At 70.3% G+C, this 111138-nt stretch carries 113 protein-coding genes, 1 tRNA gene and 1 pseudogene (2 of these 115 running past the window's edge); 49 read left to right on the top strand and 66 right to left on the bottom strand.

Features of this window, described 5'->3' with window-relative positions; translation table 11 throughout:
* The 5 genes in view from ACZ7OH_RS18395 to ACZ7OH_RS18375 are tightly spaced (each overlapping or abutting the next) and all read right to left on the bottom strand, a layout consistent with a single transcriptional unit that may run on beyond the window.
* Positions 1-452, bottom strand: partial view of a nucleoside/nucleotide kinase family protein gene (locus ACZ7OH_RS18395; protein WP_086862402.1) — the 5' portion only. Its footprint begins 184 nt before the window's first position; 452 of the gene's 636 nt are visible here — the first part of the coding sequence; it begins with the start codon at positions 450-452; its stop codon lies beyond the left edge, outside the window.
* On the bottom strand, positions 449-1282 hold the full coding sequence (locus ACZ7OH_RS18390; RefSeq protein ID WP_470281835.1) for a PfkB family carbohydrate kinase: 834 nt from the start codon (positions 1280-1282) through the stop codon (positions 449-451). The genes ACZ7OH_RS18395 and ACZ7OH_RS18390 overlap by 4 nt, the downstream gene beginning before the upstream one ends.
* Positions 1279-2088 (bottom strand): ATP-binding cassette domain-containing protein, encoded by an 810-nt coding sequence (locus ACZ7OH_RS18385; RefSeq protein WP_470281834.1) that lies wholly within the window; start codon positions 2086-2088, stop codon positions 1279-1281. The genes ACZ7OH_RS18390 and ACZ7OH_RS18385 overlap by 4 nt, the downstream gene beginning before the upstream one ends.
* The gene (locus tag ACZ7OH_RS18380) at positions 2085-3080 is read right to left on the bottom strand and encodes an ABC transporter permease (protein ID WP_470281833.1); all 996 of its coding nucleotides are present in this window, start codon (positions 3078-3080) and stop codon (positions 2085-2087) included. The genes ACZ7OH_RS18385 and ACZ7OH_RS18380 overlap by 4 nt, the downstream gene beginning before the upstream one ends.
* Positions 3077-4093 (bottom strand): substrate-binding domain-containing protein, encoded by a 1017-nt coding sequence (locus ACZ7OH_RS18375; protein ID WP_470281832.1) that lies wholly within the window; start codon positions 4091-4093, stop codon positions 3077-3079. Before ACZ7OH_RS18375 ends, ACZ7OH_RS18380 begins: the two co-directional genes overlap by 4 nt.
* Positions 4094-4200: 107 nt before the next feature.
* Between ACZ7OH_RS18375 and ACZ7OH_RS18370 the strand changes: the two genes are divergently transcribed.
* The 3 genes and pseudogenes from ACZ7OH_RS18370 to ACZ7OH_RS18360 all read left to right on the top strand — a co-directional run.
* The gene (locus tag ACZ7OH_RS18370) at positions 4201-5238 is read left to right on the top strand and encodes a LacI family DNA-binding transcriptional regulator (protein WP_470281831.1); all 1038 of its coding nucleotides are present in this window, start codon (positions 4201-4203) and stop codon (positions 5236-5238) included.
* 69 nt (positions 5239-5307) lie between these two features.
* Positions 5308-6171, top strand: a complete 864-nt coding sequence (locus tag ACZ7OH_RS18365) for a LacI family DNA-binding transcriptional regulator (RefSeq protein WP_470281830.1) — start codon at positions 5308-5310, stop codon at positions 6169-6171.
* A 64-nt stretch (positions 6172-6235) separates the two neighbouring features.
* Positions 6236-6550: pseudogene (locus ACZ7OH_RS18360) on the top strand (GNAT family N-acetyltransferase); the annotation flags it as partial.
* Positions 6551-6722: 172 nt separating this feature from the next.
* Here ACZ7OH_RS18360 and ACZ7OH_RS18355 read toward each other — a convergent pair.
* Positions 6723-7745 (bottom strand): glycoside hydrolase family 76 protein, encoded by a 1023-nt coding sequence (locus ACZ7OH_RS18355; RefSeq protein ID WP_470281829.1) that lies wholly within the window; start codon positions 7743-7745, stop codon positions 6723-6725.
* Between the two features lie 51 nt (positions 7746-7796).
* On the opposite strand from ACZ7OH_RS18355, the gene ACZ7OH_RS18350 reads away from it, so the two are divergent.
* Together ACZ7OH_RS18350 and ACZ7OH_RS18345 are read left to right on the top strand one after the other, a co-directional pair.
* On the top strand, positions 7797-9932 hold the full coding sequence (locus tag ACZ7OH_RS18350; RefSeq protein ID WP_470281828.1) for a molybdopterin-dependent oxidoreductase: 2136 nt from the start codon (positions 7797-7799) through the stop codon (positions 9930-9932).
* A gap of 82 nt (positions 9933-10014) precedes the next feature.
* The gene (locus tag ACZ7OH_RS18345; protein ID WP_470281827.1) at positions 10015-10992 is read left to right on the top strand and encodes a cellulase family glycosylhydrolase; all 978 of its coding nucleotides are present in this window, start codon (positions 10015-10017) and stop codon (positions 10990-10992) included.
* On the opposite strand, the gene ACZ7OH_RS18340 is transcribed toward ACZ7OH_RS18345, so the two are convergent.
* The 11 genes from ACZ7OH_RS18340 to ACZ7OH_RS18290 all read right to left on the bottom strand — a co-directional run bounded on the left by ACZ7OH_RS18340 (position 10993) and on the right by ACZ7OH_RS18290 (position 19426).
* Positions 10993-11649, bottom strand: coding sequence for a TrmH family RNA methyltransferase (locus ACZ7OH_RS18340; RefSeq protein ID WP_470281826.1), 657 nt, complete (start codon positions 11647-11649; stop codon positions 10993-10995).
* Positions 11650-11663: 14 nt separating this feature from the next.
* The gene (locus ACZ7OH_RS18335) at positions 11664-12056 is read right to left on the bottom strand and encodes a DUF2784 domain-containing protein (RefSeq protein WP_470281825.1); all 393 of its coding nucleotides are present in this window, start codon (positions 12054-12056) and stop codon (positions 11664-11666) included.
* A gap of 292 nt (positions 12057-12348) precedes the next feature.
* Entirely contained in the window at positions 12349-12789 is a 441-nt protein-coding gene (locus tag ACZ7OH_RS18330; protein WP_470281824.1) for an Asp23/Gls24 family envelope stress response protein, read from the bottom strand.
* Positions 12790-12859: 70 nt separating this feature from the next.
* The gene (locus ACZ7OH_RS18325) at positions 12860-13171 is read right to left on the bottom strand and encodes a hypothetical protein (protein ID WP_470281823.1); all 312 of its coding nucleotides are present in this window, start codon (positions 13169-13171) and stop codon (positions 12860-12862) included.
* On the bottom strand, positions 13168-13524 hold the full coding sequence (locus ACZ7OH_RS18320; protein WP_470281822.1) for an Asp23/Gls24 family envelope stress response protein: 357 nt from the start codon (positions 13522-13524) through the stop codon (positions 13168-13170). The genes ACZ7OH_RS18325 and ACZ7OH_RS18320 overlap by 4 nt, the downstream gene beginning before the upstream one ends.
* Positions 13521-14093 (bottom strand): anti-sigma factor, encoded by a 573-nt coding sequence (locus tag ACZ7OH_RS18315; RefSeq protein WP_470281821.1) that lies wholly within the window; start codon positions 14091-14093, stop codon positions 13521-13523. The genes ACZ7OH_RS18320 and ACZ7OH_RS18315 overlap by 4 nt, the downstream gene beginning before the upstream one ends.
* Positions 14084-14638, bottom strand: coding sequence for an RNA polymerase sigma factor (locus ACZ7OH_RS18310; protein WP_470281820.1), 555 nt, complete (start codon positions 14636-14638; stop codon positions 14084-14086). Before ACZ7OH_RS18310 ends, ACZ7OH_RS18315 begins: the two co-directional genes overlap by 10 nt.
* Positions 14639-14718: 80 nt before the next feature.
* Positions 14719-15282: an orotate phosphoribosyltransferase gene (gene pyrE / locus ACZ7OH_RS18305; RefSeq protein WP_400896990.1), complete on the bottom strand. Its 564-nt coding sequence runs from the start codon at positions 15280-15282 to the stop codon at positions 14719-14721.
* Positions 15283-15309: 27 nt separating this feature from the next.
* Entirely contained in the window at positions 15310-17757 is a 2448-nt protein-coding gene (locus tag ACZ7OH_RS18300; RefSeq protein WP_470281819.1) for an ABC transporter permease, read from the bottom strand.
* Entirely contained in the window at positions 17757-18491 is a 735-nt protein-coding gene (locus ACZ7OH_RS18295) for an ABC transporter ATP-binding protein (RefSeq protein ID WP_400896994.1), read from the bottom strand. The genes ACZ7OH_RS18300 and ACZ7OH_RS18295 overlap by 1 nt, the downstream gene beginning before the upstream one ends.
* A gap of 167 nt (positions 18492-18658) precedes the next feature.
* Positions 18659-19426 carry an SDR family NAD(P)-dependent oxidoreductase gene (locus ACZ7OH_RS18290; protein ID WP_400896996.1) on the bottom strand — a complete coding sequence of 256 codons (768 nt, stop codon included), beginning with the start codon at positions 19424-19426 and terminating at the stop codon, positions 18659-18661.
* Positions 19427-19497: 71 nt separating this feature from the next.
* Between ACZ7OH_RS18290 and ACZ7OH_RS18285 the strand changes: the two genes are divergently transcribed.
* A complete protein-coding gene (locus tag ACZ7OH_RS18285) occupies positions 19498-20157 on the top strand; it encodes a hypothetical protein (RefSeq protein ID WP_470281818.1) in 660 nt (219 codons plus the stop codon).
* Here ACZ7OH_RS18285 and ACZ7OH_RS18280 read toward each other — a convergent pair.
* The 4 genes from ACZ7OH_RS18280 to ACZ7OH_RS18265 all read right to left on the bottom strand — a co-directional run bounded on the left by ACZ7OH_RS18280 (position 20154) and on the right by ACZ7OH_RS18265 (position 25553).
* Positions 20154-20903, bottom strand: a complete 750-nt coding sequence (locus ACZ7OH_RS18280; protein ID WP_470281817.1) for a hypothetical protein — start codon at positions 20901-20903, stop codon at positions 20154-20156. The genes ACZ7OH_RS18285 and ACZ7OH_RS18280 overlap by 4 nt on opposite strands.
* Positions 20904-21088: 185 nt before the next feature.
* A complete protein-coding gene (clpB, locus tag ACZ7OH_RS18275; RefSeq protein WP_470281816.1) occupies positions 21089-23683 on the bottom strand; it encodes an ATP-dependent chaperone ClpB in 2595 nt (864 codons plus the stop codon).
* Positions 23684-23779: 96 nt separating this feature from the next.
* Positions 23780-24967, bottom strand: coding sequence for an MFS transporter (locus ACZ7OH_RS18270; protein WP_470281815.1), 1188 nt, complete (start codon positions 24965-24967; stop codon positions 23780-23782).
* Positions 24968-25067: 100 nt separating this feature from the next.
* On the bottom strand, positions 25068-25553 hold the full coding sequence (locus ACZ7OH_RS18265) for a MarR family winged helix-turn-helix transcriptional regulator (RefSeq protein WP_400897006.1): 486 nt from the start codon (positions 25551-25553) through the stop codon (positions 25068-25070).
* 233 nt (positions 25554-25786) lie between these two features.
* Between ACZ7OH_RS18265 and ACZ7OH_RS18260 the strand changes: the two genes are divergently transcribed.
* From ACZ7OH_RS18260 to ACZ7OH_RS18235, 6 genes are all read left to right on the top strand, one after another.
* Entirely contained in the window at positions 25787-26962 is a 1176-nt protein-coding gene (locus tag ACZ7OH_RS18260; RefSeq protein ID WP_470281814.1) for a globin domain-containing protein, read from the top strand.
* 352 nt (positions 26963-27314) lie between these two features.
* Positions 27315-28418, top strand: a complete 1104-nt coding sequence (locus ACZ7OH_RS18255) for a globin domain-containing protein (RefSeq protein ID WP_470281874.1) — start codon at positions 27315-27317, stop codon at positions 28416-28418.
* A gap of 54 nt (positions 28419-28472) precedes the next feature.
* Positions 28473-29189: a dienelactone hydrolase family protein gene (locus tag ACZ7OH_RS18250; RefSeq protein WP_470281813.1), complete on the top strand. Its 717-nt coding sequence runs from the start codon at positions 28473-28475 to the stop codon at positions 29187-29189.
* 145 nt (positions 29190-29334) lie between these two features.
* Positions 29335-30093 carry a lytic polysaccharide monooxygenase gene (locus tag ACZ7OH_RS18245; protein ID WP_470281812.1) on the top strand — a complete coding sequence of 253 codons (759 nt, stop codon included), beginning with the start codon at positions 29335-29337 and terminating at the stop codon, positions 30091-30093.
* Positions 30090-30623, top strand: a complete 534-nt coding sequence (locus ACZ7OH_RS18240) for a DUF305 domain-containing protein (RefSeq protein WP_470281811.1) — start codon at positions 30090-30092, stop codon at positions 30621-30623. Before ACZ7OH_RS18245 ends, ACZ7OH_RS18240 begins: the two co-directional genes overlap by 4 nt.
* Positions 30624-30883: 260 nt before the next feature.
* Positions 30884-32437 carry an ATP-binding cassette domain-containing protein gene (locus ACZ7OH_RS18235; RefSeq protein ID WP_470281810.1) on the top strand — a complete coding sequence of 518 codons (1554 nt, stop codon included), beginning with the start codon at positions 30884-30886 and terminating at the stop codon, positions 32435-32437.
* 50 nt (positions 32438-32487) lie between these two features.
* On the opposite strand, the gene ACZ7OH_RS18230 is transcribed toward ACZ7OH_RS18235, so the two are convergent.
* The 7 genes from ACZ7OH_RS18230 to ACZ7OH_RS18200 all read right to left on the bottom strand — a co-directional run bounded on the left by ACZ7OH_RS18230 (position 32488) and on the right by ACZ7OH_RS18200 (position 39421).
* Positions 32488-32913 carry a heat shock protein transcriptional repressor HspR gene (locus ACZ7OH_RS18230; RefSeq protein WP_400897588.1) on the bottom strand — a complete coding sequence of 142 codons (426 nt, stop codon included), beginning with the start codon at positions 32911-32913 and terminating at the stop codon, positions 32488-32490.
* Between the two features lie 5 nt (positions 32914-32918).
* On the bottom strand, positions 32919-34097 hold the full coding sequence (gene dnaJ / locus ACZ7OH_RS18225) for a molecular chaperone DnaJ (protein WP_470281809.1): 1179 nt from the start codon (positions 34095-34097) through the stop codon (positions 32919-32921).
* Positions 34098-34127: 30 nt separating this feature from the next.
* Positions 34128-34835, bottom strand: a complete 708-nt coding sequence (gene grpE / locus ACZ7OH_RS18220; RefSeq protein ID WP_470281808.1) for a nucleotide exchange factor GrpE — start codon at positions 34833-34835, stop codon at positions 34128-34130.
* Complete coding sequence (dnaK, locus tag ACZ7OH_RS18215; protein ID WP_400897022.1) at positions 34832-36700, bottom strand: molecular chaperone DnaK; 1869 nt, start codon at positions 36698-36700, stop codon at positions 34832-34834. The genes grpE and dnaK overlap by 4 nt, the downstream gene beginning before the upstream one ends.
* A 146-nt stretch (positions 36701-36846) precedes the next feature.
* Positions 36847-38319: an alpha/beta hydrolase gene (locus ACZ7OH_RS18210; RefSeq protein WP_470281807.1), complete on the bottom strand. Its 1473-nt coding sequence runs from the start codon at positions 38317-38319 to the stop codon at positions 36847-36849.
* Between the two features lie 67 nt (positions 38320-38386).
* Positions 38387-38620: a hypothetical protein gene (locus ACZ7OH_RS18205; protein ID WP_470281806.1), complete on the bottom strand. Its 234-nt coding sequence runs from the start codon at positions 38618-38620 to the stop codon at positions 38387-38389.
* 30 nt (positions 38621-38650) lie between these two features.
* Positions 38651-39421 (bottom strand): DUF4097 family beta strand repeat-containing protein, encoded by a 771-nt coding sequence (locus ACZ7OH_RS18200; RefSeq protein ID WP_470281805.1) that lies wholly within the window; start codon positions 39419-39421, stop codon positions 38651-38653.
* 168 nt (positions 39422-39589) lie between these two features.
* On the opposite strand from ACZ7OH_RS18200, the gene ACZ7OH_RS18195 reads away from it, so the two are divergent.
* From ACZ7OH_RS18195 to ACZ7OH_RS18185, 3 genes are all read left to right on the top strand, one after another.
* Positions 39590-40123: a YbhB/YbcL family Raf kinase inhibitor-like protein gene (locus ACZ7OH_RS18195; RefSeq protein WP_400897030.1), complete on the top strand. Its 534-nt coding sequence runs from the start codon at positions 39590-39592 to the stop codon at positions 40121-40123.
* 85 nt (positions 40124-40208) lie between these two features.
* Positions 40209-41048, top strand: a complete 840-nt coding sequence (locus ACZ7OH_RS18190; protein ID WP_470281804.1) for a helix-turn-helix domain-containing protein — start codon at positions 40209-40211, stop codon at positions 41046-41048.
* 1 nt (position 41049) lies between these two features.
* Positions 41050-41220, top strand: a complete 171-nt coding sequence (locus ACZ7OH_RS18185) for a DUF397 domain-containing protein (protein WP_400897034.1) — start codon at positions 41050-41052, stop codon at positions 41218-41220.
* Here ACZ7OH_RS18185 and ACZ7OH_RS18180 read toward each other — a convergent pair.
* From ACZ7OH_RS18180 to ACZ7OH_RS18165, 4 genes are read right to left on the bottom strand one after another with little or no spacing between them, the layout of a single operon-like run.
* Positions 41198-41632, bottom strand: a complete 435-nt coding sequence (locus ACZ7OH_RS18180; protein WP_470281803.1) for a GNAT family N-acetyltransferase — start codon at positions 41630-41632, stop codon at positions 41198-41200. The two genes, ACZ7OH_RS18185 and ACZ7OH_RS18180, sit on opposite strands and share 23 nt — an antisense overlap.
* Positions 41633-41659: 27 nt before the next feature.
* A complete protein-coding gene (cynS, locus tag ACZ7OH_RS18175) occupies positions 41660-42106 on the bottom strand; it encodes a cyanase (RefSeq protein WP_372667385.1) in 447 nt (148 codons plus the stop codon).
* Between the two features lie 25 nt (positions 42107-42131).
* Positions 42132-42692: a TetR/AcrR family transcriptional regulator gene (locus ACZ7OH_RS18170; RefSeq protein ID WP_400897038.1), complete on the bottom strand. Its 561-nt coding sequence runs from the start codon at positions 42690-42692 to the stop codon at positions 42132-42134.
* On the bottom strand, positions 42689-43018 hold the full coding sequence (locus ACZ7OH_RS18165; protein WP_470281802.1) for a DMT family transporter: 330 nt from the start codon (positions 43016-43018) through the stop codon (positions 42689-42691). The genes ACZ7OH_RS18170 and ACZ7OH_RS18165 overlap by 4 nt, the downstream gene beginning before the upstream one ends.
* Before the next feature lie 165 nt (positions 43019-43183).
* On the opposite strand from ACZ7OH_RS18165, the gene ACZ7OH_RS18160 reads away from it, so the two are divergent.
* The 3 genes from ACZ7OH_RS18160 to ACZ7OH_RS18150 all read left to right on the top strand — a co-directional run bounded on the left by ACZ7OH_RS18160 (position 43184) and on the right by ACZ7OH_RS18150 (position 47119).
* Entirely contained in the window at positions 43184-45397 is a 2214-nt protein-coding gene (locus tag ACZ7OH_RS18160; protein WP_470281801.1) for a (Fe-S)-binding protein, read from the top strand.
* 331 nt (positions 45398-45728) lie between these two features.
* Positions 45729-46094: a DUF742 domain-containing protein gene (locus ACZ7OH_RS18155; RefSeq protein ID WP_470281800.1), complete on the top strand. Its 366-nt coding sequence runs from the start codon at positions 45729-45731 to the stop codon at positions 46092-46094.
* A 17-nt stretch (positions 46095-46111) separates the two neighbouring features.
* Entirely contained in the window at positions 46112-47119 is a 1008-nt protein-coding gene (locus ACZ7OH_RS18150; protein ID WP_470281799.1) for a cation diffusion facilitator family transporter, read from the top strand.
* A 4-nt stretch (positions 47120-47123) separates the two neighbouring features.
* On the opposite strand, the gene ACZ7OH_RS18145 is transcribed toward ACZ7OH_RS18150, so the two are convergent.
* From ACZ7OH_RS18145 to ACZ7OH_RS18135, 3 genes are all read right to left on the bottom strand, one after another.
* Complete coding sequence (locus ACZ7OH_RS18145; protein ID WP_470281798.1) at positions 47124-47825, bottom strand: CAP domain-containing protein; 702 nt, start codon at positions 47823-47825, stop codon at positions 47124-47126.
* 154 nt (positions 47826-47979) lie between these two features.
* Positions 47980-52383, bottom strand: a complete 4404-nt coding sequence (locus ACZ7OH_RS18140; RefSeq protein WP_470281797.1) for a DUF7507 domain-containing protein — start codon at positions 52381-52383, stop codon at positions 47980-47982.
* Between the two features lie 116 nt (positions 52384-52499).
* A complete protein-coding gene (locus tag ACZ7OH_RS18135; RefSeq protein ID WP_470281796.1) occupies positions 52500-52970 on the bottom strand; it encodes a MarR family winged helix-turn-helix transcriptional regulator in 471 nt (156 codons plus the stop codon).
* 73 nt (positions 52971-53043) lie between these two features.
* Here ACZ7OH_RS18135 and ACZ7OH_RS18130 point away from each other — a divergent pair, with 73 nt between their 5' ends.
* Positions 53044-54240 carry an FAD-dependent oxidoreductase gene (locus ACZ7OH_RS18130; protein ID WP_470281795.1) on the top strand — a complete coding sequence of 399 codons (1197 nt, stop codon included), beginning with the start codon at positions 53044-53046 and terminating at the stop codon, positions 54238-54240.
* Here the strand turns inward: ACZ7OH_RS18130 and dcd are convergent.
* Both dcd and ACZ7OH_RS18120 read right to left on the bottom strand, forming a co-directional pair.
* A complete protein-coding gene (gene dcd, locus ACZ7OH_RS18125; RefSeq protein WP_086671086.1) occupies positions 54237-54818 on the bottom strand; it encodes a dCTP deaminase in 582 nt (193 codons plus the stop codon). The two genes, ACZ7OH_RS18130 and dcd, sit on opposite strands and share 4 nt — an antisense overlap.
* A 23-nt stretch (positions 54819-54841) precedes the next feature.
* Complete coding sequence (locus ACZ7OH_RS18120) at positions 54842-56035, bottom strand: oxygenase MpaB family protein (RefSeq protein WP_470281794.1); 1194 nt, start codon at positions 56033-56035, stop codon at positions 54842-54844.
* Positions 56036-56145: 110 nt separating this feature from the next.
* Between ACZ7OH_RS18120 and ACZ7OH_RS18115 the strand changes: the two genes are divergently transcribed.
* Positions 56146-56216 (top strand) — tRNA-Gly (locus ACZ7OH_RS18115).
* Between the two features lie 47 nt (positions 56217-56263).
* Here the strand turns inward: ACZ7OH_RS18115 and ACZ7OH_RS18110 are convergent.
* The 4 genes from ACZ7OH_RS18110 to ACZ7OH_RS18095 all read right to left on the bottom strand — a co-directional run bounded on the left by ACZ7OH_RS18110 (position 56264) and on the right by ACZ7OH_RS18095 (position 59050).
* Positions 56264-56656 carry a nuclear transport factor 2 family protein gene (locus ACZ7OH_RS18110; RefSeq protein ID WP_470281793.1) on the bottom strand — a complete coding sequence of 131 codons (393 nt, stop codon included), beginning with the start codon at positions 56654-56656 and terminating at the stop codon, positions 56264-56266.
* Positions 56657-56767: 111 nt separating this feature from the next.
* A complete protein-coding gene (locus tag ACZ7OH_RS18105) occupies positions 56768-57955 on the bottom strand; it encodes an RNA polymerase sigma factor (protein ID WP_470281792.1) in 1188 nt (395 codons plus the stop codon).
* A complete protein-coding gene (locus tag ACZ7OH_RS18100) occupies positions 57952-58302 on the bottom strand; it encodes a YciI family protein (protein ID WP_470281791.1) in 351 nt (116 codons plus the stop codon). Before ACZ7OH_RS18100 ends, ACZ7OH_RS18105 begins: the two co-directional genes overlap by 4 nt.
* A 97-nt stretch (positions 58303-58399) precedes the next feature.
* The gene (locus tag ACZ7OH_RS18095) at positions 58400-59050 is read right to left on the bottom strand and encodes a hypothetical protein (protein ID WP_470281790.1); all 651 of its coding nucleotides are present in this window, start codon (positions 59048-59050) and stop codon (positions 58400-58402) included.
* Between the two features lie 87 nt (positions 59051-59137).
* On the opposite strand from ACZ7OH_RS18095, the gene ACZ7OH_RS18090 reads away from it, so the two are divergent.
* Together ACZ7OH_RS18090 and ACZ7OH_RS18085 are read left to right on the top strand one after the other, a co-directional pair.
* Positions 59138-59515, top strand: coding sequence for a nitroreductase family deazaflavin-dependent oxidoreductase (locus tag ACZ7OH_RS18090; RefSeq protein ID WP_470281789.1), 378 nt, complete (start codon positions 59138-59140; stop codon positions 59513-59515).
* Between the two features lie 8 nt (positions 59516-59523).
* Entirely contained in the window at positions 59524-60060 is a 537-nt protein-coding gene (locus ACZ7OH_RS18085) for a GNAT family N-acetyltransferase (protein WP_470281788.1), read from the top strand.
* Here the strand turns inward: ACZ7OH_RS18085 and ACZ7OH_RS18080 are convergent.
* From ACZ7OH_RS18080 to ACZ7OH_RS18060, 5 genes are all read right to left on the bottom strand, one after another.
* A complete protein-coding gene (locus tag ACZ7OH_RS18080; protein WP_400897070.1) occupies positions 60050-60376 on the bottom strand; it encodes an MmcQ/YjbR family DNA-binding protein in 327 nt (108 codons plus the stop codon). The two genes, ACZ7OH_RS18085 and ACZ7OH_RS18080, sit on opposite strands and share 11 nt — an antisense overlap.
* Before the next feature lie 37 nt (positions 60377-60413).
* Complete coding sequence (locus ACZ7OH_RS18075; protein WP_470281787.1) at positions 60414-62108, bottom strand: bifunctional metallophosphatase/5'-nucleotidase; 1695 nt, start codon at positions 62106-62108, stop codon at positions 60414-60416.
* 113 nt (positions 62109-62221) lie between these two features.
* Positions 62222-63001 carry an alpha/beta fold hydrolase gene (locus tag ACZ7OH_RS18070; protein ID WP_470281786.1) on the bottom strand — a complete coding sequence of 260 codons (780 nt, stop codon included), beginning with the start codon at positions 62999-63001 and terminating at the stop codon, positions 62222-62224.
* Positions 63002-63052: 51 nt separating this feature from the next.
* Positions 63053-64132 (bottom strand): Gfo/Idh/MocA family protein, encoded by a 1080-nt coding sequence (locus ACZ7OH_RS18065; RefSeq protein ID WP_470281785.1) that lies wholly within the window; start codon positions 64130-64132, stop codon positions 63053-63055.
* A gap of 53 nt (positions 64133-64185) precedes the next feature.
* Positions 64186-64662, bottom strand: a complete 477-nt coding sequence (locus ACZ7OH_RS18060) for a GNAT family N-acetyltransferase (RefSeq protein WP_470281784.1) — start codon at positions 64660-64662, stop codon at positions 64186-64188.
* Positions 64663-64951: 289 nt separating this feature from the next.
* On the opposite strand from ACZ7OH_RS18060, the gene ACZ7OH_RS18055 reads away from it, so the two are divergent.
* Positions 64952-65578, top strand: a complete 627-nt coding sequence (locus ACZ7OH_RS18055; RefSeq protein WP_470281783.1) for a VanZ family protein — start codon at positions 64952-64954, stop codon at positions 65576-65578.
* Positions 65579-66079: 501 nt separating this feature from the next.
* On the opposite strand, the gene ACZ7OH_RS18050 is transcribed toward ACZ7OH_RS18055, so the two are convergent.
* Positions 66080-66754, bottom strand: a complete 675-nt coding sequence (locus ACZ7OH_RS18050; protein ID WP_470281782.1) for a class I SAM-dependent methyltransferase — start codon at positions 66752-66754, stop codon at positions 66080-66082.
* 27 nt (positions 66755-66781) lie between these two features.
* Between ACZ7OH_RS18050 and mug the strand changes: the two genes are divergently transcribed.
* From mug to ACZ7OH_RS18025, 5 genes are all read left to right on the top strand, one after another.
* Positions 66782-67336 (top strand): G/U mismatch-specific DNA glycosylase, encoded by a 555-nt coding sequence (gene mug / locus ACZ7OH_RS18045; protein ID WP_470281781.1) that lies wholly within the window; start codon positions 66782-66784, stop codon positions 67334-67336.
* Between the two features lie 263 nt (positions 67337-67599).
* Entirely contained in the window at positions 67600-68385 is a 786-nt protein-coding gene (locus ACZ7OH_RS18040; RefSeq protein WP_400897086.1) for a response regulator transcription factor, read from the top strand.
* A 138-nt stretch (positions 68386-68523) separates the two neighbouring features.
* On the top strand, positions 68524-70359 hold the full coding sequence (locus tag ACZ7OH_RS18035) for an acyl-CoA dehydrogenase (protein WP_470281780.1): 1836 nt from the start codon (positions 68524-68526) through the stop codon (positions 70357-70359).
* Positions 70360-70493: 134 nt separating this feature from the next.
* Positions 70494-70769 (top strand): GlsB/YeaQ/YmgE family stress response membrane protein, encoded by a 276-nt coding sequence (locus ACZ7OH_RS18030; RefSeq protein WP_470281779.1) that lies wholly within the window; start codon positions 70494-70496, stop codon positions 70767-70769.
* Positions 70770-70923: 154 nt separating this feature from the next.
* Complete coding sequence (locus tag ACZ7OH_RS18025) at positions 70924-71217, top strand: GlsB/YeaQ/YmgE family stress response membrane protein (RefSeq protein WP_470281778.1); 294 nt, start codon at positions 70924-70926, stop codon at positions 71215-71217.
* Here ACZ7OH_RS18025 and ACZ7OH_RS18020 read toward each other — a convergent pair.
* The gene (locus ACZ7OH_RS18020; protein WP_470281777.1) at positions 71207-72586 is read right to left on the bottom strand and encodes an MFS transporter; all 1380 of its coding nucleotides are present in this window, start codon (positions 72584-72586) and stop codon (positions 71207-71209) included. The genes ACZ7OH_RS18025 and ACZ7OH_RS18020 overlap by 11 nt on opposite strands.
* Positions 72587-72696: 110 nt before the next feature.
* On the opposite strand from ACZ7OH_RS18020, the gene ACZ7OH_RS18015 reads away from it, so the two are divergent.
* Both ACZ7OH_RS18015 and ACZ7OH_RS18010 read left to right on the top strand, forming a co-directional pair.
* Positions 72697-73536 (top strand): helix-turn-helix transcriptional regulator, encoded by an 840-nt coding sequence (locus tag ACZ7OH_RS18015; RefSeq protein WP_470281776.1) that lies wholly within the window; start codon positions 72697-72699, stop codon positions 73534-73536.
* Positions 73533-74240, top strand: coding sequence for a leucine-rich repeat domain-containing protein (locus ACZ7OH_RS18010; RefSeq protein ID WP_470281775.1), 708 nt, complete (start codon positions 73533-73535; stop codon positions 74238-74240). The genes ACZ7OH_RS18015 and ACZ7OH_RS18010 overlap by 4 nt, the downstream gene beginning before the upstream one ends.
* Positions 74241-74244: 4 nt before the next feature.
* Here the strand turns inward: ACZ7OH_RS18010 and ACZ7OH_RS18005 are convergent, their stop codons facing one another.
* From ACZ7OH_RS18005 to ACZ7OH_RS17995, 3 genes are read right to left on the bottom strand one after another with little or no spacing between them, the layout of a single operon-like run.
* On the bottom strand, positions 74245-76287 hold the full coding sequence (locus ACZ7OH_RS18005; RefSeq protein ID WP_470281774.1) for a VanW family protein: 2043 nt from the start codon (positions 76285-76287) through the stop codon (positions 74245-74247).
* Between the two features lie 27 nt (positions 76288-76314).
* Positions 76315-76647: a GroES family chaperonin gene (locus tag ACZ7OH_RS18000; RefSeq protein ID WP_400897099.1), complete on the bottom strand. Its 333-nt coding sequence runs from the start codon at positions 76645-76647 to the stop codon at positions 76315-76317.
* A gap of 1 nt (position 76648) precedes the next feature.
* Positions 76649-78463, bottom strand: coding sequence for an NHL domain-containing thioredoxin family protein (locus ACZ7OH_RS17995; RefSeq protein WP_470281873.1), 1815 nt, complete (start codon positions 78461-78463; stop codon positions 76649-76651).
* A gap of 165 nt (positions 78464-78628) precedes the next feature.
* Here ACZ7OH_RS17995 and ACZ7OH_RS17990 point away from each other — a divergent pair, with 165 nt between their 5' ends.
* Positions 78629-79204 carry a hypothetical protein gene (locus ACZ7OH_RS17990; RefSeq protein ID WP_470281773.1) on the top strand — a complete coding sequence of 192 codons (576 nt, stop codon included), beginning with the start codon at positions 78629-78631 and terminating at the stop codon, positions 79202-79204.
* 47 nt (positions 79205-79251) lie between these two features.
* Here the strand turns inward: ACZ7OH_RS17990 and ACZ7OH_RS17985 are convergent, their stop codons facing one another.
* The 4 genes from ACZ7OH_RS17985 to ACZ7OH_RS17970 form a co-directional block, all read right to left on the bottom strand.
* Positions 79252-81567 (bottom strand): oxidoreductase, encoded by a 2316-nt coding sequence (locus tag ACZ7OH_RS17985; RefSeq protein ID WP_470281772.1) that lies wholly within the window; start codon positions 81565-81567, stop codon positions 79252-79254.
* A gap of 61 nt (positions 81568-81628) precedes the next feature.
* Positions 81629-82387, bottom strand: coding sequence for an amino acid ABC transporter ATP-binding protein (locus ACZ7OH_RS17980; protein WP_470281771.1), 759 nt, complete (start codon positions 82385-82387; stop codon positions 81629-81631).
* Complete coding sequence (locus tag ACZ7OH_RS17975; protein ID WP_470281770.1) at positions 82384-83187, bottom strand: amino acid ABC transporter permease; 804 nt, start codon at positions 83185-83187, stop codon at positions 82384-82386. The genes ACZ7OH_RS17980 and ACZ7OH_RS17975 overlap by 4 nt, the downstream gene beginning before the upstream one ends.
* A 93-nt stretch (positions 83188-83280) precedes the next feature.
* On the bottom strand, positions 83281-84105 hold the full coding sequence (locus ACZ7OH_RS17970) for a transporter substrate-binding domain-containing protein (RefSeq protein ID WP_470281769.1): 825 nt from the start codon (positions 84103-84105) through the stop codon (positions 83281-83283).
* A gap of 148 nt (positions 84106-84253) precedes the next feature.
* On the opposite strand from ACZ7OH_RS17970, the gene ACZ7OH_RS17965 reads away from it, so the two are divergent.
* From ACZ7OH_RS17965 to ACZ7OH_RS17955, 3 genes are read left to right on the top strand one after another with little or no spacing between them, the layout of a single operon-like run.
* Complete coding sequence (locus ACZ7OH_RS17965; RefSeq protein ID WP_470281872.1) at positions 84254-85909, top strand: circularly permuted type 2 ATP-grasp protein; 1656 nt, start codon at positions 84254-84256, stop codon at positions 85907-85909.
* Between the two features lie 10 nt (positions 85910-85919).
* On the top strand, positions 85920-86867 hold the full coding sequence (locus ACZ7OH_RS17960) for an alpha-E domain-containing protein (RefSeq protein ID WP_400897111.1): 948 nt from the start codon (positions 85920-85922) through the stop codon (positions 86865-86867).
* Positions 86864-87706, top strand: a complete 843-nt coding sequence (locus ACZ7OH_RS17955; protein WP_400897113.1) for a transglutaminase family protein — start codon at positions 86864-86866, stop codon at positions 87704-87706. The genes ACZ7OH_RS17960 and ACZ7OH_RS17955 overlap by 4 nt, the downstream gene beginning before the upstream one ends.
* On the opposite strand, the gene ACZ7OH_RS17950 is transcribed toward ACZ7OH_RS17955, so the two are convergent.
* Entirely contained in the window at positions 87703-88704 is a 1002-nt protein-coding gene (locus ACZ7OH_RS17950) for a saccharopine dehydrogenase family protein (protein ID WP_470281768.1), read from the bottom strand. The genes ACZ7OH_RS17955 and ACZ7OH_RS17950 overlap by 4 nt on opposite strands.
* A gap of 85 nt (positions 88705-88789) precedes the next feature.
* Between ACZ7OH_RS17950 and ACZ7OH_RS17945 the strand changes: the two genes are divergently transcribed.
* On the top strand, positions 88790-89350 hold the full coding sequence (locus ACZ7OH_RS17945; RefSeq protein WP_470281767.1) for a TetR/AcrR family transcriptional regulator: 561 nt from the start codon (positions 88790-88792) through the stop codon (positions 89348-89350).
* Here the strand turns inward: ACZ7OH_RS17945 and ACZ7OH_RS17940 are convergent.
* Positions 89347-90768 carry a M20/M25/M40 family metallo-hydrolase gene (locus tag ACZ7OH_RS17940; RefSeq protein WP_470281766.1) on the bottom strand — a complete coding sequence of 474 codons (1422 nt, stop codon included), beginning with the start codon at positions 90766-90768 and terminating at the stop codon, positions 89347-89349. The two genes, ACZ7OH_RS17945 and ACZ7OH_RS17940, sit on opposite strands and share 4 nt — an antisense overlap.
* A gap of 369 nt (positions 90769-91137) precedes the next feature.
* Between ACZ7OH_RS17940 and pdhA the strand changes: the two genes are divergently transcribed.
* The 5 genes from pdhA (at position 91138) to ACZ7OH_RS17915 (ending at position 97352) form a co-directional block, all read left to right on the top strand.
* The gene (pdhA, locus tag ACZ7OH_RS17935; protein ID WP_400897121.1) at positions 91138-92343 is read left to right on the top strand and encodes a pyruvate dehydrogenase (acetyl-transferring) E1 component subunit alpha; all 1206 of its coding nucleotides are present in this window, start codon (positions 91138-91140) and stop codon (positions 92341-92343) included.
* Complete coding sequence (locus ACZ7OH_RS17930) at positions 92343-93335, top strand: alpha-ketoacid dehydrogenase subunit beta (RefSeq protein WP_452061659.1); 993 nt, start codon at positions 92343-92345, stop codon at positions 93333-93335. The genes pdhA and ACZ7OH_RS17930 overlap by 1 nt, the downstream gene beginning before the upstream one ends.
* Positions 93336-93351: 16 nt before the next feature.
* On the top strand, positions 93352-94677 hold the full coding sequence (locus tag ACZ7OH_RS17925; protein WP_470281765.1) for a dihydrolipoamide acetyltransferase family protein: 1326 nt from the start codon (positions 93352-93354) through the stop codon (positions 94675-94677).
* Positions 94678-94800: 123 nt separating this feature from the next.
* Entirely contained in the window at positions 94801-95385 is a 585-nt protein-coding gene (locus ACZ7OH_RS17920; protein WP_470281871.1) for a TetR/AcrR family transcriptional regulator, read from the top strand.
* Between the two features lie 20 nt (positions 95386-95405).
* Positions 95406-97352 (top strand): ABC transporter ATP-binding protein, encoded by a 1947-nt coding sequence (locus ACZ7OH_RS17915; RefSeq protein ID WP_470281870.1) that lies wholly within the window; start codon positions 95406-95408, stop codon positions 97350-97352.
* Here the strand turns inward: ACZ7OH_RS17915 and ACZ7OH_RS17910 are convergent.
* Together ACZ7OH_RS17910 and ACZ7OH_RS17905 are read right to left on the bottom strand one after the other, a co-directional pair.
* Positions 97349-98377, bottom strand: a complete 1029-nt coding sequence (locus tag ACZ7OH_RS17910) for a pentapeptide repeat-containing protein (RefSeq protein WP_470281764.1) — start codon at positions 98375-98377, stop codon at positions 97349-97351. The genes ACZ7OH_RS17915 and ACZ7OH_RS17910 overlap by 4 nt on opposite strands.
* 51 nt (positions 98378-98428) lie before the next feature.
* On the bottom strand, positions 98429-98647 hold the full coding sequence (locus tag ACZ7OH_RS17905; RefSeq protein WP_470281763.1) for a hypothetical protein: 219 nt from the start codon (positions 98645-98647) through the stop codon (positions 98429-98431).
* Positions 98648-98715: 68 nt separating this feature from the next.
* On the opposite strand from ACZ7OH_RS17905, the gene ACZ7OH_RS17900 reads away from it, so the two are divergent.
* The gene (locus ACZ7OH_RS17900; protein WP_470281762.1) at positions 98716-99183 is read left to right on the top strand and encodes an FxsA family protein; all 468 of its coding nucleotides are present in this window, start codon (positions 98716-98718) and stop codon (positions 99181-99183) included.
* An 81-nt stretch (positions 99184-99264) separates the two neighbouring features.
* Positions 99265-99648: a very short patch repair endonuclease gene (locus ACZ7OH_RS17895; protein ID WP_470281869.1), complete on the top strand. Its 384-nt coding sequence runs from the start codon at positions 99265-99267 to the stop codon at positions 99646-99648.
* On the opposite strand, the gene ACZ7OH_RS17890 is transcribed toward ACZ7OH_RS17895, so the two are convergent.
* Together ACZ7OH_RS17890 and ACZ7OH_RS17885 are read right to left on the bottom strand one after the other, a co-directional pair.
* The gene (locus ACZ7OH_RS17890) at positions 99645-100214 is read right to left on the bottom strand and encodes an SCP2 sterol-binding domain-containing protein (protein ID WP_470281761.1); all 570 of its coding nucleotides are present in this window, start codon (positions 100212-100214) and stop codon (positions 99645-99647) included. The two genes, ACZ7OH_RS17895 and ACZ7OH_RS17890, sit on opposite strands and share 4 nt — an antisense overlap.
* 51 nt (positions 100215-100265) lie before the next feature.
* Positions 100266-100928, bottom strand: a complete 663-nt coding sequence (locus tag ACZ7OH_RS17885; RefSeq protein WP_470281760.1) for an SCP2 sterol-binding domain-containing protein — start codon at positions 100926-100928, stop codon at positions 100266-100268.
* Positions 100929-101054: 126 nt separating this feature from the next.
* On the opposite strand from ACZ7OH_RS17885, the gene ACZ7OH_RS17880 reads away from it, so the two are divergent.
* Entirely contained in the window at positions 101055-101708 is a 654-nt protein-coding gene (locus ACZ7OH_RS17880) for a TetR/AcrR family transcriptional regulator (protein WP_470281759.1), read from the top strand.
* On the opposite strand, the gene ACZ7OH_RS17875 is transcribed toward ACZ7OH_RS17880, so the two are convergent.
* Together ACZ7OH_RS17875 and ACZ7OH_RS17870 are read right to left on the bottom strand one after the other, a co-directional pair.
* Positions 101703-102536, bottom strand: coding sequence for a MaoC/PaaZ C-terminal domain-containing protein (locus tag ACZ7OH_RS17875; protein WP_470281758.1), 834 nt, complete (start codon positions 102534-102536; stop codon positions 101703-101705). The two genes, ACZ7OH_RS17880 and ACZ7OH_RS17875, sit on opposite strands and share 6 nt — an antisense overlap.
* Before the next feature lies 1 nt (position 102537).
* Positions 102538-103872 carry a 3-oxoacyl-ACP reductase gene (locus ACZ7OH_RS17870; protein ID WP_470281757.1) on the bottom strand — a complete coding sequence of 445 codons (1335 nt, stop codon included), beginning with the start codon at positions 103870-103872 and terminating at the stop codon, positions 102538-102540.
* Positions 103873-103964: 92 nt separating this feature from the next.
* On the opposite strand from ACZ7OH_RS17870, the gene ACZ7OH_RS17865 reads away from it, so the two are divergent.
* Positions 103965-105254 (top strand): acetyl-CoA C-acetyltransferase, encoded by a 1290-nt coding sequence (locus ACZ7OH_RS17865; RefSeq protein ID WP_470281756.1) that lies wholly within the window; start codon positions 103965-103967, stop codon positions 105252-105254.
* Positions 105255-105303: 49 nt separating this feature from the next.
* Here ACZ7OH_RS17865 and ACZ7OH_RS17860 read toward each other — a convergent pair whose 3' ends face one another.
* Positions 105304-105843, bottom strand: a complete 540-nt coding sequence (locus ACZ7OH_RS17860; protein WP_470281755.1) for a DoxX family membrane protein — start codon at positions 105841-105843, stop codon at positions 105304-105306.
* 178 nt (positions 105844-106021) lie between these two features.
* On the opposite strand from ACZ7OH_RS17860, the gene ACZ7OH_RS17855 reads away from it, so the two are divergent.
* The 4 genes from ACZ7OH_RS17855 (at position 106022) to ACZ7OH_RS17840 (ending at position 109667) form a co-directional block, all read left to right on the top strand.
* The gene (locus ACZ7OH_RS17855) at positions 106022-106756 is read left to right on the top strand and encodes a MerR family transcriptional regulator (RefSeq protein ID WP_470281754.1); all 735 of its coding nucleotides are present in this window, start codon (positions 106022-106024) and stop codon (positions 106754-106756) included.
* 154 nt (positions 106757-106910) lie between these two features.
* Positions 106911-108101 carry an AAA family ATPase gene (locus ACZ7OH_RS17850; protein ID WP_400897148.1) on the top strand — a complete coding sequence of 397 codons (1191 nt, stop codon included), beginning with the start codon at positions 106911-106913 and terminating at the stop codon, positions 108099-108101.
* Between the two features lie 235 nt (positions 108102-108336).
* Positions 108337-108486 (top strand): hypothetical protein, encoded by a 150-nt coding sequence (locus ACZ7OH_RS17845; RefSeq protein WP_167379635.1) that lies wholly within the window; start codon positions 108337-108339, stop codon positions 108484-108486.
* A 227-nt stretch (positions 108487-108713) separates the two neighbouring features.
* Positions 108714-109667: a bifunctional helix-turn-helix transcriptional regulator/GNAT family N-acetyltransferase gene (locus ACZ7OH_RS17840; RefSeq protein WP_470281753.1), complete on the top strand. Its 954-nt coding sequence runs from the start codon at positions 108714-108716 to the stop codon at positions 109665-109667.
* On the opposite strand, the gene ACZ7OH_RS17835 is transcribed toward ACZ7OH_RS17840, so the two are convergent.
* Entirely contained in the window at positions 109640-110212 is a 573-nt protein-coding gene (locus ACZ7OH_RS17835) for a peroxidase-related enzyme (RefSeq protein ID WP_470281752.1), read from the bottom strand. The two genes, ACZ7OH_RS17840 and ACZ7OH_RS17835, sit on opposite strands and share 28 nt — an antisense overlap.
* A 32-nt stretch (positions 110213-110244) precedes the next feature.
* Between ACZ7OH_RS17835 and ACZ7OH_RS17830 the strand changes: the two genes are divergently transcribed.
* The gene (locus ACZ7OH_RS17830) at positions 110245-110838 is read left to right on the top strand and encodes a hypothetical protein (RefSeq protein WP_470281751.1); all 594 of its coding nucleotides are present in this window, start codon (positions 110245-110247) and stop codon (positions 110836-110838) included.
* On the opposite strand, the gene mctP is transcribed toward ACZ7OH_RS17830, so the two are convergent.
* Positions 110835-111138, bottom strand: partial view of a monocarboxylate uptake permease MctP gene (gene mctP / locus ACZ7OH_RS17825; RefSeq protein ID WP_470281750.1) — the end only. The gene runs 1352 nt beyond the window's last position; 304 of the gene's 1656 nt are visible here — the last part of the coding sequence; its start codon lies off the right edge, out of view; it ends in the stop codon at positions 110835-110837. The genes ACZ7OH_RS17830 and mctP overlap by 4 nt on opposite strands.

The raw sequence follows: 111138 nt of genomic DNA, 5'->3' as shown, positions 1-111138 counted from the left end.
GCGAGGAACCACGCCTCGGTGAGCAGCGGCCGGATGCCGCTCCACGGGTCGTCCGGCAGCAGCAGGTAGTTGCCCTCGGTGATCACCAGCTGGACCTCCGGCGGCACCGCGACGGCCCCGGCGATCGGCTCCTCGATCTCGCGGCGGAACTCCGGCGCGTACACCGTCTCGCGGCCTTCGGCGAGCCGCTTGATCATGTGGAAGTAGCCGGCCGCGTCGAACGTGTCGGGCGCGCCCTTGCGCTCGGTGCGCTCCAGCCGGCGCAGCTCGACCTGCGCGAGGTGGAAGCCGTCCATGCCGACCACCGCGGCGCGCGAGCCGAGCGCGTTGGCCAGCGCCCACGCGAGCGTGGTCTTGCCCGACGCGGGCGCGCCGATGATGCCCAGCACGTTGCGCTGCCCGCGCACGGTCAGGCCCTCGGCCCGGGCCAGCAGGTCGTCGAACGCCGTCATGTCCTGTTCCTTCCTGCGATCGCGGTCGTCCACGACCGCGGTCCCACATGCCGCACCCGTTCGGCGGCCACCTCGTTGGCGAAGCGGATCCGGGCCGTCACCGTCGGTTCGCGGGCCACGGCGACGGCGAAGGCGCCGTGCCAGACGTCGCCCGCACCCAGTGTGTCCCGCGCTTCCACGTCGGCGACAGGCACCTCACCCGAGCCGCCGTCCGCAGTGGACCACCGCACCGGCCCGGGGCCCGCGGTGGTGATGACGGTGGGGACGCCGCGCGCGTGCAGCCCCGGTTCCGGCGCGGTGAAGTGCGCGGAGCAGGCGGCGACGTCGACCAGCGGCAGCAGTTCGTCGAGCACGGGCTTCCAGCTCCCGGCGTCGAGCACGACCGGCGCTTCGGTTCCCCGGGCGACGGCCAGCGCGAGTTCCGGGTAGTGCCCGTCGACCAGCACCACGTCGGCTTCCGGGAGCGTCGCCTTCACGGGGAACTGGCGTTCGGCGGCGTTGCGGGCGACGACCGTGCGCTCGCCGTCGCGCTCGCGGACCGCCACCGCGCTGAGCGGCGGCGGGTCGGTCAGCTCGGGGGCCAGGTCGATCAGCCGGACACCACAGGCCTCGAGGTCGGCGCGGGCGAGCGCGGCCAGCGGGTGTGCACCGAGGACGGTCAGCAGGGTCGCCTCGGCGCCGAGCGCGGCCGCCGTCACCGCGGCGTTCGTCGCGGGCCCCCCGGCCGCGACGTCCACCCGCAGCGACTGGACCTTCTCGCCCGGCGCCGGAAGCTCCTCGACCCTCTGCACGACGTCCACGGTGCACAAACCCGCCAGCAGCACTCTCACGTCAAGCCGGCCACGTGGGTCGCGGCGGCGGCCTCTTCCACTTCGCCGTTTTCGTTGAGCCGCAACGCACCCGTGAGCAGGCCGACGACCTGGTTCATCGAGTGCGTCTTCGGCGAGACGACCGCGACGCGCTTGCCGAGGCGGTGCACGTGGATGCGGTCGGCGATGTCGAAGACGTGCGGCATGTTGTGGCTGATCAGCACCACCGGCAGGCCGCGGTCGCGGATCCGGCCGATGAGGTCGAGCACCTTGCCGGACTCGGCGACGCCGAGCGCGGCGGTGGGCTCGTCCATGATCACGGCCTTGGTGCCGAACGCGGCCGCGCGGGCCACGGCGACACCTTGGCGCTGACCACCGGACAGCGTCTCGACGGGCTGGCTGATCGACTTGATGTTGATGCCCAGCTCGTCGAGGATCCGCTGCGCCTCCGACCGCATGGTCGCGGTGTCGAGCTTGCGGAACAGCCCGAGCGGTCCCTTGAGCCGCTTTTCCCGGCCCAGGAACATGTTCGACGCGATGTCGAGCGCGGGCGCGACGGCGAGGTCCTGGTACACCGTCTCGATCCCGTAGTGCCTGGCGTCCAACGGGGACTTGAAGTGGACGGTCTTGCCGTCCACTTTGATCTCGCCCTCATCGGGGATCACCGCGCCGGACAACGCTTTGATGAGCGACGACTTCCCGGCGCCGTTGTCCCCGACCACGGCGAGCACCTCGCCGGGGAGCAGGTCGAAGTCGGCGCCGTCGATGGCGGTCACCCGGCCGTAGCGCTTGACCAGCCCACGGGCTTGCAGGATGGGTTCGGTCATGACTGCTGCTGCCTCCTCGCGATCCGGTCGACCACGACGGCGGCGATGAGCAGGGCCCCGGTGGCGAGGTCCTGGTAGTTGCCGTCGACGTTCATCTGCGTGAGGCCCGACCGCAGCACGGCCACGACCAGCGCACCCATCAGCGTCCCGAGCACCGAACCGCGGCCGCCGAAGAGGCTCGTCCCGCCGAGGACGACGGCGGTGATCGAGTCGAGGTTGCCGAGCTGGAACTGGTTCGGGTCGGCGTTCGGCGTCCGGCCGAGCGCCTGCCAGGCCGCGATGCCGAACGTCAGCCCGGCCACGATGTAGACCGACAGCACCGTGCGGTTGACCTTGATCCCGGACAGCCGCGCGGACTCCGGCGCGTTACCGACGGCGTAGACGTGCTTGCCCCACGCCGTTTTCGTGAGCGCGTACCAGACGCCGAGGTACATCAGCAGCGCCAGCGTCATGCCGTAGGTGATCGGGATGCCACCGAAGAGGTAGCGCTTGGTGCCGAGCCACTGCAGCACGCCGTCGGTCACCGGCACGGCCTGGCCGCCGGCGATCAGCTTCGACACCGCGGTCAGCATGGTGAACGTGCCGAGCGTGATGATGAACGCCGGGAGCTTGATCCGCGTGGCGAGGCCGCCGATGAAGAGGCCGACGATGATCGTCAGGACGACGCCGGCGAGCAGCGCGACGAAGCCGTTCGTGCCGGCCGCGGCGAGCTTCGCCATGATCAGCGTCGCGACGACCATCGACGACGCGTTGGACAGGTCGATGCCCGCGATGAGGATGACGAGCGTCTGTCCCAACGCGAGCGTCCCGACGACCAGCGACTGCTGGACCACTGTGGACAGGTTGTCGAGGTCGAAGAACGTGTCCGTGGCCACCGAGAACACCACGATCGCGACGACCAGCGCGAGCGCCGGGCCGACCGCGGGCGCGCGGAGCAGGAAGTCGCCGAGCGACTCACGCTCCTTTGTGGACACTGCGGTTGCCGTCGTCACTTCGCGCCTCCCCAGCAGTTCTGCAGGCCCCAGGCGGAGTCGTGGCTCTCGATGCCGGGCAGGGGCTTGTCGGTGATCACGGCGGAACCGGTGTTCACGAAGCCGGAGGGCTTCTTGCCGGTCTTGGCGTACTCGACGGCCGCGAGCACACCCTGCTCGGCCATCTTCTTCGGGAACTGCATGACGGTGGCGGCGAACTGGCCGTCCTTGACGTTCTGGACGCCTTCGCAGCCGCCGTCGATCGAGCCCATCACGATCTGCCCGGTGAGCCCACGCGCCTTCAGCGCCGCGTACGCGCCGCGGCCCATCGGCTCGTTCATCGAGTAGACGGCGTTGATGTCGGTGCTGCGCTGGAGCAGGTTCTCCATGCCCTGCTGGGCGAGGCTCTGGTCGCCGTTGGCCGCGGTGTGGCCCTTGATCTCCGGCGAGCCGTCGGTCAGCCCGATGCCCTTGAGGAAGCCGCCGTGGCGCTGGGTGTCGACCGAGCTGCCGGCGGTCCCGTCGACCATCAGCAGCTTCGGCGGGACGCCCTTGAGCGAGGCCTTGACGTAGGCGCCCTGCTGCTGGCCGGCCGCGAAGTTGTCGGTGGCGAACGTGGCGTCGACGGCGTCGGCCGGTTCGGTGGCCGTGTCGAGGGCGATGACCAGGACGCCGGCGTCGCGGGCGTCCTTGATCGCCTTGAGCACGCCGGTCGACGAGCTGGGCGTGATGAGGATGGTGTTCGCGCCCTGCTGACGGAGGTTCTCGATAGCGCGGACCTGGCCGTCGTTGTCGCCGTCGAACTGGCCGGCGAGGGCGCTGAAGTCGGCGCCGTTGGCCTGCGCGGCCGCTCTCGCGGCGTTGCGCAGCTCGACGAAGTACGGGTTCGTATCGGTCTTGGTGACGAGGCCGACCTTGGCCTTGCCGCTCCCGCCGGTGTTGGTGTTGCCGCCCCAGTGGCGTTCGACCGTGCAGCCGGTCGAAGCGGCGAGGACGGCGGCCAGCACGACTGCGGTGAGACTTCGCTGTCTCATGGGTTCCCACCCTTTGTTCGTGTCGAAGCTTGCCGATGGTCGGGAAGGTAGACAGACTGCACCGTGGACGCAAGCGTTTGCGCAAACGCTTGCCGGAAAGGATTGGCATGCCCCAGCCGAGATCATCGCGGCCGACCCAGCGGGACATCGCCGAGCTCGCCGGCGTCTCGATCACGACCGTCTCGCACGTCGTCAACGGGACGCGGGCGGTCGCCGAGGACACCAAGGCGGCCGTCCTGCGGGCGATCGAGACGACCGGCTACACCGGCGACGCGATCGCGCGTTCCCTGGTGACCGGCGGGACGCGGTCGATCGGGATGGCGATCTCGCTCGTGGCCAACCCGTACTTCGCGACGCTGATGCAGGCGATCGAGCGGGAGGCGTCGGCGCACGGGTACACCGTCCTGCTGGCCGACACGCACGACACCGCGGACACGGAGCGTGACACCGTGCGGGCGCTGCGCTCCCGTCGCGTCGACGGCCTGCTGATCACGCCGGCGCCGGGCGACGGGCCGGTGATCGGCGAGCTGGTGTCGCTGGACGTGCCGACGGTGCTGATCGACCGGCTGACCACCCGGACCGACGTCGACCAGGTGGGCACGGAGAACATCCAGGCGACCTCGGCGCTGACGGCGCACCTCGGGACGCTCGGGCACCGGCGGATCGGGATGATCAGCGGCGCGCCCGGGCTGTCGACGAGCGAGGAGCGCGTCCTGGGCTACCGGCTGGGGCTCGGCCGGTCCGGGCTGACGTGGTCGTCCGAGCTCGTGGCCTGCGGGAACTCGTCGCACGAGGGTGGCTCGCTGGCGTTGAGCACGCTGCTGGCGCTGCCCGAGCCGCCGACGGCGCTGGTCGTCGGGAACGACAGCATGATGGTCGGGGTGCTGCACGAAGCCCGGCGGCGCGGCCTGCGCATCGGCCGCGACCTGCCGGTGGTGGTCTACGACGACGTCGAGTGGGCCGACCTGGTCGACCCGCCGCTCACGACGATGGCGCAGCCGATCGAGGAGATCGGCCGGCAGGCGGTGCGGCTGTTGCTGGCCCGGATCAACGACCCCGCGCGCAAGGCCGAGACGGTCCGGCTGGCACCCACTCTGCGTCATCGTGAGTCCTGCGGCTGCCCGTCGGTTCACTCACATCAGTGATTCTGGAGTTTTACCGGCACGGCGTGGAGGTTCAGCGGATACGTTTCGGCTGAGCGTCTGCGAGGGCTTATGACCGCACTTTCGCCGGAGCTCCGGTTGTGGGACCCCCCGGTCACCTACCGGATCGGCGTCGCGATGGGTGTGCACGCGAACCCCTACTCGGGTGAGCTGCTGCGCTCGATCAGAGCAGCCGCGGCCCAGGCCGGCTGCGACGTCACCCTGGCCGACACCGGCGACACGGACAGTGAAGCGGCCGTGGTCCGCGCGCTCCGGGCGGACCTCGTGGACGGCGTGCTGCTGGTGCCGTCGGCGGGCGCCGAAGCGGTGATCAACGGCCTGGTCCGGATGGGCGTCCCGACGGTCCTGGTCGACCGGGTGGCGGCGCGCAACGACGTCGACCAAGTGGGCACGGAGAACGTGCACGCGGTGGCGTCGCTGGTCCGCCACCTCACCGAGCGGCGGCACCGGAAGATCGGGTTCATCTCGGGCGAAGAGAGCTTGGAGACCAGCCGCGAGCGCGTCCGCGGCTACCGGCTGGGGCTGGAGCAGGTGGGGCTGCGGTTCAACCGCGAGCTGGTGGAGTGCGGGTTGTCGACATCGGGCGGAGCGGCCCGCGCGACGGCGAAGCTCCTGGACAGCTGGCCCTCCCCGACGGCGCTGGTGGTGGCGGACGAGTCGATGCTGGTGGGCGTCCAGTACGAGGCCCACCGCCGCGGCATCCGCATCGGCGCGGAGCTGGCGGTGGTCGGCTACGGCGACATGGAGTGGGCCCGCCGGGTGAGCCCGCCGGTGACGACGCTGGCCCAGCCGGTCGCGGACCTCGGCCGCCGGGCGGTGCAGCTGCTGTTGTCCCGGATGGCGGACCCGGACCGGCCGCCGGAGTCGGTGTCGCTGACCCCACGCTTCCTGCACGGAGCCTCCTGCGGCTGCTGACCGGACAGACGGTCACCTCCGGAGGCGTCCAGAACTGATTCGCCCGCGGCGGGAGGATGGCGGGGTGGTCAGACTCGCGCACACCGCCCAGCTGCCGGCCGCCGACCTGCTCGCCGTGCGGGCTCTGCTCGAAGGCGCGTTCACCGACTTCGATCCACCGGGCTGGGAAAACACCCTCGGCGGCCTGCACGCCCTCACCTTCGACGGCGACGAGCTGATCGGCCACGCCTCGCTCGTGCAGCGCCGGCTGCTGCACGGCGACCGCGTGCTGAACACGGGCTACGTCGAGGGCGTCGCGGTGCACCCGGACCACCGGCGGCGCGGGGTCGCGAGTGCGTTGATGGCGGCGATGGAGGAGCTGCTGCCCGGGTACGAGGTGGGCGCCCTGAGTGCGACCAGGGCCGGGGCGCCGCTGTACGCGGGCCGCGGCTGGCAGCTCTGGCGCGGGCCCACCTTCGCGTTGACGCCGTCCGGAGTCCAGCGCACCGAGGACGACGACGGCGGTGTCTACGTCTTCCCCGGCCGGGGAAGACGTAGACCTCGACGGGGAGCTAACCGCCGACTGGCGGGCCGGCGACGTCTGGTGACAGCGTCGCCGCGGCTTCGAGGAGCATCCAGCCGCCCACCTGGACCGACATGTCCCGCTCCGGGGCGTCTTCCGGCAGGGGCGACGCCGGTGCCGGGCGGTCCCAGTACGCGCTGAACACCGGGCCCGGCGCCGCGCCCGACCAGCACGCCTCCGCGGAGTCGAGCACCAGTGAACGGGCGATCACGGCTTCCGGGCCGGGCAACGCCCGCGCCGCCAACGCCAGGTAGCGCGCCAGGATTGCCGCGAACAGCCCGCCGTCGCCGCCGCTCTGGCCGCGGATCACGCCTCCTGGAGCGCAGTGCGAAGCCACCGCGCGGACCGTGCGGGCGGCGGCGTCCATTGAGGACAGTTCGAGGCACGCCCCGAGGTAGACCCCCTGGCAGTACGTGTAGATGTGCTTGACCAGCTCGCCGGTGTCCGTGCGAATCCCGTCCCACACCAGGCCGGTAGCCGGATCGACCAAAGTGGACGTCATCCAGTCCAACAGCGAACGGGCCCGGTCGAGGTTCCCCGACCGCGCGTGGAAGATCGCCGCCGGGCCGTTGGCCGGGGCGTTCTTGAACTCGTCGCCGACGCGCCACCAGATGCCGCCGCCCGCCGCGGCCGTCCAGCCCGACAGCAACTGTGTGTCGATCGCCGCCACCGCCGGGCCGGTGTCGATCCCTAGCGAAGAAACCCGTTGCAGCGCAAGGCCGAGCCACGCGATGTCGTCGTAGTACTCGTTCGTCCAGCGGCCGAAGTTGCGCAGCCGCACCGAACGCGCGAACGACCGGATCAACGCCAGCCGTTCGGGTGAAGCAGCCCGCAGCTGCGCGTCGACGAGCGTGTCCAGCAGGTGTGCCTGCCACCAGTAGTTCCAGTGCCAGTGCAGCCGCTGGCCGAGCGACGGGGGCCAGCCGCTGCGGCCGAGGACCGTGCCGGGCAGCCCCCACACCCGGCGCAGGTGCCGCGAAGTCACCGCGCGTTCGGCGGCCGAGACGTCCATGTCGCAATCGTGCCTTGCCCATCGACATACCGCTCGGTATGTTGGGCTGTCATGACGACGGCCCACGTGACCTGCCCGCTGTGCGAAGCCACCTGCGGACTCGAGGTGACGCTGGATGCGAACCAGCGGGTCACCCGGGTGCGGGGGGACGAGAACGACGTCTTCTCGAAGGGCTACATCTGCCCGAAGGGCGCGTCGCTGGGAGCGCTGCACCACGACCCCGACCGGCTGACCGCGCCGCTGCTCAAGCGCGACGGCGAGTTCGTCGAGGTCAGCTGGCAGGAGGCCTACGACGAGATCGACCGCCGCCTCCCGCCGATCCTCGAGGAGCACGGCCGGGACGCCGTCGCCGTGTACGCGGGCAACCCCGGCGTGCACAACATCGCGCTGACGCTCTACGGCCGTGTGCTCTACAAAGCGTTGGGCACCAAGAACTTCTACAGCGCGACGTCGGTCGACCAGATGCCGAAGCACTACTCCGCCGGCACGATGTTCGGCGACCCGCTCGCCATCCCCGTGCCCGACCTCGACCGCACGCGCCACCTGCTGATCCTCGGCGCCAACCCGCTCGTCTCCAACGGCAGCCTGATGACCGCGCCGGACATCCGCGGCCGGCTGCGCGGGATCCGCGACCGCGGCGGCAAGATCGTCGTCGTCGACCCGCGCCGCACGCGCACCGCCGCGTTCGCCGACGAGCACCACGCCATCCGGCCCGGCACCGACGCGCTGCTGCTGTTCGCGCTGGTCAACGTCCTGTTCGCGGAGAACCGCGTCGCACCCGGACGGCTGGGAGAGCACCTCAACGGCCTCGACGACGTCCGCGAACTGGCCCAGCCGTTCACCCCGGAAGCCGTCGCGCCGCGCACGGGCATCGACGCGGCCGAGATCCGCCGGATGGCGCTCGAGCTCGCCGCCGAGAACGCCGTCGTCTACGGCCGGATCGGCACCACGACGCAGACGTTCGGCACGGTCGCGAGCTGGCTCGTCGACGTCCTCAACGTGCTCACCGGCAACCTCGACGCGCCCGGCGGCGCGATGTTCCCGCTGGCCGCGTGCCAGCCGACCGGGAACCGGCGGCCGTTCGCCGTCGGGCGGTGGCACAGCCGCGTCCGCGGCTACCCCGAGGTCGTCGGCGAACTGCCGGTCGCGACGCTGGCCGACGAGATCGAAACCCCGGGCGACGGCCAGGTCCGCGCGCTGATCACGGTCAGCGGCAACCCGTGCCTGAGCACGCCGAACGCCGGCCGGCTGGCCGCGGCCCTCGAGGACCTCGACTTCATGATCTCGGTCGACGTCTACCTCAACGAGACGTCCCGCCGGGCCGACGTCATCCTGCCCGGCCCGTCACCGCTCGAGCGGCCGCACTTCGACCTGGCGTTCTACCAGCTCTCGGTGCGCAACGTCGCGAACTGGACGCCGGCGACGCTGCCGTCGGAGCTGCCCCAGGAGTGGGAGACGATGCTGCGGCTCACCGGCATCGTCACCGGTCAGGGGCCCGAAGCGGACGTCGCGGCGCTGGACGACTTCGTCGCCGCCGAAACCGCGCGCCGGAACAAGCTCGACGTCACCGGTGAGCGCACCGGGCCCGCGCGGCTGGTCGACCTGCTGCTGCGCGCCGGGCCGTACGACGTCACGCTCGCCGACCTCGAAGCCGCGCCGCACGGAGTGGACTTCGGGCCGCTGAAGCCGCGGATCCCCGAGGTGCTGTGCACGGCGTCCGGCCGGATCGAGCTGGCGCCGCCGGAGGTCGTCGCCGACGTCCCGCGGCTGCGTGACGAGCTGGCGAAGCCGGCCGACGACGGCTTGGTGCTGATCGGCCGGCGCCACCTGAGCTCGAACAACTCCTGGATGCACAACCTCGAGCCGCTGATCCGCGGCGGGAACCGCTGCACGGTCCTGGTCCACCCGGCCGACGCGACGCGCCTGGGCCTCACCGACGGCGCGCTGGCGTCGGTGACCTCGCGCGCGGGCAAGCTGGAGGTCCCGGTGGAGGTGACGGACGAGGTCAGGCCGGGTGTCGTCAGCATCCCGCACGGCTGGGGCCATGACGTCGAAGGGGCGCGGACCCGCGTGGCGAGCGCGAACCCGGGCGTCAACTCGAACCTGGTCGCGGACGAGACGCTGCTCGACGTGCCGTCGGGGACGTCGGTGCTGAACGGCATCCCGGTCGAGGTCGCCCCCGCCTGACGCTTGACACCGGCCCGGGTCCGAGAGGATTCTCAGCCAGGCATGTTGACGTCAACATCGATCATCGGACATCGGAGTTCGCATGACCCGCCTTCGTCGCTGCCTGCGTGTCCTCCTGCTCGCCGTCCTCGCGGCACCCCTGCTCACTGTTCCGCCGGCGTCCGCCGCGACGAACGCCTTCCGCGGCGTGAACTGGGCCGACGCCCGCGACAACTACGTCGACGGCTGGGTCATCCCGACCGGGCTCACCGCGGGTGACAGCTACGACGTCGTCCGCACCAAGGCGGACGGCATCATCACCGGCTTCCAGCAGCAGCTCGGCGCGAACACCGTGCGGCTGCCGATCAACCCGCAGAGCGTGAATTCGGACTGGTGGGCGCGGTACAAGGGCGCCGCCGACTCCGCGCTGGCGCACGGCATGAAGGTCATCTTCGGGTACTGGGAAGCGAACAAGGACGGGTTCGTCGACGACGTCACCGCGTGGAACACCATGTGGGACAAGGTCACCGGCGACTACGGCGGCAACGGGAACGTCTACTTCGAGCCGATGAACGAGCCGTTCGGCTACAGCCTGAGCTCCTGGGTGTCGCTCTGCTCGACCTGGCTGTCCCGGCACTCGGCCATCCCGCGCGGCCGGGTGCTGATCAGCGGCACCGGCTACAACGACAACGTCACCGGCGTCGGCGCGGCGAGCGCGTTGAGCGGGACGCTGCTGTCGCTGCACTTCTACGGCTTCTGGGCCTCGGACACGACCCGCTCGGCGTGGACGACCAACCTCAGCAACCGGCTCGGGTCGTACTCCTCCCGCACGATCATCGACGAGGCCGGCGCCCCGATGACGACCGGGCTGGACTACTCCGCGGGCCACCAGGACGGCAACAACTTCACGGCGTACTTCGCCGCCACCACCGATCTCGCGCGGTCCCGGCAGATGGGTGTCGTCTACTGGGCCGGCCTGCGCTCCGGCGACACCTACTCGATCACGCGGCAGAGCGGCAGCGGCCTGGCGACGAACAACGCGTCCGGTGTCGTGCAGCTGCGCTGGGGATGGGGGCTCTGACTACCAGGCCGTCGACAGGTCGGCGTGCTGCCGGACCCAGGCGTGCATGACGATCCCCGCCGCGACGCCCGCGTTGATCGACCGCGTCGTCCCGAACTGGGCGATCGACACCGTCAGCGCCGCCGCTTCCCGCGTACCCGCGGACAGCCCCGGCCCCTCCTGGCCGAACACCAGCACGCACTCGCGCGGGATGTCCGCCGTCTCGACCGGCTCGGAGCCCGGGGTGTTGTCCACCGCCACGACGGCGAGGCCGTGTTCCGAGGCGAACGACACCAGCCCGGAGACGTCGTCGTGGTGACGCAGGTGCTGGTAGCGGTCGGTCACCATCGCGCCGCGGCGGTTCCAGCGGCGGCGGCCGACGATGTGCACCTCCGCCGCCGCGAAGGCGTTGGCCGTGCGGACCACCGTGCCGATGTTGTGGTCGTGCTGGAAGTTCTCGATCGCGACGTGGAACGGGTGCCGCCGGCGGTCCACATCGGACACGATCGCCTCGCGGCGCCAGTAGCGGTACGCGTCCACGACGTTGCGGCGGTCGCCGTCGCGCAGCAGGTCCGGGTCGTACCGCTCGTCCGACGGCCACTCACCCGGCCACGGGCCGACGCCGACCTCTTCGCGGCTCACCCACTCGGTGGGTCCGGCGTCCGGGGAGGTGCTCACCCCCCGATTGTCGCCTAGCCCAGGCGGACGCGGTGCGTCCGGGCGTCCTCGCTGTGGTCGCGGTGGCGCCAGCGGTAGTAGACGCCGATGTAGGAGTACACGACCACCGCGATCGCGACGACGCCGATCGCCGGCAGCCACGCCCGCGGGAACACCGTGTCGTAGAGGTAGTAGGCGTTGAACCCGCCGGGCAAGTCACCGAGGCCCTGCTGGTGCCGGAAGTAGTTCTCCAGCGCGGTGAACGGGCACGGCACCGGCGCCACGTTGACCAGGACACCCCAGGTCACGCCGAGCAGGTGCACGAAGATCAGCTTGGGCCAGCGCCAGGCGACGAAACCGCCGAAACCGATGAGCAGCAGGGCCAGGATGTGTACCGCGACAGTCACGTCCGCCAGGAACTTCGCCACCGCACGCCCCCTTCACCGAACCCCCTACCAGCGACTTTACTCCGCTGATCGGATTCGGCCGCCCCCTAGAGTGCCCGGCTGTGTGATGTTTAACCCAGCGGAGCAACCCGTTCACCCTGGCGGTGACGGAGGCGTTACACCCGGTGGGAACTCCGGCGGGCGCTTCGCGGGGTACTGCGTCGGCTCCTCGCGCGGGTAGGGGTGCGGCTTCTTCCACGGCGGTTGGTGCCCGGGCCGGTCCGGCGGCTCGTCGGGCTTCGACGGCTCTTCCACACTTCGACGGTACGCCGGATCAGCTGACCCGGTCGGACGGCGCGGGTGCCTCGTCGCCGGGCAGGTGGACGTCGCTGACGTTGATGTTCACCTCGACGACCTGCAGCCCGGTCATCTGTTCGATCGAGGTGACGACGTTGCGACGCACCGACCGCGCGAGGTCGGCGATGGCGACGCCGTATTCGACGAGGATCTGCAGGTCGACAGCCGCCTGCTTCTCGCCGACCTCGACCGAGACGCCCTGGCCGGCGCTGGCCGACGCGCCCGGGATGCGGTCACGCAGGGCGCCGAACGCCCGCGCGGCGCCGCCCCCGAGGTCGTGCACGCCGCTGACCTCGCGCGCGGCGAGGCCGGCGATCTTCTGCACGACGGTGTCGGCGATCGTGGTGGTGCCCTGCTTGGTGACGAGGGCGGTGGCTTCTTTGGACGTCACAGCGGTCTTCTCGGCCGTCGCGGTCATCGTGATTCCTCCCTGAACGTGCTGAGCCCCAAGGCTTTTCGTAGGTAAGGACCCCGGGGACGGGAGAGGATCACTGTGACGTGGGTCTCCCGAAGGCCGCGCCGTCGAGGTCGGTCACGACCAGCCGGAGCCGCGCGCCTTCCCACTTCGTCCCGGCCAGCACCGGGCGCACCGCCGCCGCGGCCTGCTCCAGCAACGGCGGGAGCGGCAGCCGCGTGGCGATGAGCCGGATCTGGACGACTTCGGCCGAGAGGTCGACGGCTTGGCCGGCCCAGTCCACCGGCAGCCACGTCGTCTCGGGCGAGATCGGGGTCGCCGGGCGGAGACCGGCCACGGTTTCGAGGGCGCCGACGATCTTCTCGACGGCTTCGGCGCCGGTCACCGCGGCTCGATGTCCAGGATGGACACCGAAACCCCGTCGACGGCCAGCCCGGTCTGCTCGGTCACGAACCGGCCCACCGAACGCTGCACCGCCCGGCCGACCGCGGCCGCCTGGTCGGCCGCCGACGTGACCAGGTCGACCTCGACGCTCACCCGGCCGTCCGCGGTGCGGACCCGGACGCCGTCCGCCGGCGCCGGGTCGAGCCCCTTCCAGCGCTGACGGGCGGCGCGCGTCCACGCCGTCACCAGGCCGCGCAGGCCCGGTTCGAGCCGCACGACGCCGGGCGTCGTGATCGCCGCCTTCGCCGCCACGCTGGCGATCACCGGATCGGCGATGACGTACTCCACGCTCATTCCCCTGGCTCCCCGACCGTGTCTTCCTCGAAGATGTCGTCAACCAGCAGGTCGAGCTTCGCCAGCGTCAGCCCGACCCGGGCCGCCGCCGCGGCGCTCACCCGCTCCCGCACCAGCGCCAACGCCTCACCGCCGGTAGCGTTCCGCAGACTCACCGCGAGGGTGAGTTCGACTTCGACGCCCCCCGCGGCGAGCGTCCGGACCCGGCAGCGCCGCGCCCGGACGCCGTCGACCGTGTCCGCCGCGTACCGCAGCACGGCCGCGACGGCCTGCTCGCTGATCTCGACGAACCCGGGTTCCGGGGTCGGCAGCGCCACCATCGAGCCGCGCCGCACCTCGGCCCGCACAGCGGACATGATCCGGCTGAACAAGGCAGGTGGCACGTCGTCCTCGGCCACCACCAGTTCCGACGTCGCTTCCCGCAGCGCCAGCAGGCTTTCGCGCGCGGCGCGGCAATGCGGGCAGGTCAGCTCGTGCTCGTCGGCCAGCCCGGCGCCGACCGCGTCGAGCCGCTCCCACACCTGCTCGACGTCGCGTTCGCAGGGCAGTTCGTAGTCCGTCATCGCCATGGCTTCATCACCTCCGCCAGCTGGGCTCTGGCCCGCGCGATCCGGCCGCGGACCGCGGTCGCGTTCGCGCCGACGACTTCGCCGATCTCTTCGTAGGACCGGCCGTGCACTTCCCGGAGCAGCCAGCACGCCCGTTGCTCGGGCGTCAGCTGGTCCAGCGCCGCGTTCAACGCGGCGAGCTGGCCGCTCACCTGGGCGGCCCGCTCCGGCTGCAGGTCCGCCCGCGGCGACTCGGCGGTGTCGAGGTCGACGTCCGCCTGCGGCTTGCGCGCGCGGATCGCGTTGAGGCAGCGGTTCGTGGTGGCCCGGTAGAGCCAGCCGACGAACGCGGCGTCGTCCCCGAGCTGGCCGAGCTTGCGCCAGGCGTTGAGGAACACCTCCTGCACGACGTCCTCGGCGTCGCCGCGGTGCGAGAGCATCTTCACGGCGAGCCGGAACATCGGGCCCTGGTACCGCAGCACGAGCTGCTCGTAGGCCCGGACATCGCCGTCTTTGGCGCGCCCGACGAGGGTCACGTCGTCGAGCGGCGTAGCGGTTGTCGTCACGGCACCTCCTCGGGAGGAGGACACCGGCGGGCGGGAAACGTCACGGGGTGATTGTCGGTGACCTGAGTCACCGCGGCGACTCAGTCGAGGCCGAGGTCGTCCTTGCCGAGGACGTACCGGTACTCCAGGCCTTCCTTCTCGATGGCCTCCCGCGCCCCGGTGTCGCGGTCGACCACCGTCACCACGCCGATCACGTTCGCGCCCGCTTCACGCAGGGCCGCGACCGCTTCGAGGACGCTGCCGCCGGTCGTCGAGGTGTCCTCGACCGCCAGGACGCGCTGGCCGCGGACCTCCATGCCCTCGATGCGGCGCTGCATGCCGTGTTCCTTGACGGACTTCCGGACGACGAACGCGTCCAGCACCACGCCGTCGTTCGCCGCCGAGTGCAGCATCGCCAGCGCGACCGGGTCGGCGCCGAGCGTCAGGCCGCCGGCCGCCACGTAGTCCCAGTCCGCCGTCAGCTGGCGCAGCAGCTTGCCGATCAGCGGCGCGGCCGCGTGGTGCAGCGTCGCGCGCCGGAGATCGATGTAGTAGTCGGCTTCCTTGCCCGACGCCAAGGTCACTTTTCCGTGCACCACGGAAAGATCGGTGACCAGCCTGGCCAGTTCGAGTTTCGCCGCTTGATCCAACCCGGGGTTCGCCACGGCCGAGAGTCTTACACACGACCGTTCTCACTCCCCGATGGATGTGGCGTCGACCGCACGCCCGCGCGTCGCCGCCCAGGCCGGGACCAGGATCGCGACGAGTGAAAGCACCACGGCGATCGCGAGCACCACCAGGTAGACCGCGAGCGGACCGGACGGCAGCGGCGATCCGCTGACCACCAGGCAGAACGGCACGATCGAGCCCGCCGCGACGAGCGTCCCGAGCAGCACCGCGATGGTCGCGATCAGCCCGCCTTCGACGCCGGCCATCCGCAGCACCTGGCCGCGGGTGAACCCGCTCAGCCGCTGCAGCCCGAACTCGCGTCGCCGCCGCGAGGTCGCCATCACCAGCGTGTTCACCACCGAGATCACCGTGTACGCGATGATCATCCCGACGAGCAGGTAGTTGACCCACGCGCCGACCTCGTTGCCCTTCGCGTGCGCCGCGATCAGCGCGTCCCGGTCACCGATGGAGACCGGCAATCCCGCTGTTGCCTCGCGAAGCCGCGAAGTCAGCGTCGCCGTGTCGACGCCGTCGGCCGCGCGCACCAGCAGCTGCGGCGCGAGCCCGGTCGTCGTGTGCGGCGCGAGCAGCCCGGCGGGCAGCACGAGCTTCTCGAACCCGGCGCGCTGCCGCACGACGGCGGCCACCCGCACGTCCACCGGCGAGCCGTCGCCGAGCCGCAGCGACAGCGTGTCGCCGACGTGGTGGCCAAGCGCGTCCGGCACCTCGACGGCGTTCCCGCTCAGCTCGCTGACGCCCAGCGCGGGCCAGCCGTCCTTGTCCACGTGGGAGTCGAACGGCTTCTCGATGAACACGGTGCTCGTGACGTACTCCGAGGCGCTGGCGACCCCTGGGGTCGCACGCACGCGGCCCAGCACCGACGGGTCCAGGCCGCCCGGGCCGGCGACGACGGCGTCCGCGCGCAGGTCCTCGGTGTACGCCTGGTTCGAGACGGCTTCCTGGGTCGTCTGCAGGTAGATGTTGGCGGTCGCGATGCCGACCGCGAGCATGATCGGGGTGACCGCGCCCGCCGTCCGCACCGCGCCGACGCGGGTGTTGCGCAGCGCGATCCGGCCGGTGACGCCGCTGAGGGCCTGGACCGGCCAGCGCAGCAGCATCGCCGTCACCTTGGTGACGCCCGGGCTGATCGCCGCCAGGCCGAACGCCCACAGCATCACCGCCGGACCGGCCGTGCTGGCCGCGACCGGACCGGTCATCACGGCGACCGTGACGATGGCCAGCGCCGTTCCGCCCGCGAAGCACAGGATGGCGGTGATCACCCGGATCGGCGTCAGCCAGCGCCGTTCGACCGCCGCCTCGGCGAGCGCCTCGGTCGGGCGGACCTTCGAAGCCCGCCGTCCGGCCACGAAGGACGCCGCGAAGACGGCCAGCAGCGACGCGCCCGCGGCGACCGTCGCCGGGAGCCAGCCCTGCTCGAACCGCAGCACGTCCGGCACGACGTGGTTGGCCGCGAGCTGGTCGAACAGCCAGTTCCCCAGCACCGGCCCGAGCACGACCGCGACGGCGACCGCGAGCAGCCCGACGACGAGCGCCTCGCCGAGCACCATCCGCCGCAGCTGCCGCGGGGTCGTGCCGATCGCGCGCAGCAAGGCGAGTTCGCGCTGGCGCTGCTGGGTCGACAGCGTGAGCGTCCCCGCGACGACGAACACCATGACCAGCGCCGACAACCCGCCGGAGACGGCGGCGAGCACGATCAGGTTCTCGCCGCTCTTGCCCACCTCGGGGAACTCCAAGGCACCGCGGTCGGCGCCGGTCGTCACGACCCCGGCGTCACCGACGACCGCCGACACCGCGGCCGCGTCCCCGCCGAAGACGCCGATCGCGTCGAACTGCCCAGGGTGTCCCGAGAGCCTCTCCGCGTCCGAAGCCGCGAAGAACAGCGCCGAGTCCCGCATGGACCGAGGCGCTTTCGCGACGCCGGACACGCGGTACTGACCGATGGTGCCGTGCGCCGCGACGGGCAGAGTGGTCCCGGCGGCGATCCCCATGTCGGCGTCAACGACCACTTCACCCGGCTTCGGCGCTTCGCCCGTCAACGCGTACGGCGTCAAGGCGGCGGAATCCCACGCGTGCCCGAGCGCGCTCGCCGCGCCGAGCTGCACCGGGAAGCTGACCTCGCCGACCACGTTCGTGACGCCGGGGACCGCGCGCAGGCGGTCGGCCAGCGCCGCGTCGACCCGGACGCGTTCGGGCAGAGTCGCGTTCTTGTACTTGTGCTTGTCCTCGGGGCCGAGGGTCGCCGGGTCGTCTTCGGGCACCGCAAGCGTTTGCTGCCCGCCGACGACGATCGGCGCCGCGGCCAGCCGCTGCACCGGCGTCTCCGACCGGATGCCCGTTTCCATCAGGCCACCGCACGCCGAAACGATCAGCGCGCCGAAGAACACGGCGACGAACGTCGCCAGGAAGCCGCCCTTGCGCAGGCGCAGCGTCCGGAGCGCGAGCTTGAACATCAGGCCGCCACCCGGCCCCACGCGCCGAGGTGGGTCATCCGCTCGGCGACGGCTTCCGCGGTCGGCCGGTCCAGGCGCCCGGCGATCCGGCCGTCGGCCAGGAACACGACCTGGTCGGCGTAGGACGCGGCGACCGGGTCGTGCGTCACCATGATCACCGTCTGGCCGGACGAGGAGACGGAGTCGCGCAGCAGGCCGAGCACGTCGGCGGCCGTGCGGGTGTCGAGCGCGCCGGTCGGCTCGTCGGCGAACAGCACGGCGGGGTCGGTGACCAGGGCGCGGGCGATGGCGACGCGCTGCGCCTGCCCGCCGGAAAGCTGTCCGGGCAGGTGCTTGCGGCGCCCGTCCAGCCCGACGTGCGCGAGGATCCGCGCGACGAGCCGCTTGTCCGGGCGCTTGCCGGCCAGCTGCAGCGGCAGCACGACGTTCTGCTCGACCGTCAGTGCCGGGAGCAGGTTGAACGCCTGGAAGACGAACCCGACGCGGTCGCGCCGCAGCTTCGTCAGGTAGGTCTCGTTCTTGCCGTCGAGGTCCTGGCCGTCGAGCACGACCCGGCCCGACGTCGGCCGGTCGAGCCCGGCCGCGCAGTGCAGGAAGGTGCTCTTGCCCGACCCGGACGGTCCCATCACCGCCGTGAACCCGCCGCGCGGGAACGAGATCGAGACCCCGTCCAGCGCGACCACGCCGCCGTATTCCTTGCGCACGGCCTCGAGCCGAACCGCCTCTGTCGTCATGCGGAAAACGCTATTGAGGCAGCCCCCGGATCACCCTGGTGCGCGCGTGCGTCTTGGGGGTGGGGACAGCCCTACTCAGAGGCTTATCCTGGTTAGGCCGCCGCGCCCTCGCGCAGACCCTCGACCGACCCGGAAGTCATGCGGCGGCCGACGGCTGGATAAGCCTCTCAGGTGCGGCCCTTGCCGCCGAAGCCGCCGCTGATCCGGCGCAGCACCGCGCGCGGCAGCAGGCCGCCGATCGCGACGACGGCCTTGTACTGCAGGCTCGGCACCGAGATCACCTTGCCGCGGCGCAGGTCCGCGAGCGCCTCGCCGACCACCTGTTCGACACCCAGCCAGGCGATTTTCGGGCCCGGTTTCCCGATGCCGGCCCGCTGGTGGAACTCCGTCGCGGTGAAACCGGGGCAGAGCGCCATCATCCGGACGCCCTCGGGCAGCGACGCGGCGATGCCTTCGGTGAACGACGTGACCCAGTTCTTGCTCGCGGTGTACGTCGAACCGCGGCCGCTGAAGAACCCCGCGACGCTGCTGACCTGGATGATGTCGCCGTGGCCGCGCTGGATCATGCCGGGGAGCACGGCCCGGGTCAGCCGCAGCACGGCCGTCACGTTGACGTCGAGCTGGCGCTGCAGCGCGTCCGGCGGGATGGTCCAGAAGTCGCCGTTCAGCCCGAACCCGGCGTTGTTCACCAGCAGGTCGACCGGCCCGGCGGCGAGCCGCTCCTCGACGGCCGTCCGACCGTCCACTTCGGACAGATCGGCGGGCAGCACCTCGACGGCGACGCCGTGCTGTTCCCGCAGCTCAGCGGCGTAGGCCTCCAGCCGCGCGGTGTCGCGCGCGACGAGCACCAGGTCGTACTTCTCGGCGGCGAGCGTGCGCGCGAACTGCGCGCCGATGCCCGCGGTGGCACCCGTTATGAGAGCGGTGGTGGTCATGTGAGTGAACGATACCCACAGGTCAGAGCCTCCAGGTGCAGCCGTTTCGCGGTCGGGTTATCGTCCCGGCCATGGGTAAGCACAGCAGGCGCAAGAGCGGCTACCTGCCCAAGGTCGCCGCGCCCGTGGCCCTCCTGTTCGCGTCTCCCGCGACGGCGTTCGCCGCCCCGGCCGACCTCCCCCTGCCCGTGGACCACCGCCACACCACGACGCTCGACAACGACGGCGACACGCTGTCGGCGAGCCGCCGCGACTTCGTCGGCAAGCAGCTCGGCGACGCCCGGATCGCGTCCGACCTGACGGAGGCGGCCGCCACGAGGGGCGACCGCGCGGGGGTGCTCGAGCGGGCTCGCCACGGCGTCTGGCTGGGCCACGGCGTCGACGTCCTGAGCGAGAACGCCGACCAGCTCGACGCCGGGCTCTTCACCGGCGACCTGACGGGCGGGGCCGCCCTGCGGCGTTCGTCCGGGCAGGCCGTGGACCTCGGTCAGCTGGGCGCGGTCGGCACGACGTCCGAAGTGCACGCCATCGGCAGCTTCGCCGGCGACCTCGACGTGGGGCAGACGCACGAACTCGGCGGCCAGCTCGGACCGGCGTCCGGCCTGGTCAAGACGACGTCGGGCTCCTTCAGCGGCGACCTCGGCGTGGACCACGTGGTCCACGTCCAAGGCGGCGTGACGTCGTTGCGCGGCACGCTGACGGCCAGCGTGCTCGACCAGCCGGTGCTCTAGTCCTGCGGCTCGGCGGGCGGCGGGATCGGCGTCCCGGCGGCGGGGGTCGGCGGGTTGCCGCCGATGGACGGGATCGGCGCACTCGCCTGGTGGCGGCCGGCGTCGTAGTCCTCGTCGAACGGGTCGACGATGTCCGCGATCTCGCCGAGGTCGCGCAGCAGCCGCTCGAGCCGCGACGGGCCGGCGGTCGGGGCGACGCTGGCGAGCACCCACTCGGCCTCGAGCCACGCCACGCCGACGTCGCCGCCGAGCTGGTCCGCGGCGTCGACGAGCTCCTGGGTGATCACGGCCCGGGCGCCGTCCGCGTCGTCGGCGAAGGCGTAGCGCGAGCCGATCGGGCCGAGCATCTCGGGCATGTCGGCGCGCTGGAACGGCACGCTCGACAGCCACATCTCGATGGGGATCCGGTGCTTCTTGTTGCAGCGCACGGCGACGACGACCGCGGGGATCTGCCCCTCGGACTCGATGTCGAAGATGAACACCGGGCGGCGGCCGTCGGAGGTGAAGGTCGACCCCGCGACGACGTTCACGGCGGCGTCCGCGCCGAAGTAGCCGATGGCACCGTTGGACCACTGCTGCGGCAGCCGTTCGTCCTCCTCGACGAACTGCCAGCCGCGCAACTGAGCCCAGCGCATGCGCTCACGGTTGCGCGAGCCCTCCTTCGCCCGGTCGGCAGCGAGCAGCCCGAGGCCCGCCACCAGGGCGACGGCCGCGATGACGAACCAGATCCACGCCGGAATACCCACGACGTGCAGGGTATCGCCTGCTACGCCGAAGAGATGATCGCCGGTACCCGTGTCGCCGGGCCCGTTCGGACCATTTCCCCGTCCGCAAGTCGACAAGTCGCTACGAACCACCACTGTGGACGCCCGCGAAAAGCCGAGAAGGGCACCCTCAAGAGCTTGGGGGTGCCCTTCTCGATACTGCGGCGTCAGACGCGGTTGACCGTCAGCGAGTCGCCGGCTTCCAGCTCCGGGATGTCGACCTTCACCGTGTCGCCGTCGCGGATCTCGCCCGACAACAGCGCCTTAGCCAGCTTGTCGCCGATCGCCGACTGGACCAGCCGCCGGAGCGGGCGGGCGCCGTAGATCGGGTCGAAGCCGTTCAACGCCAGCCACTCGCGGGCGCCGTCGGTGACGTCCAGGTTCAGCCGCCGCTGTTCCAGCCGCTTGGCCAGCCGCGCGATCTGGATGTCCACAATGGACGTCAGCTGCTCGGTGCCGAGCGAGTGGAACACGACGATGTCGTCGAGCCGGTTGAGGAACTCCGGCTTGAACTGCCGCTGCACCACGTTGAGCACCGCGTCCCGCCGTTGGCGCTCGTCCAGCGAAGGGTCGGCGATGGCCTGCGAACCGAGGTTCGAGGTCAGGATCAGGATGGTGTTGCGGAAGTCCACCGTCCGGCCCTGGCCGTCGGTCAGCCGCCCGTCGTCGAGGACCTGCAGCAGCACGTCGAAGACGTCCGGGTGGGCCTTCTCCACCTCGTCGAGCAGCACCACCGAGTACGGGCGCCGCCGCACGGCCTCGGTCAGCTGGCCGCCCTGGTCGTAGCCGACGTACCCCGGCGGGGCACCGACCAGGCGCGCCACCGAGTGCTTCTCGGCGTACTCGCTCATGTCGATGCGCTGCATCGCGCGCTCGTCGTCGAACAGGAACTCCGCCAGCGCCTTGGCCAGCTCGGTCTTGCCGACGCCGGTCGGGCCGAGGAACAGGAACGAGCCGGTCGGGCGGTCGGGGTCGGCCACGCCGGCCCGGCTGCGGCGCACCGCGTCCGCGACGACCTGCACGGCCTCGGCCTGCCCGATGACCCGCCGGCCGAGCTCCTCCTCCATCCGGAGCAGCTTGCCGGTCTCGCCCTCGAGCAGCCGGCCCGCCGGGATGCCGGTCCACGCGCTCACGACGTCGGCGACGTCGTCCGCGCCGACCTCTTCCTTGAGCATCACGTTCTGCTGGCTGACCTCGCTCGCCGCGGTGGCCGCTTCGAACTCCTTCTCCAGCGCCGGGATCCGGCCGTAGCGCAGCTCGGCGGCCTTGCCCAGGTCGCCGTCGCGCTCGGCGCGTTCGGACTCGCCGCGCAGCTGCTCCAGCTGCTCCTTGAGCTCGCGGACCTTCTCGATCGAGCCCTTCTCGTTCTGCCAGCGCGCGGTCAATGCGGTCAGCGTCTCGCGCTTCTCGGCCAGCTCGGCACGCAACGCGTTGAGCCGGTCCTTCGAGGCGGCGTCGCTCTCCTTGGCGAGCGCCATCTCCTCGATCTCCAGGCGACGGACGGCGCGCTCGACCTCGTCGATCTCCACCGGCCGCGAGTCGATCTCCATGCGCAGCTTGGACGCGGCCTCGTCGACCAGGTCGATGGCCTTGTCCGGCAGGAAGCGCGCGGTGATGTAGCGGTCGGACAGCGTCGCGGCGGCGACCAGCGCGGCGTCCGTGATCCGGACACCGTGGTGCACCTCGTAACGCTCCTTCAGCCCGCGCAGGATCGCGATGGTGTCCTCCGGCGACGGCTCGCCGACGAGCACCTGCTGGAAGCGCCGCTCCAGGGCGGCGTCCTTCTCGATGTGCTGGCGGTACTCGTCGAGGGTGGTCGCGCCGACCATCCGCAGCTCGCCGCGGGCGAGCATCGGCTTGATCATGTTGCCCGCGTCCATCGCGCCCTCGCCGGTCGCGCCGGCGCCGACGATCGTGTGCAGCTCGTCGATGAAGGTGATGACCTCGCCCGCGGAGTCGGTGATCTCCTTGAGCACGGCCTTCAGCCGCTCCTCGAACTCGCCGCGGAACTTCGCGCCGGCCACCATCGACCCGAGGTCGAGGGCGACGACGCGCTTGCCGCGCAGCGACTCGGGCACGTCCCCGGCGACGATGCGCTGGGCCAGGCCCTCGACGATGGCCGTCTTGCCGACGCCCGGCTCGCCGATCAGGACCGGGTTGTTCTTCGTGCGCCGGGACAGCACCTGCACGACGCGGCGGATCTCGGTGTCGCGCCCGATGACCGGGTCGAGCTCGCCGCCCCGGGCGCGCTCGGTCAGGTCGACGCCGTACTTCTCCAGCGCCTTGAACGTGCTCTCGGGGTCCTCGCTGGTGATCCGGGCGGAGCCCCGGACCTTGACGAACGCCTCCTGCAGCGCGTCCGGCGTCGCGCCGTGGCGCTTGAGCAGGTCGGCCACCTGGCCGCCTTCGGTCGCGAGCCCGACGAGCAGGTGCTCGGTCGAGACGTACTCGTCGCCCAGTTCGGTGGCGAGCTTCTGCGCGCGCGTCAGCGACTTGACGGCGAACGTGTCGAACTGCGGGCTCGACACCGTCGCGCCGGTCGCGGACGGCAGCGCCGCGATCAGCGGCTCGAGCTCCTTGTGCACCACTCCCGGGTCGGCCCCGACCGCGGTCAGCAGCGGTGCGGTCAGCCCCTCACCCTGCGCCAGCAGGGCGCCCAGCAGGTGGGCGGCCGACACGTGCGGGTTGCCGGCCATGGTGGCCGCCTGCGCCGCGGACGAGATCGCCTGCTGGGTCTTCGTGGTCGGGTTGAAAGCGTCCATCCCTCACCTCATGCTCGGTACTTCAAAAGTCCTGGTGACAGGCCTGACCCAGACCTGACACTATCCTTAACGCACGAAAACTTGAGTCTGTTCCGCTCAACTCTGACCGGGTGCGACGGCACCCGCCGGCAACCGCGAACCGAGCATCCCCAGCCCGGCGACGGCGAGACCGGCGCACGCCCCGACCAGCACCCAGGGTAACCAGTCGGCGACCGAGAACAACGCCACCACGGCGGGCGCGAGGACCTGCGCCACGGTGAACGCGTACTGGTACGCAGCCAGGTAACGGCCGCGGGCGACCGGAGGTGCCGCGGCCTCGGCGAGCGCTCCCGAACGCGGGCCGAAGACCAGGTCGCCGGCGGCGAAGACGAGCGTCGACCCGAGCAGGTACACCACCCGCCAGCCGGCCGGCACGAGCAGCACGCCGAGGGTGACCAGGCACCACGCGGCGAACAGCGCCGAGCCCGCCCGCATCGCCGCGATCCGGGTCAGCCCGGCGGTGAGCCGCAGCGCGAGCGTGCCGCCGACGCTGGTCAGCACGGTCAGCAGGGCGAGGATCGCGCCGGGCAGCCAGGCCGGGCCGTGCAACCGGTCGATCACGAACACCGGCGTGCCGACCAGGAAGAAGTCGAGCGAAAGCCCGAAGAGCCCGCTGAAGAGGATCAGCGCGAGGTACGGCCGGTCGCGCAGCACCTTGACCGACCGTTCGCAGTGCGGCTTGTGCGGCTGCGCGAGCCGGACGAACAGGGCGAGGATCGACGCGGCCACGAAGAACGTCAAGGCGTCGAGGACGAGGGCGATCCGGTACCCGCCCTCCCCGAGCCAGGTCAGCAGCGCCCCCGCGACGAGCCCACCGAGGCCGAAGCAGCCGGCCCGCACCATCCCCACCTCGGCGAACGGCCGATCCTTCGGGACGTCGCCCGCGACGTCGGCGATGAGCACGAACAGGGAGCTGTAGAACAGCTGCTGGCCGGTGGCGAGCAGGACCGCGGCGGCCACGACCGGGCCGGCGGCGTCGGCGAGCAGGTACGCGCCCGCGCCGGCGGCCTGCAGCAGCTGGGCGACGATGACCACGGTCCGCGGCCCGACGCGGTCGACGAGCCGGCCGGCCAGCGGCGGCACGACCAGCCCGCCGATCGTGCCGAGCGTGACGGCCGTGCCCGCCACCGCGAGCGGCACGCCGACCACCTGCGTCACGTAGACCAGCCCCAACGGGAGGAACAGACCTGAGCCGAAGTTGTCGATCCCCAGCGCGCACAGCAGTGCGACCCGGCTACGCGTCACCTTCCGACGTTAACCCTGTGGCGCACCGCCAAGTCAGGCCCGAACGGAGACTTTCCGGCTTGCGGAATGCAACTGCCGGTGCGCCTGCGCGAGCACTACGTCACTTGTTCGTGTCGGCCAGGCAGGCGGCGCTGCCGAGGGCCCGGCGGAGGTCGGCGTTCATCTCGGCGAGCCGGCCGGTGAGGTCGGTGACGCGCTCGTCGTCCCAGCCGCCGAGGGCCTTCTCCATGAACTCGAGGTAGTTGCCCCGCCAGCGGGCGAGCTCGGCCCGGCCCTTCTCGGACACGCTCACCAGGGACGCGCGGCCGTCCTCGGGCGCGGGCCGGCGGTCCACCAGCCCGGCGGCGGACAGCTGCGTGATCTGCCTGCTGACCACCGACAGGTCGACGAACCGGCGCTTGGCCAGCTCGGACGGCCGGGCCTCACCGTTCTTCGCCAGGTCCGACAGCAGCATCGCGGCGGCGGGGTGCAACCCCGGCTGGTCCTGCCAGGCCTGCATGACCCAGGCGTGCTGGAGCTGCGACGCGGTCTTCAGCTCGCGCATGAGCTCGACCCGGACATCGTCGTCGCTGTCGTCGAAGCCCATCGGACCCTCCCTGCAATACTTGTGCAATACAAGCATATTGCGAGTCGCTTGCGCGAGCAAGGATCCGACCGGTGAGGTCGCCCACGCCGTCACCGGCCGCAATACACCCGGTCGGAGCAACAATGCGGGCAAAAGGGCGCCCGGCGGCTACCCTGCGGACGGACCGCGCGCGCGGCGCGGACGACTGATCAGATGCAAGCAGTGGCGATGGATCCAGGAGGCGGCAGCAACCCATGACCGCCGACTCGGTCAGCCCGTTCCCCAGGTCTTCGGCCCCGCGTGAAGCCCCCGCGGCCGTCACGGCGATGGTCCGGCTCATCCGCGACAGCTGGGCCAAGTCGGAGCCCTACATCGCCGAAATCTCCCAGTTCTTCTACGGGATGCTCTTCACCCTCGCGCCGACCACGCGCGACTTCTTCCCGATCAACATGGAGATCCAGCGCGGCCGGCTGGTGCGCGCGCTGGTGCACATCGTGCAGATGGTGGACCGGCCCGACGACCTCGCGCCGTTCCTGCGGCAGCTGGGCCGCGACCACCGCAAGTTCGGCGTGGTCCCGCGGCACTACGAAGCCGTCGGCACGGCGCTGCTCGCGTCGCTGAAGAACCACCTCGGCCGGGAGTGGACGCCCGAGGTCGAGCGCGCGTGGGCCGAGGCGTTCACCATCGCCGCGCGGGCCATGCAGGACGCCGCCGCGGCCGACACGAACCCGCCGTCGTGGTCGGGCACCGTCGTCGAGCACCGGCGGCTGACCTGGGACCTCGCCCTGGTGCGGCTGGTGCCCGACCAGCCCGTGCCCTACCACCCGGGCCAGTACGTGAGCGTCGAAGTCCCCCAGCGGCCGCGGCTGTGGCGCTACCTCTCGCCGGCGAACGCGCCGCGCGAGGACGGCGGCATCGAGTTCCACGTCCGCGCGATCGACGGCGGCTGGGTCTCCCGCGCCATCGTCAGCCACACCCAGCCCGGCGACGTCTGGCGGCTCGGCCCGCCACTCGGCCGGATGACGGTCGACCGCGAAACGTCACGGGGCGTGCTGATGATCGCGGGCGGCACGGGCGTCGCGCCGCTGCGGTCGATCCTCGACCACCTCGCACTGTGGGGCGAGAACCCGAAGACGCACCTCTTCTACGGCGGCCCGGCCCGCGAGGACCTCTACGACCTCGAGGAACTGCGCGCGCTCGCGTCGGTCAACCCCTGGCTGACCGTGACGCCGGTGGTGGAGCGCGGCGGCGACGTCCCGGGGTTCGAGCAGGGCACGCTGGCCGAGGCGGTCACGCGGTACGGCTCCTGGCCGGACCACGACGTCCTCGTGTCCGGCTCGCCCGCGATGATCCGCGCGACGGTGTCGCGCATGCTGGTCGCGGGCAGCGCGCTGGACCAGATCCAGTACGACCCCTTCACGATCGACTAGCAGCCAATTCCGGACGCACTCGTCCGGTGCACAAATCGAACGAAGCACGAGAATTGTTACGCACTTCGCGTAAACCGTCCGGGTGATCGTTTTTACGCAGCGCCAGACGGGGTTGACCGCGTGTGGCGGAATTGCTCCGTTCGAGCGGGACCGCGCGGAATCACGCGCATCTGCACGGGAATTCGCCTACAGTCGGGAACCCTCGGGGGCGGCACCGCACGGCGACGCCGCACACACGGCACGAAAAAAGCCTTTGTACGACTGGAGATTACCGTTCCCGATGAGCGCTGAATCACTGAGGGTCTCCCCGCTGCCCCAGACCGTTCCCGTTTCGGCCGTGGAAGGCCGCGAACTGGCCCGGCTTATTCGTGAAAGTTTTGCGGAGATCGAACCGAAAGCGGACGAACTCGCGCAGTACTTCTACGGTGCTTTGTTCGTCATCGCCCCGGATTGCCGCGACATGTTCCCGGTCACCATGACCAGCCAGCGCAGCAGGCTGCTGCGCGCGCTGGTGTACGTCGTGCAGATGGTCGACCGGCCCGACGACCTGGTCACGTTCCTCGGGCAGCTGGGCCGCGACCACCGCAAGTTCGCCGTCATCTCCCGCCACTACGACGCCGTCGGGACCGCGCTGCTCGCCGCGTTGAAACGGTTCCTCAAGCAGAAGTGGACGCACGAGATGGAGGCCGCGTGGACGACGGCGTACGGGCTCATCGCCAAGACCATGCGCGAGGCCGCGCAGGCCGAGACCGGGCCGGCGTCGTGGGCGGCGCGGGTGCTCGACCACCGCCGGCTGTCCCGCGACGTCGCGATGGTGCGCGTGCAGACCGAGGGGCTGTTGCCCTACCGGGCCGGCAGCTACGTGAGCGTGGAGGTGCCGCAGCGGCCGCGGATGTGGCGCTACCTCTCCCCGGCGGGCGCACCGCGCGGCGACGGCCAGATGACGTTCCACGTGCGCGCGGTGCCCGGCGGCTGGGTCAGCGGCACCATCGTCAACCACACCAAGCCGGGGGACGTGTGGCGGCTCGGGCCGGCGATGGGCACGCTGAACGTGCGCCCGACCGCGACGAGGAAACGGCTGTTGATGATCGCCGGCGGGACCGGCGTCACCCCGTTCGTCTCGATCCTCGACGACCTCGCGCACTGGAAGCGCAACCCGCCGGTGCACCTGTTCTTCGGCGGCCGAAGACCGGAGGACCTCTATGCGCTGGACGACCTCCGGCGGCTGACCGCGGTGTCGAAGTGGCTGACGGTGACCCCGGTGACCGAAGAGGGCGCGGTCCTGGGCGGCGACCGCGGCACGCTCGCCCACGCGGTGACCCAGCGCGGCGAGTGGCAGGACCACGACGTCCTCGTCTCCGGCTCGCCCCCGATGATCCGGTCGACGATCGCGAAGCTGCTGGCCGCCGGCGTCGAGCTCGAGCGCATCCGGTTCGACCCGTTCACGCTGGACTGAGCCGGCTCTCAGCCACGCGCGCGGGCGGCGTCGATTCTCGCTATCTTCGCCGATATGGAGATGACTATTCCGGTTTCGGACGGCACGATCGGCGGCTACCTGGCGGAGCCGTCCGGCGAGGGACCGCACCCGGGCGTGGTGCTCATCCACGACGCGTTCGGGCTGAGCCAGGACACGAAGAACATCACCGACCGCTTCGCCGCCGAGGGTTACCTCGCGCTCAGCCCGGACCTGTACTCGCGCGGCGGGATGCGCCGCTGCGTGCGTCGCGTGTTCTCGGACATGTTCGCGAACCAGGGCCGGACGTTCGACGACATCGAGGCGTCGCGCGCGCTCCTGGCCGCCCGCCCGGACTCGTCGGGCCGGATCGGCATCGCCGGGTTCTGCATGGGCGGCGGCTTCGCGCTCGTCGCGGCGTCGCGCGGCTTCGAGGCGTCGGCGCCGTACTACGGGCAGCTGCCGAAGAACCTGTCGGTCCTCGACGACGCGTGCCCGATCGTCGCGAGCTTCGGCAAGAAGGACTTCTCGCTGCGCGGCGCGGCGGCGAAGCTCGAGACGGCGCTCACCGAGCGTGAGATCCCGCACGACGTCAAGGAGTACGACGGCGCGAGCCACGGGTTCGCCAACAAGGTCGAGGTCGCGGCCCCGCTGAACCTGCTGCTCAAGGTCGTCGGGTTCACCTACCACCACGAAGCGTCCGAAGACGCGTGGCGCCGGGTGACGGCGTTCTTCGGCGAACACCTGCAGCAACCGGCGCGACCTTCGCACTGAGCCGAGCGGGCTAGCCTTTTCGCCGAACGGTCGTAGTTCGTTGACCGTTGTGCCCGAATCGACTTATGGTCTAGACCACATCTTCCCCGGATGTGCTCGTTCGTCCTCCCCTTGGAACAAAGCTGTTCCCCTTCGAGGAGCCGAAATGACCTGGAACAGAAAGCTTTTCGCGGCCGCCGCCGGTGTCCTGCTCGCCCCGGTGCTGGTCGTCGTCCTCCCCGCCACCACCGCGAGCGCGCACGGCTACATCTCCGACCCGCCCAGCCGGCAGGCCAACTGCGCGGCCGGGAAGGTCCCGGACTGCGGCCAGATCGTCTACGAACCCCAGAGCGTCGAAGGGCCGAAGGGCCTGCGCAGCTGCAACGCCGGGCTGGCGCAGTTCGCCGAACTGGCCGACGAGTCGAAGCCCTGGCCGGCCAAGTCGGTCGGCACGTCGGTGACGTTCAACTGGGTGTTCACCGCCCGCCACGCCACCAAGAGCTACGAGTACTACGTCGGTAACACGCTCGTGGCATCGTTCAACGGCAACGGCCAGCAGCCACCGGCGACGGTGCAGCACACGGTGAATCTGTCCGGCTATTCGGGCCGGGTCAAAGTGCTGGCGATCTGGAACATCTCCGACACGGCCAACGCGTTCTACAGCTGCGTCGACCTGCAGATCGGGGGCGGCGGCACGACAACCCCGCCACCGCCGACCACGACGACCCCGCCCCCGACGACGACCCGCCCGCCGACCACCACCCCGACGACCCCGCCGTCGAGCGGTACGTGGGCGGCCGGGACGGCGTACAAGGTCGGTGACGTCGTCACCTACAACGGCGTGAGCTACCGCTGCATCCAGCCGCACACGGCGATCGCGGGCTGGGAGCCGCCGAACACCCCGGCGCTCTGGCAGCGCCAGTGAGGGTGTGGCTCGCCGTCGTCGCGCTGCTGCTGACGAGCTGCAGCGCGACGGCGGCCCCACCCGCGTACAACGCGGCCGACGTGATGTTCCTGCAGATGCTGATCCCGCAGAACCAGCAGGGCATCGACATCGTCCGCCTGGCCGCGGACCACCCGTTGCCACCGGCGTTGAAGGAGCTGGCGGCGGCGATCGAGTCGACCCAGCGGACCGAGATCACCGACATGCGGAACTGGCTCCGCGCCTGGTCCCAGCCGGAGTCGATGGACATGAACCCCCAGGCCCACGCGGGCCACGGAGGCATGAAGATGACGTCGCCGGACGTGGTGGGAGCGCTCGGCACAGCCCCGGCCGCCGAGTTCCCGCGCAAGTTCCTCGACGTGCTGTCGGGCCAGCAGCAAGGAGCGGTCGAGCTGGCCCAGACGGAGAACTCGGCGACCGGCGGAGTCAACGCCCAGGCCCGCGACCTGGCCCGGCGCGTTATCGAGTCGCGGACGGCGGAGGTCAAGCAGCTGTTGAACTTCAAGGTGTGACGTCCCCGCGGCGCGGACCGCGAGCAGCCCCCCTGCCCGGCTGCTCGCGGTCGGTCGCGGTTGAAGCCCCGAAATTCGCTTGGCCGCCTTCCCGCGCCGCACTAGCTTCGCGATCATGACCTTCTCCTTCGCCGTCTTCGCGAGGTTGCGCAACCGCCGCTAGCGGCGGCGCACCGAAACTTTTCCCTGCCCGCCGTTCCGGCCATCGCCGGGCGGCCCTCTTGTGCTGCCCGGCTCCCTTCAGAGCTGCGGAGCATCCCTTGAACCCCCTTGCGACCGAACACGCCCACCTGCGCGCGGAAGGCGTCGGCGTCACCCTCGGTTCCCGCCGGGTCCTGCACGACGTGAGCGTCACGGTGTCGGCCCGGTCCCGGCTGGCCATCGTCGGTGAGAACGGGCGCGGCAAGACCACCTTGCTGCACGTCCTCGCCGGGCTCCGGGCGCCCGACCACGGCACCGTCCACCGGACGGGCACGGTCGGCGTCGCCCGGCAGGCGCTGCCGTTCCGGTCCGGCGAAACCGTCGGCACGCTGACCACCGAAGCCCTGCGCGAATCCCACGACGCGTTGCGAGCACTCGCCGCGGCGGCTTCGGACTTCGAGGAAGACCGCTACGCCGTCGCGCTCGATGCGGCCACGCGCCTCGACGCGTGGGACGCCGAACGCCGCGTCGACGTCGCCCTCGAAGCCCTCGCCGCGTGCACCGACCGAAGCCGCGAACTGAGCACGCTCTCGGTCGGGCAGCGCTACCGCGTGCGCCTGGCCTGCCTGCTCGGCGCGCGGCACGACTTCCTGCTGCTCGACGAGCCCGGCAACCACCTCGACGCCGACGGCCTCGCGTTCCTCACCGCCCGCCTGCGCGGGCACGACGGCGGCGTCGCGCTGGTCAGCCACGACCGCGCGCTGCTCGCCGACGTCGCCTCGGAGTTCCTCGACCTCGACCCCAGCCAGGACGGCCGCCCGCGCGTGTATGCGGGCGGGTACCAGGCCTGGCAGGACGGTCGCCGCCGCGACCGCGGGCGCTGGCTCCAGGAGTTCGAGGAGCAGCAGGACACCCACCGGCAGCTGACACTCGCGGTGACGCAGGCTCGCGACCGGCTCAGCACGAGCTGGCGGCCGGACAAGGGCACCGGACGGCACAAACGCCAGTCGCACGCGCCCGGCGTGGTCCAGGCGCTGAACCGCGAGCGGGCGGCGCTGCAGGCGCACCGTGTGACGGTGCCGGAGCCACCGTTGTCGTTGCGCTGGCCCGATTTCGGCACCGGGTCTCTCCGTTCACTGGTCGACGTGCACGAGGTCGCGGTGGCCGGCCGCCTCCGCGGGCCGGTCACGTTGACGATCGCCCGCGGCGACCGGCTGCTCGTCACGGGCGGAAACGGAACGGGCAAGTCGACGCTCTTGTCGGTCCTGACCGGCGAGCCGGCCCCGACGAGCGGGACGGTCCGGCGGGCTCCCGACGCGCGGACAGCGTTGGTGGGCCAGGAAGTCCCGTCGTGGCCGGAGGACCTCACGGCTCGCCGGCTGTTCGAGCGCGAGGGGGTTCCGTTCTCGGCCATGGGCTTGCTCGACGCGGAGGCGTTGCGGACCCCGGTGGGCCGGATGTCCCAGGGACAGCAGCGCCGGCTCGACCTGGCGTTGCGCCTGGCGGGACGCCCGGACTTGCTGGTGTTCGACGAGCCGACCAACCACCTGTCGGCCACGCTGGTCGACGAGCTGACGGAGGCGTTGCTGAAGACGCCGGCCGCGGTGGTGGTGGCGACGCACGACCGCCGGATGCTGGCGGATTTGGCTGCCTGGCCTCGATTGGAGCTCTAACGCAAGAGGGCCTCCCCGGTTGCCCGGGGAGGCCCTCTTCGCTTCAGCGGTCAGCGGCGCTTCGGCCGCCAGACCACCATCGCCGTCTGCTGGTTGAGCGGGACCAGGTCCCGCCGGTAGGACGCGTGCGCCGCCGCCGCGGCCTGTTCCGCCGCCGCGTACGCCGCCGCCAACTCTTCGGTGATCTCCGAAAGCCGGGCCCTCAGCGCGTCGACCTGGTTCTCCAGCTCGATGATGCGCTTGATGCCGGCCAGGTTCACACCGTCCTCTTGCGACAGACGTTGCACCTCGCGCAGCAACGCGATGTCCCGCATCGAGTAGCGCCGCCCGCCGCCGGCGGTGCGGCCCGGCGACACCAGGCCCTGCCGGTCGTAAGTGCGCAACGTCTGCGCGTGCATCCCGGCGAGCTGGGCCGCCACCGAGATGACGAACACCGGGGTCTCTTCGTCGCCCTCCTGCGGAATCCCGCCGAACACCGCACTCACCTGCCTTCGAGCAGCTCAGTGATCTCGGGCCGGGGGTCGTGCCCGGCCATCGCCTCGGCGTACGCCTGCAGAGCCTCGCGCGCCTTGTCGTCCAGTTTGGCGGGAATCGCCGCCTGGAGGGTGACGAGCAGGTCACCTTGCGAACCGTCGCGCTTGGCGATGCCCTTGCCGCGCACGCGCAACACCCGCCCGCTGGCCGTGCCCGGCGGCACCTTGAGCGAGACCTTGGCGTCCAACGTCGGCACCGTGACCGTCGTGCCGAGCGTCAGCTCGGTGAAGTCCACCGGCACGGTCAGCGTCAGGTCGAGCGACTTCGGCTTGCGGCCGAACAGCGCGTGCGGGGCCACGTGCACCCGGACGTACAGGTCGCCCGCCTGCGCGCCACCCCGGCCCGGCTCACCCTGGCCCGCCAGCCGGATCCGCTGGTCGTCTTCGACGCCCGGCGGGATCCGGACGGTCAGCGTGCGAGTCCGCGTGCTGACGCCCTCGCCACCGCACTCCGGGCACGGGTCGTCGATGATCGTCCCGCGGCCACGGCAGTCGCGGCACGGCTCGGAGAAGGCGAACGCCCCCTGGCTGCGGCTGACCAGCCCCGACCCGGAACAGGTCGGGCAGGTCCGCGGCGACGTCCCCGGCTTCGCGCCGTTGCCGCCGCACGTCGAACAGGTCGCCGGGCTCGACAGCCGCAGCGGCAGGGTCGCGCCCTTGACCGCCTCGACGAAGTCGATCCGCACGTCCGTCTCGACGTCGGCGCCGCGCTGCGGCCGGTTGGCCGTCGCACCCGCCGTCGTCCGGCCGCGGCCGAACAGCCCGCCGAGGATGTCGCCGAGCCCGCCGAAGCCGGCCTGCTGGTTGCCTCCGGCCTGGCCGAAGATGTCGCCCATGTCGAAGCCGCCGGCTCCGCCGCCACCGCCGGGGAAGTTGAACCCGCCCCCGCCGCCGAACAGGCGCCGCGCCTCGTCGTACTCCTTGCGCTTGCTCGCGTCGGAGAGCACGCCGTAGGCCTCGGAGACCGCCTTGAACTTCTGCTCCGCCTGCGCGTTGCCGGCGTTCGCGTCCGGGTGGTTCTCCTTGGCCAGCTTGCGGTAGGCCTTCTTGATCTCGTCCGCCGTGGCGTCGGAGGAGACGCCCAGTTCACGGTAGAAGTCCTTACCGATCCATTCCCGTGCGCTCATCGGGCGTCTCCTCCTCCCACTGGGTTTTTCTTACTGCTGCTGGTCATCGAGTCCGCCGTCGAGTGGCAGCTCGCCACCGACGGACGGGTCCACCGGGGCCGCGCCGGGCTCGTGGTCGGTCACGCCGACCAGCGCCGCCCGCAGAACGCGGTCCCCGAAGCGGTAGCCGCGGCGCATGACCACGGTGACCGTCGGGCCCGCCACGTCCGGCGAGGTGTTGTGCTGCACGGCCTCGTGCACGCTCGGGTCGAAGGTCTCGCCCTCGGTGCCGAACGACTCGAGCCCCGCGCGCTGCAGGCCGCTGATCAGCTTGTCGCCGACCGCCTTGAACGCGCCGGTGAGGTCACCGTGCTGCTCGGCCCGCTCGAGGTCGTCGAGCAGCGGCAGCAGGTCGTTCACGACGGTCGCCTTCGCGCCGAGGACGACCGCCTCGCGGTCGCGCTCGACCCGCTTGCGGTAGTTGGCGTACTCCGCCTGCAGGCGCTGGAGGTCGGCGGTGCGCTCGGCCAGCTCCTTCTCGACGTCGGAGACGACCGACACCGAGTCGTCCACAATGGACTCGCCGAGCGACGGGCCCGCGTGCTCCACGGGCGCGTCCTCCGGCTCCGGTGCCGCGTGGGCCGGACCGGGCGGGCGGACCTGCCCGGTCTGGGGGTCCACCCGCCGCCGATCCCGCACGACCACCGGCTCCTCGGGGCCTCGGCCCTGGTTCTCGGATTCGTCGTAGCTGTGGGTCACTTCTTCTCGTCCTCTTCGACGATCTCGGCGTCCACCACGTCGTCGGCCTTGGCCTGGCCGCCGGCCGCACCGGCGTCACCGGCCGCGCCCGAGGCACCGGCCGCACCGGCCGCCGCGTCGGCGTTCGCGTTGGCGTACAGGGCGGTGCCCAGTTCCTGCGAAGCGGTGTTCAGCTTCTCGATCGACTCGCGGATCTTCGCCGAGTCGGTGCCCTTGAGCGCCTCGTTCGACTCGTCGATCGCGGACTTGACCTTGCCCTTGAGGTCCTCGGGCAGCTTGTCGTCGTTGTCCTTGAGGAACTTCTCGGTCTGGTAGACCAGCGTCTCGGCCTGGTTGCGGGTCTCGGCCTCTTCGCGCCGGGTCTTGTCCTCCTCGGCGTGCGCCTCGGCGTCCTTGACCATGCGCTCGATGTCGTCCTTCGGCAGCGCGGAGCCACCGGTGATCGTCATCGACTGCTCCTTGTTCGTGCCCAGGTCCTTCGCGGTCACGTGCACGATGCCGTTGGCGTCGATGTCGAAGGTGACCTCGATCTGCGGCACGCCACGCGGGGCGGGCGGGAGACCGGTCAGCTCGAACATGCCGAGCTTCTTGTTGTGCGCGGCGATCTCGCGCTCACCCTGGAACACCTGGATCTGCACCGACGGCTGGTTGTCGTCCGCGGTGGAGAAGATCTCCGAACGCTTGGTCGGGATCGTGGTGTTGCGCTCGATGAGCTTGGTGAAGACGCCACCCTTGGTCTCGATGCCCAGCGACAGCGGGGTCACGTCCAGCAGCAGGACGTCCTTGACCTCGCCCTTCAGGACACCGGCCTGCAGCGCCGCGCCGACCGCGACGACCTCGTCCGGGTTCACGCCCTTGTTCGGCTCGCGGCCGCCGGTCAGCTCCTTGACCAGCTCGGCGACGGCCGGCATGCGGGTGGAACCACCGACGAGCACGACGTGGTCGATGTCGCCGACGGAGATGCCCGCGTCACGGATGACGTTGTTGAACGGCGCCTTGGTGCGGTCCAGCAGGTCCGAGGTGATCTTCTGGAACTCGGCGCGCGAGAGCTGCTCGTCGAGGAACAGCGGGTTCTTGTCCGCGTCCACGGTGATGTACGGCAGGTTGATGCCGGCCGAGTTCGAGCTGGACAGCTCGATCTTCGCCTTCTCCGCCGCCTCGCGGATGCGCTGCAGCGCCATCTTGTCCTTGGTCAGGTCGATGCCGTTCGCAGCCTTGAACTTGTCGACCAGCCACTTGACGATGCGCTCGTCCCAGTCGTCACCACCGAGGTGGTTGTCACCGGAGGTCGCGCGGACCTCGACGACGCCCTCGCCGATCTCCAGCAGCGAGACGTCGAACGTGCCACCACCGAGGTCGAAGACCAGGATGGTCTGCTCCTTCTCGCCCTTGTCCAGGCCGTACGCCAGCGCGGCGGCGGTCGGCTCGTTGACGATGCGGAGCACGTTCAGGCCGGCGATCTGCCCGGCCTCCTTGGTGGCCTGCCGCTGCGCGTCCTCGAAGTACGCCGGGACGGTGATCACCGCGTCGGTGATGGTCTCGCCCAGGTACGCCTCGGCGTCACGCTTGAGCTTCATCAGCACCCGGGCGCTGATCTCCTGCGACGTGTAGTTCTTGCCGTCGATCTCGGTCTTCCAGTCGGTGCCGATGTGCCGCTTCACGGACCGGATCGTCCGGTCGACGTTCGTCACGGCCTGGTTCTTCGCCGGCTGACCGGTCAGCACTTCGCCGTTCTTGGCGAAGGCGACGATCGAAGGGGTGGTCCGGGAGCCTTCCGAGTTGGCGATGACCGTCGGCTCGCCGCCCTCAAGGACGGCGACGACCGAGTTGGTCGTGCCGAGGTCGATGCCGACCGCTCGCGCCATGGTGCTTTCCTCCTGTGTAAGCCTGCTATGTTCGTGACCTGCACGTTCATCCCCACCTTGAGCGGGGCTCTGGCAAGTTCTATCCGGCTTTCGCACACCTCGTCAAGCTGGACTTGAGTCGACTGCGCTCAACCTTTGTACCCAGCCTAACGAGGCGATCCGGGTTCTTGTTCCCGGGATCCCCGGCAGAGTTGGCGGGAACCGGGTGTGAGCCCGCTCACCAGGTAGTTCACCTCGGCCTCGCGTGCGCACGCCGAGTTGAACAGGCCCGTGTGGCCGTCGTCGGTGCGCGTCAGCAGGGCCGCGCCGTCGATGCTCGCCGCCAGGCCCCGGGCCCAGGACAGCGGCGTCGCCGGGTCGTGGGCGCCGCCCACCACCAGGATCGGCGGGGCGCCGTGGACCGGGTGGGGCCGGGGTGGGTTCTTCGGCGGGACCGGCCAGCCCGTGCAGCCGCTGGTGAAGTCCCAGAACTCCGAGTACCGCCAGCTGTGCGGCGCCACCGCGCGGAGCAGCCCGGCCGTCACGCCCATGTCCGCCGGCCCGGTGAACGGCGACGGGAAGTCGTGGCAGCCGATCGCGCGGTACGCCCCGTAGATCGGCGAGAGGAACTGGTTCCGCTCGGTCAGCCCGCGGGCGTCCGGGAACTCGCCGCCGGCCGCGGCCAGGGCCTTGCCCAGCGCCGGCCACTCCGCCCGGATGTAGAGGTGGTTGTAGACGCCCGCCGAGACCTCGTCGGCCGTCGCCGGGCGGCCCAGGTCGCTCGCCCACACCGCGCCGCGCGACGCCCGGCTCACGACGTCGTCGTAGAAGCGGAGGACGTCCCGGCCGCGCAGGGCGCACTCGGCCGAGTTGCGGCACCAGTCCGCGAACCGGACCAGCGCGTCCTCGGTCGCCGCGGCCTCCTCGAGGATCGCCCGACGCAGCGGGCGGGCGTGGTCGACGGCGCCGTCGAGCACCATCGTCCGCACCCGGTCGGGGTGCTTCGACGCGTAGACCGCGCCCAGCTCGGTGCCGTACGACAGGCCCAGCCACGAGATCTTCGGCTCACCGAGCGCCGCGCGGATCGTCTCGATGTCCTCGGCCGCACTCTGCGTGTCCGCGTTCGCCAGCAGCGGCCCGGTCCGGGCCAGGCAGTCCTCGCCCGCCGCGCGGTTGTGCGCGACCAAGGCGTCGAAGCCCGGCCGGGAAGCGGGGAACCGGTCCAGCGCCGGGTCGAACAGCGTCCCGGGATCGCAGGTGATGCGCGGTGTGCTGAACCAGTCGCCGCGCGGGTCGAAGCCCACGACGTCGAACCGCTGCCGCAGCCGCGCGAGGTCCGGCGAGGCCAGCCCGCCGAACTGCACGAACCCGACGCCGGAACCACCCGGCCCGCCGGGGTTCACCAGCAATGAGCCGATCCGCTGGGCTTGGTCGACCGCCGGCAACCGCGCCAGCGCGAGCCGCACCGAGCCCAGCTCCGGCCGCGCACGGTCGATCGGAACGTCGACCGCCGCGCACTCGGCTGTCGGTTCTTGCTGCGTCGCGCACGGCCGCCAGGCCAGCGAAGACGGAGACGCTGAAGCGACAGCCGGTACGACCCCCATGACCACGACCGCCGCGATGACCCGGCGCACGTCCATGATGTGGTTCCTCCCCCTGCACGCCGTCCTTCGGCGTGCTTCCTTCCTAACAGCGACCCCCGACAGTTCAGGAGCGGCGGCCGGTCCAGGAAGTGAGGAAGAAATCGGAGTTTCCTTGCTGCACAACAACTTCTGTCGGAGTGCCGACCCAGGAAGTCACTCGATAGTGGGAATCCGCGGCGACCGGCACCCCCTGCGCCGGCGCCGCGGATTCCTCCCCCCGCGTGAACCCCACGACGCCGAGCATCGCGAAGGCCCCCAGCAACGCGGCCGCCAGCACGCGCCGTTCGATCTTGCCCATGGTGGAAGTTCCCCCGTAGTAAGGAAAAGGTCAGGCCGCGCGGACCGTGACGCTGCCGCTTTCGGTCGTGAGGTCGAGCGTGTTGGACGCGGAGCCGTCGGTCGGGACGTCGATGCTGCGGTGCCCGCTGTCGCTGTTCCCGACGACCCGGTACGGCCCGCCCGGCACCTCGACGTCGACGCTGCCGCTGTCGGCCTTGATCTTGACGTTGTTCGCCTGCGCCAACGTGAAGTCGACGCGCCCGCTCGACGCCGTCACGTCGACCGGCCCGCGCACCCCGGTGCCCTTGACGCTGCCCGAGTCGGCGTGCACCTGGACCTCGCCGACGTCCGACAGGTCGATCCCGCCGCTCTCCAGCCGCAGCTTCACCAGGCCCGGCACGTCTTCGACGCGCGCGTGCCCGGAGTCCGACTGGACGTCCACGCTCGCCACCCCGGCGACGTCCAGGCCACCCGAGTCCAGCCGGCCGGTCACCGGCACGCCCGCGGGCACGACCACCTCGAAGTCGACCGAGCAGTTGTTCCCGCAGTCGGTGAGCACGAGCTGGTCGCCGTCGACGCGGTAGAAGGTGTCGCCCGGCTTGCTGCGCCAGTGGTAGTTGATTTTTTCGTGCACCGTCGACGGTCCCGTCCCGGTGCGGATCTTCACCGAACCCGAGTCGCCTTCCAGCTTCACGCTGCGGATGGTCTCCGAGAGGGTGTTGCTGTTCTCGAAGTCCGATCCCCAGCCCCAGCCGAACGCGGTCGCCAGGCCGACGCCGATCAGGACGATGCCACCCAGAGCCAGAAGCGGGCGCGCCATGGTCGTTCCCCTCAGTTGTTTCCTCTGCGTGAGAAACGTTATGGCCGGGTGAGGGGCGCGCACATGGGGGTAACCCCCCGAAAGACCCTGAGATCCGTCCCTGACACGCGGGGGCGGGCCGACAGGCCTAATCTGGCGCCAGGCTCAGTTTCGTGATCAGGAGGATCCATGCCGCAAGCACCCGGCCCGTACGAATCCCTGCCCGACGTGCCGTCCTTCACCCTCCGCAGCAACGATGTCGCCGACGGCGAAACCCTCGCCATGCCTCACCTCTCCGGCATCTTCGGCGCCGGCGGCGAAGACCGTTCGCCCCAGCTGGCCTGGGAAGGCTTCCCGGCGGAGACGAAGAGCTTCGCGGTGACGTGCTACGACCCGGACGCCCCGACCGGCAGCGGCTTCTGGCACTGGGCCGTGTTCAACATCCCGGCATCGGTGACGGAGCTGGCCTCCGGCGCGGGCGACGGCTCGGGTCTGCCGGAAGGCGCGGTCACGTTGAAGGGCGACGGCGGCGTCAAGCAGTTCCTCGGCGCGGCGCCCCCGCCCGGGCACGGCCCGCACCGCTACTACTTCGCGGTGCACGCGCTGGACGTCGACAAGCTGGACGTCCCGGAGGACGCGACCCCGGCGTTCCTCGGCTTCAACATGTTCGGCCACACGCTCGCCCGCGCGGTGCTCACGGCGGTGTACGAGAACAAGGGCTGAGTTCTTTCGGGACGGGCCCGGCGCTGTCGCGGATCGGCAACGGCGCCGGGCCGTTTTTGTCGGTGGTCGATGACACACTGCGGTCATGTCACCACCGATAGCGACGCCCCGGTCGAGAGCGCTGGGGTTCGGGTTGCGGAAGACGCGCCAGGAGCGCGGGTTCGGGCTGCGCCAGCTGGCCCGGGCCACCGGCGTGCACCCGGCGGAACTGTCCAATTGGGAGCTTGGGTTGCGGGTGCCCAAGGTCGAGGAGGTCGCGCTCCTGCTCGGGCAGCTGCGGGTTTCGGTCGAGGAGCGGGAGCGGCTGTTCGAGCTGGCCGAGCACGCCCGGGAGCCGAACTGGCTGGAGAAGGAGATGCCGGACGCACCGGCGATCCTCACGACGCTGGCCGAGTACGAGCGCACGGCGGTTTCGATCTTCAGCTGGCAGCCGATGGTCGTGCACGGGCTGCTGCAGACGCCCGACTACGCGCGGGCGATTCTGGCCCGCGGCGGCACTCCGGCACAGCTGATCGACCAGCGCCTGCGGGTGCGGATGATCCGCCAGGCCGCGCTGCGCGAGCACCGCGCGCCGCAATGTTCCATCGTGCTCGGAGAAGTCGCGCTCCGCCAGGAGGTCGGCGGCCGGGAGACCCTGCTCGAACAGCTCCGGCACCTGCTCGACCTCCCGCGGCGGATCGAGGTGCTCGTGGTCCCGTCCGGCGGCGACTACCACCCCGGGCTCAACGGTTCCTTCAGCGTATTCGAGTACTTCGACCTGCCCGCCATCGTCTTTCTGGATCAGTACCGCGGCAGCGCGTACCTCTACGATGACGATCAGGTGGCGGCTTACAAGTCCGCTGCGAAGACCATGGCATCCCTCGCCTTGAGCGCGGCCGAATCGCGCGCGTTCGTCGAGGGGGTGATCGCTGACTTGGAGGCCTGACGTGACCTGGCGGAAGTCGAGCTACAGCGGGCCGGAAGCCGAGTGCGTGGAAGTTGCCCTCGCTCAGGTGGTGCGGATCCGTGACACCAAGGACCGCCCAGGCGGAACGCTCGAAATCTCCACCCGATCGTGGGACGCCTTCCTGAAGCTCAGCGCAGCGACTCCGCGTTGACGCCCTCGCGCTCCAGGTAGCGGCCCTTGGTGTGCTCGCCGAAGCCGAACTGCTGGTACAGCCCGTGCGCGTCGGCGGTGTGGAGCATCCAGCGGAAACCGGCACCGGGTCCGTTGTCGATCATCTCGCGCACGATCTCCTTGCCCAGCCCGCTGCCGCGCGCGGAGTCGACCACGAACACGTCGGCCAGGTACGCCGAAGACACCCCGTCGGAAAAGGCGCGGGCGAAACCGACCTGCTCGTCGCCGCGGTAGGCGCCGATGACCCGCCACGACCCGTCGATCGCGGCCTCGACCTGCGCACGCGTCCGCCAACGGCCCCAATAGGCCTCGGTCGACAAGAACTTCCACACCACGTCGAGGTCCAGCCGCGCGCGATCGTCGTCCAGCTCGTACTCACCGAAGGTCCGCATGCCCGGAAGCTAACCCAGACTGCTCGATCAGCCCCACTGATATTTGAGGAACTTCCCGTCCATGGTGACGACGACGCGCTCGCCTCCCGGGTCTTCGCGCCGCGAGACGTCGAGCTTGAAGTTGATCGCGCTCATGATCCCGTCGCCGAACTGCTCGTGGATGAGCTCCTTGATCGTCGGCCCGTAGACCTGCAGGACCTCGTAGAAGCGGTAGATCGTCGGATCGGTGGGGACCACGTCGTCGAGGGCGCCGCGCGTGGGCTGCAGCCGCAACGCGGCTTCGGCGTCGGTGTCCAGCTCCAGGACCTGCGCGGCCTTCGCGGCCAGTTCGGCCGGCACGGGGTGCTGGCCGAGCAGCGCGGACGTCGTCCACGCGAGCGGGGCGTCGAGGGTCTCGGCGAGCTGGGCCCAGCTGAGCCCGAGGCGGGTCTTGGCGGCGAGAACGGCTTCGGCGGCTTCCTGCTTCGTCGTCATGCGCCGACGCTAGAACCGGGGTGTTTCAACGAGGTTTCAGCAGGTAGTCCACCACCGGACGCAGCTCGTCCGCGGACGGCGGCTCGTCGTCGATCAGGCCCTGGATGAGCAGGCCGTCGATGCCCGCTAGGAACACCCGGAACGCCACTTCGTCGTCGTGGCGGACCATCGACGTCAGGACGTCCAGCCAGCGACGCGCGGCGGGCCGCAGCTCGGGCTTGCGCGCCGCCAGGAGGTACAGCTCGTACTCGGCCATCGTCCGCCCGCGCCGCGGCCCCAGCGCCTCCGCGAGCAGGCCCGCGACCTCCTCGGCTCCGCGCGAACCGCGTGACCGGGCCCGGTCGATCATCCAGTAGACCTCGGTCGCCATGTCGCGGGCGCACGAGATGAGCGTCGCGACCAGCAGGTCGTCCAGGGACGAGAAGTGGTACGTCGTGGACGTCGTCGGCACGCCGGCCTCGGTCGCGACCGTCCGGTGGGTGACGCCCGCGACGCCGTCGCGCTCGATCACCCGCAGCGTCGCCTCGATGATCTCCGCGCGCCGCTTGTCGCCGCGGGCCTTGCGGCCGTCGACCTGCAGTTTCACGTCGACGCACTCCCGATTTCGATCAGCACGACACCGCCGATGACCAGGGCCAGCCCGGCGATCATCGCCGCGTTGACCGGCTCCTTCAAGAACACCACCCCGATGATCGCCACCAGGGCGACGCCCGCCGCGGCCCAGATGGCGTACGCGACACCGATCGGCAAACCCATCTTCAGCACGTACGACAGCGCCACGAACGCGACGGCGTACCCCGCCACGACGACGATCGACGGCCCGACCTTGGAGAAGCCCTCGGAGAGCTTCAGTGAGACCGTCGCGGAGACCTCGGCGGCGATCGCCAACGCGAGGAGGAGGTACGCACCCATAGGGTGAAAACTACCTGAACGATCGTCCCGAAACAAAGAGCGACGTACACCACATCGGTGGGACTTACGGCCACTCAACGGGTTACTCATCAGTAAGGAAGGTTAGTCTCCCGGCACCACCACTGCTTCGATCACTGAAGCATCCGGACGAAAGGCACCCGAACGATGGGCGCTCTGCAACTGACGCTCGGCGGGATCTCCGTCGTGCTCGGCCTCGTCGCCTGGGGCATGTTCGCCGCGACGATCGCCCGTTTCGTGCGGGTGATCCGCCTCGGGCAGCCCGACTCGACGCGCAACGGCCCCTTCATGCCCCGCATGAAGACGCTGATCAAGGAGTTCGCCGCGCACACGCGGATGAACCGCAAGCGCAGCGTCGGGCCGGCGCACTGGCTCGTGATGTGGGGCTTCCTGCTCGGCTCGCTGGCCCTGTTCGAGGCCTACGGCGAGGTCTTCGTCCCGACGTGGGGCTGGCCGATCCTCGACGACTTCCCGCCGTTCCAGCTGCTCATGGAGCTGCTCGGGCTGGGCACGATCGTCGGCATCCTGGTGCTGATGGCGATCCGCCAGCGCAACCACCCGCGCCGCGCCGACCGCCAGAGCCGCTTCCAGGGCTCCAACTTCAAGTGGGCGTACTTCATCGAGGCCGTCGTCCTGATCGAGGGCATCGGCATCATCGGCGTCCGCGCCGCGAAGGCCGCGCTCGGCGCGCACGAGACGCCGACCTGGGCCGCCTTCGTCTCCAACCCGCTCGGCGAGCTGCTGCCGGCCAGCCCGAACCTGGTCACGGTGTTCGCGTTCGTCAAGCTGATGAGCGCGACGGTCTGGCTGATCGTCGTCGCCCGGACGATGACCATGGGCATCGCCTGGCACCGCTTCAGCGCGTTCTTCAACATCTACTTCAAGCGCGAGGCCGACGGCGGCGTCGCCCTGGGCGCGCTCAAGCCGATGATGAGCGGCGGCAAGGTCCTCGACCTCGAGGAAGCCGACCCGGACGAGGACACCTTCGGCGTCGGCAAGATCGAGGACTTCAGCTGGAAGGGCTGGCTGGACTTCTCGACGTGCACCGAGTGCGGCCGCTGCCAGGAGCAGTGCCCCGCGTGGAACACGGGCAAGCCGCTGTCGCCGAAGCTGGTCATCACGCAGCTGCGTGACCACGCCTACGCGAAGGCGCCGTACCTGATGGCCGGCGGCAAGCGCGACATGGCGGGCGACGAGGTGGGCCTGTCCGGCGACAACATGTACGCCGGGATCGACGTCCTGGCGATCGCCGAGTCCCAGAAGGCCCTGATCGGGGACGACGGCGGCGTCATCGACCCCGACGTCCTGTGGTCCTGCACCAGCTGCGGCGCGTGCGTCGAGCAGTGCCCGGTCGACATCGAGCACGTCGACCACATCGTGGACATGCGCCGCTACCAGGTGATGATCGAGTCGTCGTTCCCCAGCGAGCTGAACGGCATGTTCAAGAACCTCGAGAACAAGGGCAACCCGTGGGGCCAGAACGCCAAGGACCGGCTGGCCTGGACCGAGGACCTCGACTTCGAGGTCCCGGTCTTCGACGGCGACCTCGGCGACGCCGAGTACCTGTTCTGGGTCGGCTGCGCCGGCGCGTTCGAGGACCGCGCGAAGAAGACGACCCGCGCGGTCGCGGAGCTGCTGCACATGGCGGGCGTCAAGTACACGGTGCTCGGCTCGGAGGAGTCCTGCACCGGTGACCCGGCCCGCCGCGCGGGCAACGAGTTCCTGTTCCAGATGCTGGCACAGCAGAACGTCGAGGTCCTGAACTCGGTGTTCGAGGGTCGCGAGCGCAAGGCCCGCAAGGTCGTCGTGACCTGCGCGCACTGCTTCAACACCCTCGCCAACGAGTACCCGGAGCTGGGCGGCCAGTTCGACGTCGTGCACCACACGCAGCTGCTGAACCGCCTGGTGCGCGAGAAGCAGCTGGTGCCGGTGGCGCCGGTCGCCGAGGACGTCACCTACCACGACCCGTGCTACCTGGGCCGCCACAACAAGGTCTACGAGGCGCCGCGCGAGCTCGTCGGCGCGACCGGCGCGCAGCTGCGCGAGATGCCGCGGCACGGCGACAAGTCGATGTGCTGCGGCGCCGGCGGCGCGCGGATGTGGATGGAAGAGAAGATCGGCAAGCGGATCAACGTCGAGCGCGTCGACGAGGCGCTCGGCACCGCGCCGTCGAAGATCGCGACGGGCTGCCCGTTCTGCAAGGTGATGCTGAACGACGGTCTCACCGCACGTCAGGCCGATGGCACCGCGAGTGAAAAGGTCGAGATCGTCGACGTCGCGCAGATGCTGCTCGAGTCGGTCAAGCGCAAGCCGGAACCGAAGCCGATCGCCCTCGGAGCGCCGTCACTCGCGGAGGAGTGACAGAAGCTGCAAAAACGCACGGCCCCGGTCAGGAGTTCCTGGCCGGGGCCGTTCTCATTACGTGAAACACGGAAATCGATTACACGAATAACGTTCACAATATTCACCGCAATGGCCCATCAGGGCAGAAACAAACCTTGGCCAAAAGCCCCTCCACCCGGCGTAAGCTGGGCTTTCCTCGCCGCCACCGCTGCCAGCGAGGCCACTTCGACGATCACGGAATCAGGGGGCAGCGCGGATGGGCGAGGACCTGCGGACCACGGCAACCGGGTTCGGGGAAACCACCGGCCGGCACGCCCTCCGCGATATTCCGCCCGTCAGTGAGTACCGCATGGAGCCGGTCGGCCAGCTTCCCACGCAGCGGACGCTCGTGCGCCCGTACGTCCTGACGCGCGGCCGCACGCAGTCGCGGCGGCACCTGGCGATCGAAGCCCTGGTCTCGACCCGCGCCGGCGCGCACTGGAACGGCGCCCGGCTGACCGGGGAGTTCCGCTCGGTGCGTTCGCTGTGCCACCACCCTCGCTCGGTCGCCGAGGTCGCGGCCCGGCTCAGCGTCCCGCTCGGCGTCGCCCGGGTGCTGCTCGACGACATGGCCGAGCAGGGCCTGGTCACCATCCACGACACGCGCGTGAACACCGAAGGCCGCCCGGCGGTGGCGCTCATGGAACGCGTACTGCACGGCCTGCGCCGCCTCTGACGATTACGCTCACCAGGGTGACCGAGGAAAACGGGAACTCCGGTGGGGAGAGCACGCTGACCGTCCTGCTGGCCGGCGGCGTGAACCTGGCGATCGCCGTCATGAAGCTGGTCGCGGGCATCATCACCGGTTCCGGCGCGATGCTGTCCGAAGCGGCGCACTCGGTCGCCGACACGTTCACCGAGGCCCTGCTGCTGACGGCGTTGAAGCGGTCCGACCGGCCCGCCGACCGCGTGCACCCCTTCGGCTACGGCAAGGAGCGCTACTTCTGGTCGCTGCTGGCCGCCGTGTCGATCTTCGCGTCGGGCTCGATGTTCGCGCTCTACGAAGGCGTCTCGACGCTGTTCGGCCACGGCGAAGCGCAGAGCACGTCGATCCTCAGCTACCTCGTGCTGGCGGGGGCCTTCCTGCTGGAAGGCACGTCGTGGGTGCAGGCAGTGCGCCAGACGCGGCGCGAGTCCAAGGCCGAAAACCGGTCGTTCTGGGCGTACCTGCGGCTGATCGACGACCCGGCCCCGAAGACCGTCCTGTTCGAGGACTCCGCCGCCCTGATCGGCCTGCTGGTGGCCTTCGCGGGCATCGGGCTGCACCAGCTCACCGGCTCGGAGCTGTGGGACGGCGTCGCGTCGATCGTCATCGGCGTGCTGCTCGCCTGCGTCGCCTACCTGCTCGGGCGGACGAACCGCGGCCTGCTCATCGGCCGCCAGGCCAGGCCGGAGATCGTCCGCGGCGTCCGCGACCACCTGTCCGCCGCGCCGGAGATCGAGGCCGTCGTGGACCTGCAGACGATGCTGATGGGCACCGACCAGGTCCTCGTCTGCACCCGCGTCGACTTCGACGACTCCCTGAGCGCCGGTGACCTCGAGCGCACGTGCGTCCGGCTCGCGGGCGAGCTGATCTCGGCGTTCAACGACGTCACCGAGGTGTTCATCGAACCCGTGCCGCGCTCGGACCCGGACCTGCGCGCGACCGTGCTGGCCCGCTACGGCGAGATCGCGGAGCGGTGGAACAACCCGAGCCAGTAGCGGCTCAGTACCCGAAGTCCTGGACCCAGTAGTTGCCCGCCTTGGTGAACCCGACGCCGATCTTCGTCAGCGAGCAGTTCAGGATGTTCGCGCGGTGGCCCTCGGAGTTCATCCACGCGTCCATGACCTGCGCCGCGGACGTCTGCCCCTTCGCGATGTTCTCCGCGCCCGGCTGGGAGTAGCCGGCGATCTTGATGCGCTGGTCGAACGTCACGCCCTCGGGGTTGGTGTGGGAGAAGAAGTTCCGGGCCGACATGTCGTCGCTGTAGTCCTGGGCCGCCGTGGTGAGGTGCGACTCCTCGGTCAGCGGCTTGCAGCCGGCCTGCGCGCGCTGGTCGTTGACCAGGGAGATGACCTGCGCGGTGGTCGACTGCGCGACGCGGGCGGCGGCCTTGGTGGTCGGCGGCGGGGCGGCTTCGGACGTGGTCGGCGGCGGCGGCGGCGCTTCGGACGTGGTCGGCGCCGGTGCCTCGCTGGACGTCGTCGTCGTCGTCGGCGCGGGCGCTTCGGTCGTGGCCTGCTTCGGCGCCGGGGCCTTGCCACCCGCGAGATCGGTGCCGCTGCCACCGCCGGAGCCGGCCGGCGCGTCGGGCAGCACCAGCGCCGCGGCGCCGAGTTCGGCCGTGTTTCCTTCCGCGGTGGCCATCCAGGTGCCTGTCGCGGCGGAGAAAACGCCGAGCAGCACACTGAGTGACACCATCACCACGCGACCACGTTCACCAATGGGGGACACGGCGCGAGAACGTATCACGGAACGATTACAGCGAGAACCCTACGAACGCACTGGTCACATTCCCCGGCCCGGCATTCGACGACCGACACGAATTTCGCGGCAATCGGACGCTCAGGCGTTACTCCGTTCAGCCGCTTCGCACGACGAAGGTCGCGTCGCCGGACGCCGTCACCGGGCGGCCGGTCGGGTCCTGGCCGGTGACGGTCGCCTTGCTCGTGAAGCCCTGTTTCCCCGCGATCGTCGTACAGGTGTAGGTGATTTCGGCGTCTGCCGCCAGGTTCGCCGCGGTATGCGCACACGACGTCGTGTGGTCGTCCACGACGGACACGGCGGTGAGCGGGACGTCGCCGGTGTTCTTGACCAGGATCGAGAACGTGACCGTCGCGCCTTCGCGGACTTCGTACGGCGTCGCGTCCTTCATCAAGGCGATCTCGGGGTGGACGACGTCGACTTTCGCCTCCGCCGTCGATTGCACCGAGCGATTGGTCGGGTCCATTCCGGTCACTTCGGCGGTTTCCGCGAAGTCGTCGTCCGGCGCTTTTCGGGTGCAGGTGTAGATCTGCTTTTCCCCGGCCGCCAAAGTGGCGAACTTCTTCGCGCACGGCTCCTTGCCGGCCACGGACACGCTGGTCAGCGGGACGTCGCCGGTGTTCGCGACGGTGATCGTGAACGTGACGTCGTCGCCTGCGCGGACCGTCCCGGGCTTCGCTTCTTCGGTGATCTTCACGGCCGGGTGGATGACGTCGAGTGCGTCGCTGTCCTCGGCTTCGACGGGCGGGCCGATAGGAGCGACGGCAGTGGCTTTCGCGGTGCTCACGGCGTCTTCCTGCGGTGCGGTCGTGGCGCAGTCGTACTTCTGGACTTGCTTGGCTTCGAGGCGGTCGAAGGTCTTCGCACACGAGTCGGCCTTGACGTCGGTCAGGGGGACGTCGCCGGTGTTCGCGACGGTGATCGTGCGGGGCACGGTGTCGCCGGGGCGGAAGGGGCCGCCGTGGATCTCCTGCGTCACGTTCAGCGCGGGGTGGATGACGGTGTAGGCCGCATCGTCCGTGGCGCTGACCTGGCGGTTCGTCGGATCGGTGCCGTTTGCGGTGGCGGAGCTCACGAAATTGTCGGTGCCGGCGTTTACCGTGCAGGAGTGGTGCTGGAGAGCGCCGGGAGGGAGGGTGCCGATGGTCTGAGCGCACGCCGGAGTGCGACTGTCCGCAATGGACACTGCGGTCAGGGGCACGTCGCCGGTGTTCGTGACGACGAGGGTGAAAGTGACGGTGTCGCCTTGCCGGACCCGCGCGGGCGTCGCATCGTTCGTGATGGTGATCGCCGGGTGGATGACATGGACCGGTTCCCCGGCGGTGGCGGTCACGGGACGGTTCGTGGCGTCGGTACCGGTGACTTCCGCGACGGCGGTGAAGTCGGCTTCGCCGGCGGCTTGAGTGCAGCTGTAGTTCTGCGTGGCTCGCGGTTCGAGTGAACCCAGGGATTTGGCGCATGCCGGTGCGCCCGGGGCAGCCACGGAGACGTCGTGCAGCACGCTGTCGCCGGTGTTGGTGACGGTGATCGCCGAGGTGACGGGGTCGCCGGGGCGCACGATCTTCGGATCGGCGGACCGGGTGACCGCGATGGCCGGGTGGATCACGTCGACCGCGGCGGTGCCTTCCGCCGTGAGCGGCGGTCCGACCGGTGCGGTGGCGGTGACCTGGATCTTGGCGATGAAGTCGTCGGCCTGGGCGGTCAGCGTGCAGCCGAAGGACTTGGTGGCGCCGGCTTCGAGGGCGCCGTCGAGGACTTGGGCGCACCCCGTGGCTCGGGCCTGCGGTCCGGTGGCTCGTGGGGCGACCGGGGTCGGCGTTGCCGAGTCCGTGACGCGCAAGCCGGTCAGCGGCACGTCGCCGGTGTTGTGCACCGTGATGCGCAGCGGCACCGCGTCGCCTTCGCGGAACGGCCCGCCCGTCACCTGCGCGGTGATCGCCACGGCCGGGTGCTGCACCACGAACGCGGCTTCCGCGGTCGCCATCACCGGACGGGCGGTCGGGTCGACTCCTGTCACCGTCGGCTTGTTCGTGAGGCCGGTGGCGCCCGCGCGTGTCGTGCACGTATACGTCTGCTTGCCCTGCGGCGGCAGCGTTCCGAGCGGCTTCGCGCAGCCCGCGACCTGGTCGTCCGCGACCGCCACGCCGGTCAGCGGCACGTCGCCGGTGTTCGACGCGGTGATCGTCCACGTCACCAGGTCGCCTTCGCGAACGGCCGCGGGCGAAGCCTGCGCGGCGAGCGCCACCGCGGGGTGGATCACGTCGACGACGGCGTCGCCGGTGACCTTCACCGTGCGGCCGAGCTGGTCCTTCCCCGACGCGGCCGCCGTGTTGGTGAAGTCGTCCGGCGGGGCCGGCGCCGTGCAGGTGTACGTCTGCCTGCCCTGCGGCGGCAGCGCGCCGATCGCCTTGGCGCACGCCGGGGTCCGGTCGTCGGTGACGGCGACGTCGGTCAGCGGCGCGTCGCCGGCGTTGGCGACCGTGATCGTGAACGTGACCGGGTCGCCGGCGCGCACGACGGCCGGTGAGGCGTCCTTCGTGAGCGTCAGGGCCGGCGTGATCACCGTGACGGTCGCCGACGCGGTGGCGGCCACCGGCTGCCCCGACGAGTCGGTGCCGGTGGCGATGACCTGCGACGTCTTCGTCGTGGACGGGTTCGCCGTGCACGTGTACGTCTGCGTCGCGCCCGGGGCCAGGCGGTCGAACGTGCGCGAGCACGACGTCGTCGTGTCGTCGGTGACCCGCACCGGCGCGAGCGGGCTGTCGCCGGTGTTCTTGACCGCGACGGAGAACGTGACGGCGTCGCCCGCGTGGATCACCGGCGGGTCCGCGGTCTTGGTGACCTGGATGGCGGGGGAGATCGTCGGCGCGGGTGCGTCGGCGGTGGCCGTGACCTGCTGGCCGAGCTCGTCGGTGGCGGTCGCGGTCGCGGTGTTGACGCCGTCGGCGATCGGGGCCTTGACCGCGCACGTCGTCGTGCGGCTCTCGCCGGGGGCGAGCGCCCCGGCGAGGGCGCACGCCGGCGCCTTCGGGTCGGTGACCCGCAGGCCGGAAAGCCCGGTGTCGCCGGTGTTCGTGACCTTGATCGTGAAGGTCGCGGTGTCGCCGGCGCGGTAGGCGGGCTTGTCGGCTGTCTTCGTCATGCCCAAAGCCGGGTGCACGACGTCGACGGCCGCGGACGCGGTGCCGTCGATCGCGTCGCCGAGCGTGCTCGTGCCGGTCGCCTTCACGGTGTTGGTGAAGTCGTCGGCCGGGGCCGGGCCGGTGCAGTCGTAGGTGACGGTCTGGTGCGGGGCGAGCGTGCCGAGTGCCTTGGCGCAGGCGGGAACGGCCTCGTCGGCGGCTTGCACCCCGGTCGCCGGGACGCTGCCCGGGTTGGTCACGGCGACGGCGAACGCCAGCGGCTCGTCGGCGTGCGCCTTCGGCCGCGCGGGCCGCAGGCCGACCTGGAGTTCGGGCACCGGCACGGAGAACGCCAGGTTCTGCGCGAGGTAGGTGTCGCCGCTGGTGACGAAACCGAGCTTCGTGCTCGTCGCGCCGGCGGGAACGGTGTCGACGTTGAACGACTTGGCGTCCACGCTGAAGTTGTTCTTCACGCCCGGCGCGGCGGCGTTGTCCGCGTTGGAGATGAAGAAGTTCGACGTCCCGCCGGTCGCGGGCTCGGCGGCCGGGGTGCCGTCGATCAGGAACTGGTCGCCGGAGCCACCCCAGTCGCCGTCGTAGGCGGTGACGCCGATGTGCGCGTCGGCAGCCGCCGCGCGGAAGCCGGTGATCGTCGTTTCGGTGGGGGCGCCGACGTCCTGGTGGACGTGCCCGTCGTCGATGACGACCTTTCGCTTGTTCGGCGCGAAGTCCGGGTTGCGTTCCGGGTAGGCGTAGACCAGGGCGATCGACCAGCCGCCGACGCAGTCGAAACCCTTGGGGGCCCAGACGTTGCCGACGGTCACGTCGAGCGGGGCGCCGGTCGGCGCGCCCGCGAACCGGCTGGTCACGTCGGCGTGCGCGGAGTAGTACGGGCCGTCTTCGGCGAACGCGGCCGGGGCGACGTCGACGGGTTTCGCGCTGCCCACCGAAAGCCGGACGTTCTGCGTGGCGGGGTTCCCGGGCGGCGGGATCGCGGGGACGCCCTCGCGGAACCCGCACGTCTTGCCGGTCGTGTTGCCCGCCCAGTTCAGCCGGGCGAAGACGATCCGGGCGCCGGGCGGGATGCGGACGGACGCGCTCGCCGAGTCGAACGTGCCGGGGTCGGCGTCGACGTCCGCCCACTGCATGAAGAAGTCGTCGTTGACCAGGGTGTCCTTGCGGTCCGCGGTGTTGGCGCAGGCCGCGGGCGTGTCGACCGGGCCGGCGGTCGGCGCGTGGTCGGCGGCGAGCGGGCAGCGGAGGACGCCGTTGCCCGCGTACAGGAAGTCGCCGTAGACGACGTCGTCGTAGCCCACCGCGAACGGTGGACCGGCCGCCGCGCCGGCCGACGGCATCAGCGCCGAGACCGAAATGATCATTGCCAGAACGAGAACCAAGCGAAGCGGCCTATCGGGCAACCGCATTCCTCGCTACCTCCGGGGGCCGGGACGACCTTTCGGAGCCTGGCACGGAAGAGGGGTTTACGCGCCGGTTCTCACCCGTCCGTGGCGCCGGTCAGCTTCGCCGTCGACTCGTGGGTGAGCTCCGTGGCCGCCTCGACGAAGCCGATCACCGTGCGGAGCTCGTCGTCGGTGTAGCGGTCGCACAGCTCGTACATGCGCTTGACCAGGTGGTCCCACAGGTGCACGCCGCTGGCGATGGCCTGCTCGTCAAGCGCGATGAGGACGCGGCGGCGGTCGTCCGGGTGCGGGCGGCGGCCGACGATGCCCTTGCGCTCCAGCCGGTCGATCATCGCGGTCACCGACGCGGGCGCCAGCCCGGACAGCCGCACGAGGTCCTTCGGCGTCTGCGGCCCGAACCGCGCGAGGTAGTCGAGGACCTTCGTGTCGACCGCGGAGAGCCCGCGCGTCTCGGCGATCGCGGTGTGGAACATGACCGTCTCGGTCGACAGCTCCCGCGACCTGAACAGGACTTCTTCGACCAGCTGCGCACGTTCGCTTGACACAGCCACCAGCTTAGCCCACTCTTTAGTTCGACAGAACGAATTAGTTTCTAAGATATTCGAGGGGACGAACGACATGACCAAGGCGCTGATCATCGGGGGCGGCATCGCGGGCACGATCACGGCCATCGCCCTGCACGAAGCCGGGCACGAACCGGTGCTGTTCGAGGCGTACGACCGGGGCGCCGAGGGCGTCGGCGCGTTCCTCACTCTGGCGGTGAACGGCCTGGACGCCCTGCTGCCGCTGGGCCTCAAGGACGTCGTCAAGGGCGCGGGCTTCGACTCGCCGCGTATGTCGATCGGGCTCGGCAACGGCACCCGGCTGGCCGAGTTCTCCCTGGGCGGCACGCTGCCGGACGGCACGGTGAGCCAGACCGTCCTGCGCTCCGACCTCTACGTCGCCCTGCGCGACGAGGCCGCCCGGCGCGGGATCCACGCCGAGTACGGCAAACGCCTGATCGGCGCGAGCCAGACGTCCGGCCAGGTCAGAGCCGAGTTCGCGGACGGCTCCCACGAAACCGGCGACCTGCTGATCGGCGCCGACGGGCTCCGGTCGCGCGTCCGCACGATCATCGACCCGGACGCGCCGGCGCCGCGGTACGTGCCGCTGCTCAACACCGGCGGGTTCGCCGAAGGCCTTTCCCTGCCCGACGAGCCCGGCGTGCTGAACATGGTGTTCGGCAAGCGGGTGTTCTTCTGCCACGTCGTCAGCCCGGACGGCCGCGTCTGGTGGTTCGCGAACCCGGCGCGCAAGTCCGAGCCGACCGCGTCCGAGCTGGCGACGCTGGCCGGTGAGAAGCTGCGCGCCGAACTGCTGCACCTGGTGGCGCCCGACCGGACGCCGGCGACGGAGATCATCCGCGCGACCCGCGAGGTCTACCCGGCGTGGCCGACGTTCGACTTCCCGTCGGTCCCGGTCTGGCACCGCGGCCGCATGGTGATCATCGGCGACGCGGCGCACGCGACGTCACCGGCGGCGGGCCAGGGTGCGTCGATGGCCATCGAAGACGCTGTCACGCTGGGCAAGTGCCTGCGTGACGTGCCGGACGTCGAGCAGGCGCTCGCCACCTACGAGCGGTTGCGGCGCGAGCGCGTCGAGGCCGTGGTCGCGGCCGGCAAGCGCAACGGCGACCAGAAGGTGATCGGCCCGGTCGGGCGCGTCGTCCGCGACTTCTTCATCAAGCGGGCGTTCGCGAAGCCGTTCGACGAGGACCCGAACGCCTTCATGTGGAACCACCACATCGACTGGGACGAGAAGATCGCGGCCGCTTAGCGCCAGGTGTCGACGCGGTGGAAGTTCTTGTACGCCCGGCTCGGGGTCGGACCGCGCTGCCCCTGGTAGCGGGACCCGGCCTCGCTCGAGCCGTACGGGAACTCGGCCGAGCTGGAGAGCCGGAAGATGCAGAGCTGGCCGATCTTCATGCCCGGCCAGAGCGTGATCGGCAGGTTGGCGACGTTCGACAGCTCGAGCGTGATGTGCCCGGAAAAGCCCGGGTCGATGAAGCCGGCGGTCGAGTGCGTCAGCAGCCCGAGGCGGCCGAGCGACGACTTGCCCTCGAGGCGGCCGGCGAGGTCGTCGGCCAGGGTGACGAGTTCGAACGTCGAGCCGAGGACGAACTCGCCCGGGTGCAGCACGAAGGGCTCGTCGCCCTCCTTCTCGACGAGCGAGGTCAGCTCGTCCTGCTGCAGCTGCGGGTCGATGTGGGTGTACTTGCTGTTGTCGAAGACGCGGAAGAAGCGGTCGAGCCGGACGTCGATGCTCGACGGCTGGACCATGCCGGCATCGAAGGGGTCGATGCCGAGCCGGCCGGCGTCGAGCTCTTTGCGGAGGTCACGGTCACTGAGCAGCACGCCCGGCAGCCTATCCGGTGGAGTCAGGCGACCCGCATGTGCTGCGCGTAGGACGTGTCGGGCGCGAAGATCTTCTCGAGCCGCTTCACGTACCCGCGGCGCCCGGCCTCGCCGATCCGCTCCTGCAGCGCGGTGGCGCCGGGGATGAACCGCCGCACGGTCTCGGCGGCGAAGTTCACCCCGGCGACGGCGACGATCGCGGCCTGCGCGACGGGATCGTTCGGCAGCCCGAGGAAGTCGGCGTTGGTCTTCCCGAGCACGAGCCGGCTGATCGACGAATGCACGGCGACGGAGACGTGCGACAGCACCTTCCCGACGGCGCCGCGTCCCTCACCGACGGCGGCGTTGGCCTCGATGAGCGCCTTCGCGAGCCGCTTCGAGTCGGCGTCCGGGATGAACTCGGTGGCGGCGAGCAGCCAGAGCAGGCGCCAGGCGTCCTCTTCGGAGGTGGGGAGCAGCTCGTCGTCGACGCCCATGAGCCAGCCGATGTACCGCCAGAGGTGCAGGATGTCGCCGCGTTCGCGCGCGGAGTAGCGCAGGCCGAGCAGCTGCGTGCCGAAGACGTAGACGAGGGAGAAGAGCAGGAGGGTGCCGGCGGTCTGCACCTGGTTGACGGGCCGGTCCCAGGCTTCGTAGTCCCAGTCGTCCCGCCGGTTCATCGCGGCGCGCACGTGGGCGTGCACGAGCCGGATCCGGAGGGCGGAGGCGTAACCCTTTTCGCCGTGCTTGAGGGCGCCGGGGGTGGTGACGTCGATCCACCAGGCGGCGGTCTCGACGAGCCGCCGCGTGGCCTGGTATTCGATCTCCCCGGTTCCGACCAGGGATTTCGTGGCGCGCGAGGCGAGGTAACCGCCCATCAGCGACATGTCCCCGAGCGGGAAGAGCCCGAGCAGCCCGGCCCGGGTGATGGCTTTGGCACCGCGGTCGAGCCGGTCGTCATCGACCCAGTAGGGCTTGGCGTCGACCTCGTCGAAGAAGTCCTTGAGCGGCCCTTCCGCGGCGGCGCGGTTGCGCAGCGCCTCTTCGAAGAGCCGCCGCCCTTCCCCTTTGGGCTGCCGCGCCATCCACGCGACGACGTCGTCGGCCCGCTGGTCCTGAACCTGCGCGAACTCCCGGATGCGCGCGACCTGCCGCTCGTCCCCCCGGATGTCCCCGTCGATGAACAGCCGCTGAGCCAGCCGGAACCCACCTTGCCGAAAGAGCTCGGGCTCATCCATGGCGCTCACCTCCGAGGTCGACAACAAGTGTTGTCACTTGAGGCGGAGGAGTCAAGGAGGGAGGGGTCTGGACATGGGGATCACGGCGCCGTGTATGCTGGCGACGCACTGCGGATGTAGTTCAATGGTAGAACATCAGCTTCCCAAGCTGAATACGCGGGTTCGATTCCCGTCATCCGCTCTCAGCGAAAAGCCCCGGATGCGAATCCGGGGCTTTTCGCATTTCTTTCAGGCCCAGAAATTGTCGTCCGCGGCCTCGTCGCTCGAAACGTCCGTCAGTTCCGTGGCCTTGCCGTCGCGCATGCGGAAGACCAGGGCGTGGCGGGTGTCCAGCTGTTTGCCGTCGCGGGTGCCCGTCGAGTGGTAGACCGTGATCACTTCCTCGTCGTTCGCGTAGACCTCTTCCAGTTCCACTCGCAGCGTTCCGCCGCTTCTCTCGGCGAGCCGCCCGTACATCGCGAGGATCGCGTCGCGGCCTTTGTGGTCGCCGGAGAACGTGTTGTGGCCGGGCATGTGCTGCACGGCGTCCGGGGCGAGGAGCTCCGACAGCGCGGCGACATCGCCCGCGGAAAACGCCTCGTAGCCCCGGCGGATGAGTGTGGCGTTCTGGTGTTCGGCCATGGTTGGCCTCCTCGGGTAGGACGTCCGTTCATCGAACGCGCCCGTCCGGACCACGGTCAAGACCCCGGTTTTTCACCGGCCGGTAAGGAAAACACCCACCGGCCAGTGAGTCTACTGTGGACTCAACCGCCGGCGCAGGTGAGCCGCGTGGGCGGCGGGCAGACCGGTTTCCTCCGCGCGCTCCAAAGCGTCGGCCGCCGCCGGGGAACCCAGACGGTGCAACAACTCCGCACGCGACGCGTGCCACCACGGGTAGTCGTCCAGACCGGGCAACGCGTCCACCAAAGCCAGCCCCGCCGCCGGTCCGTCCCTTTCCGCCACCGCCGCCGCGCGGTTCAGGCGCACCACCGCCGTGTCCTGGATCGACAACAGCACGTCGTACCAGGAGATCACCGCGTCCCAGTTCGTTTCCGAATACGACGGCGCCAGGTCGTGGCACGCCGCGATCGCCGCCTGGACCACGTACGGATTCGGCGTCGACGGTGTCCGGCGCAACCCCGTCCCCACCAGCTCGACGCCCTCCTTGATCAGCGCGAAGTCCCACGCCGAACGGTCCTGGTCCGCCAGCAGAACCGGCACCCCGCCGGAAAACCTGGCCGCGCGGCGGGCGTCCTGCAGCAGCACCAGCGCCAGCAACCCCAGCGCCGTCGGCTCGTCCGGCATCAGCGACGCCAGCAACCGGGCCAAGCGGACTCCCTCGACCAGGAGCGACTCACGGCCCGTGTAGCCCTCGTTGAAGATCAAGTACACCGTCGACGCGACGCCGGCCAGCCGCGACGGCAGCTCTTCGGCGGGAGGTACCCGGTACGGGATCCGCGCCTGGGCGATCTTCTGCTTCGCCCGCGTCAAGCGCTTCGCCATCGTCGCCTCGGGGAGGAGCAGGGCGCGCGCCACCTCCGCGGTCGACAAGCCGCCCAACGTGCGAAGCGCCAAAGCCACCTGCGCGTCCAGCGACAACGCCGGGTGGCAGCACGTGAAGACCAGCCGGAGCAGGTCGTCGCGGACGGAGACCGGGTCCGGGTGCGGGTCGACGGCCGGCATCGCGTCCGCCTCCTTCCCGAGCCGCTTCGCTTCGCGGCGGACGACGTCGACCGCGCGGCGGCGGGCCGCCACCAGGAGCCAGCCGCGCGGGTTGTCCGGGACGCCGTCGCGCGGCCACGTCTCGAGTGCGCGCACGACGGCGTCCTGGACCGCGTCCTCGGCCCGGTCGACGCTGCCGGTGACGCGGACCAGCGTGGCCAGTACCCGGGTGCCCTCGTCCCGGACCAGCCGCGCGACCGCGTCCCCGGCGTGGGTCACTGGCCGAAGTCGACGACCGGCCGGACCTCGATCGCGCCGTCCCACGCGCTCGGGATCCGCGCCGCGACCTTGACGGCTTCGTCCAGGTCGGCGCACTCGAGCAGGTAGAAGCCGGTCAGGACTTCCTTCGTCTCCGCGTACGGGCCGTCGCTGGTCACGATGTCGCCGCCCTTGCCGCCGGTGACGCGGACCGTCGTCGCGGTCGCGGTCGGGTACAGCGCCGCGCCGCCGCGGATCACGGCCTGGGCGCCGTCGTGGAACTCGCCGTAGTCCTTCATCATGTCCGCGGCTTCGGGCTTGGTCGGGTCGATGTCGGCGGAGTAGATGATCGCGGCGTACTGGGGCATGGCTGCTCCTCACAGGTCCTGACCGGCGCCGATCGCCGGCTCTCACTGTAAGGACGAACGGCGCGGACGTCTCCGGGACAACCGCGCCGGAAAAACTTCAGCCTTCGACGAGCTCCCAGTCGGAGTCCGGGGTCGCGCGGTCGTACACCTGGCCGGGCGCGGCCTTCAGCACCGTGCGGATGTCCGGGTACAGGCCCGCGACGTGCTCCAGCTCCAGGCCCTCGACCTCGAAGTCCTCCGCCTCGGGGACCTCGAAGCCGACGAACAGCCACGTGCCGTCCTGCTCGCGGACCACCTGGCGGACCGCGCGGACCGGCTGCTGCGGGCCCGTCGGGATCTCCGTCAGGCCGCTGCTGATCTGGGCCTCGTCGTCCGGCGAGCCCTCGAACTCCCAGGCCTCGCGACGCTGGGTCAGCAGACGGATGTCCTCGTCCTCGTCGTCGGAACCGGTCACCGACGACAGCAGCCACGTGCGGCGCTCGGGGTCCCAGTCCGCGGCCATGCCCGTCGGCATACCGGCGAGAGCGGTCAGCTGCGGCAGCAGTTCGACGGCTTCGCGCAGCGACATCTTCCGGAAGCTCTCGCGGTTGACCAGCACGTCGTCGGACAGCTCGGTGCCGTCGCTGATGAACCAGTCGTCCTCGTCGTCCAGCACGACGAAGCCCAGCGCGTCCGGGTCGTTCACCAGGGCCAGCGCGATGATGACCGGCCCTTCCGGGTCCTGGCGCAGCGGCCATTCGGTCGACATGCGCCATATCCCACCATCGGGCGATCCGGCGGCCGGAGCCGGGGTCACCGCTCGATTAATTCATCATGCGTTGATATTGTGGCAGTCATGGTGCTGCCCAAGGGACTCGCCCGCTTCAACCGCGTGGTGACCAACCGGATCAACAAGTACTTCGTGAACTGGGCGCCGGGTTTCGGCCTGCTCGTCCACAAAGGACGGAAATCCGGCAAGGAGTACCGGACGCCGCTGAACGTCTTCCGCAGCGATGACGGATTCGTCGTCGCGCTCACCTACGGTCCCGACACCGACTGGGTGAAGAACGTGCTGGCCGCGGAGAGTTGCACCATCATCACCCAGCGGAAAAATTACCGCGTGCACTCGCCCGAGCTCGTGCATGATGAGTCGCGCCGAGCGATGCCGACGCCCATACGCCAGTTCCTCGGCCTGCTGAACGTCCACGACTTCCTGCTGCTGAAGCGGGACTAGGGGGAGAAATGCTGCTCGAGGGGGAGCTCGTCCGGCTGCGCGCGCTCGAACCGGAGGACGCCGAGCGGATCCACGGGTTCGTGACCGACCCCGAGGTCGGCCGCTGGATGGAGAACGGTCACCCGCTTTCCCTCGCCCAGGTGCGCAAGCGCTGCGAAGAGCGCGCGGTCAACACGTACGAAAAAGTCGTCCTCGGCATCGAGGCCAAGGCCGAGCGGAAGCTCATCGGCATCGTCGACCTGCGTGACGCCGAGCCCGAGGTCGGCGAGGCCTACCTCGACATCTACATCGGCGACGCCGAATACCGCCAGGGCGGCGGCTACGGCACCGAAGCGCTGCGCCTGATGTGCCGCTACGGCTTCGACAACATGCGCCTGCACCAGATCACGCTCTGGGTCGTCGCCGAGAACGAGGTCGCCCGGCACGTCTACCGGAAGGTCGGGTTCGTCGAGGAGGGCCGGCATCGCGAGTCCTTCGTCGGCCAGAACGGCGAACGCCACGACATGATCCTCATGAGCATGCTCAAGGGCGAGCTCACCTGGTGAGCCGGGGCGGCGCCTTCATCCGCCACGCCTCTTCGAGCAGCTCGCGCAGCTGATCGACGTCGACCTTCTCCAGGTCGACGATGATCGAGCCGTGCCCGTCGTAGTGCGGGGTCGTGAAGAAGGCCGCGTCGCCGGACTCCAGCAACGCGGCCTTCTCGTCGAGCCCGCACATCACGACCAGGCCGCCCTCGGCCTCGGTGCGCAGCCGCGCGAACCCCTTGCCCGCCACCTTCAGCGCGGGCGTGCGGTACCAGGTCGACGCCTCGGCCTCGGGGAGTCCCGAGGCCAGGCGTACGACGTCTTCCCAAGTCGGCATGAGTCCATTGTCGGGCCACCGTCTTGGAAAAACCGGATCACGGCAGCTGGGTCACCCGGTCCGCCGCGGGCGGGGCCAGGTTCGGGTGGGCGCCCAGGAACGCGACCAGCGCGTCCAGGTCCACCGGGCCGCCGGCCAGGTTGGTGCCCTTGGTGAACTCGGTGAAGCCGTCCCCGCCGGCGGCGAGGAAGTTGTTCACCGACACGCGGTACGTCGCCGCCGGGTCGACCGGCGTGCCGTTGACCGTGATGTTCGAGACCCGCGAGCCCTGCGCCGCGGACGCCGACCAGCTGTAGTGCAGCGAGCTCGAGATCTGCAGGAACTTCGGGTTCACGCCCGGCGCCCACTGCTGCTCCAGCACGTTCTTGAGGTTCGCGCCGGTCAGCGTGATCGTCTGCATGATGTTCGAGAACGGCTGGACGGTGAACGCCTCGCCGTAGGTCACCACGCCGTCACCTTCGCCGGCCGACGACGACGCGTAGTTCAGGTCGGCGCGGATGCCACCCGGGTTGGTCATCGCGATGACCGCGCTGTTCGACTGCGTGCCCGCGAGCTGCGCGTCGGCGATGACGTCGCCGAGCGCCGACTCGCCGGCCGCGTTGCCCGCCGCCTTCAGGTCCTGGGTGATGGTGCCGATCTGCTTGTTCGCGATCGGGCCGGACTTCGCCACGGCGTCGGCGACGAGCGCCGCCACGGCCGGGTCCGGCGTGACCGTCCGCGTGACGATCTCGTTGAACGCCTTGGTCTGCGACCGCACGACGTCGCGCGTCTTCAGGCTGATCTTGAAGTCGACGACCGACAGCAGCCGGCCGAAGGACGCGCCCTGGATGACCGGGCGCGGCTGGCCGGCCGGGTCGTTGATCACGCAGTTGTACTGCTGGTGGCTGTGGCCGGTGAAGATCGCGTCGACCTTCGGGGTCACCGCCTTCGCGATGGCGCTGGCCGGGCCCGGCAGGACCTTGCAGTCGTTCGGGCCCTCGAGCTCGGTGCTGTCACCCTGGTGCAGCAGCACGATCTGGGCCTTGACCCCGAAGAAGTCGAGCAGGTCCGCGGTGCGGTTGATCGCTTCGACCTCGTCGCCGAACTTGAGGCCCTTGATCGCCTCCGGCGTGACGACCGACGGCAGGTCCTTCAGCGTGGCGCCGATGACGCCGATCGGCACGCCGCCCTCGAACTTGACGGTGAACGGCAACAACGCGGGCAGGCCGTTGGTGAAGTACACATTGGACCCGAGGAACGGGAACTTCGCACCGCCGAAGGTCTTCTCGAACTGGCACCCGTCGGTCGGGTGGCAGCCGCCGAACTGCATGCGCTGCAGCTCCTTGTAGCCCTCGTCGAACTCGTGGTTCCCGACCACGGAGCCGTTGACGCCCAGCATGTTCAGGAAGTCGATGGTCGGCTCGTCGTGGAACAGCGCCGAGGTCAGCGGCGACGCGCCGATGTTGTCGCCGGCGGACACGACGAACGAGTTGCGCACCTGCGAGCGAAGCTGCTTCACGTGCGTCGCCAGGTAAGCGGCGCCGCCGGCGTCCACAGTAGTCCCGTCGGACTGCCGGACGCGGCCGCCGGAGCCGGCCGGCGGCTCGAGGTTGCCGTGCAGGTCGTTGAACCCGATGATCCGGACGTCGGTGGTGGGGTCCGGGCGCTGGCCCGCGGACGCGGGCGCGGTGGTGACCGCGGTCGTCGCCAGCGCGGCCGCGGCGAGCACCGCGAGCCGGGTTGAAAGCCTCATGCGTGTTTCCTCCGATTCGCGCCCAACGTCCCCAACGGGCGCACGGCGGAGGATTCTGCCTCGTGAAGCAGTCACCTACCAGGGTCAAAAGACGGACGTAAAGCGAATGTCATCTAACGGCTTCCGTCGAGCAACACCCGCGCGACGAGTCCGGGGTCGTCGTTCATCGGCACGTGCCCGCAGCCGGGCAGCAGCCGGAACGTCCCGTTCGGAGCGACCTTCCGCAGGTCGGCGACGCGGGGACGGGCGAGGATCCGGTCGTGCTCGGCCCAGGCGATCGTCACCGGGACGCCGGTGACCGGCCCGGTGAAGCGGAAGTCCCCGCGCGACTGCGCGGCGGTGGGCTCGAAGCCCGGCGCGGTCGCGAGCGCGTGGGCGTCCTCGACGACGTCGTCCGGGGTCAGCAGCGCCGGCTTCCCGACGATCATCCCGGTCAGCGCCTTGCGCCCGGCCGGGGTCGCGGCGATGCGGCGCACGACGTGCGGTGGCGTGCGCTGGGCGAGCGTGCGGTGGGCCTTGAGCGTGGCGATCGCGTACATCTTCTGCGTGCGGTTCCACAGCCCGGCCGGCGACAACGCCGTGACGCTGCGGACGAGCCCGGCCTGCCCGAGCGCGAGCGACAGCAGGCCGCCGAGGGAGTTGCCGGCGACGTGCGGCCGGTCGAGGCCCAGCTCGGTGAACAGCTCCTTGAACATCACCAGCGCCGGCTCGACGCCGTACCCGCCGGACGGCTCGGGCGACTCCCCGAAGCCCGGCAGGTCCACGGCGATGACGTCGCGATGCGGCGTGAGCAGCGGAAACACCGGCGCCCAGGCCTGACGCCGATGCCCGATGCCGTGGATCAGCACCAGCGGCTCGCCCCGGCCCGCGCGGTCGTAGACAACGTCGTCCATCACCCGAGAGTAAGTCCGGGACGAACGGAAAGCTACAACCGCCGGTAACAGTTACTCTGCGTCCGGGTGAATCCGCGTCCCGGTGTCGGCCGACCGCTGGACGGCGTCAAGCACTCGGTGCACGCCCAGCGCGTGCGCGAAGTCCGGCAGGTCGCCCTTCAGGTGCCGCGCGTAGGCGTGCGCGACGTTGTACGACGGCTCCGCGCTGCGCCCGGCCAGCTGCGGGAGCTCGTAGCGGGCGGGCACGGTGAGCTTCTCCAGCGTGCCGGTCCGGCTGCCGCGCAGCGTCAGCTTCGCGATCCAGAACAGCGGGTCCGCGGCGGTGACGAGCAGGGTGCCCTCGGTGCCGTTGATCTCCCAGTGGAAGTCCGTGGCGGGCGACGACCCGCCGCGCAGGTGCAGCGACGCGACGGCGCCGCCCTTCAGCACGCCGTTGACGGCGATCTGGTCCGGCGCGGTCATCGGGACCGAGTCGCCGGTGACCTCGTCGCGCACCCGCGGCCGGACGGTCGCCATCGTCGCCGACAGCTCGGCGAACCGGCCGAGCACCATGTCGAAGGCGTCGACGGTGTGCGCGAACGGGATCGTCAGCATGGTCGCCCCGCCTTCGGGGTGCAGCTGGTAGTCGCGCCCGGCCCGGACCGACGGCCCCCAGTTGCCGCCTGAGCCGATGAGCGACGTCGAGAGCACGCGGCCGACGTAACCGTCCTTGATGAGGTCGCGCAGGTAGCGCAACGCGGGCGCGGACCGGCCCTGCAGGCCAACCGCGGTCTGCCTTCCGCGAGCGGCTTCGACCAGCGCGTCGGTCTCGGCGAGGCTCGCGCCGAGCGGCCACTCGCTGAGCACCTGCTTGCCCGCGGCCAGCGCGGGCTCGATCAGCGCGCGGTGCTCGGACACCTTCACCGCGACGACGACCAGGTCGACCTCCGGGTGCCGCGCCAGCTCCCCGGCGTCGCCGAAGGTCAGCGGCACGCCGTACTTCTCCCCGGCCACCCGCGCCGTCTCGGCGCTGCTCCCGCTGAGCGCGCGGAGTTCGTAGCCGTCCACCGCGGCCAGCGCGGGCACGTGCGCGGTGGCGGCCCAGCCGCCGTTCGCGCTGAGCCCGACGATGCCGACCCGGACCGGTGCCATGAGCGTTCCCTTTCGTTGCCCTGCACAAGACTTCGACGTGCCGAGCGTCGTGGTCATTCCCGGGTGAGCGCAAGCCGCATCCGGTTACGTCTGCCTTTTCCGGTTATGACCTCGGACTCGCCGGTGTGGACGAACCCGAGTCGTTCGTAGACGCGCCGCGCGCGGTCGTTCCCCTCGAAGACGTGCAGGCCGATCGCGTCCGCACCGGCTTCTTCGGCCGCTTCGCGAACGGCGTCCATGAGCCGGACGGCGACTCCGCGGCCGCGCGCCTGTGGCGCAACCCACATCGAGAAGACGAGCCATTCCGGCTCGACGGGCCGGCCGCAGACGAGCGCGACGGCGTCTTCGTCCTCGTCGAAGGCGGCGAACCAGGCGCTGTCGCGCAGCCAGTCACGCCACTCGCCGTCCGGCTTCGCGCGTTCGACGGCGACGAGCGAGCCGAAGTTCTCGGGGGTGTCCGCGAGCGCGCGAAGCCGGATTTCGCGCAGCACCGGGACATCGTCGGGCGTCAGCCGTCGCACGTGGACCATGCGCGCAGGTTCGCACGCGCGCCGGGTCCGGTAACAGCCATTAACTCGGACGCGATGAGCCGGGCACTACGACGTGTGGGGGACGTATGGGCATCGAGGTCGTACTCGTGGTGCTGGCCGTCGTCGTGCTGCTGATCGGCGGCACGGTGTTCAGCGCGTGGCGGTCCGAGCGCTCCGAGGACAGCGAAGACGACTGACCGATCGGCCCGGCGTCGGTCGGCCGACTGGCCGATGCGGTCGGGCTCTTCGACCGAAGTACTCGCAGGGCAAGATCCATAGCGTCGGTGGCATGACGAACGCACAGGTCACCGCCCTGCAGTACGGGTTCATCGGCTTCCTGGCGCTGTGGACCGTGGTGCTGGTGCCGCAGCTGATCACGCAGCTCGCGCGCTACGGCGGCCTGCGCGTCCGGGGCCTGCTGACGACCGCCGCGGTGCTGTTGTACGGGTGCATGACCCTGGCGGTCGTCTTCCTGCCGCTGCCCGGGCCGGGCACGCGCCGGCTGAGCCAGACCGTGCAGCTGCACCCGTTCCAGTGGATCACCGACATCCACACGGAGGTGCTCAAGCACGGGTCGCAGTGGTTCACGACGCAGACGTTCCAGCAGGCGTGCCTCAACGTGCTGCTGTTCGTCCCGCTGGGGGTGTTCGCGCGGGTGCTGTGGCGCCGCGGCCTGATCGGGACGCTCCTGATCGGCTTCACGGCGTCGCTGCTGATCGAGCTCACGCAGCTGACGGCCAACTTCGGGACGGCACCGTACGCCTACCGCATCTTCGACGTGGACGACCTCATGAACAACACGACCGGCGCGGGGCTCGGCTGGGTGTTCGGGGCGCTGCTGCTGGCGGTCCTGCGTTCACCGGTCGGCGTGCAGCCGGCCCGGAGCGAGCGGGTCCACTTCGCCGAGACGCGCTAGCCGAGCTTTCCGCTGCAGAGCGGCCCGCTTGGCAGCGCGACGATCTTCGAGGACGACAACGAGAGCGGCGACGGCGATGACCAGCGCGACCAGCCCGAGGATGAGCGGAAGCTGCACGAAATCCTCCTCGGTACGGCGCTGTGCGGGAGATCACACAGGGTACGCAGGTCAGTGGTGAATCCGCTACCCCCCGCGACGAAGGCGGGCGGTGAACCAGGTCCGGCCAGGTTTCGCGGGCCGGATTCGCCGAGGTCAGAGAGTGTCCGACGGTCGGGACGGCACAAGGTGAACTCTCGATTTCCGCAGCGCGGACCGGGCGATCGAACGCGGCCCGCCGAGCTGCTGCCCCTCCAGCCCCTCACCCTCACCGGACAGCCCCCGCCCGTCCCTGGGGGGCGTCCCCGCTCCAGCGTATCGGCGGCCCCCGACAAAACCCTCGAAAAAGCGAGCGGGCGGCCGAGTTGTCCACAACCGCGGCAGCCTGTGGACAAGATCGCGAAGTCAGCCGGCTCGGTTGGCACGCTCCTCGCAATACGGCCCGTCCGAAACCCGAGCGGTAAACCAGGTCCGGTCCGCGGTCAGCCACCGCTCGAAGACCAGATCAGCCGAGGTCAGGACGCTCTCGAGCGCAAGACGGCGGCAGGTGAACTCTTGGCTCCACCGCCGTCCCCGCGCCGAATACCGGACGGTCGCCGACAGCAGATCGCCGTCCCGGACCACGTCGGCCAGCGAGATCGCGACCTCCCCGAGCCGCCCGCCCTGCCCAGACGCGACCGCGTCGAACCACTCCGGCGGGTGCCACTCGACGATCAGCCGCCCCGAGGGCGCGAGGTGCCGCCGCGCGGCGGCGAGCATCGCGCGGCGGTCGGCGTCCACCGCTGTGTTGATCAGATGGCTCCCCAGCAGCACCGCGTCGAACGTCCGCCCGAGGTCCAGGTCCCCGATCCGCGCGCACACCGTCGGAGCCCGGACGTGCGCGAGCATCGCCGGCGAATCGTCCACAGCAACCACGGCGTGCCCCAGCGACAGCAACGGATGCGTCACCCGCCCCGCCCCGCACCCCAGCTCCAGGATCGACGCCCCCGGTGGCAAAGCCGCGTGCACGAGCTCCGGCTCACCGGCGGCCGGCAACAGCAGGTAGACCTCGACGGGACACCCGTCCGCGGTGACTTCCACCAGACGAGCATGCCGGAAACTGGGCACGTGAGACCCACCAAGGACCAGCTGGCCGCCGCGCGGGACACGACCATCCCGGACGTCATCGCGCCCGGTCTCGACGTCCTCTTCTGCGGCATCAACCCCGGCCTCTACTCCGGCGCGCTGAAACAGCACTTCGCCCGCCCCGGCAACCGCTTCTGGCCCGCCCTCCACAACGGCGGCTTCACGCCCCGCCTGTACAAACCCGCGGAACAAGACCAGCTGCTCGACCTCAAGCTCGGCATCACGAACGTCGTCGCGAGAACGACCGCCCGCGCCGACGAGCTCACCGCCGACGAGTTCCGCGAAGGTGGCAAGCTCCTCCACGCCAAGGTCGAGAAGTACCGGCCGCGGTGGCTCGCCGTCGTCGGGATCACCGCCTACCGGACCGCGTTCGGCTTCCCGAAGGCGCGCGTCGGGCGGCAAGAACACCGGATCGGGGACACCCACGTGTGGGTGCTGCCGAACCCGAGCGGGCTCAACGCGCACTGGACGCCGGCCGGGCTCGCTGCCGAGTTCGCGGAGCTGCGCGCCGCATCCGATGACTGTCGAAATCGTTGAATACGGCGCGAGCCACCCTCAGTAGCGCCAACCGCCCCTTCGGGTCCTCCCCGACCCGGCCGAACCGTCGCTTCAAGATCGTCTTCTACTCAAAGTTTGCTGTGACCGGCGGATTGGGCCATGAGGGGTAATTGACGTCATGAGCTGCGCAATCGCGACTCGTACCAAGCAGGAGGAGTCACTTTTGGCCGGTCCCGGCAGGGGGGACCGGACGACGCCGGGAGGCGTCCCCAGGAGCGACGGCGCAGAGACGGAGGCCCACGATGCACGGCATCGAGCCCACCCGCAGGCCCATCGGGCCGGCCGGACCCGGCGGGCGCAGTCTCGGCGTGGCGGTCGTCGATCCGGTCCCGATCTTCCGCGACGGCCTCGCCGCGCTCGTCCACCGCAGCCAGGGGCTGCACTGGGCGGGCCAGGCGGCCAGCCACCACGCCGCGCTGCAGCTGTGCGAGCAGGTCAAGCCGGACGTCGTCGTGCTCGATTCGGCGCTCGACCCGAACTGCCACCTGACGAAGCTGCTCAACGCCGGCGACCCGGCGCTGATCCTGGTCACGCTCATCCGGGACACGAACCGCACGCAGCAGTACCTCGCGGCCGCGATCGCCGCCGGTACGCACGCGATCGTGCCGCGGTCGATCGATTCGCGACGGCTCGCCGAAGCGATCCGCCGCGCCCACACCGAGCGCCGGTACATCGATCCGGCGCTGGCCGCGCTCACCGCCCGGCCGAAGCGGGCGACCGTCCCCAAGGGCGACCTCGCCCACGACAGCCCACCGGCGCCGCGCGGCGGGATGCCGCTGTCCCGGCGCGAGTACCAGGTGCTCCAGCTGGTCGCCGAGGGTCTCGAGAACTCCGCGATCGCGAAGCTGCTGTTCCTGTCCGTCGAAACGGTCCGGACCCACGTCAAGAGCATCCTGCGCAAGCTGTCCGCGCGGGACCGCACGCACGCCGTCACCATCGCCTTCCGCGGCGGGATCCTCGTCGCCCGGGCGGAGGACGGCCACGTGCCGGTGACTGCCGACACAACGGCGCTCCCGGGCCAGCGCTGACCCCTCGAACACCCGGATTTCCGCACTCGGAAGTGCGGATCTGCTTGCTCTGGTTACCCGCAGGTAATATCCTGAAGTTACCGGCGAGTAAGGCGAATATGTGCCCGGCCGGGGAGCCGAACACATTGGAGTGACGACATGGGCCACTACAAGAGCAACGTCCGAGACCTGGAGTTCAACCTCTTCGAGGTCCTGGGCGTGCAGGAGCGCCTGGGCAAGGGTGTGCTCGCCGAGTCCGACGAGGAGACCGCCCGCGGGGTGCTGTCCGAGCTGAACAAGCTCGCGACCGGCCCGCTCGCCGAGTCCTTCGCCGACGCCGACCGCAACCCGCCCGTGTACGACCCGAAGACCTTCAGCGTCAAGATCCCCGAGTCGTTCAAGAAGAGCTACCAGCAGCTCCTCGACGGCGAGTGGTGGCGCTTGGGCCTGACCAACGACCTCGGCGGCTTCGGCCTGCCCCCCACGGTCCAGTGGGCCGCGTCCGAGCTGATCCTCGGCGCCAACGCCCCGCTGTTCATGTACCTGGCGGGCCCGAACTTCGCGATGATCGTGAACAAGAACGGCACCGAAGAGCAGAAGCACTGGGCCCAGATCATGATCGACCGGGCCTGGGGCGCCACGATGGTGCTGACCGAGCCGGACGCCGGCTCCGACGTCGGCGCGGGCCGCACCAAGGCCACCAAGCAGGAGGACGGCTCCTGGCACATCGACGGCGTGAAGCGGTTCATCACCTCGGCCGAGCACGACATGAGCGAAAACATCATGCACCTCGTGCTGGCGCGCCCCGAGGGTCCCGGCATCGAGACCAAGCCGGGCACCAAGGGCCTGTCGCTGTTCCTCGTGCCGAAGTTCCACTTCGACTCGAAGACCGGTGAGCTGGGCGAGCGCAACGGCGCCTTCGTCACGAACGTCGAGCACAAGATGGGCATCAAGGCCTCGACGACGTGCGAGCTGACCTTCGGCCAGCACGGCACCCCGGCCAAGGGCTGGCTGCTCGGCGAGGTGCACGACGGCATCGCGCAGATGTTCCAGGTCATCGAGTACGCCCGGATGATGGTCGGCACCAAGGCCATCGCGACGCTGTCGACCGGTTACCTCAACGCGCTCGAGTACGCCAAGGAGCGCGTCCAGGGCGCCGACCTGCCGAACATGCTGAACAAGGCCGCCCCGCGCGTCACCATCACGCACCACCCGGACGTCCGCCGCTCGCTGATGCTCCAGAAGGCGTACGCCGAGGGCCTCCGCGCGGTCTACCTGTACACCGCGTCCTTCCAGGACCAGCTGTGGACCGGCGAGGGTGACCAGAAGGTCGCGCACGGCGTGAACGACCTGCTGCTGCCGATCGTCAAGGGCGTCGGCTCCGAGCGCGCCACCGAGCAGCTCGTGCAGTCGCTGCAGACCCTGGGCGGTTCCGGCTTCCTGCAGGACTACCCGATCGAGCAGTACATCCGCGACGCCAAGATCGACTCGCTGTACGAGGGCACCACGGCGATCCAGTCGCTGGACTTCTTCTTCCGCAAGATCGTCCGCGACAAGGGCCAGTCGCTGGCCTTCGTCGCCGGCGAGATCACGAAGTTCATCGAGTCCGAGGCGGGCAACGGCCGGCTCAAGAACGAGCGCGGGCTGCTCAAGCAGGCCCTCGAGGACACCCAGGGCATGCTGGGCTCGCTGATCGGCTACCTGACCGCGTCGCAGGAGGACCCGCAGAACATCAACAAGGTCGGCCAGCACACGGTCCGGCTGCTGATGTCGGTCGGCGACCTGCTCATCGGCTGGCAGCTGCTCAAGCACGCCGAGGTCGCCATCGGCAAGCTCGACGCGGGCGCGTCCGCCAAGGACGTCCCGTTCTACGAGGGCAAGATCGCCGTGGCGTCGTTCTTCGCGAAGCAGGTGCTGCCGGAGCTGACCTCCCGCCGCGCCATCGTGGAGGCCGCCGACAACGCGCTGATGGAGCTGGACGAAGCCGCATTCTGATAGTCACGAAACGGGCTCTCCTCGCGTGAGGAGGGCCCGTTTCGTGTTTCAGGACCGGACAGTGCGGGCATTCCGCTCACCGAGTCCGACGGACCCGAGTGGCCGGGTTCGCGGATCCTTGAGAGGAGAAAGTGATGACTGTCGCCGGCATCGTCAGCGCACTCATCGTCGGGCTGATCATCGGTGTTCTGGGCCGGCTGGTCGCACCCGGCAAGCAGAGCATCCCGATCTGGCTGACCATCGTGATCGGTATCATCGCCGCCTTCATCGGCACGGCCATCGCCCGCGGTCTCGGCTACGCCGACACCCCCGGCATCGACTGGCTGGAAATCCTGACCCAGGTTGTCCTCGCCGCGATCGGTGTCAGCATCGCCGCCGGCGCGTACGGACGCCGAGGCGTGACCAGGTAAGCAGTACTTCCCAAGACCCGGCCCGGTCCGGTCCGCTGTCGGGGGCGGACCGGGCCGGGTCTTTTCGTACCATCACCTCATCGGGGGTCAGCGCGCGCGAGGCGGCGGGATCGATGCCACCGTGGCGCTTATTGCGCTATCCGAGGAGGCAACCGTGCTCGGCGGACTTTGGGGCATCATCTCGACGATCATCGTGGGCCTGATCCTGGGCGTGCTCGGCCGTTTGCTCGCCCCGGGCGACCAGAAGATCCCGATCTGGCTGACGATCGTCGTCGGCATCGTGGCCGCGTTCATCGGCAACTGGCTCGCCGGGGTGTTCGGCGTCCGCGACACGTCCGGCATCGACTGGATCCGGCACATCTTCCAGGTCGTCGCGGCCATCGTCGGCGTCATCGCGGCTTCGGCGATCTACGCCAGGGTCAAGGGCGGCCACCGCACTACCGCCTGAGCGAGAGGCCTGCGCCGACGAGCAGCAGCACGGCGGCGCAGGTCATCGCGGTGCTGAGGGCGGTCGCGGACGACGTCACGGCCAGAGTGAGGAACAGGCTGCCGAACGTGGCCACGCCGACCACCTGGCCCAGCTGCAGCGTGGTGGTCAGCAGGCCGCTGACGTCCGCCGCGCGCTCGAGCGGGACGTGCGTCAGCGCGTTCACCATCAGCGAGCCGAACGCGGGTCCCATCGACAGCCCGAACAGCAAGAGGGCCACGAAGAACAGCGTCCCGCCGTCCCGGCCCAGCCCGAGCAGCGCGTAGGCGACCGCGGATCCCGCGTAGCCGCACGGGGTCAGCCAGGCGTGCACCCGCCGCGGCAGCCGGTTCCAGAAGAACCCGCACAGGCCGAAGACGACGCCACCCGGCGCCATCGCCAGCCCGGCGGCCATCGCCGTCTTGCCGAGGCCCGACTGCAGGTGCAGCGACACGCAGAAGAGGAACCCGCCGTAGGACGCGACTCCCGCCGCGAGCGTCGCCAAGCCCGGGGCCACCCCGCGGATCTTGAGGACGGCGAGGTCGACGAGCGGGTCGGCCACCCGGCGTTCGACGACCACGAACAGCACGGCCAGCAGCGCGCCCACCGCGATCGAAACGAACGTCCAGGCCGGCCAGCCCGTCTCGTGCCCGAGCACCAGCGGCAGCACGACGAGCACCACCGACGGCACCGCGATCGCGAGCCCGGCGAGGTCGAGCCGACGGCCCGCCTTCGCGATGCCGCCGGGCACCAGCCTGGCGGCGAGGACGGCCACGAGCACACCGAGCGGGACGTTGACCAGGAAGATCGGCCGCCAGCCCGTCCCGAACAGGTCCGCGCCGACGAGGACGCCGCCGAGCACCTGGCCGGCCACGAACGCGACCGAGATGACCGCGGTGTACGCGCTGAGCGCCTTGGCCCGCGCGGCGCCCGTGAACCGCGCCTGGATGAGGCTGATGACCTGCGGCATCATCAACGCGGCGCCGGCGCCTTGGGCGATCCGAGCGGCGATGAGGATCTTTTCGTCCGGCGCCAGGCCGCAGAGCGCGGAGCAGACGGTGAAGGCGATCGTGCCGGTGACGAACAGCCGGCGCCGGCCGTAGAGCTCGCCGAGGCGGGCGCCGGTGATGAGCAGCATCGCGTAGCCCACGGTGTAGCCGGAAACGACGAGCTGCAGCGCGGCGCCGGACGCGTGCAGGTCGGTGCGGATGTCGGTCATGGCGACGTTCACGACGGTGACGTCGAGCAGCGCCATGAACTGGCCGAGCAGCAGGACGGCCAGCATGAACCACGGCCGCCGGTCCGGCCGGGCTTCCCGGTCCGTGGCCGGGGCAGGGGTGGTCAGAGTCATGGCACTGACCTTGGAGTTCTTCGGTTGTTTTCGGAGAGAGCCTGCGGATGCTGGTGCTGGGAGTACCTGCTTCGCCGAGAATTGTCGTACCCCTCGGGCACGATGTCGGCATGACCCGGACACCGGTCCACACCAGCCGCCGAGAGGAACTCGGCCAGTTCCTCAAGGCGTGCCGGGCGCGGATCGGCCCAGCGGAGGTCGGGCTCGCGCCCGGCCCACGCCGTCGGCTCAGCGGGTTGCGCCGCGAGGAGGTGGCGCTGCTCGCCGGCGTCGGCGTCACTTGGTACACGTGGCTGGAGCAGGGGCGGCCGATCAACGCGAGCTCGCAGGTGCTCGACGCCGTGGCGCGCACGCTGCGGATGGAAGCCCCGGAGCGGGAACACCTTTACCGGCTGGCGGAGCTGACGCCGTCACGGCTGCCGTCGACGGTGGAAACGGTGCCGGACACCGTGCGCGAGGTGCTGCGCGCGCTCGACCCGCTGCCCGCCACGGTGGTCAACGGCCGGTTCGACATCCTGGAGTCGAACGCGGCCCAGGAGGAGCTGTTCTGGGAGTGGCACAGCTTGCCGTGCCTGCACAAGAACCTGCTGTGGTGCTGCGTGACCGAGCCGAACGCGCGGCGGTTCTTCGTGAACTACGACGAGGAGGTTCCCTACATGGTCGCGCGGATGCGCGCCGAGTACGGCAGGCACGTCGGCGACCCGTCGTGGGAAGAGGACATCCGCCGGTTGTCGGCGCTGAGCCCGGAGTTCGCGGAGCTGTGGGCCCGGCACGAGGTCGCCGAACCCCAGGCCCGGCTGCGGCGGATCAACCACCCGCAAGCCGGCCGGATGGACCTCCGGCTGACCGAGCTGGCGGTGTCCGAGGCGCCGGGCCTGCGGATCCAAGTGTCCACTCCGGACGACGCGCGCAGCTGGGCGTCGCTGCCCCGGACCAGGCGGCCGTCATGACGTCAGTGGAGCTGAGCGGCCAGGGGCTGACTTCGGTGCCTTCGCTGCCCCCTGGGGTGACGCGGCTGGATCTGTACAAGAACTCGCTTACGGCGGTGCCTTCTTCGCTGTGGACGCACACCGGCCTGGAGGTGCTCAACCTGGCGGCGAACCGGCTTTCGTCGCTCCCACCTGGCATTTCGGCGCTGACGTCGTTGCACACGCTCGACTTGGGGCACAACGAGTTCGACTCGCTGCCGGACGAGCTGGGCGACCTGGCCGGGCTCACCGAGTACCTGTACGTCAGCGACAACCGGCTGACGTCGTTCCCGGCGGCTTGGTGCCGGTTGAGCCGGTTGCGGTACCTGGGCTGCACGGACAACCGGCTCGGCTCGCTTCCCGCGGATCTGTCGGGTTTCGCTGCACTGCGCGAACTCCGGCTGTACCGCAACGAGCTGGCGGCGCTGCCGGAGTCGATCGGTGCGCTCGGCGCGTTGCGGGAGCTGCACCTGCGGGGCAACCGGTTGACGGCGCTGCCTTCGTCGATCGGGTCCCTCGGCGAGCTGCGTCAGCTCGACCTGCGGGAGAACCTGCTTGCGACGCTTCCGTCGTCGATCGCTCAGCTGTCCAAATTGGACAAGCTGGATCTGCGGTGGAACAAGCACTTCCGGGAGCCGTCGTGGCTGCGTGACTTCGAGGAGGCGGGGTGCATGGTCCTTCGCTGACAACTCAACAGAGGATGGTCGGACGCGGACCGTAGGTCGCCGTGTGCGACGTCCGGCGGACCTCGGCGCCGCTCGCGACGTCGTAGAGCACGCGCGTGTCGGTGACGCTGAAGCCGGACGTGCCGATCGACGGCTGGCACGGGGTGGTGCCGCCGAACTGGACCGGCGGGGGATCCCCGGGGGTTTGCGCGCCGGTTTGGCTCTCGACGCGGTAGTGGCGGGTGCCCCAGATCCGGACGGTCACGGAGTCGCCGGAAACCGTGGCCTGGATGGCGAACCCGGTCGGCGAGTCGTTGGTCAGCTTGAGCTCGACGGCGCTGCCGTCGGCGTTGACGGCCTTGGCGTCGCGGCCGGCGGGGTAGCGGTCGAGGTAGTGGTCGTGCTCGAGGTGACCGCCGTCGGTCAGGCCCGCGAGGTAGCCCGCGTTGTACAAAGTGGACGCGAGCTGCGAGACGCCACCACCGACGACTTCGGCGCCGGTGCCGTCTTCGTCGACGGGGGCGGACACGTAGCCGGCGTCGGCGGTGCGCGCGCCGGAGCGGGCGCTGAGGCTGAAGGTCTCGCCGGGCTTGACGATCGTGCCGGACACGCGGTCGGCGAGCGTCCGGTTGTTCGTCGCGGCGGGGCCGGCCAGGCCACCGGTGGTGAACTGGCCGATGACCTCCTTGATGCCGAGCGCGCTGGCGGCGTCGGTGGTCACGCTGGGGCTCGACGCGCTGTAGACGACGGGGAGGTCGCGGCCGTCGGTCTTCTTGAGCACGTCGATGAGCGGCAGGAAGGTCTTGTCCCAGTTGACCTTCCGGGCGTCCTCGGACGGCTCGACGGCGGGCTGGTCGCCGGTGAAGACGATCTGGGCGTCCTTGCCGTCGGTCTCGGTGCTCGCGAGGGCGTCCTTGAGCGCGGCCTGCAGCTTGCCCTGGTCGATCCGGACCTCGACGGCCCCACCCTCGACGGCGGCGAACTGGAACGACGACGCGATGGTGGCGGGCGTGAGCGGCACGTCCTTGCCCTGCCCGTGCACAACGACGGGCTTGGCGACGGCGGGCACGACGATCTGCTGGAAGGCCGCCTGCACCCCGGCGGCGGTGGCCTTCACGGGCGTGATCGCCATGCCGAGCTTGACGCCACCGGGGTCGAGCCAGTGGTCGGTAACGGTGCGCACGGCGCCGCCGAGGTCGGCCAGCTGCTGTCCCTGCCGCGGCAGGATCGGGTAGGGGGTGACGCCGCCACCGCTGCCGCCGACGGCCATGAACCCGACCGAGCCTTCGGTGGCGGGGTGGTTCAGCTTGCCGTCGGCCAGTTCGCGCACGGCCTGGGCGATCTGGTTCGGATCGGTTTGCGTGGCGACCCCGACCTCGCGGCTGCTGAAGAAGGACATGATCCGCGTGATCGGACTGAGCGGCTGGTGTCCGGCGAGCCCGAGGGTGTTCGGCCAGTCGAGCCCGAGCCCGGACTTCGAGGGCACGAGCTCGGCCTGGACATCCCCGGCGTGGACGACGACGGGCTTGGTCAGCCGCGGTTCGAGTTCCTTGCGCAGCTTGGCTTCGGCTTCGGCATGGGTGAGCCCCCCGACCTCGATCCCGGCAACGGTCACCCCGCGCGGCACATCCCCGGCGCTGGCGATCAGGTCGATGGCGTAGAGGATGACGAACAGCCCGAGCGCGATCCCGATGGACATCATGGTCCGGGCCAGGCCCTTGCGAAGCTTCCGAGCGGGAGTCTCGGGCGCGGGCGGCGGGGCGGGGGTTTCGAGGAGCTCGCCGAGGAGATCATCGGAAAAGAGATCTGTGGTGACGGCGGCTTCATCAACGGCGGGGACTGCGGCGGGCGGCGCCAAAGCGGGTTCGAGCGCAGCGGTCGACGATTCCGCGGGCTCGGCGGCCGCCGCATGTGCCTCGGCAGCGGGCTCCTCTGCGGGCGTTCCCGCTGCGGTTAGACCCGTGGTCCCGGCTTCGGGCGCGGCGGGCAGCTCCCCTGCGAGCGCGGCCGCCTCGACCCGCTCCTCCGCCTCCGGCTCGGCGCGCTCGCGCTGGTTGTCGTCTGCCACGCCCCCTGCCCCTCTGCGGGAGCCGGCCTACAGGTAGAGCCCCGTGCCGTGCTCGGTCCGCTCCATCGCCACCGCGTGGATGTCGCGTTCGCGCATCACCAGGTGCCCTTCGCCCTGGATCTCGACCTCGAGCTGGTCGTCCGGGTTGAAGAGCACGCGGTCGCCGGTCTTGACGTTCCGCACACTGTTGCCGACGCCCAGTACATCACCCCACGCGAGCCGCCGCGCGACCTGCGCCGTCGCGGGGATCACGATGCCGCCGCTGCTGCGGCGCTCGCCTTCTTCCGGCGACAGCCGCACGAGGACGCGGTCGTGCAGCATCTGGATCTCGAGTTTCGGCCCGTCAGACACGGTTGGCATGCTACTCGGCGGGCGCGCCCGCCATGACCAGGCTCAGCTCACTCGCCCCGTCCGCCGCCAGGCGCACCGGCACGCCCCAGTCCTGCCGGGTGATCCGGCACGCCGGGTGCTCGCCACCGTCGTCGCAGCTCGCGGCCTGCGCGACGACCTGCAGCACGCCCTCGGTCACCCCGTCGGCGAGCCGGATCGTGCGCTTGAGATCCGTGCCGGTGCCGCCGCCCTCAGCCAGCAGCGAAGGCGGCGACGCGCTGATCTCCAGCCGGGTCGACGGGCCGAAGCGGTCGTCGAGCTTCTCGCCCGGCGGCGCCGCGAAGACGACCGAAAAGTCGATTTCGCCCGGCGCGAGCACGGTCGGTGGCCGGCGGACGGCGTGCGCGTCACCCGCGACGACCGTCGGCGCCGAGGACGAGTCCAGCGGGCCGATGCGGTTGGCCGCCGACTCGACGACCAGCAGCTCGCCCTCGTGCAGCAGCAGCCCCTGCGGTTCCGAAAGCCCGGTGGCGATCGTGGTCACTTGGCGCGTGAAGACGTCGAAGCGGCGTACGGCGCCGTTGTAGGTGTCCGCGATCGCGACCTTGTCGCCGGGCAGCACCGCCAGGCCGAGCGGGTGCTGCAGCAGCGCCTGGTCGGCCGGGCCGTCGGTGTGGCCGAACGAAAAGAGGTCGACGCCGATCGCCGTGTGCACGCTGAACGACTCGCCGTCGGGCTCGATCCAGCGCAGCGCCGACGTCTCGGCGTCGGCGAGCCACAGCTTGTCGCCGTCCGGCGCGAGACCCGACGTCTGGGCGAAGAACGCTTCGCTGACGTCGCCGTCTCGCAGGCCTTCGACGGTCGTCCCCGCGAAACGGCGGATGGTGCCGGAGATCGGGTCGAACACGCTCAGCGTGTGGTTGCCCGCCATCGCGACGACGACCCCGCCCGCCGCGCCGTACCAGGCGACGTCCCACGGGCTCGTCAGGTCGACCTCGACGCCCTTGCCCGAGTCCGGCCCGCTGCGCCACTGCGCGCCGGTGCCGGCGACCGTCGTCACCTCGCCGGTGATCAGGTCCAGGCCGCGCAGCCGGTGACCGGCCGTGTCGGCGACGACGGCGTGGTAGCCGGCGCGCTCGGCGACCTCGTACGGCAGCAGCGCGATGCCCGACGGCTCGGCGAAGGTCGCGACGTCGAACGGCCCGTCCTGGCCGCCGCGTTCCCCGCTGCCGAAGCGCCGGATGACGGTCTCGCCGTCCGACGCGAACTCGACGATCGCGTGGTGCCCGGTGTCCGCGACGAGGACGCGTCCCTCGGCCGTCGCGACGGCCTTGCTCGGGAACCGCAGCTCGCTGGCCTGCTCTTCGACCGGGACGTACGGGCTGCCGCCGCGGCGAAGCGTCCCCTTCGCTTCGTGCTTCGTGACGAGCTCCGCGATGACGCGGCGAAGCGCCTCTTCGTGCCCTTCGCCCGCGGCGACGTGCACGACGTACCCCTCGGGGTCGACGACCGCGAGCGTCGGCCACGCGCGGACCGCGTACTGCGACCACAGCTCCATCTTCGGGTCGTTGACCACGGGGTGGTGCACGTCGTAGCGCCGGACGGCGGCTTCGATCGACGCGCGCTCGCCCTCGTGCAGGAACTTCGGCGAGTGGACGCCGATTGTCACGAGCACGTCCGCGAACTCGGCCTCGAGGGGACGCAGCTCGTCGAGGACGTGCAGGCAGTTGACGCAGCCGCTGGTCCAGAAGTCCAGCAGGACGATGCGGCCGCGCAGCCCGGCGAGGGTCAGCGGGCGGCCGCCGGTGTTCAGCCAGAGGTCGCCGCGCAGCTCGGGGGCGCGCACGCGGGCCTGCGGTCGGGGTGAAGTCACGGCAAGAGTGAACTACACGCGTTCACGCTCTGTTCCGAAGTCCAGCCGATGAGAGAACAAACTCACCCCATGGGGGTGCCCCGTGAAGACGGCGGAAAAGAACGCGCGGCGGGGTGAGCCGCCGCTTAGGCTCGGCACATGACCCCCGTCCAGCCGGCCGGCGCCCTCACCTTCGAGGAGGCACGGCACCTGCAGGAGAACCTCCGGGAACCCGTGCGTCCCGGGCTGACCGGACCCGAGCTCGACGACGTCGAGCGCCGCTTCGGTTTTCGCTTCGCCGCGGACCACCGCACGTTCCTGTCCGCCGGCGTCCCGATCGGCGACCGCTGGCCGGACTGGCGCTGCGGCAACCCCGAGCAGCTGCGCAAACGGTTGGCCTGGCCGGTCGACGGCGTCCTCTACGACGTCGAGCACAACGGCTTCTGGCTCCCGGACTGGGGCACCCGCCCGGTCGGCCCGGAGGACGCGGTCCGCGAAGCCCGCCGGCGCCTGGCGGACGTGCCGCAGCTGGTGCCGGTCTGCGGGCACCGGTACCTGCCGGGAATCCCCGGCTCGACCGGCTACCCGGTGCTGTCGGTGTACCAGACGGACATCATCGTTTACGGCTGTGACCTGCGGGATTACCTGCACCGCGAGTTCGCGACGGGCGGCATCAGCACGGCCCCACCGGACGGCCCGAGGTACATAGAGTTCTGGTCCCGCTTCATCGACTAACGAACTCTGGCGTTTTCTAGCACCAACGCTAGAAAGCCGAAGAGAGATCAATTCTCCCGGCGCAGCATCCGGCTCACACCGGCCGCCACGGTCGTCGCCAGAATCCAGCCCGACGCCGTGAACCCCGCCGCCACCCAGTTGTCCGTTCCGTGCATGTACCAGCGGCTCTTGTTGCCGAAGTCCACGATCGGCACCAGCAGGTCCGCCGTGTAGATCACCGGGTTCCACTGCAGCCCCGTGTCCTGCTGGTTCACCACACACCGCGGGCCGTTCGCGATGATCTCGTGCGCCGGATTCGTAGGATGCTGACTCACGCAGTCGTCCGTGCCCAGGCCGAACCACAGGCTGCCCAGCACCAGCAGCGTAAACAGCCACCCCAGCGCGCGGACCGGGCGGTAGCCGTAGCCCACCATCGACCGCTGCAGCCAGCTCCACAGCCTGACTCCCGGGCCGAAGAACTTGAAGCCGCGCGCCAACGCTTCGTACCTGAACTGCTGTTTGCGCAACGCCACCGTCGACGCGTGCTCTTCGTTGCCCGCCGCGCGGAGCATGTGGGCCAGCTGGTCGTACGGGCCTGGGCGGTAGCCGCGCATTGCCCTGCGGAGGAGCTCGATGCGGCGGTCGAGGGCCTTGTCGTCGTCGAGCGGGATTCCTCTGCCCAAGGCGTCGTAGCGGAAGTCCTCCAGCTCGATCCCGCCCGATGCCGCCCAGAACTCGTCGTTGTCCGTCAACGTCCCGCAGTGCGCGCGGCGCAGGACCACCCGGCCCGCCGGGGGCACGTTCGGCGTCAACGTGAACTCGTCCGCCGCGACGTCGCCCGCGTCGAGGGCCACGCTGAACGGTGGCAGCGACCTCAGCTCCGAACCCCGCAGGTCCACGCGCCGGGCGACCTGCGCGCCGTCGAGGTTGACGCCGCCCTCCGCGACGAACGGGCGGCTGTTGTTGTCCCGCAGTGTCAGGTCGCGGCCGATCCGGCCCGTGCGGATGTCCAGCGAAAAACTGCTGGTCGCACGCAGTCCCGGCTCGGTCAACCGCGTTCCCGCGAGGTTGATCGAGCCGCCGACCTCGACGCCCTGCAGGCGCAGCGTGCCGTGGATCGTCGCGTCCGTGAGCTGGAAGTTGCCCGCGATCCGGGACCGGCGCGCCGAGAACACGTCCCGGCCCGGGTGGCGGAACATCGAGTTCCAGGCCAGGAAGTTGCCGCCGACCGTGACGTCGGCCAGGCGCAGCTGACCGGCCGGGACACGCAGGCTCGTCGCCTCGATGTCGCCGCCGATCTCCGTGCCGTCCAGGTGCAGCGCGCGGTCGTAGTACGGCTGGGACTTGCCGCGCACCACGCTGACCTCGGCGCCGGCCAGCCGCAGCGAGCCGCCGATCCGGGCGTTGACCATGCGCAGCGTGCCGAGCGCCTGCAGGCCGTCGGACAGCTCGACGTTGCCGTCGACGCGCATCCGGTCGGCCACCAGCGCCGGCCGCGGGTCGAGGTACGGGTCGTTGGACTTCCACGCGTCGACGGCGATCGGGCCCTGCTGGGACACCGTCAGCTTGGCCTCGCGCAGCGAGATGTCGCTGTCCACCGTGGCGCTCGGCAGGTACATGATCCCGGTGGCGGAGAAGCGCTTCCGCTGGCTGGCCGGCCCGTAGTTGTCCACCTCGCACAAGAGACTTCCGCCGATGTGCAGGCCGTTGCCGTTGAGCGCGAAGCCGTCCGGGTTGTTCAGCGTGGCACCCGAAAAGTTGACGTTACCGCCGGTCCGCAGGCCGGGGAGGCGGACTTCGCCGTTCGCGACCATCCGGTAGGCCAGCAGCGCGCCGGTCAGCACGAGCCGGTCGGCCTGGATCGCCTTGCCGTGCGGGTGCGAGATCACCGTGCGGGTCAGCACCATCGACCCCTCGATGACGGCGTCGGTGAGGTTGACCGCGGCGTTCGGCATCCCGCGTTCGCGGTCGTCGCCGCGCTGGACGGTCGTCTCCTCGATCTCGCGGTCGGCGCCGTCGACCTGCACGACGCTGCGGATCAGCCGGACGTCGTTGCGGCTGCGCATGTTGCGGGCCTTGAGCCCGGGCAGCCAGCACTTGCGGAACACCAGGCCCAGCAGGTTCGCCTCACGCACGTCCGGCGGCTGCTCGAACCGGCAGCGCTCGAACCGGAACAGGTACTTCAGGTCCGCGGCGCGCAGGTCGAGCGTGCCGGTGATGTAGGCGTCCTCGACGTAGACGATCGGCGCGTTCGTGGCCGTCCGGCGCCAGCGCAGCAGGCCGCCGTTGCCGGGTTTCAGCAGGTCGGACGCCTTGACTTCGTACCGGCGGTCGGGGATGCCCGCGAAGGGGTCGAGGGGTGGCAGCGCGTTTTCGGTCGTCACGGACTGCCCCCTCCCTCACCCACTTTCAAAGTAGCGAACGCGAACGGAATTCGCAGGCGTTTCAGTCTTCGAGGCTGTGCGTCGGATCGAGAACCCGCTTCAGGAACGACTTCGTGCGCTCGTGCTGCGGGTCGCCGATCACCTGGCTCGGCGGGCCCTGCTCGACCACGACGCCGCCGTCCATGAACAGCACGCTGTCGGCCACTTCGCGGGCGAACTGCATCTCGTGCGTCACGACCAGCATCGTCATGCCCTCTTCGGCCAGCTTCCGCATGACGGCGAGCACGTCGCCGACCAGCTCGGGGTCCAGCGCGGACGTCGGCTCGTCGAACAGCATGACGTCCGGGTTCATCGACAGCGCCCGCGCGATCGCGACGCGCTGCTGCTGCCCGCCGGAGAGCTGGCCGGGCAGCGAGGTCTCCTTCTCGCTCAGCCCGACCTTCTCGAGGTTCTCGCGCGCGACGCGCTCGGCCTCTTCCTTGCCGCGCTTGAGGACCTTGCGCTGCGCGACAGTCAGGTTGTCCAGGACCGTCAGGTGCGCGAAGAGGTTGAAGCCCTGGAAGACCATGCCGATCTTGCGCCGGGCGGCGTCGATGTCGACGTCCTCGTGGGTGATCTCGTTGCCGTTCACCACGATCTTGCCCTGCTGCGGCTCCTCGAGGAGGTTCACGCAGCGCAACAAGGTGGACTTGCCGGAACCGGACGGCCCGATGATGCAGACGACCTGGCCGCGCTCGACCTGCAGCTCGATGCCCTTGAGCACCTCGAGCGGGCCGAACGCCTTGTGCAGGCCGGTAATTTCGACGATCACGTCGCTCACTTGGTACCCCCGGCCACTCCGGCCCCGTATTTCTTCTCCAGCCGCTGCTGCAGGATCGACAGCGGGATGGTGATGACCAGATAGCAGAGGCCCGCGACGACGATCGGGGTCAGGCCCTTCGCCTCCAGCAGCGCCTGCCGGCTGAACTGCGCGAGCTCCTGCTGCGCCGGCGTCGTGCCGAGCAGGAACGCCAGCGACGAGTCCTTCGTCAGCATGATCAGCTCGTTCGCCAGCGGCGGCAGCACGATCCGGAACGCCTGCGGGATGACGATGGTGATCATCGACCGCGTCGGCGACATGCCGAGCGAGCGGGCGGCCTCGACCTGCCCGCGCGGGACGGCCTGGATGCCGGCCCGGATCGTCTCGGCCATGTAGGCCGAGGACACGATGCCGAGCGCGATCATGATGGAGATGTTGCGCGGCAGGTGGGTGTCCGGGAAGGCGATCGGGACACCGACGCCGACCGCCAGGAAGATGAGCAGCGCGGGCAGGCCGCGGAAGAACTCGATGTAGGCGCGCGCGAACCACCGGTACGGCCCCACCGAGGACAGCCGCATCAGGGCGAGCACGAGGCCGAGGCCCAGGCCCAGCGCGAAGCCGAGCGCGGTGAAGATGATGGTGTTCTTCAGCGCCACGGTGATGACTTCGGGGAACTGCTTCGCCGCGACGTCGAGGTCGAAGAACGCCCGGCCGATCTGGCCCCAGTTGGCCAGGAAGGCGAGCACGACGACGATCACGAGCAACAGGACGTACTGCGCACCCCGGAACGCCGATCGTCGCTGGCGTCGGCTCAGTGCCATTTCACTCCTCGAGCAGGCCCGGAAAGGGCATTCAAGACACCACTGGAAACGCCGCTGTGGCCGGTGCCGAAGCACCGGCCACAGGCGGGGGTCTTACTGGGTCGGGCTACCCGGCAACCAAGTCGGCGCCTTGCCGAACCACTTCTGGTAGATCTGCGCGTAGGTGCCGTCCGACACCGAGGCCTTCAACGTGTCGTTGATCGTCGTGACCAGGGCGGAGTTGCCCTGCTTGACGCCGATGCCGTAGAACTCGTTCGTCTTGAACTCGGTCGCGACGGCGGTGTCCGGGTTCGTCTTCACGAAGTCGTACAGCACGCCGTTGTCGTTGACGCCCGCGTCGACCGTGCCGTTCTTGACCGCCTGCTCCTCGAGGGCGAGGTCGTCGAACGTGACGATCTCGGCGCCCTTCGCGTGTTCCTTGGCGTAGTCGGCGCCGGTCGTGGCCGACTGGACGCCGATCTTCTTGCCGGCGACGTTGCTGAAGTCCTTGATCGGCGAGCCCGACTTGACCAGCAGTGCCTGCGTGGCCTCGAAGTAGGGCTGCGAGAAGTCGAACTTCTGCTTGCGCTTGTCGGTGATCGTCATGCCCGCCGCGGCCAGGTCACACTGGCCGGAGTTCATGGCCTCGCCCGATTCGATGTTCTCGAACGCGATGTCCACGATGTTCTGCGTGACCGAAAGCTTCTTCGCGACCAAGTCGACGAGGTCGACGTCGAAGCCGACGATCTTGTCGCCCTGCTTGACCTGGAAGGGCTGGTAGGGAAGGTGCGTGCAGGTCGTGAGCTTGCCCGCGGCGATGAGCTGGACACCACCGGCGGCGGTGCCGCCGCTGTCGCCCCCGCACGCGGCCAGGGCACCGGCCGCCAGGGCGAGAGCCGGGATCAGGGCGAGCGCCTTGAGTTGGGGTACTCGGGCCACGTCGTCACTCCTTGTAGTTCTCAGGTTCTGAGAGCACGCATATTGCCACTCATCCATACCAAAGCACAGCACTGTCGAGTTACGGCGACGTTTCGCCCCGCGCCCACCTGAACGAGAGTGTCGCGCACGAAGGGGCACGTGGGTGAGGATGTCGTTCATGAACGCGACCCCGCCCCGGCTGCCCCCGTCCGGTCGACGCGCGAGGAGGGCGACGACCCGCCGGATCACCCGGCCGGGGGCGCGGTTCGAGGGGTACCTCTCCCCGGAACGCCCGCACGCCGGCGCCTACGACGAGATGTTCGCCCCCGACGGCACGGTCCGCGGCCCGTACCGCGCGCTGTACGAGTCGATCGCCGCGCTCGACGCGCACGACCTGAACTCGCGGTCGCAGGCGCTGGACCGGGCGATGGTCGACCAGGGCATCACGTTCTCGCTGTCCGGGCAGGAGCGGCCGTTCCCGCTGGACCTGGTGCCGCGGGTGATCCAGGCGGCGGAGTGGACCAAGCTCGAGCGCGGGGTAGCCCAGCGCGTCCGCGCGCTCGAGGCGTTCCTCGCCGACATCTACGGCGACCGGCAGATCCTGCGCGACGGCGTGCTGCCGCGGCGGCTGATCACCTCGTGCGAGCACTTCCAGCGGGAGGCGTTCGGCATCAACCCGCCGAACGGCGTGCGCCTCCACGTGTCCGGAGTGGACCTGGTGCGCGACGAAGAGGGCACGTTCCGGGTGCTGGAGGACAACCTCCGCAACCCGTCCGGGGTGTCGTACGTGATGGAGAACCGGCGGACGATGGCGCGGGTCTTCCCGGACCTGTTCGCCCAGCACCGGGTCCGCCCGGTCGGTGACTACGCGTCACACCTGCTGCGGGCGCTGCGGGCGGCGGCCGCGGCGAACGTGGCCGACCCGATGGTCGTCGTGCTGACCCCGGGCGTCTACAACTCGGCCTACTTCGAGCACTCGCTGCTCGCGCGGCTGATGGGCGTCGAGCTGGTCGAAGGCCGGGACATGTTCTGCCGCGACAACGTCGTCTACCTGCGGACGACCGAGGGCGAGCGCCAGGTCGACGTCATCTACCGGCGCATCGACGACGAGTTCCTCGACCCGGTGCACTACCGGCCGGACTCGGTGCTCGGCATCGCCGGCGTCCTCAACGCGGCGCGCGCGGGCAACGTCGTGGTCGCGAACGCCATCGGCAACGGCGTCGGCGACGACAAGCTCGTCTACACCTACGTGCCCGAGATGGTGCGGTACTACCTGAACGAGAAGCCGCTGCTGCCCAACGTGGACACGTTCCGGTGCTGGCTGCCGGACGAGTTCGACCACGTCATGGCCCACCTGGACGAGCTGGTCGTCAAGCCGGTCGAAGGGTCGGGCGGCTACGGGATCGTCTTCGGCCCCGAGGCGACCCCGGCGGAACTGGCGACGCTGCGGCGGAAGGTGCGCGCGAACCGGCGCGGCTGGATCGCGCAGCCGGTGGTCCAGCTCTCGACCGTGCCGGCCAAGGTGGACGACCGGCTCGCGCCGCGGCACGTCGACCTGCGGCCGTTCGCGGTCAACGACGGCAAGGACATCTTCGTCCTGCCCGGCGGCCTGACGCGGGTGGCGCTGCCCGAGGGCAGCCTGGTCGTCAACTCGTCGCAGGGCGGCGGCTCGAAGGACACGTGGGTGCTGGCTTCGCGCGCGTCCAGTGTCGAACGGGAGCTGGAACAGCCCGCCCTCGGTGCGATGTCCACTGTGGACGGGCTGGTCGCCGAGCAGGGGCCCGAGCTGACGTCGTCCCAGCAACAACAGCAACAACAGAGCTAGGGAGGTTCGGATGCTGGCACGCAACGCGGAGTCGCTGTACTGGATCGGCCGGTACGTCGAACGCGCCGACGACACCTCCCGGATCCTCAACGTCTCGGTCCACCAGCTGCTCGAGGACGCGACCGTCGACCCGGACCACGCGAGCCGCCAGCTCCTGGCCGTCCTGGGCATCGACCCGGCGGGCGCGGAGTCCCTGGACGTGTGGAAGCTGACCGAGCTGGTGGCGTACGGGAAGGACAACCCCGCGTCGATCGTCGGCTCGATCAACTCGGCGCGCGAGAACACCCGCGGCGCCCGTGAAGTCGTCTCGACCGAGCTGTGGGAATGCCTGAACGCGACGTGGAACGCGGTGCCCGACCGGCAGCGGTACGCCCGGCGCGCCGGGCCGCACGCGTTCCTGTCCTTCGTCGAGGAACGCGCGGCGATGTTCGCCGGGCTGGCCGACTCGACGATGAGCCGCGACGACGGCTGGCTGTTCATGGTGCTGGGCCGCTCGATCGAACGCGCCGACATGGTGGTGCGGCTGCTGCTATCCCGGGTCGCGGACCGCGCGTCCTCGCCGGGCTGGATCACCGTGCTGCGCTCGGCCGGCGCGCAGGACACCTACCTGCGCACCTACCGCGGCGCGCTGGACGCCGGCCGCGTCGTGCAGTTCCTGTTGCGCGACACGCTGTTCCCGCGCTCGGTGTTCCACGCGCTGCGCCAGGCGGAGGAGTGCCTGCAGCGGCTCGACCCGGGCGGCGGCGCGCGCACCAACGAGAAGTCCGAGGCCCTGCGAGAGCTCGGCCGGGCCCGCAGCGAGCTGGAGTTCCTCCGCCCGTCGGAGCTGCTCACCGACCTGCCGCGGCGGCTCGCGGCGTTGCAGACGTCGATCAAGGAGATCGGGGAAGCGGTGTCCTTGCAGTACTTCAGCACGTCCCCGTGGGTGGCGTGGAGCGGTGCGGAGGTTTCGCTGTGACGTGGCAGCTGCGGGTGGCGCACCGGACGGGGTACCGGTACGCGACGCCGGCGACGCAGTCCTACAACGAGGCGCGGCTGACCCCGCGCTCGGACCGCCGCCAGACGACCGTCGCGACGCGCATCGAGACGACCCCGGCGACCCGCGCCTACCGGTACACCGACTACTGGGGCACGGTCGTGACGTCGTTCGACCTCCACGCGCCGCACACCGAGTTCACGGTCCTGGCGACCTCGGTGGTCGAGACGGCGGACGAAGCCGAGCCGATCCGCACCGCGACCTGGAAGGACCTGCGGTCCGAGACCGTCGTCGACCACCGCACCGAGTACCTGACGCCGACCGACTACACCCCGCGCGACGCCACACTGGCGCGCGAGGCCCGCGAGCTGCGGACCGGCCTCGACCCGGCGGACGCGGTCCTGGCGGTGTGCGAGTGGGTGAACAAGCAGCTCAAGTACCAGCCGGGCACGACCGGCGTCCACTCGACGGCGACGGACGCCTGGCAGGCGCGGGAAGGCGTCTGCCAGGACTTCGCGCACGTCACGCTGGTGATGCTGCGGGCGATCGGCGTCCCGGCGCGGTACGTCTCGGGGTACCTCCACACCAAGCCGGACGCCAAGCTCGGCGAGGTGGTCGAGGGCGAGTCGCACGCCTGGGTCGACGTCTGGACCGGCGGCTGGTGGGCGTACGACCCGACGAACGCGATCCCGGTCGGCCCCCGGCACGTGTGGGTGGCGATGGGCCGGGACTACGCGGACGTGGCGCCGTTGAAGGGCATCTTCACCGGCGGCGGTCAGTCCACTTTGGACGTCTCGGTCCACCTGACCCGGCTCGCCTAGAGCAGGAACGTCCCGCCCGCGGCTTCGGCGAGTTCGGCGCCGAGCACGGCCGCCGGTGTTCCGGTGCCGGGCTTGGCTTCGCCGCGGGCGAGCCGGGCCGCCGCTTCGGCCACGGTCGCGGCGGTGAAGTCCATGGCCTCGCCCGCGCGGAGCCAGCCTTCGCGCGTCGTGCCGTCCGGCCAGGTGACGACCGCGTGGCCCCAGGAGTGCGTGCGGGGGCGCGGGGCGGCCTTCGTGCGGACCGCGGCGAGCCGCCGGACGGCGAACCGGCGCACGGCCGGGATCGCCACCAGCCTGCTGAGCAGCGGCACCAGCGCCCGGACCACCGGGGAGACCGGCGCGAGTCCGGAGTAGACCGTGACGTCCGATGTGCCGCTCGCGCGCTGAGCGGCGATCAGCTCACCCGAGGGAGCACCCGCCGCCGTCATCGACTCGCCGTCCGGCAGGGCGATGGTCCTCGGGGCCGCGCCGGACGTGGCCGTGGTCAGGGCGTCGACGATGCTGGCGGCCAGCGCGACCCCCACGGCGCCTTCCTCGACGGCGACGGACGCCAGCGCGTCGACCCGCACGGAGGCCGGCGTCGGCCGCCCTTCGCACAGCTTCACCACGACCGCCTCGGTGGCCAGGACGCCGAAGCCCACCCCGGTCAGGAAGGTGCTGCCGCCGGCCTGGGCCTCTTCATACAGGTCGAGCAGCCGCGGGATGGCGACGAGGTCCGCGGCCAGGTCGAGGTAGTGACCCCCGGGCAGGCACGCGCGGGCGATCGCCGGGGCCGTCGCCGCGTACTCGCCGATCGTGTTGACGACGACCGCCGGCTGACGACGCCGGATTTCGGCCGCGATGGCGTCGGCACCGTCGGCGACGACGAACTTCCCGCCGAGCGCCTCCAGCCGTGTCCGGTCGCGCCCGACCAGCACAGCCTCCAGCCCGCGTTCGGCCAGCGCGGCGGTGACGGCTCGGCCGGTGCGCCCGGACGCGCCCAGGACCCAGATCTCCATGTCGGCTCCTCAGTGACGTCTCAGTGTGTCATCACTGAGGCTAGCACGCCACGACACAGTGAGACGTCACTTGTAGGCTGGGGTCGTGGCCAGATGGGATCCCGGGACCGCGGACCGGCTGCGGAAAGCCGCGCTAGAGCTGTTCGCCGAGCACGGGTACGACGCCGTGACCGTGACGCAGATCGCCGAGCGCGCCGGGATCACCCGCCGCTCGTACTTCCGCTATTTCCCCGACAAGCGCGAAGTCCTCTTCGCCGGCGCGGAGCAGCTACCGCCTGCGGTCGCCGAAGCCGTCCTCGCCGCCGAAGAGGCGGAGTCGCCGCTTCGCACGGCCCTCGGCGCGCTCGTCGAGGTGGGCACGCAGGTCACGCGGCTCGTCGACCCGTCGCCGGAACGCCGGGCCGTGATCGCTTCGAGCGCCGAGCTCCGCGAACGCGAGCGCAGCAAGGGCGCGGCGATCACGGCCGCGATCCGGGACGCCCTCCAGCGGCGCGGAACGCCGCCCGAGCTGGCGAAACCGGCGGCGGAGGTCGCGGCGATCATCCTCGGCGACGCCTTCGACCGCTGGATCGACTCGGGCGGCGACCAGGAGTTCCCGGCGTGCCTGGAGACGGCCGCCGCGACCTTGCGCGATGCCTGCCGCTAGCCGCGGGCGTGCGCGTCCAGGATGTGCGCGACGGCCTCGGTGACCCGCTGCGCGTAGTCCAGGTGCAGCCACTCGTCCGGCACGTGGATGTTCGAGTCGGACCCGCACGCGCCGGTGACCAGGAACTGCGCCTCCGGGTACTTGCGCGAGAGCAGGCCCATGAACGGGATCGACCCGCCCATGCCGGCCGCCCGGTGCGGCTGGCCGAAGACCTCGTCGCTGACCGTGCGCAGGGCGCTGGTCAGCCACGGCGCCTCGGTCGGCGCGTTCCAGCCGTCCTCCGCCTGCGGGTTGTGGCCGAAGGTGACCTTCGCGCCGTACGGGACGTCGGTGGTCAGGGCCTTCTTGACGGCTTCGAGGCCCTTCTCGGCGTCGGCCGTCGGCGGGAGCCGGAAGCTCAGGGTCAGCGTGGTGCTTTCGCGCAGCACGTTGCCGGCGTCGGCGGGCTTCGGGAAGCCGTCGGCGCCGATCACCGAGAGCGTCGGCCGCCAAGTGTTGTTCAGCGCCAGCTCCAGCGCGTCTTCCGACATCACGCGGCCGCCTTCGACCAGCGGGAACGCCGTCGCCAGCGCCTCGGGGAAGTCCTGCGAGACGGCCTTGAGCTCGGCCAGCCGGTTCGCCGGGACGTCGACCTTGAGCTCGTCGAGCAGCAGTTCCCCGGTGGCGCTGTCCTCGAGCCGCTCGAGCAGCTTCCGCAGGACGCGGAACGAGCTGGCGACGACACCCGACGCGACGCCGGAGTGCTGCGCCGAGCCCAGCAGCTGCACGGTGACGTCCAGGTGCAGCATCCCGCGCAGGCTCGTAACCAGCCACAACCGCTCGTAGTCGCTGCCGCCGGCGTCCAGGCAGACCACCAGCGAGACCTCGCCGATCCGGTCGGCCAGGTGCTCGACGTACGCGGGGAGGTCGGGGCTGCCCGACTCCTCGCCGGTCTCCAGCAGCACGACGATGCGGGCGTGCTCGCCGCCGGCCGCGTGCACGGCCTGGATCGCCGACGTCGCCGCGTAGCCGGAGTAGCCGTCGTCGACGGACCCGCGGCCGTACAGCCGGCCGTCGCGGATCACCGGCGTCCACGGGCCGAGGCCCTCGGACCAGCCACCGACGGGCGGCTGCTTGTCGAGGTGGCCGTACATCAGGACGGTGCCCTTGCCCGCCGCGCCCGGGGTCGCCGGGACGTCGACGAGCAGCAGGGGCGTGCGGCCTTCGAGCTGCACGACGTCGAGGGTCGCGCCGGGCAGGCCGCGCGCGGCGATCCACTCCCGGACGTGGTCGACGGCGGCGGCCAGGTGCCCGGTGTTCGCCCAGTCGGCGTCGAAGGCCGGGGACAGGGCGGGGATGGCCACCAGCCCGGACAGGCTCGGGATGACGTCGTCGGTCCACGACGTCACGACGGATTCACGAACGGATTTCTGCTCCACGCCGCCATCGTGCCACGGGGTCCTAGCGTGCGGCACATCACAAGGTCGTCCCCGGAGTGGGTGAACACGGCGCGTCCGGTGCGCGTGGTGACGCGGCCACGCCTGGTGAGCGCGCGCGTCGATTCCCTACTCTCGTAGGTCCGATGCTCGGGCTTCCAAGCGTTTTCCCTGTTCAGAGCCCCTTTCTCAGCAACAAATCAGCATCCGTCACTCACCAAAACGCAGACCTTCGTGCCAGGATGGCGGCGAGAACCGTCAACGCCGACGGTGACCGAGCGCTTCGGACCCGATGCGCTGGTCCCCGCCGGTGCAGTCGCTGTGGTCGCCACAAGCGGCCGCCAGAGGCACCGACACCGAGGAGAACTGCGCATGCCGTCCGAACAGTGGACGCACCCGGAGCCTGGAGACGGGCCGGCCGCCGTCGCGGCCCAGCCGTCCCCCGAGCAGGTGATCGCCGGATTGCGGGCAACCAGCGAAGGTGGCGCTGAGCTGACTCAGCTGCTCACCCCCGAAGGCGAACGGGTCCCCTCGCCCCAGTTCGACAAGTACGTCGAGGACATCGACGCCGAAGCGCTGCGCGGCCTCTACCGCGACATGGTGCTGGTGCGGCGGGCCGACCGCGAAGCCAACGCCATGCAGCGCCAGGGCCAGCTCGGCATCTGGGTCCCGCTGCTCGGGCAGGAAGCCGCGCAGATCGGCTCCGGCCGGGCGCTGAAGAAGAACGACATGGCGTTCCCCAGCTACCGCGAGCACGGCGTCGCGTACGCGCGCGGGGTCGACATGAAGGACCTGCTGGGCATCTTCCGGTGCACCGACCACAGTGGCTGGGACTACCAGGGCACCGGGTTCCACCCGTACACCATCGTGATCGGCAACCAGGTGCTCAACGCCGCCGGGTACGCGATGGGCCAGAAGTTCGAGGGCAAGGTCGGGGACGACGACGGCGAAGCGACCATCTGCTACTTCGGCGACGGCGCCACCTCGCAGGGTGACGTCCACGAAGGATTCGTCTGGGCCGCCGTCTACGACGCGCCGCTGGTGTTCTTCTGCCAGAACAACCAGTGGGCGATCTCCGAGCCGACCGAGCGCCAGTCGCGCCTGCCGCTGTACCAGCGCGCCCGCGGCTACGGCTTCCCCGGCATCCGCGTCGACGGCAACGACGTCCTGGCCTGCCTCGCGGTGTCGCGCTGGGCGCTCGACGAGTGCCGGCACGGCAACGGACCCGTCCTGATCGAGGCGTTCACCTACCGGATGGACGCGCACACGACGACCGACGACCCGACCCGCTACCGCCTCTCCGACGAGCTGGAGGAGTGGAAGCTCAAGGACCCGATCGAGCGCGTCCGGGCGTTCCTGGCCCGCGGCGGCTACGCCGACCAGGCCTACTTCGACAGCGTCCAGGCCGACGCGGACGCCTTCGCCGCCGACCTGCGCGAATACACGTTCAACATGCCGGAGCCCCCGCCGGAGCGGATCTTCAGCAACGTCTACGCCGAGGGCAACCCGGTGCTGGACGCGCAGCGCGAAGAGTTCCTGTCCTACCTCGACGGCTTCGTATCGGCGGGTGAGCACTGATGTCCGACCTCCAGAAACTCACCATCGGCAAGGCGCTCAACCTCGGTCTGCGCCGCGCGATGGAAGAAGACCCCAAGGTCCTGATCATGGGCGAGGACGTCGGCAAGCTCGGCGGCGTCTTCCGGATCACCGACGGCCTGCAGAAGGACTTCGGCGAGCAGCGCGTGCTCGACACGCCGCTCGCGGAGTCCGGCATCATCGGCACCGCGGTCGGCCTGGCCGTGCGCGGCTTCCGGCCGGTGTGCGAGATCCAGTTCGAGGGCTTCATCTTCCCGGGCTTCGACCAGATCTCCTCGCAGCTGGCGAAGCTGCACTACCGGACGCAGGGCAAGGTCAAGATGCCCGTCGTGATCCGGGTGCCGTTCGGCGGCGGGATCGGCGCGGTCGAGCACCACTCGGAGTCGCCGGAGTCGCTGTTCGCGCACATCCCGGGCCTCAAGGTCGTGTCCATTTCGAACGCCGTCGACGCCTACTGGGGCATCCAGGAAGCGATCAAGTCGGACGACCCGATCCTGTTCTTCGAGCCGAAGCGCCTGTACCACTCGGGTGCGCTGCGAGCCGAAATCGACGTCGCGGGCACGCCGCAGAAGATGTTCTCCTCGCAGGTCGTGCGCGAAGGCACGACGGCGACGGTCGTCGCGTACGGCCCGTCCGTGAAGGTCGCGCTCGACGCGGCCGCCGCGGCGGAGGACGAGGGCAAGTCGCTCGAGGTCATCGACCTGCGCACGCTCTCGCCGCTGGACCTCGGCCCGGTGTTCGAGTCGGTGCGCAAGACCGGCCGCCTGATCGCGCTGTCCGAGGCGCCGTCCGAGTCGTCGCTGACGTCGGAGATCGCCGCGCGCGTCCAGCAGGAGTGCTTCTACTCGCTGGAAGCGCCCGTCCTCCGGGTGACCGGGTTCGACACGCCGTACCCGCCCGCCAAGCTCGAGGAGCACTACCTCCCCGACCTGGACCGGGTGCTGCACGCCGTCGACCGCTCGCTCGCCTGGTAAGGGGGATCTCCGCGCAATGCCTACGTACAAACAGTTCCCCCTGGCCGATACCGCCGAGGGGCTGACCGAAGCCGACATCCTGAACTGGCACGTGAAGCCGGGCGACACGGTGACGGTCAACCAGATCGTCGTCGAGATCGAGACCGCGAAGGCCGCCGTCGAGCTGCCGATCCCGTGGGCCGGGGTCGTCACGGAGCTGCTCGTCGAGCCGGGGCAGACGGTGGAGGTCGGCACGCCGATCCTCACCATCGACGTCGACCCGGGTGGCGCTTCGGCTCCGGCCGCGGCCCCGGTTGCCGCCGCGCCGGTCGAAGAAGAAGAGATGAAGCCGCTGGTCGGCTACGGCTCCAAGGCCGTCGTCACGCAGCGGCGGGCCCGCAAGGGTTCGGAACCTGCGCCGGCCGTTGCCGTCGCCGCGCCTCCGGCGCCCGCTCCCGCTGCTCCGGTTGCCCCGGCTGCTCCGGCTGCTCCGCGCGGCGGGTACGTCCCGCTGGCGAAGCCGCCGGTGCGGAAGCTGGCGAAGGACCTCGGCGTCGACCTGCACGCGCTGACCGGCACCGCGTCGGGCGGCGTGATCACCCGCGAGGACGTCGAGCGGGCGGCCAACGGCACACCGGTCGTCGAGTCCGTTGTGGACAGCGGCTCCCGTGAGCGGCGCGTGCCGATCAAGGGCGTCCGCAAGATGACCGCGGCCGCGATGGTGCAGAGCGCGTACACCGCTCCGCACGTCACGGAGTTCCTGACCATCGACGTCACGCCGATGATGGAGTTCCTCGAGAAGCTGAAGAAGTCGCGGGAGTTCGCGGGCGTGAAGGTGACGCCGCTGACGTTCGCGGCGAAGGCCGTGTGCCTGGCGGCGAAGCGCACCCCGGACGTCAACGCGGTCTGGGACGAAGCGGCGCAGGAGATCGTCTACAAGGACTACGTGCACCTCGGCATCGCGGCGGCGACCCCGCGCGGCCTGATCGTGCCGAAGGTCCGCGACGCCGACTCGATGTCCCTGAAGGAGCTGGCGATCGCGCTGACCGAGCTGACGGAGGTCGCTCGTCAGGGCAAGACGTCGCCGGCGGACATGGCGAACGGCACGATCACGATCACCAACGTGGGCGTGTTCGGCGTCGACACGGGAACGCCGATCATCAACCCGGGCGAGTCCGCGATCCTGTGCCTCGGCGCGATCAAGGACCAGCCGTGGGTGGTGGACGGCGAGATCAAGGTCCGCAAGGTGCTGCAGCTGTCGCTGAGCTTCGACCACCGCGTGGTCGACGGCCAGCAGGGCTCGGAGTTCCTGGCCGACGTCGGCGCCCTGCTGGCCGACCCGGCCATGGCGATGACGTACTGAGTTTCCGCAGGTGAGGGCCGTCTTCGGGCGGCCCTCACTTTTACTCATTTGACTGAGTGAGCACTCACTCCGCACAATGGCAGCATGACCCCAGCACCCGAAACCCGGCGCAGAGCGCCGAGCATGAGCGCCGAAGACCGGCGCGCCATGATCGTGCACGCGGTGCTGCCGCTCCTCATGGAGCACGGCACCGCGGTCACGACCAGCCAGATCGCCCGCGCCGCCGGCATCGGCGAGGGCACCATCTTCCGCGCGTTCAAGGACAAGGACGAGCTGTTCGACGCCTGCACCGCCGAGGTGCTGCGCCCCGACCACGTCCTCGACGCGATCGCCGAGATCCCCGTCGAGCAGCCCCTGGCGGACCGGCTCGTCGAGGCCGCCGACGCGCTCGGCGCCCACTTCGAGCGGATGGGCGCGCTGATGGGCGCCCTGCACGCGTCCGGCCGCGTCCGGCACCGCGACCCGGAGCAGCGCGCGAAGAGCCGCTCGATGAAGGGCGGCCGCGGCGAGTCGATGACCGCCATGCGCGGCGCGATCACCGAACTGTTCGAACCCGACAAGGACCGGCTGCGGCTGACCCCCGAGCAGCTCGCCGCCCTGTTCCTGACCCTGCTGTTCGGCGGCCGCCGGATGGCGCCGATCGACGACGCCCCCACCACGCGCCAGGTGGTCGACGTCTTCCTCCACGGCGCCGTGGAGGCCCCGTGATCCCGGGCGGTGGGGGCGGCATGGAGTTCATGCTGGCCCGGCGCGGTCGCCGGCGGCACGCGACGACGGTGCCGGAGAGCGGGCTCACCGGGCCCGTCGACATTCCCGAACCGAAGCCGGAGGACCAGCCGAAGGACCTGCGTTCGCGGCTCAAGCGGGCGAGGACGTCGGTGGCGGGGACGGTCCGCGGCCTGCCGAAGGTCGTCAAGCTGACGTGGCAGGCCAGCCCGATCCTGACGATCCTCCTGGCGCTGATCACGCTGTTGTCCGGCCTGCTGCCGACCGTGACCGCGTACGTCGCGAAGCTGCTGCTCGACTCGGTCGTCGCGGCGATCCAGCACCGCGGCACGACGGCCGACATCGTGAACGTCGCGTTGTTCCAGTTCGGCGTGCTCGCCGCGACCGCGATCAGCAGCGCGATGACGTCGATCGCGCAGTCGCTGCTGCAGGAGCGCATGACGCTGACCATCCGCCACCAGGTGATGGCGCACGCCAGCGAGCTGCACCTCGCGTACTTCGAGGGCTCGACGTCGTACGACATGCTGCGCCAGGCCGCGCAAGAGGCGCCGACGCGGCCGCTGTCGATGATGAACTCCGCGTTGGGGCTCGTCCGGACGCTCATCACGTTCGGCAGCATGGTCGCGCTGCTCGTCGCGATCAGCCCGCTGCTCGCGCTGGTCGCGCTGCTGGCGCCGATCCCGGCGTTCATCTCGCAGTCGAAGTACGGCTCGCGCGCGTTCTGGCTGACGTTCCTGATGTCGCCGATCAAGCGCCGGATGGATTATCTGTCCTCTTTGGTCACAACGGACACGTACGCCAAGGAGACGAAGCTGTTCGGGCTCGGCCCGTACTTCGTCGACCGGTTCCGCCGGCTCGGGCTCGTGTCGTACGAGCGGCAGCGGAAGCTGACGATCAACCGCAACATCAGTTCGACGTCCTGGGGGCTGCTGAGCACGTTCGTGGGCTCGGCGATCGCGCTGTACATCGCGCTGGAGGCGGTCGGCGGGCGGTTGACGCTCGGCGATCTGGCGCTGTACACGGCCGCGGCCACTTCGGTGCAGACGTCGGTGTCCGGGCTGTTCACGGCGTTTTCGGGGATGTACGAGAACAACCTGTACCTGGACACGCTGTACCGCTTCCTGGACACGAAACCGGAGATCACGGCGCCTCCCACGCCCCGCCCTTTCCCGTCCACTGTGGAGGGTCACATCGAGTTCGAGTCGGTGACCTTCGCGTACCCGGGTGCGGAGGAGCCGGCGCTGGACAACGTCAGCTTCGAGATCCAGCCGGGCGAGACGGTGGCGGTGGTCGGCCGCAACGGCGCGGGCAAGTCGACGCTGTTCAAGCTCCTCTGCCGGCTGTACGACCCGACCGGCGGCCGGATCCTGCTGGACGGCGTCGACATCCGCGAGTACGACCCGGTGGAGCTGCGGACGCGGATCAGCGCGATGTTCCAGGACTACGTGACGTACCAGGGCACGGCGGCGGAGAACATCGGCTTGGGCGATCTTTCGCGGTTGGAAGATCGGCCGCACATCGAGGACTCGGCGCGCCGAGCGGGCGCGGACGAGCGCATCGAGCGCCTGCCCAGCGGTTACGACAGCCCGTTGGGCCGCTGGTTCGACCAGGGCGTTTCGCTTTCCGGTGGCGAGTGGCAGAAGATCGCGCTGGCCCGGGCGTTCCAGCGGGAGGCGCCGCTGCTGATCCTGGACGAGCCGACGTCGGCATTGGACGCGCAGGCCGAGCACGACTTGTTCTCACGGCTGCGCGAGCTGTCCGAGGGCCGGACGACGCTGTACATCTCGCACCGGTTCTCGACGGTGCGCCAGGCGGAGCGGATCCTCCTGCTGGACCACGGAAAGGTGGCGGAGTACGGAACGCACGAGGAGCTGATGGCGGCAAACGCGGGCTACGCAGAGCTGTTCACCCTCCAAGCGCGCGCGTACCTCGACGAGGTGCCGAGCTAGGGCGTCACGTAATGGCTGGGCAGCGAGGTGCCACCGCGCAGCTCGTTGCCCGGCCACGGGTGCGTCCGCCGATGTTCCTGGGCGTCGGCGATGGTCACGGTGTCGAGCACGCAGTCAGCGAGCTTGACCCCGTGGCCACTCCGGCCCAGCTCGATCCGGCACCGTTCGAACCGGCAGTTCTCGGCGAGCAGCGGCACCACGAAGGGCGGCTGGGCCTCGAGGCCGAGTGAGAGGTCGAGTTCGAGGTCCGCGAAGTCGCACCGGTCGAACACCACCCGGCCGAAGGTGAAGTCCAGCTTCGAGAAGTCGACGACGGGCGCCCGGAAGCGGCAACGGAAGAAGGCCACTGACGAGGAGCGCAGGTACCCATCGGCGAAATCGACCTTTTCGCCGGCGAACTCCGCACCGACGAATTCGGCCTTGCCGCCGGTGATGGTCATTCCGCCGAAGTTCGTTTCGGCGGCGGAGAAGCGGGTGCCGTGGCAGCTCAGCTTCCCGAACTCGGCGCCGGCGAAGGAGGCCACGCCACCGACGAACTCCGCGCCGTCGAACAGGACTTCGCCGCTGAACTTGCGACGCGCGAAATCGGCGTTCTCGATGGTGATGCCGGTGAAGTCGAAGTCGAGCGCGGACCAGGACAGTTCCCCGCTCTGGCGGGTGCGGTCGCGGATCACGCGCAGGATCGCCTCCCGCACCTCGACCTCGCCGCCGGCTTCCTCGCGGATGATCCGGAGGTAGCCGCACAGGACATCGACGCAGACCTGACGCTTGTCGGCCCAGTCGTCGGCGAGACCGGCCATGGCGTAGACCCCGGCCAGCCGGACGGCCGGGCTGTCGTGCGCAAGCTGCTCGGCCGCGCTGCCGAACCGTTCGTTGAACTTCTGGACGACCTCGCGATCCGCCCGCTGGATGGCCAGGTCGTGCTCGTCTTCGGCGACGCGCTGCTTCCGGTAGTTGACGGCGAGCAGCACCACCCCACCGAACCCGGCAACGACCGACAGGGCGATCTTCAGCAGGTCGAGCACCTGGGAGACGTCGAACTGACCGGCGGCCGGCAGCCGCGGCCAGCCGAGGAATCAGAGCAGGCCACCGCCGGTGGCCCCGGCGACGACCAGGGCCACAGCCAACCAGCCGAGAACGGAGACGACCATCCCGCGCCGGCGGCGTTCCCGCTTCCGCCGCGTCCAGGTGAGCCCGGGGAAGAACGCCCTCCGCTGACGACGCCCGCGCCAGAGCACGAGCAAGCCCGCGACCAGGCACAGCGCGATCAAGAGCCAGCGGAGCCAGTCGGACACGAGGGGTGAGACTAGCCCCTGCTCCGGGGGCCCGGGAGCAAATCGGACAGGTCGTTCGTTGACCGGGTATGGCTGTCGCGTTCCTGCTCTACGTCATCGCCGAGATCGCCGCGATCTGGGCGGTCGGCTCGGCCGTCGGCGTCCTCGGCACGCTGGGCCTCCTCCTGGCCGGCGCGTTCCTGGGGTCGTGGCTGGCCCGCCGCGAGGGCGGCAAGGCAATGCGGGCGTTCATGTCCGCGGCCCGCGCCGGGCAACCGGCGGAGAAGGAACTGACCGACGGGATGCTCGTCGCGCTCGGCGGGGTGTTGATCCTGGTCCCGGGCTTCGTGAGCGACATCCTGGGGCTGCTGTTGATGCTGCCGCCGTCACGCGCGGTGGCTCGTCGGTGGTGGTTGCGGCGGATGGAGAAGCGGGCGGTCCGGTTCGCCAACCAGCGCCGGGGGCCGGTGATGGTGGTGGACAGCGAGGTCGTGCCGCCAGGGGAGCCGCGCCGCGACCAGCCGACGGTCATCGAAGGCCGGGTCATCGAGGGCTAGTCACGCTGGGCACGGAGCCTGTCCCCTTGCCACAATGAGCGCGTGGAGCGTCTGAAGACCACGTCCGCGGTGCGCATTCGGATGAGCAAGCAGAAGTCCCGGAACACCGGGATCGAGATGGCCCTGCGCAGACTCCTCCACAGCGCCGGCTTCCGCTACCGAGTGCACCGGCGACCGGTCAATGGAGTGCGCCGGGAGGCGGACCTGGTATTCGGCCCCGCCCGCGTCGCGGTCTTCGTCGACGGATGTTTCTGGCACGGGTGCCCGGAGCACGCGACCTGGCCGAAGAACAACGCGGAATTCTGGCGCGAGAAGATCGAAACCAACCGCAGGCGTGACGCCGACACCGACGCTCGCCTCGACGATGCGGGGTGGTTGTCGATCCGCGTGTGGGAGCACGAAACTGCGGAGACGGCGGCGGACCGGGTGATCACCGCGATCCGCGAGCGCCGCGCGACGGGCTAGGCCGTGGTCGGTTTGGGGATGTCGAAGTAGCTCGAGAACCTCACCGCTGGGGCGTACTCGCCCTTCACCTTCACCCGGCCCGTTACGAACATCGCCGCCACCGCCGCGTTGCCCGTTGCCATCCTGATGAAGTCGTCCACCGACAACGTGATCGTCGTGTCCGGGGTTCGGGACAGGTCCGTTGAGGAAACGCACACCCCGTCCTCGATCACCGTCTGGAAACGGTCGTAACCATCCTCGCCCGTTCCCTCGGAAAAGCGCCAAGAAACCACGAAGTCCACGTGACGCGCGCGCTCGGGGGCGAAATGTTCGGACATTCGGCGGAAAATCTCGTCGAGGAACACCGCTCGCAGCTCTGGGTGGTCTGCGATCGCCTTCAGCTGGTCGCGGGACGCTCGGCGGACCACGTCCACCAGGACGTCCGTTGACAGCGAACTCAGCTCGATGCCCGCGCCGGCGGAGCCCAGCATGTGCAGGGTTTCCAGGACCTGGATGAACTGCGCGGGTGTCAGATTGGCGATGACCAGCTTGTCCGCGAACGCGTTGACCGCGTGGCCGGCGCGCACTCCGCGGGGCCGGGAAAGGCGCCACTTCGCTTTTCGGGGCACAGCGACGGACTATACGGGGTGCGGGAGGTCGAAGTATCCGATCAGGCCCGCCGCGAACGCCAAATCGCCCTTGACCTTGATTCTTCCCGTGACGAACAACACCGCCGGCGTCGCCTGGTGGGTGATGAGGCGGAAGAAGTCCGGCGGTGCGATGGTGATCGTGACCCGCGGGGCCGAGTGCATGTCCCGGCTCACCGTGCACGAGCCGTGGGAAATCACCGTCTCGTAGCGGTCGTAGCCGCCTTCGCCGATGCCGCCCGACAGGCGCCAGTGGACCACCGCGTGCAGGTCGCGGGCCCGGTCCGGCCGGATGTGCGCGCCCATGCGGGCGAAGATCTCCTCGAGCACCCGCTCACGCAGGGGGCGCTCCGCGACGACGCTCTCCAGCTGCGCGCGCGATGCCGAAGCCACCAGGGACGCGAAACGCGCCGGGTCGACCTTGCTCAAGTCGAACGCCGGTGCGCGGGCGGCCAGCCTCAGGAGCGCGTTCAAGAGTCTTCGGAAGTCGTCCTTGCCGAGGTCGCGTGGGTTGACCGCGTCGGCGAGGGCGTTCACGTCGAGGGCGTGCGCCTCGGGGCTCAGCGGGTCGAGCCGCTCCAGGGCGTCCAGCAGCGCCGCCCCACGGAGCCCCGCGACCTGATCGGCGCTGGTCATCCCGGCGTTGTCGGCCATGGTCACTCCTCTGCTGTTACTCACGCGTAAGGCTACCCGCCAGTAGGTAGGCGGGCAAGCGTGCCGAAATCACCCTGCCGGGGCAGCGCCCGGTACCGTCTCTCGGCAGCAACAGGGAGGTCCAGCGTGTCAGAGGATGATCAGCGTCCGCCCGAACGGGCCAGGCGGCTGCCGCGCGCGGTGCGCGAGCGGCAGATCCTGGACGCCGCCGTCCAGGTTTTCTCGCGCCACGGCTACCACGCGGCCTCGATGGACGAGATCTCCGACGTCGCCGGCGTCTCGAAGCCGATGATCTACACCTACCTCGGGTCCAAAGAGGACCTGTTCGGTGCGTGCATCCGCCGCGAGGCGACGCGGCTGCTCGAGGCCATCCAGGCCGGCGTCCAGCCCGACCTGCCACCGGACATGCAGCTCTGGCACGGCCTGCGGTCGTTCTACCGGTTCGTCGCGGAGTACCGCGAGTCGTGGACGGTGCTGCACCGCCAGGCCCTCACCGTCGGCGGGACGTTCGCCGCGGAGGTCACCGACATGCGGGCGCGGGCGATCCAGCTGGTCGCGGCCCTGGTCGTGTCGGCGGGCACCCGCAAGGGCGTCGGCGAGCAGGCCGAGTTCTCCGGCGAAGGCCTGTCCGCGGCCTTGGTCGGGGCGGCCGAGTCGCTGGCCGACTGGGCCCTCGACCACCCCGACATCTCCGACGGCGTCCTGGCGTCCTGGCTGATGAACCTCGTCTGGCTGGGCTTCAACGACCTCATCGAGGGCGAGGTCTGGAAGCCCTCATAGTGAGGTGATCGTGCCCTCCAGGTGCGGCTTCGACTTGCTCCACAGCTCGAACGCCCGGCCCTCCGGGGTGGCCCACGACGTGAAACCCGCCTTGGCCGGCAGCAGCACCGGCTGCTTGAACTTGACGTCGATCGTGACCGCCGCGGGCAGCCGTCCTTCGAACGCCGCCAGCGCGTGGGCCTTCGTCCACATGCCGTGGGCGATCGCGCGCGGGAAGCCGAACAGGCGGGCCGTCAGCGGGTGCAGGTGGATCGGGTTGCGGTCGCCGGAGACCTCCGCGTAGCGGCGGCCGATGTCGCCCGGGACCCGCCAGATCGCGTCCGGCGTCGGCGGGGCCAGCTGCTCGCGACGCCCCGACGAACCCGAAGAAGAACCGCGGCGCAGATATGTGCTGACGTCGACCCACACCAGGTCATCCCCGGCCCAAGCTTCGCTGACGACGTCGAACTGCCGGCCCTTTTCGTGCGGACGCAGGTTCTCCGCGCGCACCCGGATCGTCAACGCCTCACCCAGCCGCAGCGCGCGGTGCTGGGTGATCCGGTTCGCCACGTGCACCATGCCGAGCAGCGGGAACGGGAACCCCGGCTCGGTCATCAGCGCCATCTGCAGCGGGAACGCCAGCATGTGCGGGTACGTCGCCGGCAGCTCGTCGCTCAGCCGGAACCCGCAGACCGTGTTGTACGCGGCGAGGTGCGCCGGGTCGACGACGACACCCGTGCGCACCAGCTCGGTGTCGGGCAGCGATGAGCCCGTTTTGCGAAAGCCGAGCAGCGCCTTCGGGTACAGCGTCGCCAGGCTCGGCGTGCTGTCGAGTTCGCGGATCACCACGTCAGGCCCCCAGCAGGGCCTGGCCGCAGACGCGGACCACGTTGCCGTTCACCGCGGCCGACGCCGGGTTCGCGTACCAGGCGATCGTCTCGGCGACGTCGACCGGCAGGCCGCCCTGGCCGAGGCTCGACAGCCGCCGGCCGGCCTCGCGGATGAACAGCGGGACGGCCGCCGTCATCTTGGTCTCGATGAACCCGGGCGCGACGGCGTTGATCGTGCCGCCATACGCGGCGAGCTGCGGCGCGCCGACGTTCACCATGCCGATCACGCCCGCCTTGGACGTCGCGTAGTTCGTCTGGCCGACGTTGCCGGCGATGCCCGCGATCGACGAGACACCGATGATCCGGCCGTTCTCGTTCAGCACGCGGTCGCCGAGCAGCTTGTCGTTCACCGCGAGCTGCGAAACGAGGTTGACGGCGATCACCGAGTCCCACGCGCTCTCGCTCATGTTGCCCAGCGTCTTGTCGCGGGTGATACCCGCGTTGTGGACAACGACGTCGACGCCGCCGTGGCGCTCCTTCAGGTACTCCGCGAGCTTCGCGGGCGCGCTCGGCGAAGTGATGTCGAGCTGCAGCGACGACCCGCCGATCTTGTTGGCCGCCTTCGACAGGTCGCCGCCCTGCGCGGGGATGTCGAGCGCGACGACGTGCGCGCCGTCGCGGGCCAGCACCTCGGCGATCGCCGCGCCGATGCCGCGGGACGCGCCGGTCACCAGCGCGACCTTGCCGTCGAGGGGCTTCTCCCAGTTCGCCGGCGCGGACGCCGTCTTGCCCTCGGCGCCGATCCGGATGACCTGCGCGTCGACGAACGCCGACTTCGCGGAGAGCAGGAAGCGCAGCGTCGACTCCGTCGCCTCTTCGGCACCTTCGGCGACGTACACGAGCTGCGCCGTCGCGCCGCGCTTCAGCTCCTTGCCGACCGAGCGCACGAAGCCCTCGAGAGCGCGTTGCGCGATCCGCTCGCGGCCTTCGACCTGCTCCGGCGGCGTGCCGAGGACGACGACCCGGCCGGACGGCCCGACGCTGCGGATCAACGGGTGGAAGAAGTCGTAGACCTCACGCAGGCGCGAAGGGTCGGTGACGCCGGTGGCGTCGAAGACGAGCGCCGCGTGCCGATCACCCGAAGTGGTGACGACGTCGATGCCGGCGTCGGCCAGCTGGTCACGGACGGTTTTTTCGAGCCGCCCGCCAGGCGCGGCGCCGAGAAGTGCGGGACCCTCGAGGGCAGGTTGCCCGGGCTTGTACCGGCGCAGCGTGGCGGGGTTGGGCAGGCCGAGCTTCGGCACCACGAACTTCCCCACCGGGCTTTTCGTGAACTGCTGGTACCTGTCAGCCATCGGTTGCCTCCCGTGCAGTCTGCGTCACGTCGCAGTCTAACCTACTCGCTAGTAGGTTACAGTGTGAGGGACACGACCAGAGAGGTGAAGTCATGCCGCCGAGGAAAACTCCCGCTGTACGCAAGGTCGCGATCATCGGGGGCAACCGGATCCCCTTCGCGCGGTCCAACGGCCCGTACGCGAAGGCGTCGAACCAGGACATGTTCACCGCCGCGCTCGACGGTCTGGTCAGCCGCTTCTCACTGCAGGGCGAGGTGATCGGCGAGGTCGCGGCCGGCGCCGTGCTCAAGCACTCGAAGGACTTCAACCTGGCCCGCGAGAGCGTGCTGGGCAGCAAGCTCTCGCCCGCGACGCCCGCGTCCGACGTCCAGATGGCGTGCGGCACCGGTCTGCAGGCCATCGTCAACGTCGCCAACAAGATCGCGCTCGGCCAGATCGACTCGGCCATCGCGGGTGGCGTCGACACCACGAGCGACGCGCCGCTGGCCGTCAACGAGGACCTGCGCCAGATCCTCATCCAGCTCAACGCCGCGAAGACGCTCGGCGAACGCCTCAAGCTCGTCGCGAAGATCCGGCCGGGCCACATCGTCCCGGCGATCCCGCGCAACGAGGAGCCGCGCACCGGCCTCTCGATGGGCGAGCACGCGGCGCTCACCGCGAAGATCTGGGAGATCACGCGCGAGGCGCAGGACGAGCTGGCCGCGAGCAGCCACCAGAAGCTCGCCGCCGCGTACGACCGCGGGTTCTTCGACGACCTCGTGACGCCGTTCCTCAAGCTCGCGCGCGACCAGAACCTGCGCGCGGACTCGACCGCGGAGAAGCTCGCCAAGCTCAAGCCGGCGTTCGGGGGTCCGGACGGCACGATGACCGCGGGCAACTCGACGCCGCTGACCGACGGCGCGTCGACCGTTCTGCTCGCGACCGACGAGTGGGCGAAGGCGCACAAGCTGCCGGTGCTCGCGTACCTGACGTTCTCGCAGACCGCGGCCGTCGACTACGTCCACGGCGAAGAGGGCCTGCTGATGGCGCCCGCGTACGCCGTGCCGCGGATGCTCGCCCGCGCCGGGCTCTCGCTGCAGGACTTCGACTTCTACGAGATCCACGAGGCGTTCGCGTCGCAGGTGCTGGCCACGCTCAAGGCGTGGGAGGACCCGGCGTTCGCCAAGGAGAAGCTGGACCTGGACGAGCCGCTCGGCGCGATCGACCGGGCGAAGCTGAACGTCAACGGCTCGTCGCTGGCGGCCGGGCACCCGTTCGCCGCGACCGGCGGCCGGATCGTCGCGACGCTGGCGAAGCTGCTGCACGAGAAGGGGTCCGGCCGCGGCCTGATCTCGATCTGCGCGGCCGGCGGCCAGGGCGTCACCGCGATCCTGGAGAAGTAACCGCACGAAAAAGGGCCGCCCCTCGCTGGGGGCGGCCCTTTTTCGCGTTCTAGTTGGGGAGCGCCTTCTGGGCCCGCTTGGCGAGCTTGTTCGCGCGCTTCTCGGCCTTGCGGCTCAGCTTCCCGGCCGCGGCACTGACGTCCTTCGCGGCGTGACGCGCGCGCCAGGCCGCCGACGGCTTGCCGTGCGTGTCGCTGACCGCGAGCAGCAGGCCGCCGGCCAGGCTCGCGTTCTTGAAGAACTGGATCTGCTGCTGCTGGCGCTCGCCCGGGTCCTTGATGGTCCAGAAGCTGTGCGTCGAGAGCGTCGTCGGCACGAGACTGCCGAGCAGCAGCCCGGCCGCGAGCCGCGGGGCCTTGCCGGCCGCGAGCGCGAGACCGGCGCCGATCTTCACGGCGGCGTCGATGCGGACGAGCGTCACCGCGTCGCGCGGAACCTGCGCCGGCACGACGTCGCCAACCTTCTCGAACGCGCTGTTGAGGAAGGGTTCCGCCGCCTTCGCGTGCCCTTCGGCGTGCCTCAGCGCATTGATTCCGCCCGTCACGAAGATCGTGGCGAGCAGGGGACGTGCCACTCGACGGAGTATCACGGTCGTTTGCCTTCCTCGTACGGGCCACTGCCTGGTCGAACCTACTCCGTGGGTGCCCGCTCGTCCCGCCGTCGAATCCTCATCGGGGTTTCTGCGGAAATATCGTGTCATTACTAGATGAGGCTATAAAGCTTTAGCAGTTGACCTTGACGCTGCGTCAACTTCTATCGTCGTCGGCATGGAGTGGTCGATCCAGGACCTCGCCCGCTCGGCGGGGACGACGAGCCGGACCCTGCGCCACTACGGCGCGGTCGGCCTGCTCGAGCCCAGCCGCGTCGGCGGCAACGGCTACCGCTACTACGACGAGCAGGCGCTCGTCCGGCTGCAGCGGATCCTGCTGCTGCGCGAACTGGGCCTCGGGCTCCCGGCGATCGCGGAGGTCCTCGACGGGCACCGCGACAGCGCCGCGGCGCTCGAGACGCACCTGGAGCTGCTCGAACAGGAGCGGCGACGGATCGGCCGGCAGATCGAGTCGGTCCGGACCACTTTGCGGAAACTGAAGGGAGGTGAACGACTGATGGCAGAAGAAGTTTTCGACGGCTTCGACCACACGCAGTACGAGGAGGAGGTCACGCGCCGCTGGGGCGCGGACGCGTACCGGCGCGGTGACCAGTGGTGGAGTTCGTTGTCGGCCGACGAGAAGAAGGCCCACCAGCAGGAGCAGGTGGACATCGCGGCGGCGTTCGGCACGGCTCACGCTTCGGGCTCGACGCCGGATTCGGACGAGGTCCAGGCGATCGCGCGGCGGCTGCATGAGTGGCTCCGGCCGGCGGTTTCGTCGGTGTCCGCGGGGTACTTCGCGGGGCTCGGGCAGCTGTACGTCGACGACCCGCGTTACGGGTTCGAAGGCGGCGGAGCGGAATTCGTCCGCGACGCGATGAAGATCTACGCGGAACGGAACCTCGGCGAGTAGTGCTACGTCGTAGTGCGCGCTGGGGGTAGGGACGAGCAGGGCTGCAGACCTGTTCGTCTCTATGTACGGCCATCCGGTCGAACTCCGGCGACACGCCCTAGCTGTCTATGGCGGAATATCGGGCTCGCGCTAGATACGTCGATAACTTGGCAGAGTGGACCCCATCCGCAACCCCTTCGCGCCGGGCGCCGGGCAGCGGCCGCCCGAGCTGGCCGGGCGCGAGCGTGAGCTCAAGGCCTTCGAGGTCGTGCTCGAACGGGTTGCGCGGGGGAGACCCGAACGCAGTCTCGTCCTCACCGGGCTGCGGGGCGTCGGGAAGACCGTCCTCCTCGGGGAGCTGCGGGCGATGGCCGTGCGGCACAAGTGGGGGGCCGGGAAGATCGAAGCCCGGCCGGACGCCGAGCTGCGGCGGCCGCTGTCGGCCGCGCTGCACCGGGCCATCCGGGACCTCGCCGTGCGGCACCGCGCTCCGGACCGCGTCGAAGAGGTGCTCGGCGTGCTCAAGGCCTTCGCGCTGCGGGCCAACAAAGCCGACGCCAAGCTGCGTGACCGCTGGCAGCCGGGCATCGACGTGCCCGCCGCGCAGGGGCGGGCCGACTCCGGGGACATCGAGATCGACCTCGTCGAGCTCTTCACCGACGTCGCCGAGCTGGCCGCGGACGTCGGGACCGGCGTCGCGCTGCTCATCGACGAGATCCAGGACCTGCAGCCCGACGACGTCTCCGCGTTGTGCGCCGCCTGTCACGAGCTCTCGCAGTCCGGGGCGCCGCTCGTCGTCGTCGGGGCGGGGCTGCCGCACGTGCCCGCCGTGCTCTCGGCGTCGAAGTCCTACTCCGAGCGGCTCTTCCGGTACGCGCGGATCGACCGGCTCGACCGCGCGGACGCCGACTACGCCGTGATGGCGCCGATCGAGCGCGAGGACGCCGGCATCGAGCCGGAAGCCCTCGACGCGCTCTTCGACGCGTCCGGCGGCTACCCGTACTTCATCCAGGCCTACGGCAAGGCGGCCTGGGACGCGGCGCCGTCCGACCCGATCACCGTCAAGGACGTCCAGGTCGCCGCGCCCGAAGCCGAGTCCGAGCTGGCCGTCGGCTTCTTCGGCTCGCGCTACGACCGCGCGACGCCGGCCGAGCGCGAGTACCTGCAGGCGATGGCGTCGCTGACCCAGGGCCGCGACGAGCCGGCCGGCACCGCCGACGTCGCCGTGTTCCTCGGGCGGAAGCCGTCTTCGCTGTCGCCGGCGCGCGACAGCCTGATGAAGAAAGGCCTGGTCTACTCCGCCGAGCGGGGCCAGATCGCCTTCACCGTGCCGCACTTCGGCCACTACCTGCTCGGCCGCGACTGACCCTATCCACATTCCTAAGGCTTTCTAGTTCCTGCGCTAGAGAGCCTTAGAAACATGTAGCGGGTTGCCTCGCCGTGACCGCCGCCACCCACGATCTCTCCGGCGCATACCCAAGTTTGCCGATGATTCATCGGCGAGTGCGCCAAGTCACCGGACATTCGTTGGATTCCTTGTGAAAAAAGGTGCATACTAGAGGCACAAGCCACCAAGACCCTCGAAGGGGATGCAGAACACGATGAACAACATCGCCGCCAAGCTCCGTGCCCGTCGCGCCGAGGTTCGCACTCGCCGGGCGCTGAACCGGGCGATCGACACCGCCGCGACCGCGACGGTCCGTCAGGAACTCATCGCGATCGCGCAGGCTCGCTCGGGCTACATGCGCTGACCTCTGTTCCACCCCGTGGCAGTCGCCCATTCGAGTGACCTATGCCACAAAGTGCTGAACATGTAACGACACCCAAAGTGCTGTCGATACCCCCTACGACCCCGTGATGCTGGCGGACCCCCGACCTGGCAGCATCGCGGGGTTTCCCATGTCCCCGGTAAATCCCTTGCCCGGGCCGGCCTGTCGAGTAATCTTTGACTTCGTCAACGAACTTGTTGAGGTGGTCAATGAACGACGTTCAGCTGGCCGGTCGCGTGGCCGCGGTCCGGGCCTTCAACCGGCTCTACACCGGGGTCATCGGGGTGCTCGACGAGGGACCGGCCGACGCCGAGTACTCGCTGCCGGAAGCCCGCGTGCTCTTCGAGCTCGCGCACCAGGACCCGCTGCCGGTCACCGAGCTGCGCAAACGCCTCGATCTGGACGCCGGGTACGCCAGCAGGCTGCTCGCCCGGCTCGAGTCGCGCGGGCTGATCGCGCGCGAACGGTCCGAGGAAGACGCCCGGCGCCAGCTCGTGCGCCCGACGGCCGCGGGCCGGGACGCGTTCGCCGTGCTGAACGCCCGGTCCACCGAGCAGATCGGCGGGCTGCTGCGCCGGTTCGCCGACGAAGACCAGCAGCGGCTGCTGACTGCGATGCGCACGATCGGCGACCTGGTCGGCGACCGCCGTCGCGACCCGGCGCTCGTGCTGCGGCCGCCACGACCGGGTGACCTCGGCTGGGTGGTGGAACGCCACGGCGCGCTCTACGGCCGCGAGTACGGCTTCGGCGCCCGGTTCGAGGGCTTGGTCGCCCGCATCGTCGCCGACTTCACCGAAAGCCGCGAAGATCCGCGGCAGGCGTTCTGGATCGCCGAGCTCGACGACGAACGCGTCGGCAGCATCGCGTGCACCCGCGGCCCGGACGAGGACACCGCGAAGCTGCGGTTGCTCCTGCTCGAGCCGTCGGCCCGGGGCCACGGCGTCGGCAAGCGGCTGGTCACCGAGTGCGTCGAGTTCGCCCGCGCGCACGGCTACCAGGCGATGGAGCTGTCGACGGTCTCGATCTTGACCGCCGCGCGTTCGATCTACCGCGCGGCCGGCTTCGAGCTCGTCCGCGAAGAAGACTTCGACGACTGGGGCCCGAAGCTGACCGACGAGACCTGGCGCTTGGAGTTCTACCGCGGCACGCGGCCGAGCAGGTAGAACTCCGGGTTCGGGCGCAGCGCGGTCAAGTGGGCGAGGCGGTTCGACATCGCGAACAACGCCGTGATCGCGCCGACGTCCCAGATCTCGTCGTCGGTGAGGCCGGCGTCGCGCGCGGCTTCGAGGTCGCCTTCGCCGAACAACGCCGAGTCCTGGGCCAGGGCGAGCGCGAGGTCGACGATCGCGCGGCCGCGCTCGTCGAGCTCCACCTGCCACGGGTTGCTCGACACGCGGTCGGCCAGCTCGGGGTCCTTGGCGCGGATGCGCAGGATGGCCCCGTGCGCGACGACGCAGTAGGTGCAGTGGTTCGCGCCGGACGTGGCGACGACGACCAGCTCGCGCTCGGCCTTGGTGAGTCCGCCGGGGCGTTCCATCAGGGCGTCGTGGTAGTCGAGGAAGGCGCGCAGCTCGGCGGGCCGGTGGCCGAGGGCGCGGAAGATGTTCGGGACGAACCCCGACTTCTCGGCGATCGCGCCGACGCGCTCGCGCAGGTCGTAGGGCAGGTCTTCGAGGTCCACCACCGGGAACCGGCTCACGTCGCTCATACTCCGCACGCTAGTCGTGGTTGGCTGTGTTCGTGACGGACTACGTCGACGGGTACTGCGAACGCGTCGCGCCCGGGCTCTGGGGTGAGCCGCTCAACAGCCTCAGCAACCTCGCCTTCCTCCTCGCCGCCGTTCTCGTGTGGCGACTGGCGAAGGGGGATCGGACCGGACGGCTGCTGGCCCTGCTCATCGGGCTGGTTTTCGTCGCCAGCAGCGTTTTCCACCTGCTCGCGACGCGGTGGGCGGGCGCCGCGGACTCGCTGGCCATCCTCGTCTTCGTGCTGGTGTACGCCGTGGTGTTCGTACGGAAGTACTGGAGCCAGCGGTGGGCTTGGGTTGCCGTGCCGGGGTTTCTCGCGCTCACCGTGGTCACCGCGTTGCTGGGCGGCGGGCTTTACCTCGCCCCGCTGATCGGGCTGTTCGCCTTCGCCGCGGTGCTCGCCATCCAGCGTGACACCGCCTGGACGCGCTTCGCCGTCGCCGGCGCGGTTTTCGCGCTTTCCCTGTCCCTGCGCACGCTCGACCGGGACGTCTGTGACTACGTCCCGGTCGGCACGCACTTCCTCTGGCACCTGCTCAACGGCCTGGTGCTCTACCTCGTCTCCCGAGCGGCCATCCGTCCTTAGTGGACACCGATCGGGCGGAGGTCCTTGTCGTTCTCGTCGGCGTGGTAGTCCTCGGCGTTGGTGTCGTCCGTGCCGTTGAACACCTTCATCTGGCGGGCGATCACCGTGACGATCACCGTGACCACCAGGTTGGCGACCAGGGCCACGAAACCGACGTAGATCTGGACCGCCGAGCCCGCGAACGGGTGCCAGCCGAAGATCGACATGTTGCCCAGCGCCAGCGCCGAACCACCGAAGTGCTGCTTGCCGTTGGCCGGGTTGGGGATGCCGTACAGCATGATCAGGCCCCAGCCGATGCCG

It is taken from the genome of Amycolatopsis sp. NPDC114478, assembly GCF_055633805.1.
This window is presented reverse-complemented; position numbering and strand designations above follow the sequence as displayed.

Bases quoted from the DNA above. Each gene is read 5' to 3' on its own strand.
- ACZ7OH_RS18075 (WP_470281787.1), bottom strand. From the start codon at position 62,108: ATGAGGCTTTCAACCCGGCTCGCGGTGCTCGCCGCGGCCGCGCTGGCG.
- ACZ7OH_RS17845 (WP_167379635.1), top strand. From the start codon at position 108,337: ATGAACAACATCGCCGCCAAGCTCCGTGCCCGTCGCGCCGAGGTTCGC.
- ACZ7OH_RS18090 (WP_470281789.1), top strand. From the start codon at position 59,138: ATGGTGCTGCCCAAGGGACTCGCCCGCTTCAACCGCGTGGTGACCAAC.
- ACZ7OH_RS18315 (WP_470281821.1), bottom strand. From the start codon at position 14,093: ATGGCGATGACGGACTACGAACTGCCCTGCGAACGCGACGTCGAGCAG.
- ACZ7OH_RS18035 (WP_470281780.1), top strand. From the start codon at position 68,524: ATGGGCCACTACAAGAGCAACGTCCGAGACCTGGAGTTCAACCTCTTC.
- ACZ7OH_RS18055 (WP_470281783.1), top strand. From the start codon at position 64,952: ATGACGAACGCACAGGTCACCGCCCTGCAGTACGGGTTCATCGGCTTC.
- ACZ7OH_RS18130 (WP_470281795.1), top strand. From the start codon at position 53,044: ATGACCAAGGCGCTGATCATCGGGGGCGGCATCGCGGGCACGATCACG.
- ACZ7OH_RS18370 (WP_470281831.1), top strand. From the start codon at position 4,201: ATGCCCCAGCCGAGATCATCGCGGCCGACCCAGCGGGACATCGCCGAG.
- ACZ7OH_RS17930 (WP_452061659.1), top strand. From the start codon at position 92,343: ATGTCCGACCTCCAGAAACTCACCATCGGCAAGGCGCTCAACCTCGGT.
- ACZ7OH_RS18020 (WP_470281777.1), bottom strand. From the start codon at position 72,586: ATGACTCTGACCACCCCTGCCCCGGCCACGGACCGGGAAGCCCGGCCG.
- ACZ7OH_RS18330 (WP_470281824.1), bottom strand. From the start codon at position 12,789: ATGACCGCGACGGCCGAGAAGACCGCTGTGACGTCCAAAGAAGCCACC.
- ACZ7OH_RS18080 (WP_400897070.1), bottom strand. From the start codon at position 60,376: ATGCCGACTTGGGAAGACGTCGTACGCCTGGCCTCGGGACTCCCCGAG.
- ACZ7OH_RS18365 (WP_470281830.1), top strand. From the start codon at position 5,308: ATGACCGCACTTTCGCCGGAGCTCCGGTTGTGGGACCCCCCGGTCACC.
- ACZ7OH_RS18165 (WP_470281802.1), bottom strand. From the start codon at position 43,018: ATGGGTGCGTACCTCCTCCTCGCGTTGGCGATCGCCGCCGAGGTCTCC.
- ACZ7OH_RS17965 (WP_470281872.1), top strand. From the start codon at position 84,254: ATGTCGTTCATGAACGCGACCCCGCCCCGGCTGCCCCCGTCCGGTCGA.
- ACZ7OH_RS18140 (WP_470281797.1), bottom strand. From the start codon at position 52,383: ATGATCATTTCGGTCTCGGCGCTGATGCCGTCGGCCGGCGCGGCGGCC.
- ACZ7OH_RS17895 (WP_470281869.1), top strand. From the start codon at position 99,265: ATGAGCAAGCAGAAGTCCCGGAACACCGGGATCGAGATGGCCCTGCGC.
- ACZ7OH_RS18085 (WP_470281788.1), top strand. From the start codon at position 59,524: ATGCTGCTCGAGGGGGAGCTCGTCCGGCTGCGCGCGCTCGAACCGGAG.
- ACZ7OH_RS18320 (WP_470281822.1), bottom strand. From the start codon at position 13,524: ATGAGCGTGGAGTACGTCATCGCCGATCCGGTGATCGCCAGCGTGGCG.
- ACZ7OH_RS18160 (WP_470281801.1), top strand. From the start codon at position 43,184: ATGGGCGCTCTGCAACTGACGCTCGGCGGGATCTCCGTCGTGCTCGGC.
- ACZ7OH_RS18155 (WP_470281800.1), top strand. From the start codon at position 45,729: ATGGAGCCGGTCGGCCAGCTTCCCACGCAGCGGACGCTCGTGCGCCCG.
- ACZ7OH_RS17990 (WP_470281773.1), top strand. From the start codon at position 78,629: ATGACCCCCGTCCAGCCGGCCGGCGCCCTCACCTTCGAGGAGGCACGG.
- pdhA (WP_400897121.1), top strand. From the start codon at position 91,138: ATGCCGTCCGAACAGTGGACGCACCCGGAGCCTGGAGACGGGCCGGCC.
- ACZ7OH_RS18210 (WP_470281807.1), bottom strand. From the start codon at position 38,319: ATGGACGTGCGCCGGGTCATCGCGGCGGTCGTGGTCATGGGGGTCGTA.
- ACZ7OH_RS18345 (WP_470281827.1), top strand. From the start codon at position 10,015: ATGACCCGCCTTCGTCGCTGCCTGCGTGTCCTCCTGCTCGCCGTCCTC.
- ACZ7OH_RS17950 (WP_470281768.1), bottom strand. From the start codon at position 88,704: ATGGAGATCTGGGTCCTGGGCGCGTCCGGGCGCACCGGCCGAGCCGTC.
- ACZ7OH_RS18095 (WP_470281790.1), bottom strand. From the start codon at position 59,050: ATGTCGACCGAATGGCCGCTGCGCCAGGACCCGGAAGGGCCGGTCATC.
- ACZ7OH_RS17840 (WP_470281753.1), top strand. From the start codon at position 108,714: ATGAACGACGTTCAGCTGGCCGGTCGCGTGGCCGCGGTCCGGGCCTTC.
- dnaK (WP_400897022.1), bottom strand. From the start codon at position 36,700: ATGGCGCGAGCGGTCGGCATCGACCTCGGCACGACCAACTCGGTCGTC.
- ACZ7OH_RS18070 (WP_470281786.1), bottom strand. From the start codon at position 63,001: ATGGACGACGTTGTCTACGACCGCGCGGGCCGGGGCGAGCCGCTGGTG.
- cynS (WP_372667385.1), bottom strand. From the start codon at position 42,106: ATGACGACGAAGCAGGAAGCCGCCGAAGCCGTTCTCGCCGCCAAGACC.
- ACZ7OH_RS18200 (WP_470281805.1), bottom strand. From the start codon at position 39,421: ATGGCGCGCCCGCTTCTGGCTCTGGGTGGCATCGTCCTGATCGGCGTC.
- ACZ7OH_RS17855 (WP_470281754.1), top strand. From the start codon at position 106,022: ATGGAGTGGTCGATCCAGGACCTCGCCCGCTCGGCGGGGACGACGAGC.
- clpB (WP_470281816.1), bottom strand. From the start codon at position 23,683: ATGGACGCTTTCAACCCGACCACGAAGACCCAGCAGGCGATCTCGTCC.
- ACZ7OH_RS18120 (WP_470281794.1), bottom strand. From the start codon at position 56,035: ATGGATGAGCCCGAGCTCTTTCGGCAAGGTGGGTTCCGGCTGGCTCAG.
- ACZ7OH_RS18195 (WP_400897030.1), top strand. From the start codon at position 39,590: ATGCCGCAAGCACCCGGCCCGTACGAATCCCTGCCCGACGTGCCGTCC.
- ACZ7OH_RS18040 (WP_400897086.1), top strand. From the start codon at position 67,600: ATGCACGGCATCGAGCCCACCCGCAGGCCCATCGGGCCGGCCGGACCC.
- ACZ7OH_RS17915 (WP_470281870.1), top strand. From the start codon at position 95,406: ATGGAGTTCATGCTGGCCCGGCGCGGTCGCCGGCGGCACGCGACGACG.
- ACZ7OH_RS18375 (WP_470281832.1), bottom strand. From the start codon at position 4,093: ATGAGACAGCGAAGTCTCACCGCAGTCGTGCTGGCCGCCGTCCTCGCC.
- ACZ7OH_RS18290 (WP_400896996.1), bottom strand. From the start codon at position 19,426: ATGACCACCACCGCTCTCATAACGGGTGCCACCGCGGGCATCGGCGCG.
- ACZ7OH_RS18265 (WP_400897006.1), bottom strand. From the start codon at position 25,553: ATGGGCTTCGACGACAGCGACGACGATGTCCGGGTCGAGCTCATGCGC.
- ACZ7OH_RS18205 (WP_470281806.1), bottom strand. From the start codon at position 38,620: ATGGGCAAGATCGAACGGCGCGTGCTGGCGGCCGCGTTGCTGGGGGCC.
- ACZ7OH_RS17870 (WP_470281757.1), bottom strand. From the start codon at position 103,872: ATGGCTGACAGGTACCAGCAGTTCACGAAAAGCCCGGTGGGGAAGTTC.
- ACZ7OH_RS18065 (WP_470281785.1), bottom strand. From the start codon at position 64,132: ATGGCACCGGTCCGGGTCGGCATCGTCGGGCTCAGCGCGAACGGCGGC.
- ACZ7OH_RS18260 (WP_470281814.1), top strand. From the start codon at position 25,787: ATGACCGCCGACTCGGTCAGCCCGTTCCCCAGGTCTTCGGCCCCGCGT.
- ACZ7OH_RS17900 (WP_470281762.1), top strand. From the start codon at position 98,716: ATGGCTGTCGCGTTCCTGCTCTACGTCATCGCCGAGATCGCCGCGATC.
- dnaJ (WP_470281809.1), bottom strand. From the start codon at position 34,097: ATGAGCGCACGGGAATGGATCGGTAAGGACTTCTACCGTGAACTGGGC.
- ACZ7OH_RS18385 (WP_470281834.1), bottom strand. From the start codon at position 2,088: ATGACCGAACCCATCCTGCAAGCCCGTGGGCTGGTCAAGCGCTACGGC.
- ACZ7OH_RS18295 (WP_400896994.1), bottom strand. From the start codon at position 18,491: ATGACGACAGAGGCGGTTCGGCTCGAGGCCGTGCGCAAGGAATACGGC.
- ACZ7OH_RS17865 (WP_470281756.1), top strand. From the start codon at position 103,965: ATGCCGCCGAGGAAAACTCCCGCTGTACGCAAGGTCGCGATCATCGGG.
- ACZ7OH_RS17885 (WP_470281760.1), bottom strand. From the start codon at position 100,928: ATGGCCGACAACGCCGGGATGACCAGCGCCGATCAGGTCGCGGGGCTC.
- ACZ7OH_RS17960 (WP_400897111.1), top strand. From the start codon at position 85,920: ATGCTGGCACGCAACGCGGAGTCGCTGTACTGGATCGGCCGGTACGTC.
- ACZ7OH_RS18355 (WP_470281829.1), bottom strand. From the start codon at position 7,745: ATGGACGTCTCGGCCGCCGAACGCGCGGTGACTTCGCGGCACCTGCGC.
- ACZ7OH_RS18190 (WP_470281804.1), top strand. From the start codon at position 40,209: ATGTCACCACCGATAGCGACGCCCCGGTCGAGAGCGCTGGGGTTCGGG.
- ACZ7OH_RS18015 (WP_470281776.1), top strand. From the start codon at position 72,697: ATGACCCGGACACCGGTCCACACCAGCCGCCGAGAGGAACTCGGCCAG.
- ACZ7OH_RS18300 (WP_470281819.1), bottom strand. From the start codon at position 17,757: ATGTTCAAGCTCGCGCTCCGGACGCTGCGCCTGCGCAAGGGCGGCTTC.
- ACZ7OH_RS18010 (WP_470281775.1), top strand. From the start codon at position 73,533: ATGACGTCAGTGGAGCTGAGCGGCCAGGGGCTGACTTCGGTGCCTTCG.
- ACZ7OH_RS17975 (WP_470281770.1), bottom strand. From the start codon at position 83,187: ATGGCACTGAGCCGACGCCAGCGACGATCGGCGTTCCGGGGTGCGCAG.
- ACZ7OH_RS18110 (WP_470281793.1), bottom strand. From the start codon at position 56,656: ATGGCCGAACACCAGAACGCCACACTCATCCGCCGGGGCTACGAGGCG.
- ACZ7OH_RS18285 (WP_470281818.1), top strand. From the start codon at position 19,498: ATGGGTAAGCACAGCAGGCGCAAGAGCGGCTACCTGCCCAAGGTCGCC.
- ACZ7OH_RS18000 (WP_400897099.1), bottom strand. From the start codon at position 76,647: ATGCCAACCGTGTCTGACGGGCCGAAACTCGAGATCCAGATGCTGCAC.
- ACZ7OH_RS18245 (WP_470281812.1), top strand. From the start codon at position 29,335: ATGACCTGGAACAGAAAGCTTTTCGCGGCCGCCGCCGGTGTCCTGCTC.
- ACZ7OH_RS18180 (WP_470281803.1), bottom strand. From the start codon at position 41,632: ATGCGGACCTTCGGTGAGTACGAGCTGGACGACGATCGCGCGCGGCTG.
- ACZ7OH_RS18250 (WP_470281813.1), top strand. From the start codon at position 28,473: ATGGAGATGACTATTCCGGTTTCGGACGGCACGATCGGCGGCTACCTG.
- ACZ7OH_RS18350 (WP_470281828.1), top strand. From the start codon at position 7,797: ATGACGACGGCCCACGTGACCTGCCCGCTGTGCGAAGCCACCTGCGGA.
- ACZ7OH_RS18100 (WP_470281791.1), bottom strand. From the start codon at position 58,302: ATGCCCCAGTACGCCGCGATCATCTACTCCGCCGACATCGACCCGACC.
- ACZ7OH_RS18030 (WP_470281779.1), top strand. From the start codon at position 70,494: ATGACTGTCGCCGGCATCGTCAGCGCACTCATCGTCGGGCTGATCATC.
- ACZ7OH_RS17920 (WP_470281871.1), top strand. From the start codon at position 94,801: ATGAGCGCCGAAGACCGGCGCGCCATGATCGTGCACGCGGTGCTGCCG.
- ACZ7OH_RS17835 (WP_470281752.1), bottom strand. From the start codon at position 110,212: ATGAGCGACGTGAGCCGGTTCCCGGTGGTGGACCTCGAAGACCTGCCC.
- ACZ7OH_RS17925 (WP_470281765.1), top strand. From the start codon at position 93,352: ATGCCTACGTACAAACAGTTCCCCCTGGCCGATACCGCCGAGGGGCTG.
- ACZ7OH_RS18060 (WP_470281784.1), bottom strand. From the start codon at position 64,662: ATGGTCCACGTGCGACGGCTGACGCCCGACGATGTCCCGGTGCTGCGC.